Source organism: Devosia chinhatensis, assembly GCF_000969445.1.
In the GTDB taxonomy this organism is placed as follows: Bacteria; Pseudomonadota; Alphaproteobacteria; order Rhizobiales; family Devosiaceae; genus Devosia; species Devosia chinhatensis.
The window spans coordinates 512,101-624,666 of record NZ_JZEY01000054.1 but is presented as its reverse complement, the minus strand read 5'-3'; the positions used below and the strand labels follow the sequence as shown (position 1 = coordinate 624,666).

Genomic DNA, 112,566 nt, shown 5'->3' with positions numbered 1-112,566 from the left:
GCCGAAGATCGGCGGGAACGTCTTCGGGGTTTGCACCGAACCCGGCCACATAGTCGATTTCGATGCCGCCCCTCTCCTGCGGCACCGGCATGCCGACGACGACCCGCGGGATAAAGAGCCGCTCATTGTCCGAGGAAAACTGCACGAGCCCGATATCGTGGCTGGCCCCGTTTGCATCCGTCGCCGCAATCGCGGTGACCGACAGGAGCGGGGTTACGGGCAGCTTCACCATCCGGCTTTCCGGCCAGTCGTCGAGAACGATCCGCCAGGTCTGGGCGATGAGCGCGCAGCCCGTCACCCCCTCGATATGCAGCCGCGCCGCGCCGATCAGGGTGGTGATGAGCGCATCCTCGGCGCCGCCGTCGACCTTGAGGAAAGCCTTGGCCTCGGCGAGCGAAACCGGCTCCGCGGCGGGCCCCGCCAGAAGATAGGACGTCATGTTTCTGTTCCTGAATTGTGTTGGACGCGGCGCGATGTGAGTGCCGACAGCCTCAGTCAAGGGGAGCCGAGGCCCAAGCACCGGAGCGCAGGACCTCGGCTCTGGATGGCCAGGCGCTCGGAGATCACGAAGCGCCGAATTTCAGCAGCTTGATCGCGTCATAGTCGGCAATGCCGCCGCCGACGCGCTTGGTGGTGTAGAACAGCACATAGGGCTTGGCGCTGAACGGGTCGCGCAGCACCGATACGCCCTGACGGTCGACGATCAGGTACCCGCGCTTGAAGTCGCCGAAGGCCACGGAGAAGGAATTGGCCGCAACATTGGGCATGTCCTCGGCTTCGACCAGGGGAAAGCCCATGAAGCTGGCCTTGCCATCGGCCGCCGCGGCGGGCTGCCAGAGGTAATTGCCGTCGGCGTCCTTGAGCTTGCGCAGCGTGCCTTGCGTCTTGCGGTTCATCACCCAGTTGGCGTTCTGCCGGTAGCCGGCCTTGAGCGCATAGACCAGGTCGATCAGGACGTCGCTGGCATTGCTACCCGGCAGCGCGCCCGACACGCCCGTCGCCACATAGCCCAGGTTTCCCCAGGTCCAGCTCGCCTCGGCAGCCTTGGGCCCGGTGAGAAACCCGGAGGGCTTGTTGACGCCGTCACCCGAGACGAAGGCCGTGGTTTCCTGCGCCGCAAAGGCCGCATTGACCTCGTCGGCGATCCACTGGCCCACATCGACGGCCGCATCGTCGAGGAATGCCGAAGTCGCCGCCGGCATGGCATAGAGCTCGGTGGTCGGATAGCTCAGCTCGGCGAGGGTCTGGCTGTTGGTTCCGGGGCGATTGGCGGTTTCCCCCACCCAGCCGGTCTGCGGCCCCGTGACCGTGATCGGGCGCTTATAGATCGCGCCCGACACCTGCCGCACTCCGGCAATGGCGCGGATGGGCGAGATATGGGTCATGAGCCGGGTGATCTCGGTCTCGACTTCCGCCGGCACCACGAAGCCGCCATCGGCCGGCACGCCGATCGAGAGCGCCTTTTCCTCGCCGCGCTTCACATAGGCCGAGAACGCCTCCTTGTATTCGCCGTTCTCGATCTGCCCCTTGGCCTCAAGGGTCGGGCGAGCGCGGTCGGCCGCGACACGGTCCATCGCTGCCTTGTGCCCATCGAGCACCGCGTTGAGCCGCTCGAGCTTGCCTTCCAGCAGGCCATCGGCCGAACCGCGCTTTTCGATCTCGCCCAGCCGCTGGTCATTGGTGCGCTTGAATTCCTCGAAGGCGGTCGAGAATTCGGCGAAGAGCGCGGCAATATCGTTCCCCGCGCCGGCCTTGGTCTCGAGGCCGTCGTCAATCCGATCCATGTCGGTATCCTTCTATCGGTTGCGGATAGTCTTGGTGGCGGCGGCAATGGCCGCGCCGGCGGTGAGGGGGGCGGCGATGCGCGCGTCCTCCATCATCGGAAAGGTCACGATGGAAATCTCGTAGAGGTCGATTTCCTTGAGGCGGCGATGCCCGGTTCCCGGCTCGCGGCTGGCCTTGACCGTGCGAAAGCCGATGGAGAGCCCATCGAGCGCCCGGCTCTCGATCAATCGTCGCAGCGCGTCCGAGCGCGGCACACCCGGCACCAGCCGCCCGGTGACGAACAGGCCGTGGCTATCCTCGGCAATCGTGTCCCAGATGCCTACCGGCTCCTTGGGATCGTGCTGGAACAGCAGCCGGATGCGCCCGCGCCGCGTGCTCAGCGACTTGACGAAAGCGCCGGGCATGACGATGTCGCCACCACTGTCGACGCGGTTGAAAACACTTGCATAGCCGGCAAAGCGTCCTTCGGCATCGATGGGAATGGCACTCATCGCCGCTTCGACCCGCCGGTCTGCGCCCGGCTGGCCGGGCGATCCTTGGCGGCCAGCGTCCCGGCCAGGTTCCAGGCAAATTGCCGGAACGTTTCCCGCGCCTGCTCCCGATTCTGCTTCTCGGCCATGGCCTTAGTCCTCCTTGCGGAACAATCGATTCAGCGCGGCGATCTCCCGCACGAAGTCGTTGAAGTGTTGATTCACCTTCGCCATTTCCCGAAGGCTCCAGACGAGCAAGGCGCTCGATCCGCTCGCCCAGAGAAAGAGGGCAAGATGGGCAAGATCACCGCGCTCGATGATGGTGGTGGTGAGATTGTCCATGCTCTAGAGCCCCACCATTTCCCGCTTCTCCGCGTCACTGAGAAAGCCGGCATTTCCCACCCGCTCCCAGAGCGCCGCGCGGTCTTCGGCGAGCGCTTCCACCGTCTCGAAGTCCGGCACCACCTCGGCCCCATCAAACGCCGGTCCCAGCCAGGCGCTCAGTTCCTGGGCCACGCGCACCACCAGTGGCACCAGCGTCTGTCGCCACAGCGTGCGATTGGCCTCGGCCATGTTGGCATAGGTATTGTCGCCGGGAATGCCGAGCAGCATGGGCGGCACGCCGAAGGCCAGGGCAATGTCGCGCGCGGCGGCGTTGCGCGCCTCGATGAAATCCATGTCGCGCGGGCTCATGGCCAGCGCCTTCCAGTCCAAACCGCCATCGAGCACCATCGGGCGCCCGGCATTGCCGGACCCGGAAAACTGCTCTTCGAGCTCGTCCTTGAGCCGGCTGAACTGATCGTCTGTCAGGCTGCCATTGCCGGCCGAATAGACCAGCGCGCCGCTCGGGCGGGCCGCATTGTCGAGCAGCGCCTTGTTCCACTGGGCGGATGCATTGTGGATGTCGAGACTGGTCTGTGCCGCCTCCAGCGGTCCCATGCCATAATGGTCGTCCATGGGGTGGAAGAGCGCCACATGCAGCACGCTTGGAATGGGCAAGGCCTCCTGGCTCAGCCGCACCGCCCTGCCCCCGGCCTTGTAATCATAGGCCAGGGGCCAGCCGTCGCGCCCCGAGACCACGCTCATCCGGTCGGGCCGCAGCACGAACAGCGTGCGCACCGCGCCGTCGACAATCCCCGCCTGCAGATAGGCATTGCCGGCGGTCTGCAGATAGGCATAGACCGCCTCGAGCACTTCCGGGCCCGATTGACGCCCATTGGGCCGGCCCAGCAGGGCCGCCAGCGGATGGCCGGCAACCGCCTTGCCGTCCACCTGCACGGTTAGCGGCACGCGATTGGCCGCCTCGGCAATCAGCCGTATGCAGCGATAGACCACCGGATTGCGCATGAAGCCCTGGTTGACGAGGCTGGCATAGCCGCGCCCGCTCCATTGCGCCGGCCCCAATTGGCTCAGCGTCATCATCGTGTACCCCCCAAAACTCTTGGTTTCCGAAGGCGCGTTTGTTCCTCCGCCGAACAGGCGGCTCAGGACATTGGGCATGCTTTGTTTCCCCGATAATTGTCGCCCGCACCTCGCCTCCCCCTTTCTTGAGGGAGAGGTCGGGTGGGAGTGCGTCACAATCCGCGCACCCGCGGCCTTTGCTCGTTCAACACCAGTTCCGTCAGTGCCCAGACCAGGGCATCCACCCGGTCCGGCGAATGGCCGTCGGCCTTGCCGTCGGGTCCGAAGGCGCAAAGCTCGTCCTCGAGCGCGCTGAGGCCCGGCACGTGGCTTACCAGCCCCCGTGCATAAAGCGCTGCCGCCGGTTCTGCCCGCACCCATTTGCCGCGGCTGGCCCGCACGGTCCTGATCGGTACGGCGGGGTCCACCTGCGCCAGCACCTGCCGCACCAGATCGCCGCCCTGGTTCACCTCGACCACGATGCAGTCTGCCTCATGGGCCCGATAGGCCGCGATGGCGCGCCTGGCCCACACATCGGGCTTGATGCCTTTGAGCGTGGCGTCTTCGAGCACCAGGGCGCCCTCGCCCTGCCGCCCCGCCACGATGATCCCGCACGCATCCGAGCGCGCCGTTCCTGTCACGGGGGGATCGACCGCGACCACGATGCGACCTTCCGCCTGCCCCTCGGCCGGGCGAAACATGGCCCGGTGCCAGAGCGCGTCGGGCCGATCCTCGATCAGCTCGCCGTCCAGTTCCTGCCGGCCAAGAACTGTCCCCTGGTAGCGGGCCACCACGGCATCGAAAAAGGTCGGCGCCAGGTGGCGAAAATTCTCCTGCGTGGTCATGCGCACCACCTGCGTATGCCGGTCCGCCACGAGCCGGCGGATCAGCCCGGTGGCCCGTGGCGTCGTGGTCGCCAATTGCCGCGGCCTGTTGCCCAGCCTGAGGCCGAATTGCAGCATGTCCCAGGCCTCTTCGGCGTGGGGCCATTTGCCGATTTCGTCGCACCAGGCAGCGGCGAATTGCGGCCCGCGAAACCGCTCGGGGTCCGAGGCGGTGAGGATGGTGGCCTCCACGCCATTGGGCCAGCTCAGGCGCCGCGTGCCATGGAGGACCGGCCGCTCTTCCTCGGGATGTACCGACAAAATTCCGCTGTCGCCGCGCACCATGATATCGACCGCCTCGCTCATGGTCTCGCCCACTAGAGCGATCGGCGAGATGCCTTTGCGAGCCAGCCGGCGCACCCATTCCGCACCCGCGCGGGTCTTGCCCGATCCGCGCCCGCCCATCAGCAGCCAGGTCGTCCAGTCTCCTGCCGGCGGCCTTTGCGCCCGGCGCGCCCAGAGCGGCCAGCAATAGAGCATCCTGTAGGCTCGGGCGTCGCTCATGGCCTCGACTTCGCCCAATGCCTCGCGCAGCCTAGCGTCTGGACTGGGCAAGGCGCTGGGCCAGCTTGGCGCGAATGTCGGTCATGTCCTTGCGGGTGGCCGGCTCGACGTTGCGTTCGGCCGCGCCAAGCTCGATGAGCTTGTCGAGCGTCTTCACCTGCGTTGCCAGCGTGTTCGTGCGTTTCTCGACGGGTTCGTCCTTGGCCATCTCCAAATCCCTGATCTGACGTTCCAAAACCTTGAGCATCCGCGCCACAAGCACCGCCTCCTTGGGTCTGCGCTCGCGCTGGCTGAGCCAGCCTTCGCATTGCCGGCGATAGCGCAGCTGGGAGATCGTCACCCCATGCCGCTGGCAAATTACCGCAGGCTCGAACTGGCGCCCTTCATATTCGGCGCGAATGGCTTTCCAGTCCGGTGCCTTGCGCGCCCCGGAGCCGTGCATCTGTTTCATGTCGTTGACTCAACTGTGAATCGGCCGGCGCAACCGTTCGGTCTCCGGTCGGATTCGTCTCTGTGGAATCCGAAAGGAAGATCCCGATGTCTGCTGCGATCCGCCACCATCACTACACGCCCGAAACCGCAGAACTCTCGCTCTGGTTCGGACCGGAAGGGCGACGCTACATCTATTCGGACGTGCCCCTTGCGGTTTACGAAGGGCTGCGGGACGCCCCGTCCCGAGGGCGATACTTCAACGCCGTCATTCGCAACAGATTTGCCTGTCGCCTGGCAGATCCGTCCGCACTGCGCAATCGGCGCTGGCAGGCGATCCGTTCGGCCTCGTGACCCAATTTCTCGACTATGCCTGAACTATAGCGCATGGCCGTCACGCGGGGATAAGATGGATAACTTTCTTGACCCTGCACGCTTCGCAGTCTTGCTTCAGCCGGCCTCAATCCAGGCGCTGACCTTGCGCAGCGCCGTCCGGTCGGCCTCGGCGGTCATCGCCTTTTCGGCACGGACCACGATGTCCCGCGCCATCTCGCGGGCTGCCTGCGAAAAGTCCGGTTTGCAGGCCGAAACGGTTTCGAGGCTCTTGAGCATGCGCGACACCACTTCGATGATCGGCGCGCCGTCCCGGGCCAGCGGCCGGTAGAAATCCTCCAGCACGTCCCGCGCCACGATGGGCGCGACCAGCAATCGATTGTGCTCGCCGCTCCTTTTCTCGTCTTCCCATTCGAGCAGCAGCCGCGTCACGGTATCGATGACCACGATAGCCGTTCCGGGATCGTTGATGCCCGCTGACAGCGCCTTGTCGGCAATCTCGGCAAGCACGATGAAGCCATAGCGCGGATCGCTGTCATAGGCGCGCTGGTCCCCAACCACGAAACAGTCGATCAGCGCGGCGCGCAGCTCCTCGCTGGTCTCGCCCTGCACCAGCATCAAGGGCCGCACAGGGGTTGCATAAGTGCCCGGCCGGGCCATGATGGTCACCACCAGGTCGTGCTCTTCGGCAAGGCTCTGCAGGTCCGCGGCATCGCAATGTTGCACATAGCCGGGGCGAGGAGCGCAGATCGGGTCGCCCTCGGGTTCTCCCTCGAGCTTCCGGCAATCGAGCAACGGGTGCTCGCCCATCACGGTCAGCGCGTCGCGTGTCGCCTTTTCGACCACGCTGATCGTGTTGCCGACCCTGCCGATGGCGGAAATCTGCCCGATCCAGCGGATCAGCGCCGCCACGACCAGCACCAGCACCCCCAGCGTCACGACGAACAGGAACAATCGCCCTGCCTCGCTGTAGAGCCCGGCGGAGAGCCCGATGATCCCCACGATGGAAAAGAGAAACGCGCCGATGAACACAGAAATCGACGTCTGGGCCCGCAGGTCGCCGGCAATCAGCGGCACGGCGCGCGGTGTGGTCGAGCTGGAAGCGGCCGAAAAGGCGCTGACCACGGTCGAGAGGGCAAAGACCGCCACGGTCAGCAGGCTCGAGGCAAGGATTTCGAGGATCGACTGCACCGCATTGGACGGCATGACGAAGGGCAATTGGTCCGGGGCGAAGCGCGCCAGGATATAGGCGATGACCACGGTCAGTACCGCCACGGCCGAAAAGGCCGCCGGCAGGAACCACATGCGCTGCATGATCTGGCGCAGCTTGAAGCGAAGATAACTCATATTGCCCCCGGGAACGCTTTGCGGCCTAACGCGCGCTCGGGGGGCAAGGATGCATCGGCCGCTCAGGTCCCGAAAAGCCGCCGCGCTTCCAGCGCCAGTCCCAGCCCGACGCTTCCGAGCACGTCGGTGCGCACCACATCCGCATCGGGGAACAGGGCCTGCAGGCGGCCGGCCACGGCAGGAACAAGCGTCGACCCTCCGGTCAGGATCAGGCTGTTTACCGCCCCGGACCCGATCCCGGCCCGCCTCAGCGTCTCGGTGATGGTCATTTCCAGCCGACGGACGGAATCATCGAGCGCCTCGCCCAATTGCCCGGCCGTGATCGTCGTGGCGATTCTGCGCTCCCGCACAGGGAAGGCGAAAGCGGTGGCCTCTGCGTCCGACAGGGCGATCTTGGCGGCCTCCACTGCGCCGATCAGGCGGTGCCCCAGCCGATCCTCGACCAGCATGATCATGGTTTCCACCCGCTCCGCCTCGACGGCCTCGCGCATGGTCGAGCGCAGGTCGCGCAGCGCCTGGGCATCATAAAGCCGGTTGATGCGGTGCCAGGTGGAAAGGTCATAGTAGGGCGCGACGGGCAGGTGGCGCTTGCCGTCCCTGGTGCGCGAGCCGAGGCCCAGCTCGGGCATCACCCGGCTCATGGCCAGCAGCCGGTCGAAATCTGTGCCCCCGATATGGACGCCGGCCGTGGCCAGGATATCGTCCGACCGATCCGCCGCCCCTGCCCGTTCGGGCGATACCCGGACGATGGAAAAGTCCGAGGTGCCACCGCCCAGGTCGACGATAAGCGCCAGCTTCTCCCGGTTCACCTGCCGCTCGTAGTCGAGCGCGGCGGCTATGGGCTCGAACTGAAAGGCGATATCCTTGAAGCCCTGGGCGCGCACGGCCGCTTCCAGCTGGTCCTGTGCAGCGCGGTCGGCCTCGGCGTCGTCGTCGACGAATTGCACCGGCCGCCCCATCACCACCTGCGACAATTCCCCGTCCAGCACCTGTTCGGCGCGGCGCTTGAGCTCGGCCACATAGATCCCGATGATGTCTCCGAAACCCAGGCGCCTGGCCTTGATGCGCGTCGTATCGGCGAAAAGCGCGGTGCCCAGAACGCTTTTGAGCGAGCGCATCAGCCGGCCTTCGGCACCGGTCACATATTCGGCAACCGCCGCCCGGCCGAAATGGACGCGATCGTCCTCGAAGCCGAAGAACAGCACGCTGGGCATGGTGGCCTGTCCATTTTCCAGCGGCAGCAGCTGCGGCTGGCCGTCACGCCCGATCCGCCCGAGCGTGGAATTGGACGTGCCGAAATCGAGGCCGCAAGCGAGGGTCATGGAAGCCGTCCATCAATCTGGGGATGCGCCGGGCGCGAAGGGACGGGCCTTTTAGGGAAGATGGACGAGGATGGCAACCGCGCAGCGGCCTTTCGGCTTCCCGCCCCACATGCGCGAGCGATGCAGGTTCAAAAGCGGCGTGCTGCTAGGCTGCTTTCCTGCGCTTGTCCGACTTGGCCCGCAGGTCGACCACTTCCAGCCGGGCAAGGCCACGATGCTGGGCGCGCTTGACTGCCTGGTTGGCGTTGTGGAGTACCGACCGGTCGAAATTGCCTTGCGGGTTGATCACGGCCAGCCCCATGCTCATCGTCACCTGGCCGGAATGGCTTTCCTTGTTGGGCAGGTTTTTCTGACGGATGGCCTTGGCGATCTTGCCCGCCAGCTCGCGCGCCATCAGCACCGGCATGTCGGGCAGTACCAGCACGAAGCCGGCCCGGCCCTGGCGCAGGCAGCGAAGGGTGTCGCGTGGCAGCAATGGCGCTATCGTCTCGTGCAGCCGGTCGAGGGTAAGTTCGACGGCGTCGCGGCCATAGGCGGCGAAATATTCGGCGTGGCGGTCCATATCCATGGCCAGGACACAAAGCGAAACCTTGCGCTGCCCCGCCTCGGTCCAGCCGCGCCGCAAGTCGTCCTCGATGCGCTGGGCCGGCCGCGACTTCTTTTCGGGGCTGTCGACGGCTGAAACGCCATAAGCGGGCACGGCTTCGCCGCGTCCGAGCAATGCACGGACACGCGCCCAGAAACCGTCATTGCCGCTCACGGTCACCTTGTTCATCCAGCCTGTCCTGGGCAGTTTTACCGGTTTCGATCTGGCCACAGATTGGTTAACAGGAGGTAAGTATTGGCGTCCCTAGAGATGCTCGGGCGGCTCCCATTCGGGCCAGTCCACGGCATGCTCTTCCCACTCCTCGGGGTCGATTTCGGTCTCGAGGAAGGTCCGGCCCTTTACAGAAACGCCCACATCCACCACCGTTTGCGGATCGCCCGATACCAGTGGGTGCCACCAGGCCAGGCCCTTGCCCTCGGCTAGGCGACGATAGGCGCAGGTCGTTGGAATCCAGGGGATTTCCCGCACATTCTGGGGGGTCAGCTTGATGCAGTCGGGCACTTTCTGCTGGCGATTGGGATAGTCGGTGCAGGCGCAAGTTTGCCCGTCCAGCAGCTGGCAGCGCACGTCCGACGTGATCAGCGTGCCGGTATCCTCGTCCTCGAGCTTGATGAGGCAGCAGCGCCCGCAGCCATCGCACAGGGCTTCCCATTCGGTCGCGTTCAAATCTTCGAGCGCTTTGTCTTCCCAGAAGGCCATGTTTACCCTTGGCGGTTCATGATGTTGCCGGTTTGCGCTTGCGGGACGGCAAAGGCAATCATATTCCAGCGATTGTGTTGCATTGGCGGGCCATAGGCTCCAACGATGCAGTGAAGTGGCTCCGGGGACCGGCGTGCAGGATCCGTTCTATACCAAGGAAAAAAAGCGCAAGCAGTCCGGCGGCATGCTGGCGGCCGACGCCTGGCTTGATTCCTCGCTTTACGAGTTCTGGCAGGCTCTGGGACGCGGCTATACTCGCTACCAGGACTTCATGGGCCGCTTTCACGTTTCCGGCATCAAGCGCTTCTTCGTCGAGATCCTGTCGGACGCCTTCACTTTCGGCGCCATTGGCTGCGTCTTGGTCACCGCTCTCGCCATGCCCGCCTTCGACATCATTGATCGCGGCGTGCTGAACAAAGCCGAGGATTATTCGGTGGTCTTCCTCGACCGCTACGGCACCGAAATTGGCCGTCGGGGCATCCGCTCGGACGATTCAGTGGCGCTCGACCAGATGCCGGATTACCTCATCAAGGCGACGCTGGCGACCGAGGACCGGCGGTTCTACGAGCATTTCGGCGTCGACATCGTCGGCACGCTGCGCGCCCTGGCAACCAATGCGACCGGCGATACCAGCCTGCATGGCGGCTCGTCGCTGACCCAGCAGCTGGCCAAGCAGATGTTCCTCTCCTCGGAGCGGACCATCGAGCGCAAGATCGTCGAGGCCTTCCTCTCGGTCTGGCTCGAATGGCACTATTCCAAGGACCAGATCCTCAAGCTCTATCTCGACCGGGCTTATATGGGCGCGGGCAATTTCGGCGTGGTGGCCGCAGCCGATTACTATTTCGGCAAGCGTATCCAGGACATTTCGCTGGCCGAGGCCGCCATGCTCTCGGGCCTCTACAAGGCTCCCGGTCGCTGGGCGCCTCATATCGATCTGGCGGCCGCACGAGGCCGCGCCAATGTGGTGCTGACCAATCTCGTGGCCGCCGGTTTTCTCACCGAAGGTCAGGTCACGGCCGCCCGGCGTCACCCCGCCTCCCCCGTCGATCGCACTGCCGATGCCAATTCGCCGGGCTACTTCCTCGATTATGCCTTCGAAGACGCCAAGCGGCTGATCGACCAGACGGGCGCGCCCGGTAACAATTTCATCGTCCGCACCACGATCGACACCACGCTCCAGGCCTATGCCGAGGAAGCCATCACGTCGGTGATCCGCGAGCAGGGCGAGCAATATCGCGTCGAACAGGGCGCCATGGTGGTCACCGATACCGAAGGCGCCATCCGCGCCATGGTCGGCGGCACCGATTACGCCAAGAGCCAGTTCAACCGCGCCATTGTCTCCAACCGGCAGCCGGGCTCTTCCTACAAGCCCTTCGTCTATGCCGAGGCTTTCGAACAGCTGGGCCTCAAGCCCACCGATACGGTCTCCGATGCCCCGGTCTGCATCGGGGATTGGTGTCCGCAGAACTACGGTCGCTCCTACAAGGGCCAGACCTCGCTGATCAGCGCCTTTGCGTCATCGATCAATACGGTGCCGGTCACCCTTTCGATCAAGACCGGGCGCGACTCCATCGCTGAGCTCAGCTATCGCATGGGCCTGCGCCAGGAATATCCTGTCACCCGCTCGCTGGCCCTGGGCGTCGCCTCGGTCTCGGTGATCGATATGACCTCTTCCTATGCGGTCTTTGCCAATCATGGCCTCAAGACCCCTGCTTACGGGCTGACCCGGATGACCGACCTCAACGGCAATCTGGTCTGGGAGCATGACGCCAACGAGGTCAAGCCGCGCGTCCTGTCCGAGCAGACCGTCGCCTACATGAACCAGATGATGCGTGCCGTGGTCACTTCCGGCACCGGCCGCCGCGCCGAGATCGAGGGCGTGCCCACCGTTGGCAAGACCGGTACCACCACGTCCTACCGCGATGCCTGGTTCGCCGGCTTCACCGGCAATTATGTGGCTGCCGTCTGGTTTGGCAACGATGACTACCGCGCCACCAACGATCTTACCGGAGGCCTTCTGCCCACCATCGCCTGGCAGAAGTTCATGGCCTATGCCCACACCAATATCGATGTCGAGCCGGTCTTTGGCGTCGACTTCGTGCCACCTGCCCGGATCATTGCCGAAACCGATCCGAGTGTGGAGGAACTGACGCCCGAGCGCCCGCCCAGCCTCAAGCCTGCTGCGGCGCGCAAGCTGCTCGACCTGGCAAACCGCTTCGGCATCACGCTGGCCAATGCCTCGCCGCCCAGCGACACGGCCAGCGCCCCCACCACGCCAGGCCCGACCGGGCTTTGATCCCGCCCTTCGGGTCTCGGGCCCGACAAGCGCCTTTCGCGGCGGGCGGCCCGTTGCTATAGCCTAGACGCAATCCAGGCCGCCGGTTCGGACCTTCCATGCCCCTTTCGCAGAAAAGCTGAGATCCGTGCGTTTCGTCCTCCGCCTGCTCATCTCGATCGCTCTGGCCCTGTCCGTGGGGTTCGGCCTGAGCTATTACGCGCTCAGCGACGGCAGGCTGTTCGGCGCGGTACAATTGGGTCCCTGGACCACCTGGCCCGATGCTGGCGCCCCCGCGCCCAACCCCTATACCCGTGCCAATATTGCGCGCGACGCAGCGCTGCAGCTGGGGCGCAGCGAAGGGCTGCAATTCGTCGCAACGACGGACAGCGATGGTGAAGCCCTGGACCTGGCCTGCTCCTATCGTCTCGACGGCCGCGTGCCGGTCTCGAGCTTCTGGACACTGGTTGCCGTCGACGAGGACTGGGTCAACCTCGCCGTTTCCGGCACGGATGCCGCCCTGCGCTCCAGCGAGATCGCGCGACAGACGGATGGTTCGCTGCGCATTCACGTCGGCAGCCGATTGCAGACAGGAAACTGGCTGGAACTCTCGGGCTCGGGCGGGTTCAGCCTCGTACTGACGCTCTACGACACCATGGCCCTGTCCGGCTTCGGGTCCAGCGACACCACCATGCCCGCCATCACGCGGGAGGCCTGCCAATGATCCGCACCGCGATATGGCTTCTGGGTGGACTGCTTCTTGGCGGGGTCATCCACATCGTCACCATCCTTGCCCTCCCTTCCCTGGCAGAGGACACATCCTGGACCCGCATCGAGGATTATGAGGCGAGCAATCGCATCCTCATCCTGCCCGCCGTGGTGCCGGGCGCCGCCAATCCGCTCCGTCTCGATCCCGATCTCAGCTATGGCATCTGCCGTGTCGACCTCGACGAGGGGCCGGCTTATCTCAGCGGTGTTCTGCCCGATGCCTTCTGGTCGGTCGCCATCTATGACCGCTCCGGCATCGTCACCTATTCCACCACCAACCGCGACGGCATTGGCCAGAATGTCGACATCGGCATCTTCAATGCCGATCAGACACGCCTTCTGGCGCAGCAGCAGATCGACATCGCCGAGGGCCTGCTGGTCGTCGAGGCGCAGAGCGATGATCTCCTGATCGTCGTGCGCCTGTCACCGCCGCACGAGATCATGCGGCCACGCTTCGATGCGGCCCTGTCCCAGATCACCTGCGGCCCCCGCGCTTCCTGAGGACGCGGGCCTCAGCCGATAGGAAAGTCCTGACCTTGTCTTTCGCTGCTGACCTCCAGACTGTCTTATCGCGCTATTCTGCCGAGGTCGCCGCGCCAGGGGAACATCTTTCCCTCCTCCGCTGGCAGCTGGCACAGGGCCACGCGCTTGATCGCCGGGACACCTATCCGGGTCACCTCACGACCAGCGCCGTCATTCTCTCCCCCGACCACAGGCAGACCCTGCTCATCGACCACGTGACCATCGGGCGTTGGCTTCAGCCCGGCGGGCATTACGAACCAGCCGACCATTTCTATCAGTCCGCCATGCGTGAGGCGGTCGAGGAAACCGCCATCGCCGATCTGCGCCTCCACCCCTGGCACAAGGGCTCGGACCTGCCTTTCGTCATCGATAGCCATGACGTTCCGGGCAAGCCGGCCCGGAACGAGCCGCCGCATGTCCATCACGATCTGCAATATCTCTTCCTGGCCGATCCGGACCTGCCGCTGGTCGCCCAGCTTGATGAGGTTCACGCCGCCCGCTGGCACGATGTGACGGCGCTGGCTGACTTCGCGCCCAAAGTGCTGGCGCGGCTGCGCCAGACCTACTTCTGATGAATGACTTCGTTGTCCGGGACCATGATCTGGAAGCGTGACGGTATGGTGATGCCAGTCCCGCTCTTGCCGGCGACGCCCGAACAGAAATCGCCGCGATTGGCGCGATCGACCCAGGGCTTCAGACGCCGCAGGCTTTCGTCCACTGCCATGGACTGCTCGTGCGGTGTCTCGACCAACAGATGGTCCAGCGCATAGGAATAGCTCTTGAAGCGGTAGTTAAGCGCCCGCACGAACCAGTCGATGTGCCACTGGTTCTCGGTTCGCCGCGCCGCGACGTTGGCAGCGACATCCGCTTCGATCCCTGGCAGTTCGGCCAGGGCCACGCGCCGCTGGCGGTCCACTTCCTGCACTGCGCAGATGGCGCGGAAGGTCGAGGGCACTGTGTCGAAATCGGCCTGAATATGCCGCCCAACCGTATTATAGCGAGTGGTGGACGACTGGTAATGGGTCGTGCGCAGCCAGGTATAATAGCGGTCAGGACTGTATTGATGATCTTTGGCCGGCCCGATCCGGGTCCGCTGCAATTCGGTATTGGTGTCGAAGAGCCAGTCCCGGCTATGCGCGGCGATCAGGAAGCGCCAGGTGCGATCGTGCATTTCGCGCTCCTGGTCGGTCTGGTTCAGGTTTGAAACCGGCTCACCGCGATTGGCCGCGATCTTGCTGCCGACATAGGGCATGACCTGATCATGCAGGACACCCTTTTCCGCGCGACCGAAATCGCCCACCGGCCGCGATACGCAGGCCGTGGCACATCCCGCCAGCAGCAGCAGGCCAACAAGACGCAGGAACCGCATTCCAGATTTATCCCCGCTTGCGCTTCCGCCGTTTACCCTCGGCATGGGAATCAGATGGCGGGGGTAACCCGCGTTCATAACGCACCCCGGTGAAAATCAGGATCTGGGCGGCACCGTGGGTCGTCTTCCCGTCGTCGGCGGGTTTTTTCCGCACGGCAAATTTCAATAGCTTTCCCAAGCCGGCCTCCATTGAGACGCCGCTCCTCCGTCCCTAATGGAGGCTGCGAGTTCTGGTCGAATAGTCCGACGCATCGCCCCATGCGCCTTGACCCCATTAAGAGATCGTCAAGGTTAACAGTCTGCTAACGAATTGGCGGCAAGAGTGAAGATGCATCGATTTTGATGCAGAGCGAGTCGGCGGTCCTTTCTTAAAATGCTTGGTTTTCAGCCTTACGAGACCTTTCAGCTTCTGATCGAAACGGGTGGTGTGGATCGCACCAACACCCTGCTCATCGCTGCCTGCGATGCCTATGCAAGGCGCGGAAAACCCACGCTTCCCGAAATGGAACAGTTCGAAACCCTTGCCGCCCGGCTGTTTCCCACGGCTGGCCCGCAGGCCCGCGCCAAAGGTGCAGCGATCCTGGGTCGCGCGGAACTGCTCTCTCCCAAGCTCGAGCAATTGGTGGTCGAGAATATCGGTGAAGACCTGATCGCGTTTCTCGAAGGCGCGCCGGAATTGTCCGACCAGACCATGCTGGACATCATTGGCCGCTACGACGTACTGGCCTGCGCTACTCTGGCTGGCCGCGATGGTCTGTCCAACGTGGTGCTGGCCAAGCTCTTCCAGATGAATTCGCGCAAGGTCTACCGCGCCCTCGCCGCCAACCAGCATATCGTGCCGCGCGGCGCCTATCTCAGCGCCCTCGCGCGGTCCGCACAGATGGACCACATGGTCGCCGAGGCCCTTGGCCAGCGCAGTGATTTCGACGCGGCGCTCCTCGCCCCCGCGTTTTTTGACCTGTCCGACGCGCACCGCCTCAAGGTGATCCACGCCTTCGCCCACCGCTCTACGCCAGTAGCGCCAATCGCACGGACCATCGAGCAGATTTCGGTGGCCAGCGCCGAGTTGACCAAGGCGCTGATGAAGCTGTTTTCGGAGAATCGTCGTCCGGAGGTCACACGCCTGCTTGCCCAGATCACTGGTCTCGACGAGGTCCGCTGCGGCCAGATCGCCCATGATGTGACCGGCGCATCGCTGTTCGTCATCCTGCGCGCCTTCGGCGCTACGGCCTATGATGGGCTCAAGGTGCTGATCCATGCCACGAGCCACGACTATGACCGCTCGAAGGCCCTGGCCGATTTTGCCAGCCTCTTCGGCAATGTGTCGCCGGAATCCATGGCCTATCTGATGAGCGCCTGGCGTGGGGAGGTGAACCTTCTCGAACTGAGCAAGCCGCAATACCAGCCATTCACCGCAACCAGCCGCCGGACGCCCGGTCTGGCGCCGGCCCACAATCCGGTGGTGGACCAGGCCATCGAAGCCCTTGCCCGCATCGGAGCGCGTCGCGCCAGCTGAGTGCGCGACGCCGCACTGACCTAGCGTGCGGCAATGACATCGACGCCAGCATCGTCGCCCCTCAGATCGAGGCTCAACACCCAGAGGTCGGGGTCGAAATCGATCTCGCGGGCAATGCGGTCGCGGACGATGCCAGGCTCGACACGTCGAAAACGATGCTGGAAAACCAGCCCTGCCCCGTCGTCGTTCCGACTCACGCTCGGCGCTGGCACCAGCAGCGATCGTGTGCCGTCGAGATGGTCGATTTCAATAAAGACTTGTCCGGCAATGGGATCGCCCCGCCGCGCCACAACGCACATCTGGCCAAGGTCATTGTGCCGCCGCACGAAGGCCATGCACCAGATATCACTGCGCAGGCTACCCACCTAAATGGTCGCGCCGGCCTTGAGCAGCAGGTCCACGAGGTCCGGCTGTACCTGGCCAGTCATGCGGTAGCGATAAAAGCTCTCGAATTCCCGAATGGCACGCGCCGTCTCCGGTCCCGGCTTGCCATCGACGGGCGCCTGGAAAAATCCAAGGCTGGCAAGGCCTGTCTGGATCTGACGCACCAGTTCGGTGTCATTGGCCGGGGGCGTTGCGGCCGCCTGGGTCGGCGGATTGGCCGGTGCAGCACTCGCGCTATTGGTCGCCAGAGCGACGGGCGCCGGCATCGGTTGTACCGGCGTCGACGCGACCGGGACGGCCGGCGCAGGCTGGGACGGTACGTTTGCCGCGGAGGCGCTGGGCACCGGCGGATTGGCCATTGCCTGGGGCGGCGTGCGCGAGGTGTCCACAACCGCGATTATGGAATCGATCGTACTTGCGGCCGATTGCGCGACGGTATCGAAAGCCTGCTCAGCGGGCGATAATTGCGGCAATTGCCGCACAACCGGATCCTGCTGCGGATTGGCCACCGCGGACTGCACCGGGACCGGCGGAGGCGCTGCCACCGGCTGAACAATCGCTGCCTGGGGCTGAGGTGACGGTGCCGCAGCGGGCGCTACCCGGCCGGATGCGTCGGAGGCAAGAATAGCGTCCATCACGGTAGCGTTCATGCTGCCGGTCGGGGTCAAGCCGTTCCGCTGTTCGAATGCCCTGATGGCTTCGGCGGTCTTGGGGCCGTAATAGCCGTCGATCGTTCCCGAAAAGAGGTTGAGTTCGAAGAGCTTCTTCTGCACCGCGAACATCTGGGCATTGCCGACTGGCGCGTCGGGCACGCTTACCGGCGTCGCAACGCTTCCTGTAGTCTCTGCTGCAACGGCCGGCGCCGCTTCCGGCTGGGCGATCTCGATCGATGGCAGCACGTTCTCAGGACGGTCGACGGCCGGCGTGGGCAGAGCCGCGACTGTATTATGGGCCGGAGCAAAGAAGGGCGACGGGTGCTCGACAGTTTGAAAGTAAAGCGCATTGCTGCCCGCCAGAGCCGTCAGAGTGACCATGGCAAGAATACCGGTCGATGCGAGGGGAGCCCGCATATACCGCGCCAGGCTCCATTGCCCGGCGCGCGTCACGGTGCCCAGCAAGGCGCCGCCGGCCATCAGGATCGGCTGGGAAAGGGTCGCAGCGTTCATTGGGCTTTTCTTGTTTCGTTTTGCCATGAATCAGAAGTGGCGCTCGCCAGGGGCTCTCGGTGCAGGTGAACAATGTCGGCAGTTTCGCCGGCTTTGGTTGCTGGACCGTTTATAGGCAGCAGAACAGTGATGGTTGTCCCCGCTCCAATTTCGGACATGGCCCGCAAAGTGCCCCCATGGAGCTCGACCAGGCCCTTGACGATGGATAATCCGAGACCCGTGCCCTCATATTTGCGATTCAGCCCCTCTTGAACCTGGAAGAAGGGCTCGCCGATTCGCGCCAGGGCTGCAGGCGCCATACCGATGCCCCGATCACGTACCGAGAGATTGATGGACTGGCCCTGGCGCTTGACCACAACGCTCACAAGCCCGCCGTCATGGCTGAACTTGATGGCGTTTGAGAGCAGGTTGATCAGGATCTGCCGGCACAGCCGCTCATCGGCCGTCAGCATCGGCAGGTCCTGTTCGACGTCGGACACAACGCGCACATTGCGCTCGGCAGCCAGTGTTTCGACCATGGCGAGGCAAGATGGAACAATCTCCGCCGGAGCCATAGGCTCAGCATGGATCTCGAACTTGCCAGCCTCGATGCGCGACATGTCGAGGAGCATGCTTACCACTTCGAGCAGGTGCTTGCCGCTCTGATGGATCAGGCCGGCATACTCCTTGTGCGTGTGCGACAGCTCGCCGCCGATGCCGCTCGTCATCATTTCCGAGAAGCCGACGACCGCGTTGAGCGGGGTTCGCAGTTCGTGACCGATGGTTGCAAGAAACCGCGACTTTGCCTGGGACGCATCCTCAGCGGCGCGCCGTGCCTCGGCCATGGCCGCTTCTGCATCCTTACGACCGGTAATGTCCCGCAGCAGTGCAATCACTTCGTGGCGACGGCCGGGAGCGGTCTCGTCCAGGATCGGCGACAATTGCATTTCGACCCAGATGAAACGCGGAACGCTGTGCGAAGCGCGCGGATCATCCTGGCGTAGCCGGACCTCGATCGTGCGGTTCCGGCCACCCTGATTGGCATCGGCAAAGGCTGTCATGTAGGCCGGGCGGTCCAGTACATGCAGGCGATTGGCCAGGCTCTCCCCCGAAAGCTGATAGCGCGGGCAACCGAACAGGGTTTCTGAAGACCGCGACGCCAAGAGAATGGCGCCATCGGCGCTGAACCGCAGCACGGCATCCTGCACGTGCTCGATCAGGTGGCGATAGGCACTGATCTGCGACTTGTCGTGGACTTCATAAGCGGCCGCGATCCGGTGAGCGCTGTGCGCGGCAACGGCGAAAGCGGAGAAGAAGCCAAAGATTGAGGCAACCAGTAATTGCGGCGCATCGGGGCTGACGGGGCTCATTCCGATCGCGCTGGCGATTGCGCCGACACCCAGCACCGCACTCGCAGCCAGCCAGCTGGCCCGGCGATGGACCCTGCGGCAGACGAGAGCGGCAAGGACGGGACCCATAAGGGTCATTGCCATTCCGGCATCCACCAGGCGCGGATCCGCGATGGTCAGCACAAGGCCCGACGCCATGAGCGTTGTGACCTGGCCGGCTGCCGCTGCTTCGAGCAGCCCGCGATGATAAAAGGAGAGACTGATCATGCCGCCAGCCAGCAGCAGGCTGGCGACGAGGAACGGCACCGCGCCGCCCGTCATCAACAGATACATGGCTGGCACAAGGCCCAGGGCAGCCGTGACCGAAAACAGGCGTGCGTTGTTGGCGATAGTCTTGCGGCGCAGCATTTCGGGACGATTAGCGGCGCCTGTCGACGCCGCATCATTCCCACCGCTGGGTCCGAACACCTTGAGGCTACGCATTACTGAACTCACTATACCGACGCCTTGTTCGGGACTTGTGCCCCTGACGCGGCCCGTTACCGACCCGCCTGCCCGGATGTGTTCCGGAACGTGTGCGCAGCCTTGCGCGCCAACATCTAAGACAGGTTTAAGCGCGCGCGCTTGCGGTTCCACCGGGCGGGGCTTTCAAGTTTTAGCGTAAACAAGAGCTTGCACGGCCGAAGGACGAAGCGCCGGATTTGTCTCAAATTTTATCCAATTGTCGCAACGGAGTTTAAGGGCCTCGCCCTAGGCTGGTTATCAATCGGCGGAAATGGACCCGCCCAAATGGAAGACTGATGTTTCTGCTTCGCTCCTCATTCTGGCTCACTGTCGCATTTCTGGTCATCCGGCCAGAGGCAGACATGGGCGCCACAGCTTCCGCGCTATCATCCGAGGCGATGGCCCGCGGCAGTCAGTTCGTGGCTGAACAGATCGAAGCGATAGAGTGCGACACCATCACCTGCATCGGTGGCAAGGCCTTGGCCAGCGCCGCTATCAAGACTAACCCGGCAGCCGTTGATCCCATGCACAATTTGGCGGCTTCCGGTTCGGTACCCCTTCCTCGACCTCGACCGGACCGGGCGGGCTAGCGCGGTGCCCCAAGGGGCATCCGATCTTGAACTCCAGAAGCCGCGTCACTTCCCCAAGCGACATTACTCCATCGGCTCCTGGCTCCTTGGCCGCAAGCACCGCCCCGTGCTTGCGGCTTTTCTTTGCGCCCCGCTGGCATTGACCTATCGCATGTCCTAGATAAGGCGCATGAGCCAGCCACAAGCATTTCAAGAGATTGCCGAAAACCTGTCGTTTCTCGATGAATGGGAAGATCGGTATCGCTATATCATCGAACTGGGTCAGGGCCTCGACAAGCTCTCGGAGGCCGAGCACTCGCCGGAAAACAAGGTCAATGGCTGCGTTTCGCAGGTTTGGCTCGTGGCGGAACCCAAGAGCATCGATGGGGTTCCAGCGCTCCGCTTCCGCGGTGAAAGCGACGCGATGATCGTCCAAGGCCTCGTCGCGGTGCTTCTTGCCCTCTATTCGGACAGGCCTGCACAGGACATCGCCAATACAGATGCCATTGCGCTTTTCGACGAATTGGGCCTGCGAGAACACCTGACCACACAACGCTCCAACGGCCTGGTTGCCATGGTCAATCGCATTCGCAACGAGGCCCGGGCAGCCTTGGCCTAGGCGCGGGGCCGGAGCGAACGCATAAGCGGCCGTTCTACCAGGCGATATAGAACCAATCCGGCGCCGATGCCGCCAACAATGGCGGCCAGCAGGATCGCTGCGACGAGCACATCGTTCTCGGTCCCGATCAGTTTCAGCGCCATTCCTGCAATGGCTCCGACGGCAAAGATGTGCACCAGGTAGATCGAATAGGACGCATCTCCCAGCGTCTCGAGGATGCTGAACCGAGGCATTTTCGCTTCAAAGGCTACACTGAGCGCCATGAGGGCCAGCACTGCGGCCAGCAGAGCGACAAAGCTCAGGCCGTCTTCCACCACACCGATATCCCTCTGAAAACCGATGCCCAGCCCAAGGACGACCGTGACCAAGAGCGGCCCCGCCAGCCTGGGAACCCACCGCGCCAACGCGCCTTCCAGAGACCAGATGCCCATCCACACCCCGGCCACGAAGGCAAGCGGCATGTAGCTGGTGTAAAAGGCTGGAATGGCTCCGGCAGGGTGAAGAACACTGCCGATCGTCGCCAGGACGACATAAAGGATCGTCAGTGCCAAGGCACGCCTACGGGCGCTGAACACGGCCAGCAGCGCGAAGCTGACATAGAAGAACATCTCGTAGTTGAGTGTCCAGCCCAGCTTGTAGAGCGGGTGCAGCCCATGGCTCGCCGGATTGTAGAACGGCACGAATAGCAGGGACAGGCCGAGCTGTCCGAGATCAAAGATCGTGGTCTTGAAAAGGCCTGGGGCAAGCAATGCCAGAAGCGCCGCGACGCCGGTAAAGGCCCAATAGAGCGGGACGACGCGGACGATCCGGCGTTTGAGGAAGCCGAGCGGATCGAAGCTTTCCTGGCCGGTGACGATCACCATGATGAAGCCGGAAATGGCAAAGAACAGGATCACGCCCAGCCAGCCCAGCCGACCATAAGCCAGCACATGTCCGGTCAGTGGATAGAGCAGAGCGTGCGATATTAGGACGAGGGTGGCAGCGACGGCCCTGAGATATTGGATGGTGTGAAGCTTGCCGGTCATCGCGAACATTGTTCCAATCGTGCGATGACCCATATCACGCCGCGAGACGAGGCGAACATTACCGAAGATGACATCGTTAATGCGGGGGCTCGGGAAAAAGCGGCGGCCGCTCCGGCAGCCAGGTCCGTGATGGCGTCGTTGGCCTGCCTTCCGCAACCTCGCGGAGCCCCATGATCCCGGCAAATTGTTCAAGACCGATGCGCAGAACGAGCTTGGCACTGCGGCGCGGCCAACCCCGCTCTTGTTCGACCTGTTGCAACCCTTTGTCGAAAGCACAAATATCGGTCAGCAGATCCCAGCAATCGCGCGGCATCCTGCGTGCCAGTTCTGCCAGAAGACGCCGCGCATGAGCGGCGCTGTCCGCCAGGTCCGCTTGTTGCGTTGGGCTGCGCCGACCGCCAACCCGCGCCGGGTCGTAGGACATGGTGACCCGCTGCGCCAGGGCCGCCTTGCCGAACAAAAGGGTTAGTCTGCGTGAAGCCTCAAGATGGTGGGCGCGCAGAAATGTTTCTTCCGACTTTCCTGCCCCCAGCCGCAACACAGCATCGGGAAGCCTATCGTTAGGGGAGGAAGACTCAGTCATGGCTGATTTTTCCGGCGGTCTCGAGCAATTGCTCCAGCCGTGAGACGTCGGCATCGAAGGCCGGATCGTCGCGCAAATCTTCAATCAGAGCACAGGCATAGGAGACAGTAGTCCTATCTCGTCCAAAGGCTTGCCCGACGGATGTGAGGCTTTGTCCAAGCACCACGTGGGCGAGATACATGGCCAACTGTCGGGCGCGCGCAGCTTTGGCGCGGCACCGATTCTGACTGAATATCAGAACTTTGGAAACCTTCGTCTCGTCAGCTACAAGCGCTGCTGCCATATTGGCTGCGCGTACCGCCGGGGGTGCGAAGGACCTGTTGCGCGAGGTGGGAGTAAAGGCGATATCCATGGTAGCTCCGAAGAATGTAGGATAATATTCCTACAACCTGCGTGATGGCTACCCACCCGGGGATAAGTTGGTCTCATTTTTGGGAGATAAAAATACGATGGCCGCCCCAAAGGGAGCGGCCTGCAGCAAAACCGACAGTTCTTTCAGACAGTTCAGCCAGCCTTGCGACCAAGACCGTTGTCTTTGGCGAGCTTGGATCGAGTCGCCGAATAGCTTGGTGCCACCATCGGGTAATCGGCAGGCAGGCCCCACTTCTCGCGATACTCTTCCGGAGACAGGTTGTAATGGGTGCGCAGATGCCGCTTCAGCGACTTGAACTTCTTCCCGTCCTCGAGGCAGATGATGTAATCGGACGCGATCGACTTCTTCACCGGCACGGCAGGCTTGAGCTCTTCAACGGGAGCTGGCGCTTCGTTGGTCTTGAGATTGCGTAGGGCACCGTGGACTTCCGCAATCAGCCGGGGCAAATCGCTAGGGCTGACTGCGTTGTGGCTGACATAAGCCGAGACAATTTCAGTGCTGAGTTCTATCAAATCAGCATCAACATTTACGAACGCGCCGGTATCGTCGTTCATTTTTTCAACCTTCCAAATTTTTCTTATTGACGGAGCCAAGGAACGGCCCTCGCCTTGACCATTTACTATGGCCATTTTTAGACCCACGCAAGACTAAGTCCAGCAATGGATGCCGAGCCACCATTATTTATTGGCAGAATTTTGTTCCGGGCTGCCGCTCATGTCATCGACAACAGTTCTTGTGCAAGGCTTGTAGCCTGCAAAATAACTTGAGCGGGCGAGAAGATGGGCAGCCAAAGGCGTGGTCAGTAACAGGAAGATAAAGCCCAGTATCGCCCGCATGGCGATTGCGACATCTTGTTCCACCAATGCCACGGCGATCAGGATCAATCCTCCGCCAACTGCACCGGCCTTCGATGCGGCATGCATGCGCGTATAGAGATCGGGCAGGCGGATGACCCCGATTGCGGCCGCCAGCACGAAGAAACTGCCGACGATGAGAAGCACGCCGCCGGCCAGGATCGTCAGATCGCTCAGCATCAGGGCCCCCTCCCCTTGCCTGCCTGGAAAAGGATGTAGCGCGCCAAGGCAATCGTCGCGAGAAAACCAAGCAGAGCGACGGCGATGGCGATGTCGAGGTAGAGGGACAGGCCGGTGCGGATGGCGATCGCACAGACAAAGCCCATCACGACGATGGTCAGCAGATCGAGAGCGAGGACGCGGTCGGATGTCGATGGCCCGATGACGATTCGCGTCAGCGACAGCAGAAGCGCAAGCGTGAGCATCACAAGGGCGATGAGGCTAGCCCAATCGATGAAGGTTGCCGGGGTCACTCGAACACCTCCAAGACCTTTTGCTCAAAGCCATTCTTGATTTCGGCAATCATGGCTTCACGATCCCGCAGCACCAGCGTGTGGACGAAGAGCACCGATTTGTCCGGTGACAGATCCACGCTCAGCGTGCCGGGCGTCAGCGTGATCAGATTGGCAAGAAGCGTGATTTCGAGATCGGATTTGACACTGAGCGGCACGGCCACGATCGCAGGACGGATAGCGCTGTCCAGATCGGGACGGAATACGACAAGCGCCACACGCACGGCGCTCATCATCAGTTCGTACAAGAACAGAAGAATAAGGGACAGAACGCGCCCGGTCCGGCGTAGAGCGCCGCTGCGGATCAGGCCGTGGCGCAGCAGCAGCACAGCCACGCCACCGACAGCCGCCCCAAAAAGCAGGTTAAGGCCGGAAAAAGACCCGGTCATTCCCGCCCAGCCCAGTGCAAGGATAACGACGAGGAAGGCCGCGTTCATGGACTGTCCTCCGCAAGGCCCGTCGCCGCGACATAGCGTTCCGGATTGATGATGTCTCCGGCGCCAGCCTGCATCGCGTCGAGCAGAGGCGCAGGCCAAAGTCCAAGCAGGACAATCGTAGCCGTCAGTACCGCCGTCGTGCCGAGGCCAAGCCGTCCGCGTCGATCAAATGGCACAAGCTCGGGGCGCACATGCTCGGATCCCGCACCTTCCGGACCAGACCGCCAGAAGACATGGGCCCAAAGCCGCGTACCGGCGATCAGCGTCAGAACCGCGTTGACAAGTAGCGCCAGCGTCAGCGCAATCCCGATCCAGTCCTGCGTCTGTGCGGTGACACTTTGCGCGATGCTGGCCTGCAGGAGCAGCAGCTTGGGCCAGAAGCCGAGAAATGGCGGCACGCCGGCGCTTGCCAGAACCAGCACGATGAAAAGGATCGAGAGCGGCGCGCTGGCCGCATAGAGGCCGCCCATCTGCCTGGTGTCGGTGGCTCCAGTGCGTTTTTCGACCAGCCCAGCAACCATGTAGAGCGCCGACATGGCCAGGATGGCATGCAGGATATAAAATCCCGATCCGGCGACACCCGTTTGCGAAGGGATAGCCAGGCCCACCATGATGGCACCGATTCCGCCAACGACGATGAAGCCGATAGCGCGACGGAGATTGGTTTCCGCTATCGCTCCAAGCGGGGCGATGAGCAAGGTCGCAACGGCAATGATCGCGAGGACGGGCTCCAGCATATCGCGGCTGGCCGGCAGGATCGCCACGAGTGTGCGCAGCAAGGCGTAAGCACCCACCTTGGTCAAAAGCCCGGCAAAAAGCGCGGAAATGGCGGCAGGCGGCGTGTGGTAGGAAGCCGGAAGCCAGGCATTGAGCGGGAAGGCAGCGGCCTTTATGCCAAAGGCCAGAAGCAGGAGCGCAGCGACGCCAGCCATGGCGGCGGGGTTTGCTACAGCAGCGACGCGCATGATGTCGGCCATGTTGAGCGTCCCCAAAAGGCCGTAAAGCAGGCCCAGCGACAAAAGGAACAGGGTGGTCGCCAGAAAATTGAGGAAGCCGTATTTCACTGCGGCGTCCAGCTGAGCCGGGCGCCCGCCCTGCACAATCAGGCCGAACGAAGCGATCAGGGTCACCTCAAACCAGACATAGAGGTTGAAAAGATCACCGGTCAGGAAGGTGCCGGTGACGCCGGCCAGCAAAAGCAGCACCATGGCGTGGAAGGCGTCCTTGCCATCGTCCTCTGCACGGTCGATTTCCGCATAAATCAGGATGAAAAGGGTCGCCAACGCGGCCGCCAGAGCGAACGCGGCCCCGAAAAGGTCGACGGTGAGGCTGATGCCAAAGGGTGGCAGCCAGCGGCCCATGGTCATACTGACGGGGCCGTGGGCCAAAACGTCAAGGAGCAGCATGATCTCGCAGGCAATAATGGCGGCCAAGACCAGGATGGCACCGATAAGGGGCGCCTTGTTGATCCGGCGCACCATAAGCAGGCCTGCGGCACCCAGGAGCGCCAGCACGACCGGGAGCACGATCACCCATTCGGCAATAAGCGTCGGCGTATCGATCATGGCTTGTGGCAGAGAGGCGTCCATATCAATAGCTCAGCGGCGGCTGCGGAGCCCGTTCAGGCTCGGCCAGGCGCATGTTGTCGGTATTGTCGGCATCAAGGGTCTGATAGGCGCGAAAGGCCAGTACCAACAGGAAGCTGAACATCGAGAAGCCGATGACGATGGCGGTCAGAATCAAGGCCTGCGGCAGAGGATTGGCGATGGGTCCCGCGGGAACATCGAGCCCGGGCGGGATGATCGGCGCAATCTCCCGCGTCACCCGCCCGGCGGTAAAGATCAGCAGGTTAACGCCGTTGCCAAAGACGGTCATGCCGATGAGCATGCGGATGACGGACCGCGAGAGGAGAAGATAGATGCCCAGCGCGATGAACAAGCCGACGAGAGCTGCGAGAACATAATCCATCAGAGATCTTCCTCGCGGTCGGCTTCCAGGGACAGGGCAATGGCCGAGAGCGTGCCGAAGACCACACAATAGACGCCCAGATCGAAGACCAGCGGCGTGGACAGCGGTACCACGGTTTCCCCCAGATCGACATAGAGCCAGATGCTGGTCATGAACGGCGCATCGATGAACAGGCTCAGGAGGCCGGATGCACCGGCGATGATGACGCCGAAACCGGCAATGGCCATAGGGTCTACACGCAGTGCCCGCCTTACTTCGCTGACGCCGGATGCCATGCCGAAAACAGCCATGGCCGAAGCCGCGATGAGCCCTCCGATGAAGCCACCGCCCGGCTCGTTGTGCCCCCGCAGACAGACATAGAGCGAAAAGATCAGCATGATCGCCACGATCAGCGGCGCAAGCGTGCGGAAAATCACGGTATTCATGGCGCGACCTTCCTGGCCCGACGCCGCCTGGCTGGCTTGGCGGGCGGCTCGGCCGCCAGCGGCACAGCCGGCTTGCGGCGGCGCAGCAGCGCCAGGATCGCCATTCCCGCACCCATGACCACGGAAATTTCGCCCAGCGTATCGAAGCCGCGATAATCGACCAGGATGACGTTGACGATGTTGTGGCCATGCGCAATCGGCACACTGGTTGCGGTAAACAGGTCGGACAGGCGGGTATTAAGCGTTCCGTTGAGCACCAGCATGAGCAGGAGACTGACCCCTGCCCCACAGACGATTGCCAGCGTTCCATCACGCGCCCAATCCTCGAACGGCCGCGGGTCACGGTCGCTGAGCCGCAGACGGCTCATCACGAAGGTCAGGATCACAACAGAGAGCACCTCGACCATCAACTGGGTGAAGGCCAGGTCCGGCGCGCCAAACAGGAGGAAAATCAGGGCAAGTGCTGCGCCCTGCACACCCATGGAGAGGATGGCGATGAGCCGGGTCGGCGCCATCAGGAGGGCCAGAAGGCCGGCAATGGCCAGGACGACCACGCCCCATTCGTAGGGCTGCATCTGAGGCCAGGCGAGCCGGGCCGACCAGTTACCGAGATCGGCATTGGGCATGATCCAGTCAAGACCGCCCCAGGCCAGCATGGGGCCGAACAGCGCAACCCCCAGAGCCAGGAAGACGGTCACGAGATAAACCTCGAGCCGCCCATTGTGCAAAAAGCGCGTCATTGCGCCCGAAAAACGGATCAGACCGAACATTGCCGCATCGAAAACGGTATCGGCAGTCCAGCCGATGGCACCGTCGAGCCGCCGCATGAGCTTCCGGATCGTGTCGGCTTGCCGGTAGACGAGAATGCCAAGGACCCAGGTCAGCGCCGAAAGCCAGAGCAGGAGACTGGTGACATCGAGCGCCAGCGTCAGGTGACTTTCCACCGCCGTTCCGAGAATGGCGGATGCCGCCGGGACAAGCACGTCGTGCCCCAGCCAATCGGGCAGGACGCCCGCCACGATGCCGGCTCCACCCAGCACGATCGGGCCGACCAGCATGGGCAGGGGCGCTTCATGCGCGGATCGCGGGGTGGGCACAACCGGGCCGAGGAAGGGGCGGATCATCACGATCAGGGCTATTGCCGCGAGCATGGCATTGCCCGCAACCAATATGGCGAGAACCAGAAGGCTCGCAGCATCGCCTGACATCAGGCCGAGATACATTTCTTCCTTGGCGAAATAGCCGACCGTCAAAGGCAAGCCGATCATCGACAAAGCCGCCAGGGCGGCGCCGATAAAGGTCACTGGCATCTTGTCGGCCAGACCACCCAAAGCTGTGATGTCTCGGGTGCCGGTCTCATGATCAATCGCCCCCGCGACCATGAAAAGCCCGGCCTTATAGAAGGCATGGGCGACGAAATACACCACCATGCCTGCAATGGCCGCCTCGCTCCCCAGGCCGATCAGCACGACCAGAAGCCCGAGCGAGGCGATGGTCGTCTGGGCCAGGATCTGCTTGAGATCGGTCTGCTTGAGCGCGCCAAGGGCGCCCCAGATCAACGTGACACTGCCGAAGCTCACAAGAATGAGACCCCAGCTCTCGGTCCCGCCCAGGACAGGCGTCATCCGGGCGAGGAGATAAACCCCGGCCTGCACCATGGTCGCCGAATGCAGAAACGCGGAAACCGGGGTTGGCGCCTCCATGGCATTGGGCAGCCAGAAATGCAGCGGGAACTGCGCCGATTTGGTGAAGGCTGCGCCCACAAAGCAGAGCAGCACGAGACCATAAAGCGCATGATCGCGCATGAGATCGCCGGTGGCGCGCAGGGCACTCAGTTCCCAGAAGCCGGCGATCTGGTGCACCAGCACGGAACCCGCCAAAAGAAACATGCCGCCGATATTGGTGATGACCAGCGCCTGGATGGCCCCGCGCCGTGCCGCCTGCCGGGTGTGGTCAAAGCCGATCAGCAGGAATGAGGTGATCGAGGTCAGTTCCCAGAACACGAAGAGGCACAGCAAACTGTCGGAAAGAACGAGCCCCAGCATGGCGCCCATGAAGGCCAGCATGAAGCCGAGAAACCGGCCGCGATGGGCATGTCCGGCCAGATAACTGGCCGCATACAGCACGATGAGGGCACCCACACCGGAGATGGTGAGCGCAAAAACCAGGCTCAGCCCGTCGACGAAAAAGCTGAGATTGATGCCCTGCTCCGGAACCCAGTCGAGGCCGACGGCGACAGTGTTACCAGGGATGATCGCGGGAGCAAGGCCAAGAAGGTAGGCGAAGATGGCGGCCGGTACCCCAGCGAGGACCCAACCGCTCAGCCGCCCGGCCAGTCGGCAGACCATTGGCGCCAGAATGGCGGCCAGAAACGGCGCCATGGCGACGAACGCGATACCAAAATCGGAGGAGGACCCCAAACGTGCAAACCTTCGGACAGGACTGATTCAGCGGAATTTGCGGGTGTGACCTTAGCGATGCCGCTGGGTCGAACAAGCTCAAAGCCTCACAATTCGACCTATGGCCTATGCGTTTTCAACCATTTCCGGGGGTGGCAATGCGGCGCGGGGCATCCTATGTCCATGCAAGCTTCCCCAGCGGCCCATTGCGCCGCCCCTATCCTGCGGAGACCATATGACCCAGGCCAAGCCACCCGTCGCCAAGATCGTTGCCCATTCCCACACCCACCATTCTATCGAGCGCGACGATCCTTATGCCTGGCTGCGGGCGGAAAACTGGCAGGAGGTCATGCAGAAGCCGGAGACGCTGGACAGCGAAATCCGGGCCTATCTCGATGCCGAGAATGATTATTACGAGTCCCAGTTCGGCCAAAAGACGGCTGACCTGCAGGACCAGATTTATAAGGAAATTCGCGGTCGCATAAAGGAAGACGACAGCGGCGTGCCGTCGCCCGATGGTCCGTTCGCCTACAATTCGCGCATGCTCGAGGGGAAGCAATACCCCCAGATCGTCCGTACGCCGCGCGAGGGTGGCGCGGAAGCTGTGCTTCTCGACTGCAATATCGAAGCCGGCGAGGGCTATTTCGGCTTTGCCGGGGCCAGCCACGATCCGTCCCACACGATATTGGCCTGGGCCGCCGACCGCGCCGGTTCGGAATATTACGACATCGTGCTGCGCGATCTTGAGACCGGTGCGGACAGCGACGACGTGATCCGCGAAACCGCCGGGTCCTACGTCTGGTCCAATGACAGTCGTTCGATCTACTATACCGAATATGACGACAACCATCGGCCCTACCGCATTCGGCGGCATGACCTGGGCACGCCGCAGGATGCCGATCCAATCATCTATGAGGAAAAGGACCCTGGCTTTTTCGTCGGTGTCGGCAAGACGCTGTCCGGTCGTTTCATCATTATCGATGCCCATGATCACCAGACCAGCGAAGTTTATCTGATCGACGCCAATAAGGGCGGGGCCCCGCGCCTGGTGGCACCGCGCCTCATAGACCGAGAGTACGAAGTCGATGAGCGCGAGGGCGTCCTCTATATCCGCACCAATGCCGAAGGTGCCGAGGACTACAAGATCGTCACGGTTTCCGCAGAGGAGCCCGGCGCCAATGGATGGCAGGACCTGGTGCCGCATCGCGAGGGTGTCCTCATACTTGATGTGGCCTTGCTCAGGAACCACATGCTGCGCCTGGAACGGGAAGACGGGCTGCCGCGCATCGTCGCCCGTGACCTGCGCACCGGCCGAGAGGCAATCGTTGGCTTCAAAGAGGAGGCCTATTCGCTGGGCATGTCGACCGGCTACGAGTTCGATACGTCCGTCTTCCGCCTGAGCTATTCCTCGCCGACGACGCCGAGCCAGGTCTACGATGTGGATCTCGACAGCGGCCAACGGACCCTGCTCAAGACCCAGGAAGTGCCTTCAGGCCATGACCCGGACCATTACGAGACCCGTCGCCTTTTTGCGACCGCAGCCGATGGCGAGCTCGTTCCGGTGACGGTGCTTTATCGCAAGAACCTCGTGCTGGACGGCTCCAATCCTACCCTGCTCTATGGCTACGGCGCCTATGGCATGTCGATGCCGGCGGCGTTCTCGGTTTCGATCCTGTCGCTGGTCGATCGTGGTTTCATTCACGCCACCGCCCATATCCGGGGCGGCATGGAGAAAGGGTATCGCTGGTATCGGCAGGGTCGGCGCGAGCACAAGACCAATACGTTTACCGATTTCATCGCTGCGGCAGAGATGTTGATCGATCAGGGCTACACCGCAAAGGGCAAAATTGTCGCCCAGGGCGGCTCGGCCGGCGGCATGCTCATGGGGGCCATCGCCAATATGCGTCCCGACCTTTGGGGCGGCATTATCGCCCAGGTCCCCTTCGTGGACGTGCTCAACACCATGCTGGACGACACCCTTCCGCTGACCCCGCCGGAATGGCCGGAATGGGGCAATCCGATCACCTCGGCCATCGACTACGAGCGCATCGCAGCCTATGCGCCCTATGAGACGGTCAGCGCGCAGGCCTATCCGCCAATTCTGGCGCTGGCCGGACTGACCGACCCGCGCGTGACCTATTGGGAGCCGGCCAAATGGGTCGCCAAGCTGCGGGCAACCAAGACCGGCGACGCGCCATTATATCTCAAGACGAATATGGGCGCCGGCCATGCTGGCGCCTCCGGGCGGTTCGATCGTCTCAAGGAAACGGCGCAATGCTACGCCTTTGCAATAAAGTCAGCGGGACTGGACGCTTAGTGTTCTCGCCGACATTGTTGCCTCCTCGCCCTCAGCCTATAACCCGAGCCGGATAGCCGGTTCTTCCAGCGTCAAACCATCCCGAACGGAGGCTAATATGACCACCAAGTTCACCCTGCCCGAGCTGCCTTATGCCTACGACGCGCTTGCGCCGTACATGTCGGCCGAAACGCTCGAGTTTCACCATGACAAGCATCACCAGGCCTATGTGACCAACGGCGAAAAGCTGCTCGAAGGTTCGGGGCTGGAAATCCTGCCGCTCGAGGACATCGTCAAGGAGAGCTTTGGCAAAAATGCTGGCCTCTTCAACAATGCCGGCCAGCACTACAATCACGTTCACTTCTGGAACTGGATGAAGCCCAATGGCGGCGGCAAGTCCCTGCCGGGCAAGCTGGCGGCCAAGGTCGACGAGGATCTCGGTGGCTTCGACAAGTTCCGTGCCGATTTCATCCAGGCCGGCACCACCCAGTTTGGTTCCGGCTGGGCCTGGCTGTCGCTCAACCACAAGACCGGCAAGCTCGAGGTCACCAAGACCGCCAACGGCGAATCGCCGCTAGTCCATGGCGGACACCCGCTCCTGGGCGTCGATGTGTGGGAGCATTCCTACTACATCGACTACCGCAATGCCCGCCCGAAATATCTCGAAGCCTGGTTCGACAATCTGGTGAACTGGGAACACGTGGAAAAGATGTTCGAGGAAGCCTCGGCCAAATAAGGCCCCGGCCTTATCGACAAGGCGGCGGGAGCAATCCCGCCGTTTTTTATTGCTTGTCTCCCGGCGGCAATGGCCGGGTCAGAACATAGCTGGCGCAGGCCAGCATCAAGACGGCTACGACGAGCCAGAGCCAGATATTGGGCCGCGCACCGATCCAGAAGATGGAAAAGCCGGCCGCCATACCCGCGCCAGCCCAGACCTTCGCCCGACGAGAAATCGCACCGTGTTCGCGCCAGTCGCGCAGGGTGCTGCCAAAGCGTGGATGAGCGAGGAGCCAGGCTTCGAGCCGAGGCGACGACCGTGCGAAGAACCACGCGGCGACAATGAGAAATATTGTTGTCGGCATCACTGGCAGGAAAGCGCCGACGATACCGAGGACGAGCATGACCAGTCCGGCAATCAGGTAAAGCGGCCTCAGCATGTGCTTATGCGCCAGGTGTGCGATGGCGCACTCAAGCAGCCCCGCCCCGCGCGCGAATTGCCCGCCCGCATGATCCACCGACCAATTTACGATGTTCGTCTTCTCCTTTGACAACTGGAACCGGCCCCTTCTTTCCCCCGTTCGGCCGTGTTAACGAAGCCTTTACCAATTGGGGGATCGTCGTGACCGTACCCGGCAAGAAAATTGCCATCCTCGCTGCAAATTCAGCCCTGACCGCCGTTTTGACGATGGTTGTGGCGGGCGACTCACGGCTGCGCGTTCGTCCCTTCGAGAGCGAAGCCGAACTCTTCGCCTATATGCGCATTGCACCGCTCGACATGCTGGTGGTCGATTTCGACCGGGAGGGCCGACCGGCCTTTGAGATGGTCGAGGCCATCCGACTTGACACCTCCTTCGTCTCGCGCGACCTGCCAGTGATTGCCCTTACCCGCGCGATCACCCCGCCGATGCGCCAGCAGGCGATCAGCGCCGGGATCGACGAAGTGGTCGTCAAGCCCATGTCTCCGCGGCACCTCTTGCAGCGCGTTCAGGCTCGGCTGATCACCCGTAGCGTCGTTGGCGCGCTTGGCCAGGGCTATCGTGGGCCCGAGCGACGCGCGCGGACGCCGATGCCCCGGCCATTGTCCCATCCGGGGCGGCGGTTCGGCGACAATGTCGTCCCGCTGTTCCCCGACCGTCGACAGGCACAGCGTCCTGAACTCGAGCCCATGGCCTAGAGCCCCTGGGGCGACGCCGGTTTACCGCCGCTGCTCGCGCACCCAGACCAGCTTGTTCCAGAGATCATCTACATTGTCGGCGAACTGAATGAAACGGTCGTGGCCCTGCACGGACGGCGCGAGCACATCGGCAGCAAAGCCGCGCACCACGTCGAATGCCCCGTGACGGTTGAGCATGACGACTGGCAGGGTGGAGGCCATCGACCAAGCCCGGAACAGGGCTGTTGCCGAAACCAGCGACCCAGGCAGGGCAACCAGCGCGGACGCGGCCTGCACCAGGTGAGCGAGCCGCTCCTGACGATCTTCGATGACGGTTACCGGAACGCTGGCAAGAGCCGGTGGCAGCGCCAAGGCGCGATCCGCCAGCAATTCCACGGACCCCTTGGCCGTCCTTGCTGCCGTGATGAGCGGCACAGGCAGGATATTGTCTTCGACAAGGCAGAGAATTCGGGCCCCTTTGCGCGCGAAGGCACGTCCCACATCGCTCATCAGGCTGGCGCGTTCTGGATCGCCCGGGCCACGATCCGAGGCGAAAATAGCGATCATTGGCGTGTCATTTGGTGCAGCCATGTCAGCGGCGTCCTCTGATGCTGCCCAATATCCCACGGACCAGTTCACGTCCCAGCGTATTGGCGATGGTGCGGGCGAAGGAATTGGTCGCGGCCTCTACCGGGGTCTGGCGTGTGCTGCGGCGCGGCGCCGCGGCGCGTTCGGCGCGCGCCTGCTCCCTCGCCAACCGGTCGGCATCGGCGGCACTTTCGGCGTCCTGGCGCGCCCGCTCATCGGCAAGCTGCTTGTCACGGGCGCGCCGATTGAGAATTTCGTAGGCCGCTTCCCGATCGATGACGCTGTCATAGAGGCCACCAACCGGCGAGCTGGCAATGGTGGCATCGCGCTCGGCCAGGCTGATCGGGCCGACCTGCGCTGACGGGGGACGAATGAAGGTGCGTCCCACCATGGAGGGAACGCCCTTGTCTTCGAGCACCGAGACCAGAGCCTCGCCAATCCCCAATTGCGTGATCGCTTCCTGGGTCGAGAAGGCCGGGTTGGGGCGGAATGTCTCCGCCGCGAGGCGCACCGCCTTTTGCTCGCGCGGCGTATAGGCACGCAGCGCATGTTGGACCCGGTTTGCCAATTGAGCCAAGACGTTTTCTGGAATGTCGACGGGGTTTTGGGTGACGAAATAGACGCCGACCCCCTTCGAGCGGATCAGCTTGACCACCTGCTCGACCTTGTCGACCAGGGCCTTCGGCGCGCCGTCGAACAACAGGTGCGCCTCGTCAAAAAAGAAAACAAGCCTGGGTTTGTCCGGGTCACCGATTTCGGGAAGTTCCTCGAACAATTCGGACAGGAGCCAGAGCAGGAACGTCGCGTAGAGGCGCGGCGACTGCATCAGCTGATCCGCCGCCAGTACCGACACAAAACCGCGCCCGTCGCTGTCGACGCGCATCAGGTCTGCGATTTCCAAAGCGCGTTCGCCGAAGAAATGGTCGGCGCCCTGCTGCTCCAGAACCAGCAACGAGCGCTGGATGGCGCCGATCGAGGCCGTGGTGACATTGCCATAGCGCCCCGAAATCTCCTTGGAGCGCTCCTGCAGATTGGTCAACAGGGCCCGAAGATCCTTGAGGTCGAGCAGCAGCAGGCCTTCCTCGTCGGCGACGCGAAAGGCGATGTTCAGCACGCCTTCCTGGGTATCATTGAGATCGAGGATGCGGCTCAGCAGCACCGGCCCCATCTCGGAAATTGTCGCACGCACCGGATGCCCCTGCTTGCCGAACAGGTCCCAGAACAGGGTGGGATACACATCGTCATGGTAGTCGTCGAACCCGATATCGGCAGCGCGCTGGGTCTGCCAGCCCTGCGCCCGGCCCATGCGCGAAATGCCGGACAGATCGCCCTTGATGTCAGCGGCAAAGACCGGCACGCCAGCAGCCGAAAAGCCTTCCGCCAGCACTTGCAGGCTCACGGTCTTGCCCGTGCCCGTAGCCCCAGTGATCAGGCCATGCCGATTGGCGTATTTGAGATTGAGATATTCCGGCCGATCGCTCGTCCCGAGATAAATCTTGCCATCGAGGAGCATGCCGGATCACCTGTCATGAAGAGACTCGCCCCGTTATAGCCACCTGCCCTGCTGCCGAACAAGCAAAGCCATTCACCACATTGCGGGCTTTGCCTCGCCTCGGTAGCAAAAACCGGCACAATGGCGGCATGCGCCAGTCCATTCCTGTCCATCGCCGCCATGTGCTCGCCGGTCTTTCCGGCCTCGCGCTGATCTTGCCTCAATCGGCGCAGGCCCAGCTCGCTATCCTCGATCCGCAGTCGGCTGCCGATCAGTCGATCGTCCTGCAGGACGCAATTCATGCCGCGTCAGGGTCAGGGCGTCTGAGCCTGCCTGCCGGCCGATTCCGTGCCAGCGGCCTCCGCTTTCCGTCCAATCTGCTCATAGAAGGTGTGCCCGGCGCCACCTGGCTGGTGGGCATGGGTCGCTCGATCGGCGCGATCACCGCACAATCCGATCTGGTATTGCGCGATATCGGCTTTGCCGGCGACAGCGGCTCCGAGCCCCTTCTGAGCATCGAGAGCAGCTCGGGTATCACGCTGGAGCGATGCCTGTTCCGAGACAGTCCGGGCATTGCCCTCAATCTCTTGGCCAGTGCCGCCACACTTAGGGACTGCGATTTCGCCGGCCATGGCGATGCCGCCATCCATGCGCTCGATAGTGTTGGGCTCCTTGTCGCCAGCAACCGCATTGCCAAGTGCGGCAATGCCGGCATTCGCATCTGGCGACAGGAGAGCGGCCTGGATGGCTCCATTGTCGTCAACAATCGAATCTCGGCCACGGATTGGCGGGATGGCGGCAACGGGCAGAACGGCAACGGCATCAATGTCTACCTGGCCGACGAGGTGATCGTCGCCGACAACCATATCAGTGACAGCGCTTTTACGGCCATTCGCCTCAATACCACCCGCAACACCCAGGTGACCGGCAATCAATGCCGCAGCTCCGGCGAGGTGGCGATTTTCTCCGAGTTCGGGTTTTCCGGCTCCATCATTGCCCAGAACGTGGTCGATACCGCCGCGACCGGCATTTCCATCACCAATATGGATGTGGGCGGGGCATTGGCCGTGTGTTCGGGCAATATCGTGCGCAACATCACACCGTCTTCCGCCGTCAATCCGGACACGATTCCGCTTGGCATCTTCGCTGAAGCCGACACGGCCATTACTGGAAATGTGGTGGAGAACGTGCCTGGCGTGGCCATTGGTGCGGGTTGGGGGCCCTATCTGCGCAATGTCGTCATTGCGGACAACGTGGTGACGGCCAGCGATATCGGGATCGGGGTCAGCCTGGCTGATGGCGCCGGCGGCGTCACAATTGGCGGAAATCGCATTGACGCGCGCCAGCATGGCCTTGCGGGAATGCTGTGGACCGAGGTTGCAGAGCCTGATCTTGCCAGCGCTACGGAACGCTATCCGCATGTAACGCTGCTTTAGCGTTGCCATTTGGCACAAAATCTCCTATTTTCGCCATTAGGAGACGAGACATGTTGAAGGAACTGCCGCGGACTGAGGCTGAACCGGAAGCCCCTCGCGTAACTGAAGCGGAGGCGCAGGCCATGGTGCGCGCCGTGCTTCGTCTGTTCGAACATTGGAAGCTGTCCGATGCGGAAGCCCGCGACATTCTCGGAGGGCTAGCGGCGCGAACCTACGCCCGGTGGAAAGCGGGAGAAATAGGTCGCATCGACCGCGATCTGGCAACGCGTTTATCCCTGCTGATGGGCATTCACAAGGGCCTGCGCTACCTCTTCACCGACCCCGAGCGTGGCTATGCCTGGGTCCGCAAGCCCAATCCCGCATTCGGCGGTCAAAGTGCTGTGGCAATCATGACTGCGGGAGATATTTTTTCCCTGGCGCGGGTCAGGACCTGGCTCGATGCGACACGTGGGGCCTGATGACGCCCGAAACGGTTGCGATCAACTGGCTCAAAGCCTACCGACTGATCCGCTCGATCTATCCCCCCATCGACCTCTTCGAGGATATTGCCGATCCAAGCGATTGGGAGGCCCTGGCCTCGGCTGAAGCCAAGACCAATCCGCGCGTCTGGGAACATCTGGGCCGGCTCGATCTGGTACCGCCCGCACGACGGGTGTCCGGCCCCGGCGCGAGCTATCTCATGGCGCCTTTCGTTCATGTCAGCCGAGACCGCCCCGGGCGCTTCACTGACGGTGCCTATGGCGTATTAAGCCTGGGCGATCGCGACGAAGTGGCGATCCGCGAGGTGGCGTATCATCATGCACGGCTGATGCGCGCCACCCATGAAGAGCCGGGCTGGACGTCGCAATTCCGCATGTTGGTAACTCGGCTGGACGCTGATCTGCACGACCTGCGGACGTTCCCCGATTGTCATGATCCTGACGATTACGCGGCATCCCAGGCGGTGGGCCGCGCTCTTCGCGCCGCAGGCAGCAATGGGGTCATCTACACCAGTGTCCGCTGCCCGGGAGGGGAATGCGCCGGGCTGTTTTGGCCCGACCTGCTGGCGCCGCCAGTGCAGGCAGACCACTACGACTTCCATTGGGACGGCGCCAGGGTGGACCGTATCCGCAACTGCGCCACCCAGGCGATCTTCGCGCTATGACGCTCTGGCTTGAGCCTGTCCCCTAAAAGCCTACTGCCCGCAATTCACCAACGCGCATGCCGCGCACATTCTTCGTCGGTTGCCGGACAAACTGTTCGAGCACGCTGCGCTGCGCCGCATCCGGCTGGGCATATTTCAGCAGCAAAGCGGCGACCATGGCGTGGCTGGCGGCCATGTTGCCGTCGTCGCATTTCAGCGCATAGCCCCAGCCCTTGTCGCGGATAGCGCCGCACTGGACGCCTTCCGCGCCGCCCTTTTGCATAAGCCGCCCCTCGAACGCTTCCATGACAAGCGTATCGAGATGCCCCGTTCCGGCTACGAGGTGCGGATGGGTCGTGGCCGCATCGAACAACGCCCTGGCCCCATGGCCATGCGCCTCGCTCAAGCCCTTGCCCGTTGCCATCCGGGCAAAACCGAGCGCCCATGCGCTGAGCGGCGCCGCCCAGGTTGGGATGGAGCAACCATCGGTGCCACAACGATCTTCGGTCAGCCCCTCTCCGATCACACCCTCCACCGCGGCACGCACGGCCTTTTGCACGTCGTGCTCACGATCGACATAGCCCTTGGGATCGATCCCCATGGCCAGTGCCACGCTCAGCATGCCGGAATGCTTGCCAGAGCAATTGTTGTGCAGCGCGCTCGGCTCCTGCCCCGCTGCGCGCAAGGCGGCGCGGGCCTTGCCATTGGTGGGCATATGGGCGCCGCATTCGAGGTCGCTTGCCGACAGCCCCATGCGTTCGAGGAAATGAGAGACATTGTTCAAATGCTCCTCCTCCCCATGGTGCGAGGCACAGGCTAGGGCCAGTTCTTCGCTGCGATGATGAAATTTCTCTGCGGCATGGTGGTCGAAGATTGCCAGCGCCTGCATCGACTTGATGGCCGAGCGTGGGAACACCGGTCGCGACACGTCTCCGCCCGAAGCGATTAGGTTCCCATCCGCATCGACGATGACGAAGGCACCCCGGTGGCGATTTTCGACCCAGTTGCCGCGCACGGCCTCTGCGAGAATCGGATTGGCGTCCATGTCATAAACTCCGGCCCTTTGCTGCCACGAACAGCAAAAGGGCCGGACAAGTCAACATGCATGGTTGAAGGCAGTCAAACGCTCTAGATATCTTTATCCGCAAGCGGCGTCAGGAAGCGGGAGTTCACCCATCCCCTGATAGAATTGCGCTCGACAAGGCACCAGTCCGAGGAATTGCGGACCTCGATGCATCGCTCGACCCAGACATGGGCTCCCGGCGCGAGCAATCCGGTTTGCTGCGAATAGCTCGCAGGCCATTTACGCACGTTGAGGTCGTCCCAGCGCGCCACGCCGGTGACTTGCGCGGGTCCTTCGACTGCGTATCCGGCGGCCATGGCCGGCTGAACCGCGAGGGCGGCGGCTGCGGTCATTACCAGGCCACACAGGGTGGCCAGCAGCACTTTCTCCTGAGATTTGTTCATGTTTTGCCCCTGAAATTCGAAACTGGAGCCGAGGATAGTCACGGCGGCTTGAACTTCGGCTGACCCCGCCGTTCAGATAGCGTTCATGTTGAACCAGCGTTTTCTCCTTGCGCTGCCCGCCTGCCCCACCAACAATGCAGGCACTCAAGGAGGATATCTGTCATGGCAAAAGTTCTGGTCACCGGCGGCAGTGGCAAGCTGGGACGGGCAGTGCTGCGCGATCTCGTGCAACACGGCTACGACGTGCTCAATCTGGACCAGCAGGCCTTGCCTGAACCTATCTGCCCGAGTGTCCGCATCGATCTCACCAATTTCGGCGAGGTCTCCGCCGCTATCCTGGGTGGCATCGATGAGCGTGGCGGTCCCTTCGACGCCGTGGTGCATCTGGCGGCTATTCCCGCGCCCGGCCTCGCCGCCAATGCCAGAACCATCACCAACAATATGAGTGCCAGCTACAACGTCTTCGAGGCGTGCCGGCTGGCTGGTATCAAGAATGTGGTGTTCGCCTCAAGCGAGACCGTCTTGGGCCTGCCATTCGACACTCCACCGCCGTATGTGCCTGTCGACGAGGACTATTTTCCACGCCCCGAAAGCGCCTATTCGCTGGGCAAGTTGCTTGACGAGACCATGGCGGCTCAGTTCTGCCGTTGGGACCCGGATCTGCGCATGGTGGGGCTGCGCTTCTCCAATGTCATGTATCCTGAGGATTATGCAGCCTTCCCCGGCTTCGACACCGACCCCCCAAGGCGCAAGTGGAACCTCTGGGCCTATATCGACGCCCGCGACGGCGCCCAGGCCGTTCGCCGCTCCATTCAGGCAGACTTCAAGGGCTTTGAAGCCTTCGTCATTGCCAATGCGGATTCGGTAATGAGCCGGTCAAATATGTCGCTATTGGCCGAAGTGTTCCCCGATGTCGAGCAGCGGGGCAATATTGCCACGAATTCCACGCTGCTCTCCATCGACAAGGCCAAACGGATGCTGGGCTACTCGCCGCAATTCAGCTGGCGCAACGAGGTCTAGCCTATGTGCCGGTAGGACCTGGCGCGTCTCGCCCTATTTCATCCAGAACATGGGAACGAGATCGACCGAAACGGGCTCGTTGCTTTCATTGGTGGCCATGATGTCGGCCATGTGGGCCCACCATCGTTTCATCACCTCGGTGCTCGGCAGGTCGGCCATCGTGTGGTCGACCCGGCGCCATAGCACGCCGATCAGCGTGTTCGTCTCCTCGTCGAGATGAATGGAATAGTCCTTCACCCCGGCGGCATGCAGCAGGTCGACCAGTTCGGGAAAGATCGCGTCATGGCGGCGGCGATATTCTGCGGCCATGCCAGGATTGAGTTTCATCTTGAAGGCGTGTTTCTCGAAGCCGTCATCGATGATCATGCCCGTTTTTCCTTCCACATCCGCCACAGGATCGGCAGCGCGATCACCACGATCAGCAGCGTGCCGGTAAAGATCGACATGACGATGCCTGGCACGTTCAGCAGACCGAGCCCGAAGGTGACAAGACCGATGATCAACGCCGCGAGCACAACGCCGATGATGGAACCGGCGCCTCCCAGGATGGAGACCCCCCCGAGCACCACCATGGTGATGACATCAAGTTCGAAGCCCTGCGCAATTGAAGGACGTGTCGAGCCTAGTCGCGCTGTCAGCAACACGGCCGCAATGCCGCTCATGAGGCCGGTGAGGCAAAACAGCACGAACTTGATGCGATCCACCCTGACGCCGGAAAACTGCGCCGCGGTCGCATTATTGCCGATGGCAAAGACGCGTCGACCGAAATTGGTGCGGTGGAGCAGCACATAGAAAATGACGGCGGCGACGAGGAAGAGAACCAGTTCGAAAGAGATGACCCAGAAAACATAGCCTTGTCCGAACCAGGCAAAGTCACGCGGATAACCACCGAAGCTCTGATCGCCCAGAATGATAAAGGCAATGCCACGGAACAGGCTCATGGTGCCGATGGTGACCACGATGGAGGGCAGTTTCAGCACGGTGACGAGAAAACCGTTGAAGGCGCCACAGGCAAGCCCTGTCAGGATGCCAACGAGCACAAGGACGGGCGTGGGCGCTCCGAAGGCGTTGAGCACCAGCCCCATCAGCGTCGAAGCCAGGGCAATGATCGAGGCGACCGACAGGTCGATCTCGCCGGTGATGATGACCAGCGCCATGGCGAGGGCAATCAACGCCTTCTCGGTGAAATTGAACGTCATGTCGCTGAGCGACCAGGCGTTGAGGAAATAAGGCGAGGCGATCGAATTGGCGACAAAGATGCCGATCGCCACCAGGACCAGCAAGCTTTCCCAGCTGAGCAGGGCCGACCTGAACGGATTGTCGAGCCGGTCAGGAAGGCGCCGGACTGTCGAGGTTGTGTCGGTCATGCGGCCACCTCGGCTTTCTTGAGGATGATGCGCCCTTTCCGCGTCTCACCGCGGGCGTTGAGCACCACGGCGATCAGGATCGCAGCGCCCGAAATGGCCATCTGCCAGAAGGGCGACACCCCGATAACCGGTAGAGCATTGTTGACGACGCCCAGGAAGAGGGCGCCAAGCAGCGCTCCAGCGACGGTGCCGATGCCACCGGCGATGGAAACGCCACCGATGACGCAGGCAGCGATGATGGTCAGCTCGTAGCCGCTGGCTACCTCCACGGAGGCGATCACATAGCGCGAAATCCAGAGATAGCCGCACAGCCCCGAGACCGCGCCGGATATAACGAAAGCCAGGAACTTGGTACGTCCCACATTGATGCCAGTATAGACCGATGCCGTCGGATTGACGCCGATGGCATAGAAGGAGCGACCCATTGGCGTGCGCGTCATCAGCACGAAGAACAGCGCCGCCACAACGATGGCAAACCAGGTCAGGATCGGCAGGCCGATAAGGGATCCGCGCTGGAGCTGGATGAAATCGGGGCTCATCTGCGCGGCATTGACCCAGGCGCCGCCGGAAATGACGAAGACCAGGCCCCGGAAAATTGTCAGCGTGCCGAGCGTCACCACGATAGGCGGAATATCGAGCTTCCACACGAGGATACCGTTGAACGCCCCGAGCGCCCCACCGACAATGATGCATCCGGCAATCAGGAAGGGGATCGGTATCATCGGGAATGCTGCATTGACCATGGCCACGATCATGCCGGTAAGCGCCAGGTTCGAGGCCATGGACAGGTCGATGGAGCGGGTCAGGATCACCACCATCTGCCCGAGTGCAAGCATCATCAGGATGGATGTGTCGTTGAGAATGGTCAGCAGGTTGGATGGCTGGCTGAACCGGCTGAAGCGCCACGTCACGAGCACGATGACGGCAATGATCGCCAGCGCCAGCCAGATTTCACGGTTCCTGAACAGCCGGGTCATGCGGCCTGCTCCGCGGCAATGCCGGCAGCAAGGCGCACCAGGGTTTCGGGCTGCAGGTTTTCATTGTCCAGAATGTCGACCACAAGGCCTTCGCGCATGACCACGATGCGGTCGCTCATGCCCAGCACTTCGGGAAGCTCGGACGAGACCATGATCACGCTCAAACCCTGTGCCACCAATTCCCCCATGAATTCATGTACGGCCGCCTTCGAGCCGATATCGATGCCCTTGGTAGGCTCGTCGAGAATGATCACCCTTGGCAAAGTTGCCAGCCACTTGGCGATCACCACCTTCTGCTGGTTGCCGCCGGAAAGGGTGGATACATTCTGGCTGAGTGATGAAGCGCGCAGGTCCAGCCGCTCGGTATAGGTGCGCGCCAGCCTGAATTCCTCAGCCATAAGCAGGAAGCCGGAGCGGCTGGTCTTGCCAAGGCTGGGCAGCGACACGTTCTTGAAGATCGGCTCGCCGGTGATGACGCCCTGCTTGCCGCGTTCCTCGGGTACATAGACAATGCCCGCCTCCACCGCATCAGCTGGCGACAGGGGCGCAATGGTTTTGCCCTCCAGCACCATCGCGCCGCCGGAAGGTTTGGTCATGCCAAACACAGCCTGCATGACTTCGGACCGCCCTGCCCCGACCAGGCCGTAAAAACCCAGGATTTCCCCTTTGCGGACCGAGAAGGAGACGTCCTCGAATTCTGTCGGGTGGCTCAGCCCGCTCACCTCCAGCACGGTTTCGCCGATGCTGGCCTTGCGCGCCGGGAAAATCTGATCGACGGAACGGCCCACCATCAGCTTGACGATTTCGTTCTGCGGCGTGTCTTTGATAAAGCCCTTGCCCACCATTTCGCCGTCGCGGAACACGGTGTAGCGATCGGCAATTCGGTAAATCTCGTCGAATTTGTGCGAAATGAAGAGGATGGCCTTTCCGTCCTGTTTGAGCAGGTCGACCAGCACGTAAAGCTCTTCGATTTCCTTCTGGGACAAGGCCGCGGTGGGCTCGTCCATGATGACGACCTGCGCATCGACGCTCAGCGCGCGCGCCACTGCCACCAGATGCTTCTTGGCGATGCCCAATTCCTTGAGCGGCATGGCGGCGTCGATGCCGGCGGCCATGGAGTCGAGTGTGAGTTGCGCTTCCCGGCGCATTGTCTTCCAGTCGATCAGCCCAAAGCGGGTCCGCGGTGCATGCCCCAGATAAATGTTCTCGGCCACGCTCAACTCGTCGAACAGCACCGTTTCCTGGTGGATGGCGGTGATGCCGGCCTGCGATGCCGAAATTGCCGTGGGCAGGCTGATCGCCTGACCCCTTACCAGGATTTCGCCGTCGTCGGGCTGATAGATGCCGGTCATGGTCTTGACCAAGGTCGACTTGCCCGCTCCATTTTCCCCGATCAGCGCCGTGACCTCGCCGGCATAAAGCTCCAACGACACGTCGTTGAGCGCCCGCACGCCGGGAAAGCTCTTGGATATGCCGGAAAGGGTGAGGATGGGGTCGGTCATGCGTCTTCCTTGGCGTCTGCGCGCAATGGATGCGATCCCCTCTCCCCTGGGGGCAGAGGGTTGGGGTGAGGGGCCTTCCTGAGCATGGAAAGGCCCCTGACCCGCCGCTGCGCGTCGACCTCTCCCCCCAGGGAGAGGTGAACAAGATCAATAGATCTTGGAGAACTCTTCGATGTTGGACGCATCGAACTGGAACGGCGCAGCCATAGCGGCTGAATTGGTGTCGTCGAGCGTGACTTCGCCAACCTTGCCGATCGAGAAGGTGGCGCCCGGCGCGGCTTCTTCGCCATCCACCAACGCCTTGGCCAGGAACACGGCCGAATAACCGAGATCGATCGGGTTCCACAGGGCCACCGCCTGGCTTGCGCCATTGTCGATGAACTGCTTGAACTCGGACGGCAGGGCCAGGCCGGTGACGTTGATCTGTCCGATCAGGTTCTGGTCGGTGACGACCTGCGCGGCGGCGACCACGCCCACGGTGGTCGGGGCGATAATGGCCTTGAGATCCGGGTAAGCGGCAATCAGGCCCCGTGCCTCTTCAGTCGATTTTACCGAGTCGTCGTCCCCATAGACCGTTGCCACGAGATTGATATTGGGGAACTTCTCGGGGATGACGGCCTTGGCAGCTTCGATCCAGGCATTCTGGTTGGTCGCGGTGGACGCCGCCGACAGAATGGCCACGTCACCGCCTTCGGGCAGATAATCGGCAGCCAGCTTGATAATGGTTTCACCGATCAGGTTGACGTCAGAGGGGTTGAGGTGCAGCTGGCGACCCTCGGGCGCAACACCCGAATCCCAGGAGATCACCTTGATGCCGCGTTCCATGGCGCGCTGCAGTGCAGGCACCAGGGCGTCCGGATCGTTCGCCGAAATCGCGATGGCATCGACCTGCTGAGCGATGAGAGAATTGACCACTTCGATCTGGGCTTCAGCGGTCGCAGCTGTCGGCCCGGTATAGATCAACTCGACGTCGCCGAGCTCGGCTGCCGCCTCTTCGGCACCCTTGGCAGCGGCGTCAAAGAAGCCGTTGCCAAGCGATTTGACGACCAAAGCGATACGCGTCTGGTCCTGCGCGGCAGCCGGTGCCGCGATCATCACGGCCACAGTGGCCGTCGCGGCCAGCAGTTTGAACAAGTTCATAAAAAGGTCCTCCCTAAGGTCTTTTCGTTTGATCTCAGGCCACGCTCGACTGTGCCTGAGGGGTTGCGTCCGCCACGATGAGCCGGACGCCTGCCGTTTCGAGCATTTGTCGGTCTTCGTCGCGAATGCCGGCATCGGTAACGACAGCGGCAATTCGATCCAGGCCGCAGAGAATAAGGCTCGAGCGGCCGGAAAATTTCGAGGAGTCAGCGAGCACGATGAGCTCGTCGGCCTGCCCGATCAGCGCCAGTTCGGACTGGACGACCATCGGGTCGGCCTCCATGAGGCCATGGGCGCCTATGCCCTGGCAGCCGATGAACATTCGTTTTGCGTAAAAGTGCGATGCCACCACGCCGCCAAAAGGCGAGAGAATGACATTCTGCTCGCGATAGACGGTGCCGCCGGGAATGACGACCGAGTTGCGCGAATTGTGGATGAGGAACTCGGCAATGGCGAAGCTGTTGGTGAAAACGCTGAGCCGCTTGGCCGTCAGGTGATGCACCATCTGGTAGGTGGTTGTGCCGCCATTGATGATTATCGGCTCGCCGTCAGCGCACATCTCGGCGGCAACGCGCGCGATTGCGCGCTTTTGCGCCATGTTGATCGTTTCGTTGACTGAAAAGGGCCGTCCCATCAACCCACCCTGCGCCGGGGGATTTATGGCTTCCGCTCCGCCCCGTACCCGGCGCAGCTTGCCCTGCACGTGCAGCGCCGCGATGTCCCGCCGAATGGTGGCTTCCGACGAATTCGTGACCTCGCAAAGCTCGCCCACGGTGACCACGGGGCGGGACTGTGCGGCGGCAAGAATAACGCGGTGGCGTTCCGTTTCGTGCAAAGCTGATACTCCCTAGGCACATTTCCTTCCACCGCTTGCGATCAGAGTCAATCACCAAGATAGCATTTTCGATCATTATCGCGCATTGATGACAATTAATGATCGAGGATGATTGACATCCCAGGGTCAGTCATGCCCTCTTCCGCCAAAACGTTTGCTGCCGATCTGGAGGAAAAGTCATGTCCACCGCGCCCAAGCGCCTCGAAAACAAGTGGGACGACGCCAAGGCAGCGTCGATGGGCGAGCCGGAGCGCTTGGTCTACCGTTCGAACCTTCTCGGGTCGGACAAGCGCGTCACCAATTACGGCGGCGGGAACACTTCGTCGAAAATCTGGCAGAAAGATCCGCTGACCGGTGACGAGGTCCAGGTTCTCTGGGTGAAAGGCTCGGGCGGCGACAATGCCTCGATCAAGCTCGACGGCTTTGCCACCCTCTACATGGACAAGCTGCGCGCCTTGAAGGGCCTCTATCGCGGCGTCGAGCACGAAGACGAGATGGTGGGCTACCTCCCCCACGCCACCTTCAATCTCAACCCGCGCGCCTCCTCGATAGACACCCCGCTCCATGCCTTTGTGAACCGGCCCTATGTCGATCACATGCACCCGGATGCGATCATCGCCATCGCTGCATCGAAAAACTCGAAAGAGCTGACGCAGCGGATCTTCGGCGACGCGATCGGCTGGCTGCCCTGGAAGAAGCCAGGCTTCGAGCTCGGCCTGTGGCTCGAAAAATTCTGTCTCGATAACCCGAACGCCAAGGGCGTCGTGCTCGAATCCCATGGTCTATTCACTTGGGGCGACACGCCGAAGGAATGCTACGAGACCACCGTTGCCATCATCAACCAGGCGATCGAATGGTTTGAGAAGGAAACCGAAGGCAAGACCATTTTCGGCGGCGGAGCCGTGCAGTCGCTGCCCGCCGAAGAGCGCCGCGCCATCGCCGCCAAGCTGATGCCCAAGATTCGCGGCTTCATCTCGGAAGACAGCCACAAGCTGGGCCATTTCGACGATAGCGACGCGGTGCTCGAATTCGTCAATTCCAACAACCTACGCCCACTCGCGGCGCTCGGCACTTCCTGTCCCGACCATTTCCTGCGCACCAAGATCCGCCCGCTTGTGATCGATTTCGATCCCCAAAACCCCGATGTCGATGCCGTCATCGCCGGTCTCGCCGATCAGATCGCCGACTACCGCGCCGATTACGCGGCCTATTACGAGCGCTGCCGCCATGACAATTCGCCCGCCATCCGCGATCCCAACGCCGTCGTCTACCTGATCCCGGGCGTCGGCATGATCACCTTCGCCAAGGACAAGGCCACGGCCCGCATTTCCGGCGAGTTCTATGTCAACGCTATCAATGTGATGCGCGGCGCCTCGACCGTCTCCGAATATCAGGGCCTGCCCGAGCAGGAAGCCTTCGACATCGAATATTGGCTGCTCGAAGAGGCCAAGCTCCAGCGCATGCCCAAGCCGAAATCCCTCGCCGGCAGAATTGCCCTGGTCACCGGCGGGGCCGGCGGCATCGGCAAGGCCACGGCGGCGCGCCTGCTGCGCGAAGGGGCCTGCGTCGTGCTTGCCGATATCGACCAGTCCGCGCTCGATAACGCGACCGTGGAACTCTCCGGCATCTTCGGCGAGGACATGGTCCGCCCCGTCAACATCAACGTTACCCGCGAAGACCAGGTCATTGCCGGCTTTGCCCATGCCGTGGTCGAGTTCGGCGGCCTCGACATCCTGGTCTCCAATGCTGGTCTGGCTTCTTCCGCGCCAATTGAGGACACCACGCTCGATTTGTGGAACAAGAACATGGACATCCTGTCCACGGGCTATTTCCTCGTCTCGCGCGAGGCCTTCCGACTGTTCCGCCAACAGAAGATCGGCGGCAATGTCGTGTTCGTCGCCAGCAAGAACGGCCTCGCCGCCTCGCCCAATGCCGCCGCCTATTGCACGGCCAAGGCCGCCGAAATTCATCTCGCGCGCTGCCTTGCCCTTGAGGGTGCAGGTGAGCAGATCCGTGTTAACACGGTCAATCCGGACGCTGTGCTGCGTGGCTCGAAAATCTGGGCCGGAGAATGGCTGGAACAGCGCGCCTCGACCTACAAGACCGACAAGGATGGCCTTGAGGAAATGTACCGCGAGCGCTCCATGCTGAAGCGCAGCGTCTTCCCCGAAGACATCGCCGAAGCCATCTATTTCTTCGCCTCTGAAGCCTCGGCCAAGTCCACCGGCAATATTCTCAACGTCGACGCGGGCAACGCCCAGAGTTTTCCGCGGTAGCACTAACAAGGCCCCCTCACCCGCCGCTGCGCGGCGACCTCTCGCCGAGGGAAAGGGTGGGGGCTCTCGTCGCGCGGCGACACCTCTCCCTTTGCGGAGAGGTCGGCCGAAGGCCGGTGAGGGGCCTTCCTTGGAGGAGTATAAAATGACCGAACACATTATCGACCCATCCATCATCGAAGCCGATAATGCCGCCCGCGAGGCCGATCTGCGCGTCGACTACGATTCCCTGGGCGAGCGCCTCGACCGGCGCGGCATCGCCATCGATGCAATCAAGAAGAAGGTGGCCCAATTCTCCGTCGCGGTTCCCTCTTGGGGCGTGGGCACGGGCGGCACGCGCTTTGCCCGCTTTCCCGGCAAGGGCGAGCCGCGTGATATTTTCGACAAGATCGAGGATTGCGCCGTCATCGCCCAGCTGACCCAGGCAACCAAGACCGTGTCGCTCCACATTCCGTGGGACAAGGCGGATCCGAACCGGCTGAAGCAGGCGGCATCCCGCTTCAATCTCGGCTTCGACGCCATGAATTCGAACACTTTCTCCGATGCCAAGGGCCAGTTGCAGAGCTACAAGTTCGGCTCGCTCTCAGCGTCGGATGCTGCCACGCGCAACCAGGCCATCGAGCACAATCTCGAATGTATCGAGATCGGCAAGACCATCGGCTCCAAGGCGCTGACCGTGTGGATCGGTGACGGCTCGAACTTCCCCGGCCAGGTCAATTTCGCCACCCAGTTTGAGCATTATCTCGACGCGATGAAGTCGATCTATGCCGCCCTGCCTGATGACTGGCGCGTCTATACCGAACACAAGATGTATGAGCCGGCCTTCTATTCGACGGTCGTGCAGGATTGGGGCACCAATTACCTCATTGCCAAGGAACTGGGCGAGAAGGCCTATTGCCTCGTCGATCTCGGCCACCATGCGCCCAACGTCAACATCGAGATGATCGTCTCCCGCCTCGCCCAGTTCGGCAAGCTCGGCGGCTTCCATTTCAACGACAGCAAATATGGCGATGACGATCTCGACGCCGGTTCCATTGACCCGTTCCGCCTGTTCCTCGTCTTCAACGAGCTGGTGGACGCCGAAAGCCGCGACGCCGATTTCCACCCCGCCCATATGCTTGACCAGAGTCACAACGTCACCGACCCGATCGAGTCGCTGATGCTCTCTGCCGCCGACGTGCAGCGCGCTTATGCCCAGGCATTGCTGGTGGACCGCGAGGCACTCAAGGCCGCGCAGGAGGGCAATGACGCGCTCGCCGCAACGCTGGAATTGCGACGGGCTTTCCGTACTGATGTCGAGCCGATCCTGGCGCAGGCGCGCCTGGATCAGGGTGGAGCCATTGATCCGCTGGCCGTCTATCGCGCCGCCGGCTATCGCGCCAAGGTCGCCGAAATCCGTCCCGAGGTCGCGGCGGGATCGAGCGGCATCGTCTGAAGCCGAACGCCTTGGACACGATTTTCCAAGGCACCTCCCCGCCGAGGAAGACAAGGGCCCGAAGCTTTTGCTTCGGGCCTTTTGTTGCGACGACGTCCCGCGCTAGAACAGAGCCATGTCCAAGACCACTCCCGCCACTCAGGCCCTCGCAAAAGCCGGCATCCCCTTCACGCTGGCCCATTACGACTACGATCCAAACGCCGAGCGCGTAGGCCTGCAGGCGGCCGAGGCCATGGGTGTATCGCCAGCTGAGGTCTTCAAGACCTTGATGGCCGAACTCGATGGCAAGCCGGTCTGTGCCATCGTCCCGTCGGACGAGGAAGTGAACATGAAGAAGCTGGCAGCGGCCTTGGGCGGCAAGTCGGCGCACATGATGAAGCCTGCCGATGCCGAACGGCTAACCGGCTACAAGGTCGGCGGGATCAGCCCGCTCGGCCAGCGCAAGCCTGTGCCCGTGGCCTTGGACGAGCTGGCCACGCTCTATCCGGAAATCTTCATCAATGGCGGTCAGCGCGGGTTGCAGATCCGCATCAACGCCGATGATCTGGTCAAGGCTCTGGATTGCGCCATTGCCGACCTGGTCCGGTGACTGCGGTCACCCGAAAACGACAAAAGGCGCCCTGGAGGACGCCTTCGTCGGACAGTTCAGACAGTCTGTCGCTTAGGCGACGTAAGTGCCGCGAGCGATCGACTTGATGTCGCCCTTGGTGATGCCCAGATCGTTCAGCTGACGGGTGTCGAGGCTGTTCAGTTCGCGCATGGTGCGCTGGTAACGGGCGTAGTCGGCAATCTTCTTGGCAAAGTTCATTTTTATTCCCCTTCGTTTGATGACCCTTATCTAGATCATGCTAGTCGTGATTAGTAGGTAGCCAATCTGCACATCCGTTATGCACTCAATGCAACCGAATGGGGCATATGGTTCATAATCGGTTCACGAACCCCGACCCAACAAAAGCAGGATCGCAGCAAAACGAAGTCTCTTACGCCATTGATACAACACGTCTATCTTCCAACATGCCTCTATTTTGGGCGACGTTTGTAAATTTGACCAAACGGTCAAGAGCCATGCAATCAAAGCGCAGCCTTATGCGTCCTGGATCTGCCCGTTGCGCAGGGTCAGCACGCGATCCACCGTTCCCCCGGGAATATCTGCATGCGTCACCATGATTATCGTTCGATCTGCCGCTGCCTCGGCGAGGATACGAAAAAAGGCCAGTTCGGTTTCCCGGTCCAGCGCAGCGGTCGGCTCGTCAAGAAGCAATATTGGCGCTTGGCTCAGGAGCGCTCGCGCCAGGCAGAGGCGCCGTCCCTGTCCTGCGGACAGGCTGCGTCCCGCTTCGCCGATACGGCTGTCGAGCCCTTGGGGAAGCGTCGCCACAAAGCCATCGAGCTGCGCCGACTGTAGTGCCGACCGGAGCGCGGCATCATCGGCGTCGGCGCGCCCCAGCAAAAGATTGTTGCGGAGCGTATCGAGGAAAATCGGGCTGTCCTGGCTCAGCAGGGCCATGTGAGCATGCAGATCCGCGCTGCAATAACGAGCCAGGGATTGCCCGCCAAGAGCGACCGTACCCTGCTGCGGCTCGGCGAGGCGCAGCAGGAGACGCAGCAGCGTCGACTTTCCGCAGCCACTTGGACCGGTAATGGCGATTTTCTGGCCGGGTCGGATCGTCATGGACAGGCCGGCGAGCACAGGTGGGGCTCCCGGATAGGCAAAGCTCACTCGGTCAAAGCGTATCGATGCGTCATGAGGCACCGCCAATGGCGCGTCCGGCTCTGCGACAGGCGGCGGCAGTTCGGCCAGCGCAACAAGTCGTTCCGCGGCCGCCATGGCAGCGCCGGCTTTGCCGACGCCGCGCACGATCATACCAGTGGCCTCGAAACTTCCCAAAACGGCCAGAAGCAGGCCGGCCAAAACCGGACCTTCGATCCGCCCGGCATCGAGTGCAAGCAGTCCGGCCCAAAGCACGCCGATAAGCGCCAGCGCCGCCAACACCTGCACCAGGGCCGCGCCAGCCGAGGTCAAGCCGCCTAGTTGCCGGCGCAGTTGTCCGGCGCGTGCAGATGCGTCCTCGAAGCGGCGCGACGCGCTGCCGAGGGCACCGAGCGCGGTGAGGTCGGCATGGCCCAGAGCGCCGTCGAGTGCGGCCATGCGCAGATCGGCATTGGCCTCGACGCTGGCCCGGCCCAGCCCCCGACTCAGCCACAATAGCCCAGCCGGCACGGCCAGTGCCGCGCACGCCATGGCTGCGCCATAAGCCAGCGCGGCGTCCGGCAACAGCGTCGCCAGCACGGTGGTCATGACCGTTCCGACGACAATGGCCGACAACCAGGGGCCGATAGCGACGAGAAAGGCATTGTCCAGCGCGTCGACATCGGCGGTGAGCCGACTGACCAGGTCGCCATGGCGCAGGGAACGGTCGGGCAGCGGCAGGCGCGGAAACAGGCGGGCGAAGAGCCAGCCCCGCAGGTTGGATAGCAGCCTGAGTGTTGCATCGTGCCCAACCAGCCGCTCGCCGTAGCGCGCCAGAATGCGGATGAAGGAAAAGCCGCGCACGAGCGAAGACGGCACGAAAAGATTGAACCCCACCCCGAGTGTGGTGAGCGCTGCCGCCGTGATGAACCACCCCGATGTTCCTAGAAGAGCAACACCGGCCAGAAGCGTGACGAGCGAAAGGAACAGCGCCAGAGCAAGTGCCCTTCCGCGCTGACGAAACAGGGGAAAAAACGAGATCAGGGCCTTCATGCCACGCTCCTGCTGGGCCGTCTGGCCGGCACGTCAAACAGCGCTCCAGCGGCAATTCGATAGGCCCTGTCCATGCGCATCGCGATGCGGGCAGAGTGGGTAGCGACGATCAGCGTGCGTCCCTCTGCATAATCGAGCAGCCTGTCGATAATGTCGGTTTCCAGCGCAGCATCGAGATGGGCGGTTGGTTCGTCGAGAAGGATCAGCCCGGGGTCGCGGAGGAACAGCCGGGCCAGTGCCAGTCGCTGCGCCTGCCCGCCCGAGAGGCCGACCCCATCTTCGCCGATCAGCGTCTCGAGCCCCTGCGGCAGCGCGTGAACCAGCCCGTCAAGGGCGGCGCGCTCGACAGCGCCATCGATCTCGCCGATTGTCGCGTCCGGGCGGGCAAGGGCAACATTGTCGCGCAGGCTGGCATGGATCAGGCGCGGCTTCTGCGTCAGCACGAAGACACGGGCACGCAGGTCCCCATCGCTCCACTGGTTCAGTCTCACTCCGTCGAGCGTGATGCCGCCGTCCATTTCGCGCAGCCCGGCCAGGGTTTCGAGCAGCGTCGTCTTGCCCGACCCGCTCGGGCCCAGGATTGCCACATGTTCACCCGGTGCGACAGCAAGACTGGCCCCTTTGAGGACGGCGCGCATCCGGTCAGGCGTGCGCAGCGTCACGTTCGTGAGCGAAACGGCAATAGCCGGACCGGGGCGCGGCGCCACATCCTCGAGCACAAAAGCTGCGCGCGGAAGGGCCCCCAGCTGCCGCTCGATTTCAGCGAGGCCGGCCTTGGCAACCGCCCGGTCATGATAGTGCGAGGCCAGAAGGCGCAGCGGATTGTAGACTTCGGGAGCCATCAGCAGCAGGAACATTCCTGCCTCCAGCGTCAGCGGCGTGCTGCGCAGATGCAGATAGTCGATGAAGGTGAGACCCACATAGAGCGCGATGCCGGCCACACCGAGTGCGGCAAAGAACTCGAGCACGGCCGAAGAAAGAAAGGCGATGCGCAGCACTTTGAGCGTACGCTGGCGCAGCGCCTCGCTGGCGGCGACGATGTCCTCGGTCTCCGCAGCCTCGCGCCCGAAGAGCTTAAGGGTCAGAATGCCGCGCAGCCGGTCGCTGAAGCGCCCCGAAAGCCGGCTCAGGGCCTGAGCCTGCCGATCGGTGGCGATCTGTGCACCCCATCCGACCAGCGCCATGAAGAGCGGTATCAATGGCGCCGTGATGAGGAACAAGACACCCGCGACCCAGTCGAGCGGCAGGATCATCGCCCCGAAGATCAATGGCAGGAGCCCAGCCTGAACCATGGCCGGCAGATAGCGCGCGAAATAGCCATCCAAGGCCTCGACCTGATCGACGATGGCGGCCGCAGCCACGCCCGATGGTGCCGCGTCAGCGTCTCGTGGCGAACGTGCCAGAAGCTGGCTGAACAGCGCTTGGCGCAGCTGGCGCTTGATTGCTTCGGCTCCGGCAATGCCCGCCATTTCGCCAATAGCCCCAAGGCCGGCGCGCACCAACAGCAGGCAAAAGATCAGGGTGATGGAGGGTAGCAGCAGACCTGGTGCGGCGCGCTCTTCGATTGCACGGCCCAGAACCTCCGCAAGCGTCCAGGCCTGCCAAGCCAGAAGTCCGCCGCCGCAGAGCGGCGCCAGCAGGGCCAGCCACAAGGCCAATCCGCCATGGCGCTGCAACCTCGCCAGCATCTTTCCGGCATGTCGATCCTCTTGGCTCATTGGACGGTCCCCGCTGATGTGAGGGCCTTCCTAGTGATTCCGTAGCGCGAACGTCTTGATCTGAATCAAGGCGCTTCCATCCGTCAGCGGCCTATCTGGGCTCATGGGCGGCCCGATTCCGGCTGCTGCAAAACCGAGGCCCACATGCCATGATCGATATGCTCGTCGTCGATTTATCGCGGTGGCAGTTCGCTGCTACCGCGATGTACCACTTCATCTTCGTGCCCCTGACGCTGGGGCTGTCCTTCATGATGGCCATCATGGAAAGCGTCTATGTGATGACCGGCCGCCAGGTCTGGCGCAAGGCGACCCTGTTCTGGGGCACCTTGTTCGGCATCAACTTCGCCATGGGCGTTGCTACCGGCATCGTCATGGAATTCCAGTTCGGCATGAACTGGAGCTATTACAGCCATTATGTCGGCGATATTTTCGGAGCGCCCCTGGCCATCGAGGGCCTGATGGCGTTCTTCCTTGAAGCCACGTTCATCGGCCTCTTCTTCTTCGGTTGGGACCGCCTCAGCAAGGTTGGCCATCTGGTCGTTACGTGGCTCACGGCCTTGGGTGCCAATTTCTCGGCGCTCTGGATCCTGGTCGCCAATGGTTGGATGCAGAACCCGGTCGGCGCCAAGTTCAATCCCGACACGATGCGCATGGAAATCACTGACTTCATGGCGGTGATCTTCAACCCCGTCGCGCAGGCCAAGTTCGTGCATACGGTCAGTGCCGGCTATCTCACAGGCGCGGTCTTCGTGCTGGCCATCTCCTCTTTGTTTCTCATCAAGGGCAAGCATGTCGAGCTGGCCCGGCGTTCGGCTGTCGTGGCCGCAAGCTTCGGCCTTGCTTCGGCGCTTTCCGTCGTGGTCCTGGGCGATGAAAGCGGTTATGTCGCGACCGAGCATCAAATGATGAAGATCGCGGCGCTCGAGGCCATGTACGAGACCGAACCGGCGCCGGCGCCCTGGACGCTGATCGGCCTTCCCGGAGCGGACGGCCGGCTCGGCTTTCATATCTCGATCCCCTGGCTCGGTGGCCTCATTACCACCCGCTCCTTCGACAGGCCCTTGCCGGGCATAGACGAGCTTGTCGAGCGCGCCGAAGATCGCATCCGCTCGGGCATCATCGCCTATAACGCCCTCCAGCAGATCCGCGCAGACGCCACCGATCAGGATGCCCGCGCCGTCTTCGACGATTATTGGGCTGATCTCGGCTATGGTCTTCTGCTCAAGAAATATCGCGCCGACATCGAGAACGCGACTGAGGACGAAATCGTCATGGCGGCGCAGGATACGGTGCCGAGCGTCTGGCCGCTGTTCTGGACGTTCCGCATCATGATGGGGCTGGGCTTTTTCTATATCGGCTTTTTCGCGCTCTGGTTCTATCGCGCGTCGCGCGGCTGGATCGACACGCACAAACCGTTGCTCTGGTTTAGCCTCTTCACCCTGCCCCTGCCCTGGATCGCCATTGAAAGCGGCTGGTTCATTGCCGAATTCGGTCGCCAGCCCTGGGTGGTGGAGGGTGTGCTGCCCACCTTCTATGCCGCATCGGGCCTCACGGTCATTGATCTCGTGCTGTCGCTCAGCATGTTTGTGCTGATCTACACGGTGCTCATCGTCATCATGGTGCTGCTTATGGTCCGGGTGATCAAGGCCGGCCCCAAGGACAACCTGCTGGCCATCATGCCGGCTGCCGACGATGAAGATGACTTCGTCATCGCCGCCCTTCCCGCCAATCGCGCAACCCAGGAGCTCGGATCGTGAGCACACTTCCCCTCGACTACGAAACGCTGCGGCTGATCTGGTGGCTGCTGCTCGGCGTCCTGCTCATCGGCTTTGCCATCATGGGTGGGCGCGATCTGGGCGTGGCCGCCCTCCTGCCCTTCGCGGCCCGCACCGACGAGGAGCGTCGCATCTTGCTCAATGTCATCGGCCCGACCTGGGAAGGCAATCAGGTCTGGCTGATCCTGGGCGGTGGCGCCATCTTTGCGGCCTTCCCTCCGCTTTATGCCGTCAGCTTTTCGGGTTTTTACCTGGCGATGCTGGTTATCCTCCTGGCGCTGATCCTGCGGCCTGTGGGCTTCAAGTTCCGCGGCAAGGTGCAAGACCCACGCTGGCGGGCGGCCTGGGACTGGGGCCTGTTCATCGGTGGTTTCGTGCCGGCGCTTATCATGGGCGTCGCGGTGGGCAATGTGCTTTTGGGCGCGCCGTTCCACTTCGATGACACGATGCGCATCTTCTATACTGGCAATTTTTTCCAGTTATTGATGCCCTTCGCGCTACTCGCCGGACTTGTGAGCGTCGGCATGATCGTCACCCATGGCGCAGCGCTGATCGTCGGCCGCACCCAGGGCGCGATGGCCGAGCGCGCCCGTACCTACGGCGTCTGGGCGGGGCTGGCCACGATTCTGCTCTTCGCGCTCGGTGGGGTGTGGGTTGCTTTCATGGATGGCTATGTCATCACCAGCCTGGTCGACCCCAATGCGCCGATCAATCCGCTCAGCAAGAGCGTCGAGCTCGTCGCGGGCGGCTGGCTCAACAATTACCGTCTCAATCCGTGGACGATCCTTGCTCCACTCCTGGGCTTTGGCGGAATGGGACTTGCCGTCTCTGGCCTTACTCGCGACCAGAAATGGTTGGCCTATCTGGCCAGCAGCACTGGCATTTTCGGCATCATCGCGACCGCGGGCCTGTCGATCTTCCCATTCTTCCTACCCTCCTCGACCATGCCCGATGCCGGGCTGACCCTATGGGACGCCTCCTCCAGCCACCTGACCCTTTTCATCATGCTGCTGGCGACCCTGGTCTTCCTGCCGATCGTGCTGCTCTATACGGCCTGGGTGTTCCGGGTCATGCGCGGCACAGTCGGGGCAGACAACCTCACCAAGAACCCCAACGCTTATTAGGAGGCGCAGTCTATGTGGTATTTTTCCTGGATCTTGGGCGTCAGCCTTGCCTGCATGTTCGGCATTCTCAATGCCATGTGGTTCGAAATGCGCGAGGACCGTCGTCTGGCGCGGCTGGCAGGCTCGCAGGCCCAGGCGGCCCGCCACTAGAGCGCGGGGTGCCCGAACAGAAAGGGCCGGTACGAACCGGCCCTTTTGCATTGGCATTTCTGCAGGACACGCTAACCGCAGAGAACCCGCAGGCGCGCCAGGTCGGGCACGGTGATATGGCGGTAATTGACGATCTCGATCACGCCGTCCGCCTTGAGCTTGCTGATCTGGCGGCTCACTGTCTCGATGGTCAGCCCAAGGAAATCGGCGATATCGGCGCGGCTCAACGGCAGATCGAACTTGGAGGCAACAGTCTCGTCGGTCGGGTCGATATGGCTGGCGATCATGAAGAGAAAGCTTGCCACTTTTTCGGCAGCGTTCTTGCGCCCCAGCGTCACCATCCAGTCGCGCGCCTCGTCCAGTTCGCGCAGCGCCTGCATCATCACTCGGTGCTCGAGCGGAGCACTGTCCTTCATCAGGCTTTCAAGAGCCGGACGCGGAATGACGCAGAGGTCTACCGCGGACGCCGCTTCGGCGGTCACCCTGCTTTCGGCTGCAAAAGGACGACCGAGCAGGTCAGGCGCAAATTGCAGGCCCACCACCTGCTGGCGGCCATCCTCGAGCACTTTGGTCAGCTTAACAACGCCGCGCAGCACGTTGGAGAAGGCGTTGATCGGCATGGCGTCGGCGATCAGTTCCTCGCCAGGCTCCCTGCGGACGCGGCGGGTGGCCTTGGACAGGGCCAGCAATTGCTCGCCGTTCAGCGCTCCGCAAATGCCTTGGTGCCGGGCTTCGCAGCTCTGGCAGAGAACCGGCACTTCGGAATTGTGGATGTCCTTGCGAACCGTCTGCATGATCGGCCTCCTGACGGGGTCAGAATTAAGTCGCGCGTTGCAACACTATAAGCTCAAGCGGTGTCGCTGTGCCAACTGGTCGCATCCTGCGGTCAACATTTGCAAGGAGGCTTTCCGCTGCCCTTGACCTTCCCACGATGGGAAGGACTATATGCATGCGGACGAGGTGCACATATGAAACAAAACGTCCAGCAAGCGATAGGGCTCGACATCACCGGCATGAGCTGCGCGTCCTGCGTTTCGCGGGTGGAAAAGGCCCTGCTCAAGGTAGACGGCGTCAAAGTGGCCAGCGTCAATCTGGCTACCGAGCGCGCCACCGTCAGCGGCGGCGACCCTGCCGCTTTGATTCAGGCCATCGAGAAGGTCGGCTACACCGCCAGCCTGCGCCTGCCCGGTGCGCAGTCCGATGGCCTCGCCCATCATCATGAAGAAGACACCGCCCGACTTCGGCGCGACGTGATCATCGCCGCCATCCTCACCTTGCCACTCTTCGTCTTCGAAATGGGTGGTCATCTTTATCCGCCCTTCCACCATTGGTTGATGACCATGGTGCCGACGCAATGGCTCTATGCGGGCTATTTCATCCTCGCCACCGCCGTGCTCTTCGGCCCGGGGCGGCGCTTCTTCAGCGTCGGGTTTCCAGCCCTGTTCCGCGGTGCGCCGGAAATGAATGCGCTTGTCGCCCTGGGCACAGGCGCGGCCTGGCTTTATTCCAGCATCGTCACCTTTGCGCCGTTTCTCGTTCCGGAACAGACCCGCCACGTCTATTTCGAGGCGGCAGCGGTCATCGTCACCCTGATCCTTCTCGGCCGCTGGCTGGAAGCCATCGGCAAGGGCCGCACTGGTGAGGCCATCCGACAGCTGATGCAACAGCAGGCGCGGACAGCCAGAATCGTGCGCGGAGACATCACCCTCGACGTTCCCATCGAAGACGTACAGGTCGGCGACGTGGTCCTCGTCCGTCCCGGCGAGAAGATCGCCGTCGATGGCCAGATCATCGACGGCACCAGTCATATCGATGAATCGATGATTTCGGGCGAGCCTCTGCCCGTCTCGCGAAGCGTCGGCGATCCGGTGGTGGGCGGCACGCTCAACACCTCAGGCACCTTCCGTTTCCGGGCGACCAGGGTGGGCGCCGATACCATGCTGGCGCAGATCATCCGCATGGTGGAGGACGCCCAGGCAGGCAAGTTGCCTATTCAGGCCGTCGTTGACCGCGTGACTGCAGTTTTCGTTCCCGTCGTCATGCTCATCGCCGTGTTCACGGCGCTTGCCTGGCTCATTCTCGGCCCCGAGCCGAGGATCACCTATGCGCTGGTCAATGCCGTGGCTGTCCTCATCATCGCCTGCCCTTGTGCCATGGGCCTGGCCACGCCGATGTCGATCATGGTCGGCACCGGCCGCGCCGCCCAGCTCGGCGTGCTCTTTCGCAGGAGCGAGGCGCTGCAGCAATTGCGCGACGCCAGGGTGGTCGCCTTCGACAAGACCGGAACGCTCACACAAGGCACGCCGACGCTCACCGACTTCATCCTGGACGACGATTTCACCCACGACGAGGTGCTCGGCCTCGTCGCTGCGGTGGAAGCCCGGTCCGAGCACCCGATAGCGCATGCCATTGTCGCCGCGGCATCGGAGGCCGGATTGCCTCTCGATGAAGCAACCGAGTTCCTCGCCAGTGCCGGCAAGGGCGTCAGCGGGCGCGTCAAGGGGCGATGGGTGGAGGTGGGCGCCATGCGCCATATGGGCCATGTCGACTTTTCCGATTTCGGCGAGGCCATCGCCACCTTGGCTGCGCAGGGGAAAACCCCGATCGTCGTCGCCATCGACGGCAAGCCCGCAGCGGCCATCGTCATTGCCGATCCGATCAAGCCTACCAGCCGTGCCGTGATCGCCGCCCTCCACGAGAAGGGCGTGCTCACGGCGATGATCTCGGGCGACAATCGCCGCACGGCGGAAACCATCGCCGCCGAACTGGGCATCGATCGTGTCGAGGCCGAGGTCCTGCCGGCCGATAAGGTCGCCACCATCAAGGCGCTGCGCGAGGCCCATGGCATCGTGGCTTATGTCGGGGACGGGATCAACGATGCGCCTGCCCTGGCAGAAGCTGATATCGGCATTGCCGTGGGCAACGGCACCGACGCCGCGATCGAGAGCGCCGACGTGATCCTGCTCGGCGGCGACCTGAGGGGTGTGCTCAATGCCCTCGCGGTCAGCCGTGCCACATTGCGCAATATTGCCGAAAACCTGTTCTGGGCCTTTGGTTACAATGTCGTGCTGATCCCTCTGGCTGCCGGTCTTTTCTATCCCGCTTTCGGGCTGCTCTTGTCGCCCATGATTGGCGCAGGTGCCATGGCCCTGTCCTCGGTCTTCGTCGTTGCCAATGCTCAGCGGCTGCGCGCCATCAAGGGAATTTCGAGATGAATATCGGACAAGCCGCCGAGCAATCGGGCGTGTCGGCCAAGATGATCCGCTATTACGAGCAGATCGGCCTCATCACCGCGCCCCAGCGCACGGAGAGCAATTACCGGGTTTATGGCGCGGACGAAGTGCATGTGCTGCGCTTCGTCAAGCGGGCCCGCAATCTGGGGTTTTCCGTCGAGGAAACTGCCGCACTGCTCGCCCTGTGGCAGGACAAGGATCGCGCCAGCCTCGAGGTGAGGAACATTGCTCAAGCCCATATCGCAGCGCTCGAGACCAAGATCGCGGCGCTCCAGGGCATGGTGAAGACGCTTGGGCATCTGGCCCATAGTTGTCACGGCGATGCGCGCCCTGATTGCCCCATTCTCGATGACCTGGCCGGAGAAGGACACAAAGATGACTGACAAGACGACGTTCATCGTGAACGACATGACCTGCGCCCACTGCGTCGGCACCGTACGCAGCGCATTGGAGCAGGCACTGCCCGGCGCGCAGATTGCGATCGACCTGCCCAACCACAAGGTCAGCTTCGCCGGAGACCGAGCCAAAGGTGAGGATGCGATAAGGCAAGCTGGCTATACGCCCGAGCGCGTTTGACCATGAGGGGATTTGGTGAGCTCCAGCGGCACCAAGGAATGCGGGCGTCGCCCGGAGCTCGGCATAAAAATGCATTAAATGCCAAAGAGTTCCTGCGACATTCTGTTATAAAAAAGGGCGCCTCGCGGCGCCCTTTCCACTTGCGTCTCGATAGACCTCAGAACGGGCTGTCGGCGTCCAGGAACTGCTCGGCATTGTCCTGGGTGATGAGCGTCGAGTCGAGGATGTAGCGACCCGCCACCTGGATGCCGCCGGTGAAGTGCGACGTCGTCAGTTCGATGGCCGTGGCGATCATTGCCGGGCTGTAGCTCACGTCGACAGGGGTCAGCGCGTCGCCATTGGCAACGGCCTGGATGATCTGCTGCATGCCGGCGCCGCCGACCACAAACATCTCGTCTTCACGGCCGGCCTGCTTGATCGCCTCGATGGCGCCCAGCGAGATATCGTCGTCCTGGGTCCAGACGGCGTCGATTTCCGGGAAGCGGGTCAGGAAGTCCTGCATCACGCGGAAGCCGTCGTCACGGTTCCAGTTGGCGAACTGGTTCTCGAGCACCATGATGTTGGAGCCCTCGATGCTGCCCATGAAGCCGTCGAAACGCTGCTGGTCGATCGGGATCGGCAGGCCGCGCAGGATGACAACATTGCCGCCATCGGGAAGCCGTTCCTTGATATATTCGGCAGCATTGGCGCCGAGGCCCGGATTGTCACCGGCGACGTAGAGGTTCTCCACGCCATCGATCGACAGCTGGCGATCGACAACGGTGACGAACTTGCCGGCATCCTTGACCTGCTTGATGGCCGAGGTCATCGCGTCCGGGTCACCCGGCAGGATGACGAGGGCATCGATGCCACGGGTCGAAACCATGTCTTCGATGTCAGCGATCTGCTTGGGCGAATCCGGCGACGAGGCGAAGACGAACTCGACATTTGGATAGGTTTCGCCAAGGCGGTTGATCGCCTGCTGGGCGAAATAGTTGACGCCGCCGGTCCAGCCATGGGTTGCGGCCGGGACCGAGACGCCGATGGTGACCGTGTCGTCCTGCGCCAGGGCAACGCCGCCCAGGCCGGTCGCGATGACCACGGACGCCATAAGGGTTTTTGCCAGTTTCATTATTGCAGTCCTCCCAAAATGCCCTTTTGCGGGCGATGTAAAACTTGATGTCCTCGTCAGCTGGGGCGCTTGGGGCGCTGCAGCAACACGGCGAGAATGATGATCACGCCCTGGAAAGCGCCGTTCAGATAGGGGCTGATGAAGCTTTGCAGGTTGAGGATATTGCCGATGAGGCCGAGGATGATGACACCAACCACCGTTCCCCAGACCCGGCCATAGCCGCCCTTGAGCGTGGTGCCACCGATGATCACAGCGGCGATGGCTTCCAGCTCCCAGAGCACGCCCGTCGTGCTCGAGGCCGAGCCAAGGCGTGGCACATAGAGCAGCACCGCAACAGCCACCAGAATACCCTGCAGGATGTAGGTGATGAGCCGGACATTATCGACATTGATCGAGGAATAGCGGGCGACCTGCTCGTTCGAGCCAATCGCGGCACAATGGCGGCCAAAGGCGGTACGGCGCATGACCAGTTCGCCGATGATCGCCACCAGGGCAAAGACCAGGATCGGATAGGGAATGCCCAGAAATCCGTTGTAATAGACCGGGCGATAGACGTCGGCGACCTGGAAATTGAGCGAGAGCGTGCCGCCATCGGCCAGGAACGTGACGAGCGAGCGGAAGATACCCATCGTCCCCAGCGTCACGATAAAGGCTTCGATGCGCCCTCTCGTGATCATCAATCCGTTGCCGACACCCGCCACACCGCCAAGGAGGATGCCCGCTGCCATGCCGGCCAGGATCACGCCCCAGCCGATGCCGAAAGTGGGGATCAGCCAGTTCATCACCATGATCATGACGCCGGCAATCACCGCCGCCATCGACCCCACGGACAGGTCGAGGCCGCCCGAGGTGATCACGAACGTCGCGCCGATGGCGATGATGCCGATGAAGCTCGAGCGCGCCAGCACATTGGTGATATTGTTATAGGTGAGGAAATTCTCGTTGAGCGTGATGCCCAGCAACACCAGCAGAGCCAGCGCCGCCAACGGGCCCACGGTCTTGAGATCCCATTTGAAACCAGTCCTGGCCTTCGCCGGAATCTCAGGCGCTGATACGCTCATCGTGTCCACTCTGCTTGATGCCTGCGGCGTACCGCATGATTTCTTCTTCGGTGATCTCGGCGCCCTCGAGCACCCCGGCAATGCGGCCGGTGCGCATCACCACGACCCGGTGGGAAAGCCCGATGACTTCCTGCAGTTCCGAAGAGATGACGATGATCGCCTTCCCCTCGGCGGCCAGGGCCGCGATGATGTGATAGATCTGCTGCTTGGTGCCGACATCGATGCCGCGGGTCGGCTCATCCATGATGATGATGTCCGGGTCGCTCTCCATGGTCTTGCCCAGCATCAGCTTCTGCTGGTTTCCGCCCGACAGGCGCCCCACGGCGACGGAGGCATCACGGGCGCGAATGTCGAAGCGGCGCGTGGCCCGTTCGAGCGCCCGCTGCTCGCTTGACGTATCCAGGAACCCGGCCCGCATGTGCTTGGCCAAGGTCAGCAGGGTCAGGTTGGGCCGCAGGCCCATATTGAGCAACAGGCCCTTTCCCTTGCGATCCTTGGTCATGTAGGCGATGCCCGCCTCGACCGATTGGGCCACGCGGGTGAAATTCACACTTTGGCCATTGAGCTCAATCTCGCCCGCGTTCCGGTGTGTCAGCCCGACGATTGCTTCGGCCACAGCCGTCCGGCCAGAGCCGATGAGGCCGGCGAAACCGAGGATTTCGCCTCGGCGCAGGTCGAACGAAATGCCCGAGACCGACCGCGTCGCCAGATTGCGCACGCTGAGCAGGACCGGCTCGTCCACATTCGGCTCGTGCTTGGGGGGATAGAGGTTGGAGAGTTCACGACCCACCATCATCTGAGCGATGGAATCGGGCGTCAGCGCCTCGGTGCCCACGGTTGCGATCAATTGCCCGTCCCGCAATACCGTAACGCGATTGGCCAGCTCCATGATCTCATCGAGCTTGTGCGAGATGAACACGACCGAAACACCCCGCGCCGTCAGCCGGCGGATTTGCTCGAAAAGGGTCTGCGTCTCACCCACCGACAGGACTGCGGTGGGCTCGTCCATGATCAGCACGCGCGCATCGCGGCTTATCGCCTTGGCGATTTCCACCATCTGCTTGTCGGCAACCGACAGGCTCGAAATGCGCGCATCAGGATCGACATGTACATGCAGCGTTTCCATCACCTCAGCGGCACGGCGGCGCATTTCACTCACCTTGAGAAACGGCCCCTGCCGCAGCTCGCGCCCCAGAAAGATGGAATCGGCCACCGTCAGGTGCTCGGCCAGGTTCAGTTCCTGATGAATGAGGACGATGCCCATGGCTTCGGCCTTGCCGTCCGGTGGCAGCACCACGGTCTGGCCGTCATAGGTAATCGTGCCGGATGTCGGCTGTTCGATGCCGGACAAAATCTTGATCAGGGTGGATTTGCCCGCGCCATTCTCGCCGATAATGGCGTGAACCTCACCCGGCTTGATGTCGAAATCGATGCTGAACAGCACGGGGATTTCGCCGAAGGACTTTGAGATGCGATGAGCCGACAAGATCGGCGCTCTGGTCGCGTCGTGCGTATCGCTCATGCTTCAGCCCTCCCCCGAGCGCGGCGCACTTGCTGTGCAGCTCTTCGCTCTCGAGATGATGTAAAGGTTTTCATGATTGATGTAAAGGTTTACACAGAGGCATAAGTGTAAGAGCCTGGGGGAATGTCGTGGCGGAGGATGCGACATCTGCTAAAGGCAGGGGCGCACAGGGCTTTCGCCAAGTGCGTTGAGGGTGGAGCGACCCAATTGCAGCAGCAAAAGCTGGCGACGATCGAAGATGTTGCGACCATGGCCGGCGTGTCCATCGCCACGGTCAGCCGTGCCATCAACGAGCCGACCAAGGTCGCCGACGCCACCCGCAAGCGCGTCACCGAAGCCATAGCCCGCACCGGCTATACCACCAATGCCATGGCCCGTTCGCTGCGCATGCGGCGATCCAACATGATTCTCATTCTCGCCCCAGATGTGGGCGATCCGAACTTTTCCAATATCCTTGTCGGGCTCGAAACCGAGGCCAGCAAGCGCGGCTATGGCCTGCTCATCGGCAATACGCAGAACGACCCCAGCCGCGAAACCGACTACCTGCGCTTTATCTCGTCAAACCAGGCCGATGGGCTGATCCTGTTTACCGGCCACCTGCCCTTCGGGTTCGGCCAGGATCAGGGAGAGGTTCGCCTGCCGCCCATGGTGGCCGTCAACGAACCGGTCACCGGGCAGGATATTCCCTTCGTGGGCGTAGACAATTTCGAGGGTGCCCGCATCGCCGCCGAACACCTGATCTCGCAGGGTCATCGCCGCATCGCCTTTATCGGCCGCTCCACCAGCCGCGAAATCAATCGGTTGCGCGAACTTGGCTATCGCGCCGCGCTCGAGGGTGCTGGCATCGCCATCGATCCGCGCCTCATCATCGATGGCGATGGCACGACCGAAAGCGGTCGTGCCGCAGCCGAATTGATGTTCGTGCGCGATGCGCTGCCCACGGCCTTCTTCTGCGTCAACGACGCAACGGCGCTGGGCGTCATAATCGCGCTCAATGCTCGCCGTTACGACTTGCCCCAGCGTTTTTCGATCATGGGTTTCGACGACATTTCGTTCGCCAGTTTCGTCAGCCCCTCGCTGACCACGATGAAGCAGCCCCGTCACCGGATCGGCGAAGCGGCGATGGAATTGCTGCTCGGCATGCTGGCGGGGGAAACACCGAAATCGCGCCAGGTCCTGTTGCGTGCGGAGCTGATCGTGCGCAATTCAGTTTCGCGGCCCGGCACCTAATCCAGCTCTATCGGCCGTTTTTGGCCAGCCAGTCCTTCATCCACGCAATCTCGGCTTCCTGCGACTGGATGATCGATTGCGCCAGGGCCAGCACTTCCGGGTCGCTTCCATGTTCGAGGATGATCCGGGCCATGTCCACGGCGCCCTGGTGATGGGGGATCATGCCGGCGATGAAGTCGACATCGGCATTTCCCGTAAAGTCGATGTCCATCTCGGCATGCATGCGCATATTGGCCTGCTTGAATGCCTGCGTGGCGGCACTGCCGGCCATCATTGCGGCGTGGTCGTGACCTCCATGTCCGGAATGGTCCTGGGCTGCGACAGGCAGGCAAAGGGCGAGAAAAAGGACTGTCGGCACAGCGTGTTTCATGGAGGGCTCCTTCGTGTGTGCAATCTTATGCAGCCCTGACATATGGGAAGGTCAAGGCCCTCGAACGCTGCCATCGCGCCACAGCACCAGCGAGGTGCGACCGTGACAGGCGCGCTTTTCCGTGGAGCCGAAACCCAGTCGCGCTGCCAAGGCCAGGGAGGGCGCATTTTCCGGGTCGATGAGACAGGCAGAGCGGTCCATTGCCTTGGCCGCGGCCCAGGCGAGAACCGCCTTCATCGCTTCCTGGGCCAGGCCCCTGCCCTGCCAGGCCGGATCGAACACCCATCCGGCTTCGGGCACATCGAGTCCAGGGTCCAGGTCGCGTCGGAAATCGGCCAGCCCAGCCTCGCCGATAAGCTGGCCCGACTGCTTTTCGATGACGGCAAAATAGCCGAAGCCAAGCAGCTGCCAGTGCCCGGAATAGCGCAGGATGCGCGACCAGACTTCTTCGGGCGTACTGGGGCGCCCACCGATATATCGGGTCACGTCCGGGTGGCCCCACAGAGCCGAACAGGCAGCGTGGTCATCTGTTTGGTGACCACGCAGGACCAGTCGCTCGGTGTCGAGAACCGGAACCATTACCCCGTGACGACCGCATCGCGCGGCATGTCGGAAAAGATTTCCGGCTTGCCGTTGCGGATCATTACGATCTCCTCCAGCCGCTGGCCGAACCGTCCCTGCAGATAGATGCCTGGCTCGATGGAAAATACCATGCCTTCGTCGAGAACGGTCTCGCTGGTGCCGGTGATATAGGGCGCTTCATGCACATCGATGCCCAGGCCATGCCCGGTGCGGTGCAGGAAGAACTCGCCATAGCCGGCCGCCGCGATCACATCGCGCGCCGCCTTGTCGACATCCTTGGCCTTGGCGCCGGGAACCGAGGCCGCGATGGCCGCCTCCACCGCGCGGTCCAGGATGTCGTGGATTTCGTCAAAGCCCTCGGGCTTGGAACCGAAATAGCCAATGCGGGTCATGTCGGAGGGATAGCCGCCGATGCGGCCGCCGATATCGATCAGTACGGCATCGCCGCTCTTGAGCGGGGTATCGCCGGTATGGTGATGCGGGAAGGCGCCATTGGGTCCGAAGCAGACCGAGATGAATTGCGTCGTCGCGCCATTCGCCTTGTAGAAGTTCGCGATCACCTCGGCCACGCCGAGTTCGGTAATGCCGTCGCGGAGCGCCGCAAAGCCGGCTTTCATCGCCCCGTCATTGAGAATATGGGAGGCCTTGAGCAGCGCGTACTCGGCTTCGTCCTTGCGCGAGCGCAGATAGCCCACAGTGTCATTGGTGAAGCGGCGCTTGGCGCCCGGCAGCGCGTCGAGAACCAGCAGGGCAAAATCGGCACGCATGGTTTCGTCGAGCACGATGGAGGGGGCGATCGGGGAAATTCCCGTTGCCGCGATCAGCTGCGCCAGCGCGGCATCCGGGCCCTCGGCGTCCGCCCATGGAAAGAAGGGCAGGTCCGTGTGCTGGCGCGAGGAATCCACGTTGAGCGCGGGCATCAGAAGTCCTGCATAGGTCTGGCTCACCAGCAGCAGAACCGGTCGTTCGTCGCCATGGGGGGAGAGATCGACCAGATACCGCATATGGCTCGATGGCCCGATGACCACGAGGTCCGTTCCGGTCTCCGCCATGCGGGTGCGCAGCTTTTCCATACGGGCGGTCAAGGTCGGGTTCATGCCAATTTCTCGCGGATTTTATTCAAGGGATTGCCTCTCACCGCAACGCTTCGGCTGAAGAGCTGGGATGAGAGGCCAAAGGAGGCGGGGCCGGACGGGAGGAGGAGTGTCCGGCCCCGCTAACGGCGACCCGAGGGAACGTGGCCGCCGTATCTGAAGGACCTGAACGCTTAGTTCTTGGTCACAAGACGGTAGTAGACGAAGTCCGAATTGGACCCGTTCACATAGCCGTCGACATTGTTGGCCATGCCGATCTGCAGGGCGGCCTGGAACATGATCACGATCGGGCTTTCGGCCTGAACCTTCTGCTGCAGGTCGACATACATTTCGTTGCGCACGTTCTGGTCGGCTTCGGCCAGGGCGGCATTGACCTCGTCGTTCATTTCCTGCGGCACGGCCCAGGCATTCCGCCAGGTCGTGGTGGCGGTGTAGTTATCATCCGCATTGTTGGAATTGTACGCGAAGGCCTTGGCGTTCGAATGCGGGTCCATGAAGTCGGGGCCCCAATAGAGCAGCATGGCCTGGTGGGTGCGCTCACGGTATTTCGTGATCACCTGGGCACCGGTGCCCGGCAGGATCTCGAAGTTGATGCCGGCCTCGGAGAAACCGGCCTGCAGCGACTGGGCGATATCAGTGAAGGGGGCCGAGTTGATCACGTCGAGCGTGACGTTGATCGGGGTCTCAACGCCGGCATCGGCCAGGATCTGCTTGGCCTTTTCCACGTCATAGCTGAACGGTGTCTCGTCATAGGAGCCCGGGAAGCCCTTGGGCCAGAAGGCCTGGTGCTTTTCCATCTGGCCCTTGAGGAAGGTCTCGGTCATCCCGTCATAATCGACGAGGTAACGTGCGGCTTCCCACACGGCCGGGGGGGTCAGGCTCTCGGTCTTCTGGTTGAACGAGAGGAAGTGCACGGCAGCCTGCGGGAAGGTTTCGACCTTGACGCTGTCACCTAGGCCACTGATCTGGTCGGGGGTCAGGTTCTTGGCGATGTCCACATCGCCCGAGGTCAGCAGCAGCTGCTGTGTGGCGGCTTCGGCGACGTGACGGATCAGCACCTGCTTCATCGCCGGCGCACCGTTCCAGTAGGTTTCGTTGGCGGTCAGACGCACCAGTTCGGCCGGACGGTAATCGGTCAGCACAAACGGGCCGGAGCCGGCCGAATTGGTGTTGAGCCAGGCATTGCCCATGTCGCCGTCGACCTCGTTCTGCATGACGAGGACTTCGTCGACGATGGCGCCGGGGCGTGCGGCCAGCACGTTCAGCACGAATGCCGAAGCGAAGTCGCCGGTCCACTTGACGGTGACCGTGTTGCCGTCGACCGTGACCATCTCGCCGATGTTCTCGGGGGTCCAGCCCAGCTGGGTCAGGATGAAGGCCGGGGTCAGGTTCAGCGTGACCACGCGGGTGAACGAGAACTGCACGTCTTCGGCGCGCACCGGGTTGCCCGACGCAAAGGTTGCGCCCTCACGCATGGTGAAGGTCAGCGTCTTGGCCTCTTCGTCGGCCACCCATTCCGAAGCGAGGCCCGGTGCCAGCACCGTGGTGTCCTCGGCATCGTACTGGACGAGCTTGTCGTAGAGGTTGGCGTTGATTTCGCCGGCCGAGAATTCATAGGCCTGGGCGGGATCGAGCGCGACGATATCGTCGATGTTCTGGGCGATGACCAGAGCGTCGGCCGGGGTTGCGGCATAGGCGGCGCCGGCCGCAAGCGGCAGGGCGAGCGCGGAAGCCAGAAGGGCAGCGCGGAACAGCTTCATGAGCGTTTCTCCTTGGGGGTGACTTTTTTCCGGACCGGCTTGTTGACGCCGGCTTTGGGTTTCGCCACGGCCGGGCGCGGCCTTGCCGTGGAGCGAAAGAGAGCAAGCGTGCCCGTCCACAACAGACGGGCAGGCTCATTGGTATGGTTTGACCAGGAATGGGGACGGTTGCCGCGGAAATGCAGGCTGTCGCCGGCACTCATCACCATTTCCTCGCCATCGAGGCGCTGCGTGATCGCGCCTTCGAGTATGAAGAGGATTTCCTCGCCCTCATGTGCCACCGTCTCGGAGCGATAGCCCGGCGGCACGGTCATGAGGAAACTTGAGAGCTGATTGCCGGGAAAGTCCGCACCCAAGCGTTCATAGACGATGGAAGAGCCATCGAGCGAGAAGCGATTGCGCTCTCCTTGCCGGGTCAGGGCATTATGCGTCGCAGGCGCTGCAACGAAATAGTCGATGGAAACGCCGAGCGCCTTGGCGATCTGTGCAAGCGTTCCCAAAGATGGCGTCGCATGATCGCGCTCCACCTGGCTCAGATACCCCACTGATACGGCGGCGGCCTCGCCCAGCTCCATCAGCGTCATCTGCTGCTGACGGCGGCGCGCACGGATCAGCGCACCCACTTTGGGATGCCCCTCTTCCTTCTTCACAGCCGCTTCTGCCATGCCCATCCCACCAAAATTTTTTTGATATAAGCAAAGTTTCTTGTATGGTGAAAGCGAAATGTGAAGGTTGCGCGACTGGCCAGCGATTGCAGCTGGCGGTACCAAACCCCTGTTCTTCAAGAGGAATTTTGAGTGGCGATAGATCAGCAATCCGCCCCGCCGCCCTTGGCGCCCAGCTTGCGAAACAAGCGCCTGGGCCGGACTGCGATGACAATCGGCGGCTTTGCCCTCACCCTTTTCCTCACCTTTCTCGGCCTTCTGGCCATCACCTTCTTCATCGGCCGGGTCATTCCCATCGATCCCGTGCTGTCTGTCGTTGGCGACCGTGCCACGCAGGCACAATATGAGGCCGCCCGCATCGCCATGGGGCTCGACCGGCCTCTCTGGCAGCAGTTCTTTTCCTATGTGGGCAATGTCTTCACCGGCGATCTCGGCCGCTCGGTCTCGACCGGCCGCCTTGTCGCCGAGGATTTGTCGCGCTTTTTTCCCGCGACCTTCGAAATGGCCACGCTGGGCATCCTGATCGGGGTCGCCCTTGGCGTGCCGCTTGGCGTCACCGCTGCTGCCAATCAAGGTTCCTGGCTCGATCAGGTGATCCGCGTCATCGGCCTTCTGGGCTATTCGGTTCCCGCCTTCTGGTTGGGACTGGTGGGCCTCGCGCTCTTCTATGCCCGATTGCGCTGGGTCGGCGGGCCGGGCAGGCTCGACATCTTCTACGACGGCCTCGTGCAGCCGGTGACTGGCATGATCCTCATCGACTCCCTGCTGCGCGGAGAGATCGACATCTTCTGGAATGCCGTCAGCCACATCATCCTGCCGGCATCGGTCCTGGGCTTTTTCAGCCTTGCCTATATTGCCCGCATGACCCGCAGCTTCATGCTCGATCAGCTCAGCCAGGAATTCGTCACCACTGCCCGGGTCAAGGGCGTTCCGGAACGCGTCGTTATCTGGCGACACGCCTTCAATCCGATCCGCGTGCCGCTGATCACGGTTATCGGCCTGTCCTATGCCGGCCTGCTCGAGGGCTCGGTGATGATCGAGACCGTTTTCTCCTGGCCCGGCATCGGCAATTACCTCACCACGGCCTTGCTCAATGCCGACATGAACGCCGTGCTCGGCTCCACCCTGGTGATCGGCGCCGTGTTCATCGTCATCAACAAGGTTTCGGACGTACTCTACCGCATCCTCGACCCGAGGGCGAAGTGATGGTTTTGCATCCGCTTTTCACTGCCACCGCACGCACAGGAGTCCCCGCATGACCACTCGCGACTGGCTCCTTGCCGACAGCCCAACGTCCCGTATGCAGGCCAATGCCGGCCGGCTCTATCGCGTCTTTACGGCGCTCTTGCGCAATCCGTTGTCGGTTCTGGGCGGCATCATCATTCTCGTCCTCTTGATCACGGCGGCCTTTGCGCCCTGGATCGCGCCCTATTCCCCCACCGGGCAGAACCTCTCGGCGCGCCTCCTGCCGCCCTCCTCCGAATATTGGATGGGCACGGACGAGCTGGGGCGCGACATCTTTTCTCGCGTCGTCTGGGGGAGCCAGATCACGCTGACCATCGTGGGGCTGGTTGCGCTCATATCGGCGCCGCTGGGCCTGCTGATCGGCGCCATTGCCGGCTATTTCGGCGGCTGGGTCGATCGCATCCTGATGGGCTTCACCGATATCTTCCTGTCGCTGCCCAAGCTGATCCTGGCCCTGGCCTTCGTGGCCGCTTTGGGCCCGGGCATCAACAATGCCATCATCGCCATCGCCATCACCTCCTGGCCGGCCTATGCCCGCATCGCCCGCGCCGAGACGCTGACCATCCGCAATGCCGAATATATCTCAGCCGTTCAGCTGGCTGGCGGCGGGCCCATCCGCATCATCGTCCAGCACATCCTGCCGCTCTGCACCTCATCGATGATCATCCGCGTCACGCTCGACATGGCCGGCGTCATCCTCACTGCGGCCGGTCTCGGTTTCATCGGGCTCGGCGCCCAGCCGCCCCTGCCTGAATGGGGCGCCATGATCAGCCGCGGCCGCACCTTCATCCTCGATCAGTGGTGGGTTGCGACTATGCCCGGTTTTGCCATCATCATCGTCAGCCTTGGCTTCTGCTTCCTCGGCGATGGCCTGCGCGACGTGCTCGACCCAAAAAGCGAGGGCAAGTCATGACCGCCCCGCTGCTCGAAGTCGAAAACCTGCGCGTGTCGTTCCCGACCCATTCGGGGCGCGTCGAAGTGGTCAAGGGCCTTTCCTTTTCCCTCGGCCGCGAACGCCTGGGCATCGTGGGCGAAAGCGGCTCGGGCAAGTCCATGACCGGCCGCTCGATTCTCAAGCTCATCCGCAAGCCCGGCGAGGTCCAGGCCGACAAGCTGCATTTCGATGGCATCGACATTCTCGCCCAGAACGAGAAGCAGATGCGCGCCATACGTGGCGCCCGCATTTCCATGGTCATGCAGGACCCCAAATTCTCGCTCAATCCGGTGATGACCGTGGGCGCGCAAATCGCCGAGGCGTTGGTGACGCATCAGAAGCTGCCACGCCGCGACGTTCAGGCGCGCATCCTCGAAATGCTCGAGGCCGTGCGCATCAACGACCCCGAGCGCGTCGCCAAGCTTTACCCGCACGAGGTTTCGGGCGGCATGGGCCAGCGCATCATGATCGCCATGATGCTGATCCCCGAGCCTGAACTGCTGATAGCCGACGAGCCGACCTCCGCACTCGACGTCTCCGTGCAGGCGCAGGTGCTCGACATTATCGATGACCTCGTCACCCGCAAGGGCATGGGCCTCATTCTCATCAGCCACGACCTGGCGCTGGTCAGCCGCTATTGCGACCGGATTCTGGTGATGAATGCGGGCCGCGTGGTGGAGGAATGCGCGGCGGGGCAACTCGAACAGGCCCAGCACCCCTATACGCGCGGGCTGCTCGCCGCCATGCCCGTGATCGACGACACCCGCGACGAACTTCCCGTGCTCGACCGCACGCAATGGGCCGGCACATGAACGCCATAGACCTCAAGAACCTCAACATTTCCTATGGCGACACCAAAGTCGTCTTCGACGTCGACCTCGACATTGCCGAGGGCGAGAGCTTTGCCCTCGTGGGCGAATCCGGCTCGGGCAAGTCCACCATTCTGCGGGCCATTGCCGGCCTTGCGCCTGACTGGACCGGGGCCATCTCTGTCATGGGCCAGGGCCGCAGCCATCATGTCGACCGCGCCGTATCGCGCCAGGTGCAAATGGTATTTCAGGACCCCTATGGCTCACTGCATCCGCGCAAGACCATCGATGCCGCCCTGTCCGAACCGCTGGCCATCCACGGCATCGGCAACCGCGACGAGCGCGTCGAGGCCGTGCTCAAATCGGTCGGGCTCGACCAGCGCTTCCGGTTCCGCTTCCCGCACCAGCTCTCCGGTGGCCAGCGCCAGCGCGTCGCCATTGCCCGCGCCCTCATGCTCGAACCCAAGGTGCTTCTGCTGGACGAGCCGACTTCAGCGCTGGACGTCTCGGTGCAGGCCGAAATTCTCAACCTGCTCAAGCGTCTGCGGCGCGAGCAGAACCTGACCTATCTCATGGTCACCCACAACCTGCCCGTCGTCAGCTTCCTCTGCGATCGCCTTGCCGTCATGCGCCACGGCCGCATCGTGGAAGTGGCCGACGTGTCTCAGCTCAAGGCCGGCCAGCTCAGCGACCCCTATTCGCAGGAATTGCTAGCCGCCACCGCCGGCAGCTAGCCAGGGCGGAAGGCCTGCTCAGCACTCTGTCGACCAAATCTCTGCCGGCCCCATCCGGCACCCCAAGACCACCAAGGACTACTCAGATGACCGATCACAAACCCGCCCTGGCCGCTTTCGATGCCGCAATTGCCAAGGCCAGGACTGCCGACGAGGCGTTTACCGCCCTCCAGGATCTGGCCCGGGCCGTCGTTGGCGCCAAGCTCTTCACAGTGATGCTGGTGGACATGCAGGCCGAACTGTCGCGCCGCGCCTATACCAGTGACCCGGTGAGCTATCCTGCCTCGGGCACCAAGCCGCTCAATTACGGTCCCTGGTTCGATATCGTTCATGGCAAGCGCGAATTCTTCGTCGCCAACACCATCGAAGACATCGCCAAGGTCCTGTTCGATCACGAGCTGATCAATTCGCTGGGTTGCCAGTCGGTGGTCAATGTACCGATCATCATCCGGGATGAGCTAGTCGGCTGCATGAACCTGCTCGATGTGGCGCATCACTATACCGAAGAGCGCCTGCAGACGATCCGCGACGTGCTCTCCATCCCAGCCAAGCTTGCGGTGCTTGTCGCACGCGGCTGAAATTGAGGGGCCCCGGCCCGCTGTGCTAGAACGGCGCCATGAAGACCATTCTCGTCGTCGGTATCGGCACCGGCAGCCCTGAGCACATGACCATAGCAGCCATCGACGCGCTCAACCGCGCCGATGTGCTGTTCGTGCCCGACAAGGGCGCGGACAAGGTCGCACTGGCCGATCTGAGGCATGCGATCATCGCCCGCTTCGTGACGGGCCAGCCACGCCAGATCGCCTATGACGTTCCCCGGCGCGATGCCGCCCATCCCGATTATGGCCAGGGTGTCGATGACTGGCATGATGCCCTGGGCCGCATCTTCAGCGATCTCATCGCGGAAATCCCGGCGGACGGCACCGGCGCCTTTCTCGTCTGGGGCGATCCGGGACTTTACGACTCCACCCTGCGCATTCTAGAGCGCGTCGAGACGCCCCATGCGGTAACGGTCATCCCCGGCATCACAGCCATCCAGGCGCTCACTGCCGCCCATGGCATTGCGCTCAACCGCATCGGCGAACCCGTTCTGGTCACCACCGGTCGCCAACTCGGTCCGGTCGACACCGATACGATCGTCATGCTCGACGGGCGCCTCGCCTTCCGAAACGCCGATCCAGACCTGCAGATTTTCTGGGGCGCCTATCTCGGCTCGCCCGACCAGATCCTTCTGTCCGGTCGCCTCGGCGACGTCGCCGAGCAGATCGTCACCACCCGCGCCCAGGCGCGCGCCCGCCATGGCTGGATCATGGACACCTATCTGCTGCGCAAGTCGCGATAGTGCGGCGAGCGTTCGGCTGTTAAGAGTTTTTCATGCTGTCCTGCGCACGTGTCCCAGTCCCGATACGCCCTGCCCGCGAAAGCAGGGAACCCTGCTTGCTGGAGCGGAGGTCCCCGCTTGCGGGGCAATGACATCGTGAGCCATCAAAGCACCCCCGCGTCAATTATCAGCCCTAGCCGCCGCGGCGCCTGTCCGACCCTCGACAAGCCCATGCAGACGGGCGACGGTCTGCTGGCCCGTATCCGGGTCGAGCGCAGAACATTGACGCCCGTTCAGCTCGCCGCGCTCTCCCAACTCGCCATCACCCATGGCAATGGCCTGCTCGAAATCTCCGCCCGCGGTAATCTGCAGGCGCGTGGCCTCCGCCCTGAAACCGCTCCGCATTTCGCTCGCGCTGTGACGGACCTGGTGCCGCTCGAAACCGGCCTTGTCGTCGACACCTCGCCGCTGGCCGGCAACGACCCGCTGGAAAAGGCAGACACCCGCCCCCTTGTCGCCGCCATTTGTCATGGTGCGCTCCCCTTGCAGGATAAACTCGGCCCCAAGGTCAGCGTCGTTGTGGACGGTGGCGGCCAGATCGCTCTCACCGCTATCAAGGCCGATGTCCGGCTTCTCGCTCTGGATGCAACCCACTGGGCCGTCCATCTTGGCGGCGGCAAACCGCAGGTGATGGATGCGGAAGCTGCCGTTTCCGCAACTTTGGCACTTCTCGCGGCGCTGGCCGCACTTGGGCCGGCGGCACGGGCAAACGATCTTTTTCCGAAGGCGAGCGTCGCCATGGCCTGCCCCAGTCCTGCCAACGGGCCGGGATGGGGGGCGGCCATGCTCAAAACCCGAAGCGGGCATGCAAGGCCGATAACCCTGCCCTTTAGCCAGATGCACGGCTCCGCCCTCATCGCCCTTGCCGATGCTGCCGAGGCTGCTGGCGTCGCCACCCTCCGTCTCGCCCCGGCCCATCGCCTCTTGCTCGACAATGCTCCGGACAGCCTTGTCGAAAGCGCCCTGTCCCTCGGCTTCATCACCGACCCCGCCGATGCGCGCCTTCGTGCCAGCGCCTGTATCGGAAGTGAGGGCTGCGCATCGGGCCATATTGCAGCGCGCAGTATCGCCGGGCGCCTTTCCGCGATGATCCCGGCAAATCAGCACCTGCACGTTTCCGGATGCGCCAAGGGTTGCGCACATCCGCAGCCTTCCGACATCACGCTGGTGGGTCGGGAGGATGGGATTGGCCTTGTCATAAAGGGCCGCGCGGGCGATACGCCTCAGCACATTCTTGACGAGGCTGGACTCGTTCCCGCCCTCGCCGCCCGGCAGGACGCCCGATGACGCAATACGACTACATCAAGGACGGCGACGCCATTTATCGTCAGTCCTTCGCCATCATCCGGTCCGAAGCGGATCTGTCGGCCTTTACCGAGGAAGAAGCCGTTCTGGCCGTCCGCATGATTCATGCTGCCGGCCTTGTCGAAGCGGCCCGGAATTTCGTTTTCGGACCCGGCTTCGTCACGGCGGCGCGCTCTGCCCTTCAAGCCGGTGCGCCGATTCTCTGCGATGCGGAAATGGTCGCCCGCGGCATTACCGCCGCGCGCCTGCCCGCCAATAATCCCGTCATCTGCACCCTGCGCGACGAACGCACGCCTGCCTTGGCAGCTGCCATCGGCAATACTCGCTCGGCCGCTGCGCTCGATCTCTGGGCCGAGCAGATGGCCGGCGCGGTCATCGCCATCGGCAATGCCCCGACGGCGCTGTTCCACCTGCTTGAATTGCTCCGCGATGGTGCGCCCAGGCCTGCCGCCATTCTGGGCATGCCGGTCGGGTTTGTCGGCGCGGCCGAATCCAAGGATGCCCTGGCCGAGAATTCCTATGGCATTCCCTTTGCCATCGTGCGGGGCCGGCTGGGCGGCAGCGCCATCACCTCGGCCTGTCTCAATGCGTTGGCGAGGCCGGGCCTGTGAGCGGTAAACTGATCGGCGTCGGCACCGGCCCGGGCGACCCCGAGCTCATCACCATAAAGGCCGCTCGCGCCATAACGCAGGCCGATGTGGTCGCGTTCTTTGCCAAGCGCGGCAATGCGAGCAATGCCCGCGCTATCGCTGCCGACCATTTCCGGCCCGGGCAAATCGAAGAAGCGCTCGACTATCCTGTCACCACAGAGATTCACCGGCACGACAGCGACTACAAGACCCAGATTGCCGCCTTCTATTCCGAGGCAGCACTGCGCCTGGCCGTTCATCTCGATGCCGGTCGCACCGTTGCCGTTCTCAGCGAGGGCGATCCGCTGTTCTATGGCAGCTACATGCATCTGCATGTCCGGCTTGCGCCGCAATATCCCACCGAGGTGATCGCGGGCATCACTGCCATGTCGGGTTCCTGGTCTCAGGCCGGCCTGCCGCTGGTGCAGGGCGACGACATTCTGACAATTCTGCCCGGCACGCTCGACCAGGCGGACCTCGTTCGTCGCCTGCAAGAAACCGACGGCGCCGTCATCATGAAGCTTGGCCGCAACCTGCCAAAGGTCCGCGCCGCACTTTGCGAAGCCGGCCGGCTCGACAATGCCGTCTATGTCGAGCGCGGCACGATGGCCAATGGCCACGTGATCCGCCTCAGCGACAAGCCCGATGACAGCGCACCCTATTTCTCGCTGATCCTGGTTGCTGGCTGGAGCACGCGTCCATGAGCGGGAGCCTCGTCATCATCGGCACCGGCCCGGGCAATCCCGGCCAGACCACGCCGCAGACCTTCGAAGCCATAGCGGCCAGCGACGTCTTTTTCGGTTACGGTCCCTATCTGGACCGCCTCGACCTCCGCCCCGATCAGGTCCGCATGGCGTCGGACAATCGCGAGGAGATCGACCGGGCGCGCGCGGCCCTCGATGCGGCAATGCGGGGTGCGAAAGTCTGCGTCGTGTCCGGCGGCGATCCGGGCGTCTTCGCGATGGCCGCCGCCATCTGCGAAGCGGTGGAGAACGGCCCGGAAACCTGGCGGCGTCTCGACATCAGGGTGCTGCCAGGCGTCACGGCGATGCTGGCGGTCGCCGCACGCGCGGGCGCACCCCTGGGCCACGATTTCTGCGCCATTTCCCTTTCGGACAATCTCAAGCCCTGGGATCTGATCGAACGCCGGCTGCGCGCGGTGGCCGAGGCGGGCCTCGTCATCGCGCTCTACAACCCCATCTCGAAGGCCCGCCCCTGGCAATTGTCCACGGCCTTCAAGCTGTTGCGCGAAGTATTGCCGGTCACGACACCCGTCATCTTCGGCCGTGCCGTCGGACGCTCGGACGAGAGCTTCGTCGTGGTGCCGCTCGGCGAGGCCGACCGGCAGCAGGCCGACATGGCGACATGCGTGATTATCGGCTCGGCCGAAACCCGCATCATCGAGCGACCGGGCCTCGATCCTCTGGTCTATTCGCCACGAGGTGTCGGGCTGTGACCGCGCCCTGGCTCACCATTGTCGGCATCGGCGAGGATGGTCTTGATGGCCTGTCCCCGGCCGCCCGCAGCGCCATTGCTACAGCGGAGATCGTCTTTGGTGGAACCCGTCACCTCGCCCTGGCTCACGCCGCCATCAGCGGCGACGCCCGCCCCTGGCTTTCGCCCTTCTCGGCCTCCGTCGACGCCATCATCGCCGAAAAAGGCCGTGCGGTCTGCGTCTTGGCCTCCGGCGATCCGTTTCGATATGGCGTCGGCGCCACGCTATCCCGGCATGTCGATCCGGCGCAGATGCGTACCTTTCCCCATTCTTCCGCCTTCAGCCTTGCCGCAGCCCGCCTCGGCTGGCCGCTGCAGGATGTGGTCAGCCTTTCGCTGCATGGCCGGCCGGTCGACCTCATCCGGCCCCACCTCCATTCAGCGTCACGCATCCTGGCCCTGACCTCGGACGAGCACGGTCCGGCTGCACTCGCCGCCCTCCTGACCGAGGCCGGGTTCGGCCGGTCCATCATCACCGTGATGGAGGCCTTGGGCGGCCCGCGCGAACAGGTGCGCTCGCAGATGGCCGAGTTCTTCGCTCTGGGCGACATCGATCCGCTCAATCTCTGCGCCGTCACGGTCGTGCCGCTGCCCGGCGCGCGTATCCTGCCGCTGGCGCCCGGCATCGAGGACGATCTGTTCGAGCATGACGGGCAGATCACCAAGCGCGACATCCGGGCTCTTACCCTGTCGGCTCTCGCGCCCCGACCGCGCGAAACCCTCTGGGACATCGGCGCGGGCTCGGGGTCGGTGGGCATCGAGTGGATGCTGGCTGGCCCGAGCCTGCGCACCATTGCCATCGAGCCTCACGGCGAGCGCGCCGCCCGCATATTGCGCAATGCCGGCCGGTTCGGCGTCCCCGATCTGCGCGTCGTCACGGGCAAGGCGCCCGAAGCGCTTGCTGGCCTCGAGCCGCCCCATGCCATTTTTGTAGGGGGCGGTGGCTCGGAGCCGGGTGTGATGGAGGCCGCCCTCGCCGCCCTGCGCCCCGGCGGCCGCCTCGTCGCCAATGCGGTGACCCTTGAAATGGAACACACGCTCATGACCCTCTACGCCCGACACGGTGGCGCACTCACGCGCGTAGCGGTCAGCCATGCCGAACCCATCGGCACCATGAAAGGCTGGCGCCCGGCCATGCCCATCACCCAATGGCGGTGGACCAAGCCATGACTGTGCATTTCATCGGTGCCGGGCCCGGTGCTGCCGATCTCATCACCGTGCGCGGCCGCGACCTGCTCGCCCGCTGCAGGGTCTGCCTCTATGCCGGCTCCATCGTCCCCAGGGAAATGCTGGACTGGTGCCCGCCCGGCGCCCGGCTCGTCGATACGGCGCCGCTGTCGCTCGACGAGATCGAGGCAGAATACGTGAGGGCCCATGAGGAGGGCGAGGACGTCGCGCGCCTCCATTCAGGCGACCTTTCCGTCTGGAGCGCGGTCGCCGAACAGATCCGCCGGCTCGACCGGCTCGCCATTCCCTATGATCTCACCCCCGGCGTCCCCGCCTTCGCCGCCGCCGCCGCTGCTTTGGGGCGCGAACTCACCATTCCCGCAATTGCGCAAAGCCTGGTGCTGACCCGCGTCTCCGGCCGCGCCTCCCCCATGCCACAGGGGGAAACCCTTTCAGCCTTCGCGACGACCGGCGCAACGCTCGCCATTCACCTCGCCATCCATGCGCTGGACCAGGTCGTGGCCGAGCTGACCCCCCATTATGGCGCTGATTGTCCGGTGGCGATCGTCGCTCATGCGAGCTGGCCCGACCAGAAGATCCTGCGCGGCACCCTGGCCGACATTGCTGCTGCCTTTGCCGCCGACCCCGTGGAGCGCACCGCGCTGATCTTTGTTGGCCGCGGCCTCGGCGCTGATGATTTCCGCGAAAGTTCGCTTTACGATCCCGATTACCAACGCCGCTTCCGCGGACGCTGAGAGGAGGATTTTCATGGCCAGTCTCGAGGGCAAGGTCGTCTTCATTACCGCCGCCGCGCAGGGCATTGGCCGCGCCTCGGCCGAAGCCTTTGCCCGCGCCGGTGCACAGGTGATCGCCACCGACGTCAACGCCACCCGGCTTGCCGAACTCGACGGCCGCGACGGCATCAGCACGCGCGTGCTCGATGTGCTTTCTGCCGATGCCGTGCGCCTGGCCGTTTCGGAGATCGGCCGGATCGATGTGCTCTTCAATTGCGCCGGCGTCGTCCATTCGGGCACCGTGCTGGAGATGAGCGACGCCGATCTCGATTTCGCACTCGATCTCAATGTCCGGGCCCAGATCCGCACCATCCAGGCCGTGCTGCCGCAGATGCTCGAGCGCAAGGATGGCGCCATCATCAACATGGCCACCGTCGCCTCGTCGGTTAAGGGCGTGCCCAAGCGCGCCGCCTATACCATCTCGAAGGCCGCTGTGGTCGGGCTCACCAAATCCATCGCCGCCGATTACACCGCCAGCAATATCCGGGTGAACGCCATTTGCCCGGGCACCGTGGATTCGCCCAGCCTGCACGAGCGCTGGCAGGCGACCGGCGATTTCGAGGGGGCGAAAAGAGCGTTCATTGCCCGCCAGCCGATCGGGCGGATCGCCCGGCCGGAGGAAGTCGCAGACCTCGCCGTCTATCTGGCCGGAGCGACCTACACGACCGGGCAGGTCCACATCATCGATGGCGGCTGGACGGCCTAGCCGCGTCGCGGCACCTGCGCGAAGAAGTCGGCATAATTGCCGTCCATCGCAAGGGCCAGCAGGGCTTCGAGGTCACCGATCGGGTCCGCCGACCAGTCGATCCGCAGATCGAGCGCGGGATAGGCCTCGGTGCCGAAGACCTTGAGCGCGGCCGAGCCCAGCCCCCTTTTGTCGCCCCCGGCCCGGGCGCCGGAAGCCAGCCCGTTATAGAGCGCTCGGCCAAAATGTCCGGCCGGAGCGCCAAAACCGGTCATTACTGCGTCGAGCACGGCGTCGTCGGTGAGCATGTTGCCGGCCACCGCAACATTGTCATTGAGGACATGCCCCGCCGCGCCTTCGCATTGTTCCCCCGTCCAGCCTGACGTCCGGCCCTGCCGATCCACGACGATGGCCTGCCGCCTCTGCCGATCTTCATCGCCCTCCAGCGCCGCCGCCAGCGCCAGGGAGGCCTCGGCTTCTTCGAGCGCTGCCAGGGCGTCGAGTGCGATATAGGGATTGGTCATAGCCTGCGTCGCCACGGCGCCTGTTCCGGCCAGACCATGCGGCACCAGCGCCCCCACCATCGGCCCTGCCGTCGCCGTGGCAACGCCGAACGCGCCTGTATCGGGATCGCGGGCAACAATGGAGAACGTCATGCAAACACCTCATGGTCAGTCATTTATCATCATAAATTGACAGAGGGCAAATTTATGATGATAAATCATCAACCCTTCTCCCATGCAGGACGCTGGGGAGCAAGGAAAGGGAAAGCAAGGAGAGGTTCACATGATCCGCAACTGGAAAGCCTTGGCGCCGCTGCTCTTGGCCGCCACCGCCCTGACACTGGCCGCACCAACAATGGCGCAGACCCCGCCTAATATCCTGGTCGTCGGCCAGATCGCCGAGCCGGCCTCGCTCGATCCGCACGTCTCGACTGCCTCGAACGATTTCCGCATCGCGGTGAACATCTATGACGGCCTGGTTCGCAATGCGCCGGGCACGCTCGAAATCGAGCCGGCCTTGGCGACCGATTGGACCATTTCCGAGGATGGCCTCGAATATACGTTTACCCTTCGCGACGGCGTCACCTTCCATGATGGCAGCAGCTTCAATGCCGAGGCGGTGAAGTTCAACTTCGATCGCATGCTCGATGACGCCCACCCCTTCCACGAGACCGGCCCCTTCCCGCTCTCGTTCAACTTCGCTTCCATCGACAGTGTCGAGGTGGTGGACGAGCTGACCGTCAGGTTCACCCTCAGCGAGCCCTTTGCCCCGTTCATGAGCAATCTGGCCTCGCCGACCGGCCTCATCGTGTCCCCTTCTGCCGTCGAGCAGTATGGCGCCGATTATGGCCGTCACCCCTCGGGCACGGGCGCCTTCAAGTTCGAGGAATGGCAGTCCAACAGCCGCGTCCTCGCTTCGCGCAATGACGCCTATTGGGATGGTGCTCCTGCGCTCGAAGCGGTGATTTTCCGCCCCATCACCGATGCCAATACACGCGTCGCCGAAATGCTCTCCGGCGGCATTGACGTGCTGCTCGAAACCCCGCCCGACAATGTCGCCCAGTTCTCGGGCGACGCCAATTACCAGGTTGTGGAAGCCGTCGGCCCCCATGTCTGGTACGTCATGCTCAACGCCAAGGACGGCCCCTTCGCCGATGTCCGCGTGCGCCAGGCAGTGAACTATGCCGTCAACAAGGAAAGCCTCGTCAGCGATGTGCTTCAGGGCACGGCTGACGTCTCCGCCGGCCCAATTCCGCCCGCCTTCAACTGGGCCTATAACGAAGACGTCCAGCCCTATCCCTATGATCCGGAAAAAGCCCGCGAACTGCTCGCCGAAGCCGGTGCAGAAGGTGCTTCTCTGACCTTCCTCGTGACCGAAGGCGGCTCGGGCATGCTCGATCCGGTACCGATGGGCACTGCCATCCAGGCGGACCTTGCGGCCGTGGGGCTCAATGTCGAGATCCAGACCTATGAGTGGAACACCTTCCTTTCGGAAGTGAATCCCGGCCTCGAAGGCAAGGCAGACATGGCCGAAATGGCCTGGATGACCTCCGATCCGGACACCCTGCCCTTCCTCACCCTGCGCACCGCCGCATGGCCCGAAGAAGGCGGTTTCAACTCGTCCTATTATTCCAATCCGGAAGTGGACGCGCTGCTCGACCAGGCCCGCCTCTCGACCGATCCGGAAGAGCGCGGCGACCTCTACCGCCAGGTTCAGGCCCTCACTCACGAAGACGCCCCTTGGCTCTTCGTCGCCAACTGGAAGCAGAATGCCGTCGTCACCAGCGCTGTCGGCGACTTCGAACTGCAGCCCGACTTCAGCCTCGTCCTCCGGGACGTGACCAAGCAGTAACAGGGACGGGACACCCCCACCCTGCCTCCCCCTGAAACAGGGGGAGGCGTCTGCCGGTGGCTCACCAGCCCCGCGACAAACGCGATCTTGCCCTCCCCCTCCTTCGGGGGAGGCTAGGTGGGGCTCTCTCCCCACGCCGCACCAAGGAGGACCACCCCATGCCCACCTACATTGCCAAGCGCCTCCTTGCGGCAATCCCGGTCATTCTCGGCCTCTCGATCATCGTCTTCCTCGTCATGAAGCTGATCCCCGGCGATCCGGCCCAGGCGCTTCTCGGCTCCTATGCCACCCCTGACAACGTCGAGCGCATCAACCGGGCGCTGGGCCTCGACCGCTCCTGGCCGGAGCAATATTTCATCTGGATCGGCAATCTGCTGCAGGGCGATTTCGGCCGCTCCTACATTCTCAATCGCCCCGTCCTCGATGAAGTTATCGAACGCTTCGGCGCCACACTCATTCTTGCCGGCGCATCGCTGGTCATCTGCTCGGTCCTCGGCATTCTCGCCGGCATCGTCTCTGCCGTGCGCCAGTTCGGCTGGACCGATCGTATCGTCACCTTCTTCGTGCTGATCGGCATTTCCATGCCCGCCTTCTTCCTCGGGCTCGTCTTCATCCTCTTCTTTGCCGTGCAATGGCGGCTCCTGCCGGCCTCGGGCATGTATGCCGTCTATGGCGGAGGCGACCTGCCGGACCTGTTGCGCCACCTCATCCTGCCCGCTTCGACCCTTGCCATCGTCGCCACCGGCGTCGTCGCGCGCCTCACGCGCGCCGCCATGCTCGAAGTGCTGCGCCAGGATTTCATCCGCACCGCCCGCGCCAAGGGACTTTCCGAGAACAAGGTGATCTATCGCCACGCCTTCCGGGCGGCCCTCGTCTCCATCATACCGGTCTTGGGCATCCAGGCCGGCTTCGTGCTCGGCGGGGCGGTCTATATCGAAACCGTCTTCCAGTGGCCGGGCCTGGGACAGATGCTGGTCAAGGCGGTGTCCACCCGTGACATCCTCCTCGTCCAGGGCGGCGTGTTGATCGCGGCCACCGTCTATGTGCTCGTCAATCTTCTGGCCGACGTCGCCCAGGCCATGCTCGACCCGAGGCTCAAGGCATGACTGACCTTTCCATGACCAACGCCCCCACCGCCGAGCGCAAGCGCCGCAGCAATTTCCAGCTATTGATGGCCAATAGACTCGCCGCCGCAGGCCTGTTCATCTTCAGCTTCATCGTTGTCGTAGCGCTGCTCGCGCCGATACTGCCTATTCCCAACCCGGACATCACCGACCAGCCAAATCGCCTCCTGCCCCCGTTCAGCGCCGGACACCTGCTGGGCACCGATCATCTGGGCCGCGATATTGTCTCCCGCCTCATCTGGGGCACGCAGGTTTCCCTACTCGTCGGCATCAGTGCCACCGCGCTCGCAGCTTTGTTCGGCTCGCTGATCGGCCTCGTCGCCGGCTATGCGCGCGGCGCGACGGACAGCATCCTCATGCGCTTCGTCGATATGCTGATGGCTTTCCCCTATATCCTCCTCGCCATTGCCATCGTCGCCGCACTGGGGCCGGGCCTGCTCAACGCGCTCTACGCGATCGCGCTGGTCAACATCCCCTTCTTCGCGCGCAATATCCGCGGCGTCACCGTCTCGATCCGCAATCGCGAATTCGTCGACGCCGCGCGCCTCTCGGGCAAAAGCCATGCGGCGATCCTCTTTACCGAAGTCCTGCCCAATGTCCTGCCGGTCATCGTCATCACCATGTCGACCACCGTGGGCTGGATGATCCTCGAAACCGCCGGCCTCTCCTTCCTCGGCCTCGGTGCCCAGCCGCCCACGGCCGACCTCGGCTCCATGCTCGGCCAGGCCCGCGCACAGCTCTTCACCGCGCCCCATGCCTCGATCATTCCGGGCATCATGATTTTCGTGCTCGTCATGTCCATCAACCTTTTGGGCGACGGCATTCGCGACGTGCTCGATCCGCGCCTGCGCTCCGGTGCGCTGGACCGGCCCATGGCCGTGACCAGGATCGCCCGCAGGAGCAAACCTGCCCCCACCCTTGCCGATGCGCCGGCCCTCGTCGTCGAAAGCCTCTCGACCGGCTTCGATACTGGCGACAGCATCACCCCGGCCGTCAAGGACATCAGCTTCCGGCTCGACAAGGGCGAGTGCCTGGGCCTCATTGGAGAAAGCGGCTCCGGCAAGTCGGTCACCGCATTGTCGCTGATGGGCCTCGTCGCCTCCCCGCCCGGCGTCATCACCGGCGGCGCCGCCTATGTAGACGGCAAGGATACCTTCTCCCTGCGTGAGCAGGAATTGATCGCCCTGCGCGGCGCCCGCGTCGCCTATGTCTTCCAGGACCCGCTGACCACGCTCCATCCGCTTTTTGCCGTGGGCGACCAGATCGCCGAGGCCATCCTGGCCCATAAGTCTCTCGGCAAGACCGCCGCGCGCTCGCGCGCCGTGGAGCTCATGGAAACCGTCGGCATCCGCGATGCGGCAAGCCGGGCCTCGGCCTTTCCGCACGAGCTCTCGGGCGGCCAGCGTCAGCGCATCGGCATCGCCATGGCACTCGCCAACGATCCCGACATCATCATCGCTGATGAGCCCACCACCGCGCTCGACGTCACCGTACAGGCCCGTATTCTCGACCTCTTGCAGGATCTCAGGCGCGAGCGGGGCCTCGCCCTTCTCCTTATCACCCACGATTTCGGCGTCGTCGCCCAGGTCTGCGACCGGGTGGCGGTAATGAAAAATGGCGAGATCGTCGAACAGGGCGACACGCAAGCGGTCCTCAATGACCCGCAGCATAATTACACCAAGCGCCTAATCGCCTGTGTGCCGGAGCTGGGCGAGGGCCATGGCTTCCTCGACCGTGTCCGCCCGCTGTTTCAGGAGGCCCGCCCATGAGCGAAAACGCCGTCCAGATCCGCGATCTCGTCAAGACCTTTGGCGGCGGTCGATCGCTCTTTGGCAGGAAAGCCACCGAAGTGCAGGCCGTTCGCGGCATCTCGCTGAACCTCAAGCGCGGCGAGACCCTTGGCATCGTCGGGGAAAGCGGTTCCGGCAAGTCGACGCTTGCCCGTATGCTGATCGGGCTTGAGGCCCCCAGCGCCGGCACCATGCTGATCGACAACAAACCATGGTCCGACCTGGCCTCCGCCGGCTCCCGCGCCTTCGGCCGCACCATTCAATATGTGTTCCAGGACCCGGTCGCCTCGCTCAATCCGCGCAAAACCATCGGACAGATCCTCGACGTGCCGCTGCGCCTGCTCTGCGGCTATGACGCCACGAAGCGCGCCATCCGCAAGCGCGAACTGGTCGATGCCGTGCAGATGCCGCTCGATACGCTCGAGCGTTATCCGCACGAATTCTCCGGCGGCCAGGCCCAGCGCATCGCCATTGCCCGCGCCCTTGCCGCCGAGGCCAGCATTCTGGTGCTCGACGAGCCGGTTTCGGCGCTCGACGTCTCGGTGCAGGCCCAGGTGCTGCTGCTGCTCCAGCAATTGCGCGACGATCTGGGCCTGTCCTATCTCTTCATCAGCCACGACCTGGCCGTGGTGGAATCGATTTCCGATCGCGTCGCCGTCATGTATCTCGGGGAAGTGGTGGAGGTCGGCCCCGCAGCCGCGCTCTTCGCCGCCCCGCAGCACGATTATACGCGGTCGCTCATCGCCAGCGCGCCGCGCCTCACCGCACCGGACGCCGCATGAGCGAGATCGAGACACCGCCCCGCCGCAAGCGCACTGACGAGATCGTCGACGCCATCAAGCGCATGATCGTCGAGCATGGCCTGGCTCCCGGCGACCGCCTCCCCCAGGAGCGCGACCTCATCGCCCAGTTCACAGCCAGCAAGGGCACCGTGCGCGAGGCCCTCAAGGCGCTGGAAGTCCAGGGGCTGATTTCCGTCCGCACCGGCCCGGGCGGCGGCGCCTTCATCGAGCGCATGTCCGAAGGCCGGGCGATGAGCCTGCTCTCCAACTTCCTCTTCGCCAAGAACCTCTCCATCGCCAATATCTACGAGATGCGCAAAGTGCTGGAGCCGCAATTGGCCGCCAGCGCCACCCCGCATATCGACGAGGCCGGCCTCAACCGGCTCGAAGCGATCATCCGCATCTATGATCACGAGCCGGCCGATGCCACCGAGCGCTGGAATCAGCGCATGGCCGAGCTCGATTTCCACGGCGTCGTCGCCGAATATTCCGATAATCCGATCCTCGCCTTCACCTGCCGGTTTCTCCAGCGCCTCCTCAAGGATCTCACCATCGCGCAGGACATTTATGTCCAGCCTGAGCCCGTCTCGCGCGAAAGCGGCATCCGCCATCAGCGCGACCTGATCGATGCCATGCGCCGTCGTGATCCGCCAGCAGCTGCAGCAATCCTCTCCGCGCATATGGCGGAAGCCGAGCAGCACATGCTGGGGCTTGAGGCCAAGCTCGAAGACCGTTTCCTCGAAGAAATCTCCCCCAGCCGCTCCAGAAAGCGCCGCTCGGCATGATCGACACCGATTACCTCCTCGACCGCCTGCTCCAGCTCGTCAAAACCCCCAGCCCCGTCGGCATGACCGAGCGCGCCGTAGCGCTTGTCGACACCTGGCTGCGCGAACTGGGATATTCCCCGAAATATACCCGCCGCGGCGTGCTCTTCGTCGAAGTGGGTAATGGGCCACCCCGCCGCGCCCTCGCCGCCCATCTCGATACGCTCGGGGCCATGGTCACCGAACTCAAGCCCAATGGCCGGCTTGCCCTGCGCAATACCGGCACCTGGGCCGCCCGCTTCGCCGAGGGCGCCCGCGTCACCATTTTCTCCGACAGAGGCGAACATCGCGGCACTATCCTGCCCCTCAAGGCCTCGGGTCACCGCTTCAATACCGAAGTCGACACCCAGCCAGCCGATTGGGACAATCTCGAAATCCGCGTCGACGCCACCCTGCCCGACCGCGATGCGCTCGTCAGCGCCGGCTTCAATGTCGGCGACATGGTCGCCGTGGACGCTCAGCCCGAAGTCGTCGACGGCTTCATCGTTTCGCGCCATCTGGACGATAAGGCTGGCTGCGCCACGCTTCTGGCCGTCCTCAAGGCGATCGCCGAGGGCAAGATCGAAGTCGCCGTCCCCTTCCAGGCCATGTTCACCATTGCCGAGGAAATCGGCATTGGCGGCACCCATGGCTTTGGTCGCGAGGTCGAGGAACTGCTCGCCATCGACAATGCGGTGACGGCGCCCAACCAGGCATCGCGGGACGACGCCGTCACCATTGCCATGAGGGATCGCCAGGGTCCCTTTGACGCGCGCATGACCCGGCATCTGCTCGATATCTGCGCCCACGCCGCCATTCCGCACGTCCGGGATACCTTCCGCCATTACCGCTCCGACAGCGCCGCTGCGGTCGAGGCCGGTTGGGATATCCGTGTCGGCCTCGTCTGTTTCTCGCTCGACAGTTCGCATGGCTGGGAGCGCACGCATATGGACTCGCTCGTCGCGCTCGGCACGTTGCTGACCGGATACGTGGAATCCGAGATCGCGGCCTAATCGGCTTGCCCCGGAGACGGTCCTCGGCCTACATCTCTCGTCCTGAGAGGTGCGGTGGCCAGCAAGAACGCGACATTGATCGAAGTTGCCAAACTGGCCGGGGTGTCCACGGCCACGGTCAACCGCGTGCTCAAGCAGCAGGGCTATATTTCCGAGGAGGCGCGGGAAAAAGTCCTCGCCGCCGTTGCCGCCACCAATTATCGGCCCAACGTCATGGCCCGCAGCCTGCGGACGCAGCGCAGTCACACGATCGGGCTGATGCTTACCGCCATCACGGTCAATCCTTTCTTCGTGGGCGTGGCCCACGCCGTCGAAGCAGCCGCCATCGCGGCGGGCTATCGCGTCGTCATCTTCAACCATGGCGGCAGTGAGAGCTATGAACGCCATGGCGTCGAAACCTTCATCGCCCAGCGGGTCGATGCGGTTCTCTTTTGCACGGCGGCCAGCCCGGACAATGTCGAGCTTCTGCAGGATGCCGGCATTCCCGCCATCGAGATCGAACGGTCGCTGACCGCCGGCGCCCATTTCGTGCGGGTGAACAATTATGTCGGCGCGCGGGCGGCGATGGATCACCTGGTCGGCCTGGGGCATCACCGTATCGCCTTCGTGGGCGGCGATCCCGCACTCTATCCGCACGACGCCGCCCGCAAGCGCTCCGTGGAAGAGGATCGCCTCGCCGCCTATCGCGACGGCCTCGTTGCCCATAAGCTCGCCCTCAGACCCGAATATCTGCGTCTGGGCCAGTATTACGATCTGGCCAGCGACGGGTCGGGAGCCGAGGGCCGCGCCCATGCCGAGGCGCTCCTGGCCTTGCCCGATCCGCCCAGCGCCATTTTCGCGACATGCGACATCCTTGCCGTCGGCGTCCTGCAGGCGCTCTACAAGGCCGGCAGGCGCGTGCCCCAGGATGTGTCCGTTGTCGGGTTCGACGACACGCTTGCGCCCTATCTTGCCCCACAATTGACCACCGTTGGCCAGCCTCTTGTCGAGCTGGGCCGGCACGGTTTCGACATGGCCCTGGCTGCCATCGAGGGGCGGCAAACGCCCGATGAAATCGTTCTCGACGCCGGCCTCATCATCCGTCAATCCACCGGCCCCGCGGCCTGATCAGCGACCGTTTGACACAGTGGAAAGCCTGTGTTAACTCTACATATGTCAACGATGACACATGCGCTTTCTGGGAGGAAAGCGCAGCTCGCAACGCACGAGTCCATTGGGAGGAATTCTTATGCGGCATTCATTGCTCGCGGCGACGGCGCTCGCCTCTACCCTGCTCACTGCCCCGGCCTTCGCCCAGACGGTGACCTTCTGGCAGTTCTCGACCAATCCAAACGACATCGCCGCATGGAATGCCATCATCGAGGCCTTCGAGGCCAGCCATGAGGGCGTGGATGTGGTCATGGAGATCGTGCCCTGGTCCGAGCAGCAGCAACGCCTGGTCACCGCCCTGACCACCGGCGGCCTGCCCGACGTGTCCATGCTGGGCAACAATGTCGTGGCCCAGTTCCAGGCGATCGGCGCCCTCGCCCCGCTCGATGACGCCTTTGCCGCCTATGACGCCGAAAATGGCACCGACGTTGCCGCCGACATCTGGCCGGGCGACAGGGGCTATTACAATCTCGGCGGTCAGTGGTGGGCCTCGCCCATCGCGGTGGAAACCCGTGCGCTCTATTATCGCAAGGACCTCTTCGAAGCGGCCGGGCTCGATCCCAACGATCCGCCCGACACCTGGGAAGAATTGCGGACCACCGCCAAGGCACTCACCGAGGGCACGCCCGACGGTACCTATGGCATCGCGCTGGCCACCAGCCTCGATTACTTCACCGTCCACAATTTCATGAGCGCCTATCTCGGATATGGCGCCCGCATGCTCAACGACGACGGCACCTGCGGCTTCGACTCGCCCGAATTCCGCGCAGCGCTTGATGTCTATACCGGTATCGCACTCGATGGCTCGACCCATCCCGATGCCGCCAGCATGAATGGCGACGCCTTCCAGCGCGGCTTTCTCGATGGCCGCTATGGCATGATCCTCATGCATCCCAGCCTCTACCGCGATCTGCAGACCGAACAGCCCGAATGGCTGGATTCCGTCGACATCGCCAAGGTCCCGGCAGGCCCGGTCAATCGCTCCGGCTTCCTCGGCGGCTGGCCTCTGGTGATGTGGGACGCATCCGACGCCAAGGATGCGGCGGGGCAGTTCATCATGTTTGCCACCCACGGCGATGCCTTCAAGGACCTGGCCGTCGCCGGTGGCTTCATCCCGGGCTCGATCTCGCTGGCCCAGGGCGAACCCTGGACCGAGTTCCCCTATCCGCTCTTTGTCGAGCAGCTCCAGGATGCCCGCGCCTATCAATATCCGAGCGAAGCCATCCCGCAGATGGGCCAGCTTGAAGTCGACACGATCCAGAAGGCCGTCCAGGCCGTGGCCCTGGGACAGAAGGACATCGACCAGGCAACGGCTGATCTGTGCACCGACATCAACACCGTTCTCGCCCGCTAAGGGCAGAGCAAACCCGGACGGTCCTTACCTCCCGCCGTCCGGGATCCTTTCCCAAGTCTCGGGACTTGCGGCGCTTTTGCCTGTGACAGGCTTGAGCGTCCGTCCCGTTGCCATCCCCGCTGGCGGCGACCTCCGTTTCGGCAGGGGCGCCCAGTTCGCAGGATGGCAAGGCCACCCGTAACACGGCCCCAAAGGGCGAGCGAGGCGATCAATGCTGCTTCCGTACCCTGGATTATTCGCATTGCTTAAAGTCAGTCTTCGCCCATGACCGCGCGCGCCACCGATACCGAGCCAAGGCCCTTTGGCGACATCGCCCTGCCCTATGCCCTTGTGGCGCCGGCCGTTCTGGTCGCGCTGGCCATCGCCGTCGTACCGCTTCTCTATGCGCTCTGGCTCTCGTTCCAGGATTGGTATCTGCTGCGCAATCCGACGCCGGTCTGGGGCGGCCTCATCAATTACGAGGCGCTTTTTGCCGATGCCGGTCTCTGGCGCGCCTTCTGGCGCACCTGGATCTGGACCATTGGCACCGTGGCCGTCGAGATTGCCCTGGCCTTGCCTTTGGCGCTGCTGCTCAACCGCGACACGGCCATTGCCCGCATGGCCTCGGCATTGATCCTTCTGCCCTGGGTCATGCCCTTCATCGTGCTGGGCTATGGCTGGCGGTTCCTGCTCGACAGCGAAGTGGGCGCCTTGCACGGCTTCCTTCAGGCTTTTGGCCTGGCCGGCAACAGCTCCATTCTCAACGATCCGAACATGGCTTTGGCTATCATCATCTTCATTTCCGGCTGGAAAGGCATGCCCTTCATGGTGCTGGCCCTGCTGGCGGCGCTCAAGTCCATCCCCGGCGAACTCTATGAAGCCGCCGCAATCGATGGCGCGACGCCCTGGCAACGGTTCACCACCATCACTCTGCCCGCCATCCAGAACACCATGCTGATCATCGGCCTCGTGCTGGGCATCCTTGCCTTCTACAGCTTCGACCTGCCCTGGATCATGACCCGCGGCGGACCTCAGGAGGCAACCACCGTGCTCGGCATTTCCATGTACAAGGCCGTTTTCACCGACCTCAGACCCGCCTATGCGGCCGCCATCAGCGTCGTCATGCTGGCCATTCTCGCCGTCGCTTCCTTCCTCTCGCTCAAGCTCCGGAGGCGTCAATGAACGAGGAAAGCCGCTGGCGCAGTCTCGCGCTCGATCTCCTGACGCTGGCCGTGCTCGCCCTGGTGCTGCTCCCGATCATCTGGGTGTTCATCGCCTCGATCCGGCCCGATGCCGACATCATGACGCGCAGCCTCATCCCGACGCGCATCACCTTCGATCATTTTGCCAATATCTTCTCGCGCGGCGATTTCCTCGTGGCGCTGCGCAACAGCCTTCTGGTCGGCGGTATCGTGGCGGTCTGCACGGTGCTGATCGCCGTTCCCGCAGCCTATTCGCTCAGCCGCTTCACCTATCTCGGGCGCGATTTCATCGGCTTTCTCATCCTCGCCACCCAGATGCTGCCGGCCGTAGCCGTTCTCGTGCCCATCGTGGTCATCATCCGCTCGCTGGGCATGGCCAATACGCTGACGGCGCTCACCTTCACCCATCTGGCGCTTGGCCTGCCGATCGCCGTGTGGATGCTCAAGGGATATATCGACGCCGTGCCGCGCGAGCTCGAGGAGGCCTCGATCATCGACGGCTCCTCGCAGCTGGGCGCCATGTTCCGCATCACCCTGCCGCTGATCCGACCGGCCGTGGTGGCCGTGGGTACCTTCGCCTTCGTTCTGTCCTGGGGCGAGTTCATCCTGGCGCTGGCGCTCATCACCAGCGCCGAGGTCAAGACGCTGCCTCTGGCGCTGCAAACCCTTTTCGACCCCTATTCCTTCTCCTGGGGGGTCGTCATGGCCGGTGGCGTGGTCATTGCCGCGCCGACCATCCTGCTCTTCCTTCTCTTCCGCAATCAACTTGTCGGCGGGCTCACCGCTGGCGGCATCAAAGGGTGACAAAAGTGTCGCTGACGACCCAATCGCTGTATTTCACCGGGCCGCGCGCCGTCGAAATTCGCTCCGAAGCGCTGGGCGGTCCCGGTCCCGGCCAGGTTCTGCTCAATCTTGAGGTCTCGGGCATCAGCGCCGGCACCGAGCTCAACGTCTTCCGTGGCCTCGCCCCCCAGTGGCGGCAGTCGATGGACCCCAAGACGCGTCTTTTCTCCGATGCCCACGGCTCGGACTGGTCCTGGCCGGCCCGCTACGGCTATGCCGCCGTCGGTCGCGTCGCCGAAATCGGTCGGGATGTCCGCGCGCTCAAGGCGGGCGATCTGGTCTTTGCCTATGTGCCCCATGGCCAGCACGCCGTGGTCGATGCCAATGCCGTCGTGCCGCTGGGCGATCTCGACGACGCGGAAATCGGCGTCTTCTTCGCCAATCTCAATACGGCCTATAACGGCGTGCTCGATGCCAATATTCCGCTCGGCGCCGATGTCGTCGTCTCGGGCCTCGGGGTCATCGGGCAGATGGTGACGCGGCTTCTCGCCCGCAACGGCGCGCGCCAGATCATTGGCGTCGACACTATCGCCCAGCGCCGCGAGTTGGCGGCCCAGGGTGGCGCGACCACCCTTCTCGACCCGCGCGACGGCCCGGTGGCCGAACGCGTCCGCGAACTCACCGAGGGCCGTGGCGCCGATACGGTCATCGAAGTCTCCGGCGCCGCACCGGCGCTGAATGAAGCCATCCGCACTGCCGGTTTCAACGGCACGGTGATTGCCATGTCCTGGTATGGCGGCACCTTTGAATCGCTCAGCCTTTCAGGCGAATTCCACCATAATCGCCCGCGCATCATTTCCTCGCAGGTGGGCACCGTGAACCCGTTCCTGGGCCCTCTCTGGTCGGTCGGTCGACGCGGAAACATCGCCCGCGACTATCTTTCGAGCCTGGCGCCGGCGCTCAAGGGCTTCATCACCCATCGCGTGCCGCTTGCCGAGGCGGGACGCGGCTACGGCCTGCTCGATCAGGGCTCGCCCGACGTCATGCAAGTTCTCATCGACTATCGCTAACCGGAACCGACACATGAAACTCTCCGCTTGTATCGAATGGCTCTTTGCCGATGAAAGCGACGACTTTGCCGGTCGCATCCGCGCCGCCAGGGCCGCCGGTCTCGACGCGGTCGAATTCTGGTTCTGGTCCAACAAGGATCTCGATGCGGTCGAAGCCACCCTGAAGGAAACCGAACTTTCACTCTCCGGCTTCGTTGCCGAGCCGATGATTGCGCTGACCGACCCGGCCAATCACGCCGAATTCCTCGCCGGCCTCGCGGTCTCCATGCGCCAGGCCCAGCGCCTGGGCGCCAAGGTGCTCATCGCCCAGGCCGGCAATGACCTGCCGGGCCGGACGCGCGACGAGCAGCACGATGCCCTGGTCCAATGCCTGCTGGCTGCCGCCGACGTGCTCGAAGGCAGCGGCGTGCGTCTCGGCGTCGAGCCGCTCAATACGCTGATCGACCATCCCGGCTATTACCTCTCCTCAACGCGCGAGAGCCTCGATATCGTCGACGCTGTCGGCCGCCCGGAAATCGGTATCGTCTACGATCTCTACCATTCCTACGTGATGGGCGAGGCTATCGAAGACGTCCTCGATGGCCGCGTCTCCCGCGTCATCCATGCCCATGTCGCCGATCATCCGGGCCGCAACGATCCGGGCCTTGGCGAAATCGACCTCGGCAAGCGCCTGAGCTGGCTCTATGCCAATGGCTACGAAGGTGCCGTGGGCCTCGAATACCGGCCCGACGGGTCGACCGGCGACGCACTGGCCAAGGTCCGTGCCGCGCTTTCAGCAAGCTGATGGGGAGAACGTCCATGTCCGACATCAAGGTCACGAACCTGCGCAAGAATTACGGCGCCGTTGAAGTCCTCAGGGACATCAATCTCGACATCCGATCGGGTGAGTTCGTGATCTTCGTCGGCCCCTCGGGCTGCGGCAAGTCCACGCTTTTGCGCTGCATCTCGGGCCTGGAACGACTGAGCGGCGGCACGCTCGAAATCGGTGGCCGCGTCGTCAACAATGTGCCGGCCAGCAAGCGCGGCATCGCCATGGTCTTCCAGTCCTACGCGCTTTATCCGCATATGAGCGTGCGGGAAAACATGGCCTATTCCATGAAGCTGCGCCGCGCCGCAAAGGCCGAGATCGAAAGCCGGGTCGCCGAGGCCGCCCGCAAATTGCAGCTCGAACCCTATCTCGATCGCTTTCCGCGCGAATTGTCCGGCGGCCAGCGCCAGCGCGTGGCCATCGGCCGGGCCATCGTGCGCGACCCGCAGGTCTTTCTCTTCGATGAGCCGCTGTCCAATCTCGATGCCGCCCTGCGCGTCGCTACGCGCCTCGAAATTGCGAGGCTCAAGGAAGGCCTTCCCGACACCACCATGGTCTATGTCACCCATGACCAGGTCGAAGCCATGACCCTGGCCGACCGGATCGTGGTGCTCAATGCCGGGCAGGTCGAGCAGGTGGGTACGCCCGAGGAGCTCTACGAGCGCCCACAATCTTTGTTCGTGGCCGGCTTCATCGGCTCGCCGCGGATGAACCTTCTCAGGCACGAGGACGGCACCACTATGGGCATAAGGCCCGAAGACATCACCCTGGGCACCGGCGCCCAACAGGGCAAGGTCGCTTATGTCGAATATCTGGGAGCCGATACTTTCGCCTTCCTCGACATCGGCCGTCCTGACCTGCTGACCGTCCGGCAGACGCGCACCGCCCTGCCGGACGTCGGCAGCATGATCAGCTACGATTATCCGCAAGAGCGGGTGCATCGGTTCGACGCGCAGGGGAAGCGGCTGGGCTAGCCGCTCTCCAGCATCGTCCGCGTCATCCCGCTGATGCGCGGACTTCCGCTTCAACAGCCGTCCGATTTTGCCGAGGCATCAACGCTGCCCCACCCGAACGGTCACCGCAGCGCCCGGCCCGCTGCATCGAACAGATGCAGGCCCTCTGCAGGCAATTTCATGTCGATGCTCTGCCCCACCACGAGCTGGGGCGCACCATCGAGCTTGAGGGTCACCGTCTCCCCGCTCGGCAATTCGGCATAGGCCAGGGCGTATTCGCCGAACTGCTCGACCACGGCGAGCGTACCCGAGAGATCGGCATGTGCCGGATCGGCCAGCAGCAGGTGCTCCGGACGCACGCCCAGCGTCCTGGCTTCGGCCAGGTTGGCATGGGCCAGAGGCAAGGCCTTGCCCCCCGGCAGCGTCAATCCCCCGCCCGATGGGCTGACGGCGAGAAAGTTCATGCGCTGGCTGGCGATGAAACCGGCGACGAAAGTATTGACGGGCCGCGTATACAATTCGAGCGGCGAGCCGACCTGCTCGATCTTGCCGGCATTGAGCACCACGATGCGATCGGCCAGCGTCATGGCCTCCACCTGATCGTGCGTCACATAGATCATGGTGGCGTCGAGCGTCGCGTGGAGCTTGGCAATCTCCACCCGCGTCTGCGCCCGCAGGGACGCATCGAGATTGGACAGGGGCTCGTCGAACAGGAACACTTTGGGGTCACGCACGATGGCGCGGCCGATGGCCACGCGCTGGCGTTGCCCGCCTGACAAGGCCTTGGGCATACGGTCGAGATAGGGCTCGATCTGCAGGATGCGGGCGGCCTCGCGCACCCGGCGCTCGGTCTCTTCCTTGGGTGTCTTGGCCAGCTTGAGGCCGAAGGCCATGTTGTCGAAGACACTCATATGCGGATAGAGCGCATAGGATTGGAACACCATGGCGATGCCACGCTGGGGCGATGGCACGTCGTTGACCACCTTGCCGCCGATGGCAATTTCGCCGCCGCTGATCGGCTCGAGCCCCGCGATCATCCGCAACAGGGTGGACTTGCCGCATCCGGAGGGCCCGACGAACACCACGAATTCGCCCGCCTGGATATCGAGATCCACCCCATGGACGACCTCCAGCGATCCATAGGATTTCCGCACGCCCCGAAGACTAACGTCAGACATCTTGTTCTCCCGTCGGCTTTGCCCAACTCCCTGTCGGCTCCCTCCGTCTGAGGAGGGACCGCGTGAGGGGGCCATCCGTGACTTGCCACGCCCTTCTTTCTCCGGCTCTCCCCTTGGCGGGGAGAGCCATTGACCCGCCTTGCGTGCGCGACCTCACTTCGTTTCCACCAGCAGCGTAGCGATCTCGAACGGGCGTAATTGCAGGCTGATGCTATTGTCGGTGATGGTGAGTTTTTCGCCCGCCTGTTCCTCCATCAGGTTCACCACACGCACCGATTTGACATCGAGGCCAAAGCTGATCGTGGCATTGGCGCGTTTATTGGCGTGTTCGAACACGCGCAGCACCAGGGCATCGGACGCCTCGGCCTTCTTGACCGTTTCGATGGTGACATTGGCCGCGTCGACATTTGCGAGGCTGAAGCTGCCGAATTCGGTCGCGGCACTGCCCGCAGCCTGGCGCGAGCCGATGACCGCGATCGGATTGTTGAAGCGTTCGGCCGCCCGATGCACCTGCGCGAGGTCCGCGACGCCGTCATGCACGAACAGCGCATAGCGGATGCGGTGTTCACCCAGGTCGGCCTCGGGATGCGGATGGGTCGAACCCCGCACCAGCGTCAGCCGCACCGTCTGCTCGTGGCAATCATAGGCATATTTGCTGTCATTGAGCAGCGCGATGCCGAAATCGGCCTCCGACACGTCGACCCAGCGATGCATGCTGGCCTCGAAGCGGGCCCGATCCCAGGTGGTGTTGCGATGGGTCGGGCGCGTTACATGGCCGAAGGCGATTTCCGAGCGCACTTCGGAGGTGTTGAGATCGAAGGGGAACAGCGCCTTGATGACCTGAGCCCGTTCCTGCCAGTCGATAAAGGTGTCGAACTCAACCTGCCGTTCATCTTTCGCCAGCGAGATCACCTGGACGACAAGCGACTTCTGGTAACGCCGCTCGATGCGGATCGCGGCGCGGTGCGGGCCGGTTTCCACCACCGAAATGTCGGCCTTGCCGTCGGCCAGCGGCCAGAACTGCTCCTCGAAATAGCGGTCGATATCCCAGGCATCCCAGTTCATCGGCTTGTCTTCATAGGCGATCAGGCGGTTGGCCTTTTCGCCGCCCTGCAATGTCTCGCGGTCGCGCGTCTTGTCGAACACCGAGACGATCTCACCCTTGTCGTCGAACGTGACCCGCAGCAGGTCGTTTTCGAGGTGTGTCGTCGAAACCGAGACACCGCTTTGGCCGGCGCCGTCACCGGCCACGATCTGCGCCCCGGTCCAGCCCAGCGGCGCGATGGCCGAGACGGCGGCGACGCTGTCGGTCGAGCCATCGGCGCGGGTGATAGCCTGCACCGGCACGCTGCCACCGGCCGTCGCCAGGGCCGATCCGGCCGCAACCTCGCCCAGATGCACCAGTCCCGAGCGGGCCTGGCTCGTGAAGTTGAACAGCCGCAATTGGTCGGCGCCCGGCTTGGCCGCGGCCTGCGCCGCCGCATGCCAGGGGCCATTGGCCGAATCCAGCGTCGAGAAGATGCGGCCATATTCGGCGTCACTGTCGACATAGACTTCGGGGATGGAGGTGCCCGGCAGGATGTCGTGGAACTGGTTGATCAGCACCAGTTCCCAGAATTCGGCCAGTGTCTCGCTGGGATAGGCATGGCCAGCTTTGGCCAGGGCCAGCGCGCCCAGCATTTCCAGCTCACGCAGGCGCCGTTCGGCATTGCGGTTATTCGCCTTGTTCTTGGCCACAGAGGTGAGCGTGCCACGGTGATATTGCAGGTAAAGCTCGCCGTTCCAGGTGGGGAAGCGCGCCGGATCGGCGTCCATGGCCTTGCCCAACCGGTCGAGGAACGGGACGATGCCTTCGAGCTTGACCTTGGGCGCCCCGGGAATGCCGCGTTCGAGGCGCGTGCCGCGCTCGATCATGGCGCGGGTCGGTCCGCCGCCGCCATCGCCATAGCCATAGGACATGACGACCTGGTCATAGGCGGCCTTGGGTTCGTAGCGCTTCCAGGCGCCCATGGTCTCGGAAACTGAAAGGTCGCCGTTATAGGTCGTGAAGATCTGCTCGCTGTCATATTTCTGTGCAGTGATCAGCTGCGCCTTGGTGACGGTGCCGTCGATGCCGCGCCAGAAGAACGTGTCATAGGGGTGCCGGTCGGTATCGTTCCAGGAGAGCTTGCTGGTGACGAAATATTTCAGCCCCGACTTGTCCATGATCTGCGGCAGGTTGGCCGAATAGCCGAATGTATCGGGCAGCCAGACTGTCTTGGGATCGACCCCGAAATGCTCGAGATGGAACCGCCGACCGCGCATGATCTGGCGCACGAGGCTTTCGCCCGAGGCGATGTTGACGTCCGGCTCCACCCACATGGCGCCTTCGATCTCGAACTGGCCCGACTTCACCCGCTTGAGCATGCGCTCCCAGATTTCGGGATAGTCCTTCTTGAGGAAATCGAAGAGCACCGACTGGTTATACATGAAGACGAATTGGGGATATTCCTCCATGAGGTTGAGCACGGTGGCAAAGCTGCGCCCCGTCTTGTCCCGCGTATGCATCACCCTCCAAAGCCAGCCCACATCGAGATGGGTCGAGCCCACCGCCGTGATCTGCGGCTGCACTTCGGTATCGACCAGGTCGTAGATTTCCTGGGCGATCTTCTCGGCTTCCGGCAGGCCCTTCTCGAAGGCTTCCGTATGGCCATCGCGCCGATCCAGCGCTCGCAACGCCCGGTTGACGATGTTGAGGATGGCGTGGCGGCGCGGGTCGTTCTGCTGCAGGCGGACAGCCACGTCGACCGGCGTCTGCAGATCGTAATAGAGCTTTTCGGCGCGCTCGTTACGGATGAAGAAATCCACCTCGAAGCCGACCAGCGGCCGGTCGAAGAAGGTGAAGGCGTTGACCAGGAGCACGTGCTTGTTGCCCGGCTTGGCGTCACGCTCGATCACGAGTTCGGTGTGGTTGCCATCCAGGGCCTGGGCGATCTTGCCGTCGAGATAGGCCAGGCATTGCGGATCGGTCGAGCCCGGCCGCTCCTGCCACTGGCTGGTGAAATGGGCGACAAAGACTTTGCCCCGGGCGTCTTCTGGCACGGTGATCTCGGCGGCGAACCAGGTATGCTCCTGATGCTTGGCCCAGACCGTATGCCGGCCGAATTGCTCCCATTGCCGCCAATCGGCCTTGAGCGCCTCTGCGGCCGAAAACCCGTCGGCGCGCTGCACATGCCACTGGAACGGCACGTTCTTGAGCGGGGTGCGGATTTTCTTTTCCAGGTCCGCGCACAGGCGCAGGAGCTTGCCCTCCTGCTTGAGGTCATCATCCAGCAAACCCAGCTTGGACGAGAGGGGATTGGAATAGGTCATCCTTTAACTCCGACACCGGCGAACCCTGTGTTCATGTTCCGCCGCAACAAGAAATACACGCCGATCGCCGGCGCCGCGTAGATGATGGAAAAGGCCGTGAGGAACCCGTAATTGATGGCGCCCTGCTGGCCGAATGCGGCGTAGAGGCCCACCGACATCGGGAAGGCATCCTGCACGCGCGCAAAGATCAGGGGCAAGAGGAACTCGTTCCACGCCCCGGTGAAGGAAAAGAACCAGACCACCGCGATCCCGGCCCGCGACATGGGCAGCACGATCCGGCTGACGATCTGGAACAGGCTCGCCCCCTCGACATAAGCCGCTTCCTCAAGCTCGATCGGCACGGTGTCGAAGAAGTTCTTGAGCAGCAGCAGCGTGAACGGCAGGTTGAGCACGGTCAGCGCGATGATGACGCCGAGCTGGTTGAGCAGGCCCAGCCGCTGCGCGCTGAAATAGAGCGGCACCAGCACACCCGCAGAGGGTAGCATGCGCAGCAGCACCAGCGTCCACAGGAACGCATTGCGCCCCGGGATCTTGAGCCGCGACAGCGGATAGGCCGCCGAGATGCCGACCACGACGCTGAGGGTCGCCGTGCCCGCCGCGATCAGCATGGAATTGAGAAACTGCCGGCCCGCATTGCCGCTGACGGCTTGCGCGAAATTGTCGAGCCCCACGGAGCGGGGGATTTCCAGTTGCCCGGTGGAGAGCGGATTGAAGGCATTGAGGAGGAGCCAGGAAAACGGGCTGATCCAGATTACCGCCATGAAGGTCAGCGCGATGGCGGTGAGGCGGCTCGGAGCATTGGATTCCATTATTTCGGCTCCCGGAGCATGCGGAGATAGACCAGCGACAGGCAGCCGACGATGACCAGCATGGCCACCGAAATGGCCGAGCCGAAGCCCAGATTGCCGCGCGCGAAACTCTGATTGTAGAGGAAGACCGCCAGCGTCTCGGTCTGTCGCCCCGGCCCGCCGCCGGTCATGGCGAAGATCAGCGGGAAATAGGTGAAGGTCCAGATGGTGATGAACAGCATGTTCGTCGCGATATGCGGCCGGATGATCGGCAATTGCACCAGCCAGATGCGCTGCATGGGGGTCGCGCCGTCCACCTTGGCGGCCTCCACCACTTCGCGGCTGACCGAGTCGAGGGCCGCCGAGAACAGCAGATAGGACCAGGCCGTGCCCTTCCAGATATTGGCGATGGTCACCACCGGCAGGGCATAATCATTGATGAAATTGACCGGCGGCAGCCCGAGAGGCCGGATGATCAGCTGGTTGATGAGCCCGGTCTGGGCCGTCGTCGCCGACCAGAGGAAGGCCGCCACGATATCGGGCAGCAGCCAGCCCAGCATGATGCAGACCTCCACCACGCTGCGCAACGTCGAGCGCGTGCCGCGCAGGGCAGCCGCGAGCAGGAAGCCCAGTACGGACTGGCCGACAATGGCCGAGAAGAACACGAAGATGATGGTGGTCCAGAGCGAGTCGAGGAAGCCGCGGCGGGTGAACAGGCGCTCGAAATTCTCGAGACCGACCCAGCTCCATTCCACGCTCTTGCGGCCGACCAGCGCCAGGTCGGTGAAGCTGAAGGCGAAGGCCCAGCCGGTAAAGTAGAGCAGCACTCCGATGAGCAGGATGGCCGGCAACATGCCGAGGCCCAGAACCCAGAGATTGCTGGTCAGCCAAGGATTGGCCTGGTTTCTCATCGGCGCCTCTTGGTCGGGTAGACAGGTTCAGCACGCTCGACCTGCACCCTGCCCGTCAAAGGCGAAGAGCTGCGTCGAGACCGTGGCAACGTGCGGTGAAGGAAAGATCCGGCGACGCCTGGAGGACAGCGGCGCCGCCGGAAGTTGGATCAGGTTTATTCGTAGGTGATCACGTTTTCCGCGCCGAACTCGTCGACCAGGGCATCGTGATATTCCTGAACCACCTCGTCCGGCGATACGCCGTCGAGAATGTCGGCCGTGGCCTGCTGGATGAGTGCCGAGACCGTCTGATAGCCCGGGACGGTGTCGCGGCCCGTGGTGTCGGCGGCCAGCTTGGTGGCTTCGGCAAGGAACGTGTCAGCCGTATATTCGGGGCTTTCCGAAATGTCGGTGCGCACGGCCATGCGGTGATTGGCCAGGGTCCAGGCCTTGAAGTTCTCCTCGTCGAAGATCGAGGTGATCAGCTTGAAGGCCATTTCCTTGTCGGCTGCATTGGCATTGATGCCGATGGTCCAGCCGCCTGAGATATTGGTGGTGGTCTTGGCGCCTTCGACGCCCGAACCCGGCCATGGGGTCCAGGCCACCATGGCGTCGCGATCTTCACGGCTCGGCGGATTGTTGCAGTCCCACAGGCACGCATCTTCCCACGAGCCGGAGGCCAGGATGCCCAGCTCGTCCGCTGCCAGGGCTGCCCGGACCGCCGCGCCGATATCGGTGGCGTAATTGAGCTCGGCGGTGTTCAGCTCGCGCTCGACATAGACCTGGTAGAAGAAGTCGAAGGTGCGGCGCAGGCCGGGGCTGTCGCCGATCCATTGATTGGTTTCGCGGTTGAGAAGGCGGTTGCGGTCGCCTTCGGGCACGTCTGCACCGAGCAAGGCCATATACACGCCCTGCATGGTGGCAGCTTCCGCCTGCTTGGTACCGGCCGGCAGCTGGAACGGGTAGCGGACGCCGGCATCCTTGAGTTTTTGCGCGGCATCGAGCACGTCATCCCAGGTCTGGGGGGTCCAGGGCGTCGGAATGCCGGCCTTTTCGAAATTGGACAGATCGTACCAGAGCATGCGCACGTCCGTGTCGGTGGGCAGCGCATAGATCTGGTCCTGGTAGGATGCGACTTCCAGCAGGCCCGGCAGGTAATACTGGAACTGGTCCCAGCCGGCGAGCATCTCGTCGAGCGGCTCGAGATAGCCGGCCGAGGCCAGCTCGGACACCATGAAGCTGTCCATCAGGTTGACGTCGGCGGCCGTGCCGGCGGCAAGGTCGAGCGCGATGCGCTGGTCATAGCCCTGCCCCGGCAGCTTGATGGCATTGACCGTTTCGCCGGTTTCGGCTTCGAACGCGGCAATGCCGGGCTCGACGAGGGCTGCAATCCATTCGGCATACATGAACGAGAGTTCCGCCCGCGCCGGTGCGGCAATGGCAGCCGACATGGCGATCGCTGCCACGCCGGTCAAAAGCACTTTCTTCAACATGCATCTCCTCCCTTGGGGTTTCGCCTCCAGAGACTGGTGGCGAGGCCGGCTCCTCTTCCGGCTTATGGGCAAAGCTAACCACACAAGATGCAACGTTGCAATTGTTCAAATGCGAAACACGGGAAGCATTTCACCGACTTATATAAATCAATGATTTTAAATGTAGAATTCACGGACAAGCCTCCGCTTTAAAGCATTTGTAACGATTGCATCGTTGCATAAGATCTCGATACACTCAGCCTGCCCTGGCGTGCTATGTAGGAAACAAAGATTGGGCAGCATGCAGAACGATTGGTCGAAAACCGCCGGCAAGGGGCGCGTCACCCTCAAGACGATCGCCGAGGTCACCGGCCTCAGCCTGTCCACCGTTTCGCTGTCGCTGCGGGGCGGCACCACGCTCAAGCAGGAAACGCGCGACAAGGTGGCCGAGGCCGCCAAGGCGCTGGGCTATGTGCCCGATCGCGCCGGGGTGCGCCTGCGCACCGGCAAGACCAATGTCATCGCCCTGGTGCTGGAAAGCTCGGGAGATTCCATCGACTTTGCCCGCCACATGATCAAGGGCATCGGCCAGGCCATTCACGGCACCCGCTATCACCTGACCATCGCGCCCGAATTCGACGATCCCGGCTCCGTCGAAACCATCCGCTACGTGCTGGATAATCGCACCGCGGACGGCGTCATCATCACCCATACCGGCCCTCGGGATCGCCGCGTGCAATTGCTGATGGATGCGGGGTTTCCCTTCGTCTCGCATGGGCGCACGGAGTTCTTCACGCCCCATCCCTACCATGACTTTCACGCCGAGGCCTTCGTTGCCGCCTCGGTCGACCGGCTGGTGGCCAAGGGCGCGCGCAAGATCCTGCTCATGGTGGGCGATGACAGCACCACCAATTACCATAACATCGTCACCGCCTATCGCCGGGCCATCGCCCGCTCGGGCGTCGAGGGTCACCTCTTCGACAAGATGCCGGCGCGCGCCAGTGCCGCCGAGATCCGGCGCATCGGCGAGCAATTGGCGCAAAGTCCGGATCGGCCGGACGGCATTATCAGTGACACCGAATTGCGCACCATTTCGCTGGTGGGGGGCCTGCAGGATGGCGGCGTGCGCGTCGGCAAGGACGTCCTGCTCGTTTACAAGCAGACCTCCGATATCCTGCCTACCTTCTTCCCCCTGCTCGACAGCGTGCGCGAGGATGTCTTCGCCGCCGGCGTCGAGCTGACCAATCTGTTGTTGCGCCGCATTGCCGGGGAACCGGCAGAAAATCTTCAGACCCTGGCCGAGCCGGAGCTGCACTGGCGCAGCGGCAATTAGGGTCGTCGCAGACCGCGCCTAGATCGGCAGCACCCGCGAAAACTTGACCGCGCCGAGCGAGAAGCTGCTCTCGATCGAGGCGACGCCATCGAGCTGGGTGAGCTTGTTGCGCAGGAATTGCTCATAGGCCTCGAGGTCGGCGCAGACCACCCGCAGCAAGAAGTCGAATTGTCCGGTCATGAGGTAGCATTCCATCACTTCGGGCCATTGGCTGATGGCCACGCCGAAGGCGTCCAGATTGCCGGCGCGTTGCCGCTCGAGCTTGATGGAAACGAACACCGAAACAGGCAGCCCCACCGCCTTTTGGTCGATATTGGCGCTATAGCCCGAAATTACCCCGGCCTTTTCCAGTTGCCGCACCCGGCGCAGGCAGGGCGATGGCGACAAGCCCACTCTGTCGGCCAGCGCCTGCACGGTCATGCGGCCATCTTCCTGCAAGGCCCGCAGGATGCGCCGATCCAGTGCATCATTCTGAATATTGGTCACTTCTGCCATTATTCGCCTCCAGACGCCGTATTTCGTGCGCACACCTCGCCCCAAAGGGCGAAAATAGGCAGAAAAATTTCGTTCGCAAGGCGCAATGTCTGACCTGTCGAAGGGGAGATCGAAATGACGACAGGCAAGATGGGACGTGTCGAAGCCATCGAGGCGCTGACCAGAAAGTCGCTCTGGCTGGCCAGCTGGATGGTGCATCATGCCAACCACATCCGTCCCAATGTCGATGGCGTCAAGGTCGGCGGGCATCAGGCCAGCTCAGCCTCGATGGCTGCCCTGCTCGCCACCCTCTATTTCGGCATCCTCAAGCCGCAGGACCGTGTCGCGGTCAAGCCGCACGCCGCCCCGGTCTTTCATGCCATTCAATATCTGATGGGACGGCAGACCCGTCAGAAACTCATCGATTTCCGGGCCTTTGGCGGGGCGCAATCCTATCCCTCGCGAACCAAGGATACCGACGACGTCGACTTTTCCACCGGCTCGGTCGGCCTCGGGGTCGCCTTTTCGGCCTTCGCCTCGATGGTGCAGGATTATGTGCGGGCCAAGGATTGGGCCCGCAAAGACAGTCTCGAGGGCCGGATGATCGCACTGGCCGGCGATGCCGAGCTCGATGAAGGCAATATCTACGAATGCCTGCTCGAGGGCTGGAAGCATGGCCTGCGCAATTGCTGGTGGATCATCGACTATAACCGCCAGAGCCTCGACGGTGTCGTGCGCGAGGGCCTATACGACCGGATAGAGGCCATCTTCACCGCCTTCGGCTGGACAGTCGTCACCCTCAAATACGGCGCCCTGCAGCGCGCAGCCTTTGCCGAACCGGGCGGCGACCGCCTCAAGGCCTGGATCGACGCCTGTCCCAACGCGCTCTATTCGGCCCTGATGTTTCGTGGCGGCGGCGCCTGGCGCGAACGCCTCAATGACGAAATCGGCGATCAGGGCGATGTCTCCGCGCTTCTTGCCCGCCGCAGCGATGACGACCTGGCCGCGCTGATGGCCAATCTCGGCGGCCATTGCGTGGCAAGCCTGCTCGAGCAGTTCGAAGCCGCCGGCAGCGACCGGCCGACCGTCTTCATAGCCTATACGGTCAAGGGCTGGGGCACTCCGCTTGCCGGCCACAAGGACAATCATGCCGGGCAAATGACCAGCGCGCAGATTGCGCAATTGCAGGACGAGCACCGGATCCGCACCGGCCACGAATGGGACCTGTTCGAAGGGCTCGACCAGCCCGAGCAATTGCAGGCCTTTCTCGACACCGTGCCCTTCAATACCATGGCCTCGCGCCGCCTCACCTCGCCTGCCGTGCCTACGATCGGCCCGCAATTTGTCGGCACCGGTCCGACATCCACACAGGCGGCGTTCGGGAAAATTCTCGACGCCATCGCCAGGACCGACAGCGAACTGGCCCGGCGCATCGTGACCACCTCGCCCGACGTGACGGTCTCCACAAATCTCGGCGCCTGGGTCAATCGCCGCAATCTCTTCGCGCCGCAGGAAATGGCGGACCTCTTCCAGAGGGAAGCCATACCCTCGACGCAGAAATGGCGCTTCGGTCCCGACGGCCAGCACATGGAGCTGGGCATTACCGAAATGAACCTCTTCCTGATGCTGGGCGCGGCGGGCCTCAGCCATTCCCTGTTCGGCGAACGGCTACTGCCCATCGGCACGCTCTACGATCCGTTCATCGCACGCGGCCTCGATGCCCTGAACTATGCCTGCTACCAGGACGCACGCTTCCTGCTGGTTGCGACCCCGTCGGGGGTGTCGCTGGCCGGTGAAGGCGGCGCGCACCAGTCGATCTCGTCGCCGCTGATCGGCATGGCCCAGGATGGGCTCGCCAGCTTCGAGCCGGCCTTCGCCGACGAGCTCGCCATCATCATCGATTGGGCCTTTGACTACATACAGCGCAGCGGTGACGCGCGCCCCGATCTGGCCGATTGGCCGCGCGATCTCACCGGCGGTTCGGTCTATCTGCGCTTATCTACCCGTAGCATCGATCAGGTGCCGCGAGACGTTAACTGTCTGCTAACGAATTCGGTCATTGGTGGTGCCTATTGGCTCAAAGCGCCAACGCCGGAATGCGAGGTCGTGATCGCCTATCAGGGTGTCCTCGCCAGCGAAGCCATCGCGGCGGCTGCACGCCTTGGCGGCGACCGGCGCTCCGTCGCCATTCTCGCCGTTACCTCCGCCGATCGCCTCAATGCCGGCTGGCAGGCCGCGCAGCGCAGTCGGCTCCATGGCGACAAGGCCTTGAGCCATATCGAGAAATTGCTTTCCGACATTCCTCATCGCGCAGGTATGGTCACCGCCATCGACGCACATCCGGCAACGCTGGGCTGGCTCGGCAGCGTCCTTGGCCACCGCACGATCGCCCTGGGTGTTGAGCATTTCGGTCAGACTGGCACCGTCCACGATCTCTACCGACACTTCGAGATCGACGCCCAGGCCATCGCCACGGCCTGCCGAACTATCACGTCAAAAACATGATATTTTTCAGAATATTAGCTGCAGGCTGACCTCTTCCTCTACGGGCCAACTCTTCCCCCGAGAACCGCCCCGCCCCCACTTTCCCCGCATCGACGAAATGGCAAACAACCGAAAATCGCACATTGCCAAGCCAAATCGAATTTGTCAGACATATGTCATCTGTCAGATTTCAAGGGAACGATCTGACCACCTGCGCGAAGGGCGCAGCCAGCACCAGACCCGAGGGAAATGGGCCTGGACTTCAGGGAAAATCTCGTCAGCTCTGCACAGGAGGGAGCACATGCATATCACACGGAAAGTGGCTGCTACGCTGGCCATTGCCACGGCACTAACCCTGCCGGCCATGGCACAATCCACCATTCTGGCGCCCGGGCAGTCCACGACCGGCACCTACATGGACTACATGAAAACGGTCTATGACCGGGCCACCTTCGCCGAGCTCCTGCAGGTGCCCATCGCCACCTTCGACAAGGAATTCGAGCTGACGCCGATGGCTGCCGAGAGCTGGAGCCAGTCCGAAGACGGCCTCACATGGACGTTCAAGCTGCGCGAAGGCCTGGTCTGGTCCGACGGGGAGCCCCTCACCGCCGAAGACTATGTCTTTGCCCTGCAACGCGCCGCGACCGATGGCTACGACTTTGCCTGGTATTGGGATTTTGCGGGCGGAATCAAAGGCTGGAAAGAGGTCACTGAAGAAGGCGCCGACATTTCCGAGCTCGGCCTCGTTGCGGTCGACGACCTGACCATCGAAGTCACCACCGTCGCGCCAAAGCCCTACCTGCCCTCGGTCACCAGCCTCTGGTATCCCGTACCCAAGCACAAGGTCGATGAACTGGGCGACGATTGGGCGCTCAATGTCGACAGCATCGTGTCGTCCGGCCCCTTCTCCATCGAGAGTTGGGAGAAGTCCAACAATTCCGTCGTTTTCACCAAGTCCGAGACCTATACAGGCCCTTGGCAGGCGCAGATTGATCGTCTCGAGGTCGACCCCAGCCTAGGCGCTCCTGAAGTCGGCCTGCCCGCCTTCCTGGCCGGGGATGCCGATTATTCCTTCCTCAATACAGGACAGGTGCCGGTGGCCGAGGGGCGCTACCCGGACGGCATTCGGCGCAACGCCGTGTTCGCGACATCCTACATTTCCTACGACCTCGACGCCGAGCCGTTCAACAATGTCGACGTTCGCCGGGCATTCTACTATGCCATCGACCGGGACGAGCTGACGTCCACGGTGCTTAAGGACATCGCCATTCCGGCCGGCTCGATCCTGCCGCCGGGCTATCCTGGCTACAACGAGGACGTGGTAGCCCAGGCCGTTTTCGACCCTGAAAAGGCCAAGGAATATCTGGCTGCTGCCGGCTATCCAAACGGCGAAGGCTTCCCGGAGATCGACCTCTGGATCCGCGAGGAAGGTGGCTATAACGGCGCGATCATTCCGGCCATGGCCCAATATCTCCAGGCGGAACTCAAGGAGCACCTCGGCATCACCATGTCCATCCGCTCGCTGCCCGGTGCCGAATGGATGGATGGCCTGCGGGGCAAGAAGAACAACATCTTCATCGCGCCCTACGAGTACGACTATCTCGATCCGTCAAACTTCTATGGCATCTTCTACAACGGCGGCCGCCACGGCTATTTCATCCCGGAATATGATGAACTGGTCGCTCAGGCCGACTCAGAAAGCGATTGGGATACGCGCTACGACCTTTATGCCGAGGCCGAGCAGGTGATGATCGATGAGGGCCTCATCGTGCCGCTCGTTCATCCCATCACCACGGCGGTGATTTCGGACCAGTTGGGCGGCGATGCGTCGAGCCCCAATACGCTCGGCTTCACTCCGCTGGACCGCTTGGCCCACTACTTCTTCACCCATCTCACGAAGTAGCAACAACGACGAGGCGCGTCCTCGCCGAAATGGCGGGACGCGCCCACCCCGAAGGCCAGCCATGCCCCTTGTCGAAATCCAGGACCTGCGCGTCAGCTTCCGTCAATATGGCGGCGCGGTCGATGCCGTCCGCGGTGTCAGCTTTACCGTCAAAGAAGGCGAAAGCCTTGGCATAGTCGGGGAGAGCGGGTCAGGCAAATCGGTCTCTTGCAGCGCCCTATTGCGACTTCTCCCCGCGACGGCTGAGGTCAGCGCTGCCGTAATGCGGCTGGACGGCATCGATGTTCTCAAGGCAGGCAAGGAAGACCTGGCCCGCTTGCGAGGGCGCTCTGCGGCGATGATCTTCCAGGATCCGATGACGGCGTTCGATCCGGTCTTCACCATCGGTCACCAGATTGCAGAAACCATCAGTGCCCATCGCGCGGTCTTGCGTGCTGATGCGCTCAGGGAAGCCGAAGAGCTGCTGCTGCGCGTCGAGATCAAAAATGCGCGCGACGTACTGTCCTATTTCCCTCATCAACTGTCCGGGGGAATGTTGCAGCGCGCCATGATTGCCATGGCGCTGTCCTGCCGCCCCAAGGTACTGATTGCGGATGAGCCGACGACCGCACTCGATGTCACCATTCAGGCGCAAATTCTCCAGCTGATCAAGAAAGTGCAGGCCGAATTCGGCATGGCGCTCATCATGATCACGCACGACCTCGGTGTGATTGCCGAGACGGTCGACCGGGTCCTCGTCATGTATCGCGGCGAGGTGATGGAAGAAGGTCCAGTACAGCAGATTTTCGACGAACCGCAGCACGATTACACGCGGCAGCTGCTGGCCAGCCTTCACGCAAGCTTCGAGCCGTCGCGCCCGAGCGCCGATGCCGTTCCGGCACTTGAACTCAAGGGACTGGCCAAGAGCTATCGCATCAAGCGGCGGAAAGGACTTTTTACCGAGTATGGCGACTTCCACGCGGTGCACGAGGTCAATATCGCCCTGCCCAAGAACCGCATCGTCGCCATTGTCGGGGAGAGTGGATCGGGCAAGACGACAACGGGCATGATGGCCATGCGTCTCACCGATGCTTCACGCGGCCAGATCCTGGTCGAGGGCATCGACATTTCTGGCATGACCTCCGAAGCGCTCAAGCCGTGGCGCAAACGCATGCAGATCGTCTTTCAGGACAGCTATTCGGCGCTCGATCCGATGATGACCTTGACCGAGATCATTGCCGAGCCGTTGCACATTCACGGCATCGGCACTGCGCGCGAGCAGACGGCAAAGGCCCTCGAGTGGCTGGTCCGCGTGGGTCTCGACCGATCCTTTGCGAGCCGTTACCCGCATGAGCTCTCCGGCGGCCAGCGACAGCGCGTGGCCATTGCCCGGGCGCTTATCCTGGGACCATCCATATTGGTGGCCGACGAACCGACTTCCGCGCTCGACGTCA

At 62.9% G+C, this 112,566-nt stretch carries 112 protein-coding genes (2 of these 112 cut by a window edge); 55 read left to right on the top strand and 57 right to left on the bottom strand.

Features of this window, described 5'->3' with window-relative positions; genetic code table 11:
• The 8 genes from VE26_RS03125 to VE26_RS03095 form a co-directional block, all read right to left on the bottom strand.
• Positions 1-439 carry the 5' portion of a head-tail connector protein gene (locus VE26_RS03125; protein ID WP_046103727.1) on the bottom strand. Its footprint begins 128 nt before the window's first position, so only the first 439 of its 567 coding nucleotides appear in the window; its start codon is at positions 437-439; the stop codon falls past the left edge of the window.
• A gap of 124 nt (positions 440-563) precedes the next feature.
• Complete coding sequence (locus tag VE26_RS03120) at positions 564-1,784, bottom strand: phage major capsid protein (RefSeq protein ID WP_046103726.1); 1,221 nt, start codon at positions 1,782-1,784, stop codon at positions 564-566.
• A gap of 12 nt (positions 1,785-1,796) precedes the next feature.
• Complete coding sequence (locus VE26_RS03115) at positions 1,797-2,276, bottom strand: HK97 family phage prohead protease (RefSeq protein WP_046103725.1); 480 nt, start codon at positions 2,274-2,276, stop codon at positions 1,797-1,799.
• Positions 2,273-2,404, bottom strand: coding sequence for a hypothetical protein (locus tag VE26_RS18675; RefSeq protein ID WP_280136866.1), 132 nt, complete (start codon positions 2,402-2,404; stop codon positions 2,273-2,275). The genes VE26_RS03115 and VE26_RS18675 overlap by 4 nt, the downstream gene beginning before the upstream one ends.
• A gap of 4 nt (positions 2,405-2,408) precedes the next feature.
• A complete protein-coding gene (locus VE26_RS03110) occupies positions 2,409-2,597 on the bottom strand; it encodes a hypothetical protein (protein WP_046103724.1) in 189 nt (62 codons plus the stop codon).
• A 3-nt stretch (positions 2,598-2,600) separates the two neighbouring features.
• Positions 2,601-3,755, bottom strand: a complete 1,155-nt coding sequence (locus tag VE26_RS03105; protein WP_046103723.1) for a phage portal protein — start codon at positions 3,753-3,755, stop codon at positions 2,601-2,603.
• Positions 3,756-3,829: 74 nt separating this feature from the next.
• Positions 3,830-5,044: a DNA-packaging protein gene (locus tag VE26_RS03100; RefSeq protein ID WP_046104949.1), complete on the bottom strand. Its 1,215-nt coding sequence runs from the start codon at positions 5,042-5,044 to the stop codon at positions 3,830-3,832.
• Positions 5,045-5,075: 31 nt separating this feature from the next.
• Positions 5,076-5,495 (bottom strand): hypothetical protein, encoded by a 420-nt coding sequence (locus tag VE26_RS03095; protein ID WP_046103722.1) that lies wholly within the window; start codon positions 5,493-5,495, stop codon positions 5,076-5,078.
• An 86-nt stretch (positions 5,496-5,581) separates the two neighbouring features.
• Here VE26_RS03095 and VE26_RS03090 point away from each other — a divergent pair, with 86 nt between their 5' ends.
• The gene (locus tag VE26_RS03090; RefSeq protein ID WP_244465615.1) at positions 5,582-5,827 is read left to right on the top strand and encodes a KTSC domain-containing protein; all 246 of its coding nucleotides are present in this window, start codon (positions 5,582-5,584) and stop codon (positions 5,825-5,827) included.
• Positions 5,828-5,923: 96 nt separating this feature from the next.
• On the opposite strand, the gene VE26_RS03085 is transcribed toward VE26_RS03090, so the two are convergent.
• From VE26_RS03085 to VE26_RS03070, 4 genes are all read right to left on the bottom strand, one after another.
• The gene (locus tag VE26_RS03085) at positions 5,924-7,153 is read right to left on the bottom strand and encodes a DUF2254 domain-containing protein (protein ID WP_046103721.1); all 1,230 of its coding nucleotides are present in this window, start codon (positions 7,151-7,153) and stop codon (positions 5,924-5,926) included.
• A 62-nt stretch (positions 7,154-7,215) separates the two neighbouring features.
• Entirely contained in the window at positions 7,216-8,475 is a 1,260-nt protein-coding gene (locus VE26_RS03080; RefSeq protein WP_046103720.1) for an Hsp70 family protein, read from the bottom strand.
• A 145-nt stretch (positions 8,476-8,620) separates the two neighbouring features.
• Positions 8,621-9,250, bottom strand: coding sequence for a diguanylate cyclase domain-containing protein (locus VE26_RS03075; protein ID WP_046103719.1), 630 nt, complete (start codon positions 9,248-9,250; stop codon positions 8,621-8,623).
• Between the two features lie 75 nt (positions 9,251-9,325).
• Entirely contained in the window at positions 9,326-9,781 is a 456-nt protein-coding gene (locus VE26_RS03070) for a YcgN family cysteine cluster protein (RefSeq protein WP_046103718.1), read from the bottom strand.
• A 133-nt stretch (positions 9,782-9,914) separates the two neighbouring features.
• Here VE26_RS03070 and VE26_RS03065 point away from each other — a divergent pair, with 133 nt between their 5' ends.
• From VE26_RS03065 to VE26_RS03050, 4 genes are all read left to right on the top strand, one after another.
• The gene (locus tag VE26_RS03065) at positions 9,915-12,077 is read left to right on the top strand and encodes a transglycosylase domain-containing protein (protein WP_046104947.1); all 2,163 of its coding nucleotides are present in this window, start codon (positions 9,915-9,917) and stop codon (positions 12,075-12,077) included.
• Positions 12,078-12,204: 127 nt separating this feature from the next.
• Positions 12,205-12,780, top strand: coding sequence for a DUF1214 domain-containing protein (locus VE26_RS03060; protein ID WP_052715623.1), 576 nt, complete (start codon positions 12,205-12,207; stop codon positions 12,778-12,780).
• Positions 12,777-13,325 (top strand): DUF1254 domain-containing protein, encoded by a 549-nt coding sequence (locus VE26_RS03055; RefSeq protein ID WP_046103717.1) that lies wholly within the window; start codon positions 12,777-12,779, stop codon positions 13,323-13,325. Before VE26_RS03060 ends, VE26_RS03055 begins: the two co-directional genes overlap by 4 nt.
• A gap of 35 nt (positions 13,326-13,360) precedes the next feature.
• A complete protein-coding gene (locus VE26_RS03050) occupies positions 13,361-13,918 on the top strand; it encodes an NUDIX hydrolase (RefSeq protein WP_052715622.1) in 558 nt (185 codons plus the stop codon).
• Here VE26_RS03050 and VE26_RS03045 read toward each other — a convergent pair.
• Positions 13,909-14,715 (bottom strand): hypothetical protein, encoded by an 807-nt coding sequence (locus VE26_RS03045; protein ID WP_046103716.1) that lies wholly within the window; start codon positions 14,713-14,715, stop codon positions 13,909-13,911. The two genes, VE26_RS03050 and VE26_RS03045, sit on opposite strands and share 10 nt — an antisense overlap.
• 373 nt (positions 14,716-15,088) lie before the next feature.
• On the opposite strand from VE26_RS03045, the gene VE26_RS03035 reads away from it, so the two are divergent.
• Positions 15,089-16,231 (top strand): DUF2336 domain-containing protein, encoded by a 1,143-nt coding sequence (locus tag VE26_RS03035; protein ID WP_046103714.1) that lies wholly within the window; start codon positions 15,089-15,091, stop codon positions 16,229-16,231.
• Positions 16,232-16,251: 20 nt separating this feature from the next.
• Here VE26_RS03035 and VE26_RS03030 read toward each other — a convergent pair whose 3' ends face one another.
• The 3 genes from VE26_RS03030 to VE26_RS03020 are packed head-to-tail and all read right to left on the bottom strand — an operon-like array spanning position 16,252 to position 19,592.
• Positions 16,252-16,596 (bottom strand): DUF1491 family protein, encoded by a 345-nt coding sequence (locus VE26_RS03030; RefSeq protein WP_280136865.1) that lies wholly within the window; start codon positions 16,594-16,596, stop codon positions 16,252-16,254.
• On the bottom strand, positions 16,597-17,781 hold the full coding sequence (locus VE26_RS03025) for a peptidoglycan-binding protein (RefSeq protein ID WP_046103712.1): 1,185 nt from the start codon (positions 17,779-17,781) through the stop codon (positions 16,597-16,599). It lies immediately after the preceding gene.
• Positions 17,778-19,592: a PAS domain-containing sensor histidine kinase gene (locus VE26_RS03020; protein WP_052715621.1), complete on the bottom strand. Its 1,815-nt coding sequence runs from the start codon at positions 19,590-19,592 to the stop codon at positions 17,778-17,780. The genes VE26_RS03025 and VE26_RS03020 overlap by 4 nt, the downstream gene beginning before the upstream one ends.
• A 317-nt stretch (positions 19,593-19,909) precedes the next feature.
• Here VE26_RS03020 and VE26_RS03015 point away from each other — a divergent pair, with 317 nt between their 5' ends.
• Together VE26_RS03015 and VE26_RS03010 are read left to right on the top strand one after the other, a co-directional pair.
• The gene (locus VE26_RS03015; RefSeq protein WP_046103711.1) at positions 19,910-20,203 is read left to right on the top strand and encodes a hypothetical protein; all 294 of its coding nucleotides are present in this window, start codon (positions 19,910-19,912) and stop codon (positions 20,201-20,203) included.
• 169 nt (positions 20,204-20,372) lie between these two features.
• Complete coding sequence (locus tag VE26_RS03010) at positions 20,373-20,801, top strand: SufE family protein (RefSeq protein WP_046103710.1); 429 nt, start codon at positions 20,373-20,375, stop codon at positions 20,799-20,801.
• Here the strand turns inward: VE26_RS03010 and VE26_RS03005 are convergent.
• From VE26_RS03005 to mbhE, 11 genes are all read right to left on the bottom strand, one after another.
• Positions 20,798-21,826 carry an acyltransferase family protein gene (locus tag VE26_RS03005; RefSeq protein WP_160297787.1) on the bottom strand — a complete coding sequence of 343 codons (1,029 nt, stop codon included), beginning with the start codon at positions 21,824-21,826 and terminating at the stop codon, positions 20,798-20,800. The genes VE26_RS03010 and VE26_RS03005 overlap by 4 nt on opposite strands.
• Positions 21,827-21,902: 76 nt before the next feature.
• Positions 21,903-22,409, bottom strand: a complete 507-nt coding sequence (locus tag VE26_RS03000) for a DUF6456 domain-containing protein (protein ID WP_160297786.1) — start codon at positions 22,407-22,409, stop codon at positions 21,903-21,905.
• Entirely contained in the window at positions 22,402-22,761 is a 360-nt protein-coding gene (locus VE26_RS02995; protein ID WP_052715619.1) for a helix-turn-helix domain-containing protein, read from the bottom strand. Before VE26_RS02995 ends, VE26_RS03000 begins: the two co-directional genes overlap by 8 nt.
• Positions 22,762-22,913: 152 nt before the next feature.
• On the bottom strand, positions 22,914-23,336 hold the full coding sequence (locus VE26_RS02990; RefSeq protein WP_046103708.1) for a Ros/MucR family transcriptional regulator: 423 nt from the start codon (positions 23,334-23,336) through the stop codon (positions 22,914-22,916).
• Positions 23,337-23,459: 123 nt separating this feature from the next.
• Entirely contained in the window at positions 23,460-23,816 is a 357-nt protein-coding gene (gene mnhG / locus VE26_RS02985) for a monovalent cation/H(+) antiporter subunit G (RefSeq protein WP_152658692.1), read from the bottom strand.
• Positions 23,816-24,109: an MrpF/PhaF family protein gene (locus tag VE26_RS02980; protein ID WP_046103707.1), complete on the bottom strand. Its 294-nt coding sequence runs from the start codon at positions 24,107-24,109 to the stop codon at positions 23,816-23,818. Before VE26_RS02980 ends, mnhG begins: the two co-directional genes overlap by 1 nt.
• Positions 24,106-24,585, bottom strand: a complete 480-nt coding sequence (locus VE26_RS02975) for a Na+/H+ antiporter subunit E (protein WP_046103706.1) — start codon at positions 24,583-24,585, stop codon at positions 24,106-24,108. The genes VE26_RS02980 and VE26_RS02975 overlap by 4 nt, the downstream gene beginning before the upstream one ends.
• Positions 24,582-26,174 (bottom strand): proton-conducting transporter transmembrane domain-containing protein, encoded by a 1,593-nt coding sequence (locus VE26_RS02970; protein ID WP_046103705.1) that lies wholly within the window; start codon positions 26,172-26,174, stop codon positions 24,582-24,584. Before VE26_RS02970 ends, VE26_RS02975 begins: the two co-directional genes overlap by 4 nt.
• Position 26,175: 1 nt before the next feature.
• Positions 26,176-26,553, bottom strand: a complete 378-nt coding sequence (locus VE26_RS02965) for a Na+/H+ antiporter subunit C (RefSeq protein WP_046103704.1) — start codon at positions 26,551-26,553, stop codon at positions 26,176-26,178.
• Positions 26,553-26,978 carry a Na(+)/H(+) antiporter subunit B gene (locus tag VE26_RS02960; RefSeq protein ID WP_046103703.1) on the bottom strand — a complete coding sequence of 142 codons (426 nt, stop codon included), beginning with the start codon at positions 26,976-26,978 and terminating at the stop codon, positions 26,553-26,555. The genes VE26_RS02965 and VE26_RS02960 overlap by 1 nt, the downstream gene beginning before the upstream one ends.
• Positions 26,975-29,359: a hydrogen gas-evolving membrane-bound hydrogenase subunit E gene (gene mbhE / locus VE26_RS02955; protein ID WP_046104940.1), complete on the bottom strand. Its 2,385-nt coding sequence runs from the start codon at positions 29,357-29,359 to the stop codon at positions 26,975-26,977. Before mbhE ends, VE26_RS02960 begins: the two co-directional genes overlap by 4 nt.
• A 253-nt stretch (positions 29,360-29,612) precedes the next feature.
• Between mbhE and VE26_RS02950 the strand changes: the two genes are divergently transcribed.
• Both VE26_RS02950 and VE26_RS02945 read left to right on the top strand, forming a co-directional pair.
• Positions 29,613-31,694: a S9 family peptidase gene (locus VE26_RS02950; protein ID WP_046103702.1), complete on the top strand. Its 2,082-nt coding sequence runs from the start codon at positions 29,613-29,615 to the stop codon at positions 31,692-31,694.
• Between the two features lie 97 nt (positions 31,695-31,791).
• On the top strand, positions 31,792-32,409 hold the full coding sequence (locus tag VE26_RS02945) for a superoxide dismutase (protein ID WP_046103701.1): 618 nt from the start codon (positions 31,792-31,794) through the stop codon (positions 32,407-32,409).
• 46 nt (positions 32,410-32,455) lie between these two features.
• Here the strand turns inward: VE26_RS02945 and VE26_RS02940 are convergent, their stop codons facing one another.
• Positions 32,456-32,830, bottom strand: a complete 375-nt coding sequence (locus VE26_RS02940) for a YbaN family protein (protein WP_084619893.1) — start codon at positions 32,828-32,830, stop codon at positions 32,456-32,458.
• 182 nt (positions 32,831-33,012) lie between these two features.
• On the opposite strand from VE26_RS02940, the gene VE26_RS02935 reads away from it, so the two are divergent.
• Positions 33,013-33,567 carry a response regulator gene (locus VE26_RS02935; protein WP_046103700.1) on the top strand — a complete coding sequence of 185 codons (555 nt, stop codon included), beginning with the start codon at positions 33,013-33,015 and terminating at the stop codon, positions 33,565-33,567.
• A gap of 21 nt (positions 33,568-33,588) precedes the next feature.
• Here VE26_RS02935 and VE26_RS02930 read toward each other — a convergent pair whose 3' ends face one another.
• Complete coding sequence (locus VE26_RS02930; protein ID WP_152658691.1) at positions 33,589-34,137, bottom strand: LOG family protein; 549 nt, start codon at positions 34,135-34,137, stop codon at positions 33,589-33,591.
• A gap of 1 nt (position 34,138) precedes the next feature.
• Positions 34,139-35,647, bottom strand: coding sequence for a helicase HerA-like domain-containing protein (locus VE26_RS02925; RefSeq protein WP_046103698.1), 1,509 nt, complete (start codon positions 35,645-35,647; stop codon positions 34,139-34,141).
• A 128-nt stretch (positions 35,648-35,775) separates the two neighbouring features.
• On the opposite strand from VE26_RS02925, the gene VE26_RS02920 reads away from it, so the two are divergent.
• The 3 genes from VE26_RS02920 to VE26_RS02910 are packed head-to-tail and all read left to right on the top strand — an operon-like array spanning position 35,776 to position 38,206.
• On the top strand, positions 35,776-37,062 hold the full coding sequence (locus VE26_RS02920) for a TIGR03808 family TAT-translocated repetitive protein (RefSeq protein WP_152658690.1): 1,287 nt from the start codon (positions 35,776-35,778) through the stop codon (positions 37,060-37,062).
• Positions 37,063-37,112: 50 nt separating this feature from the next.
• Positions 37,113-37,520, top strand: a complete 408-nt coding sequence (locus tag VE26_RS02915) for an MbcA/ParS/Xre antitoxin family protein (protein ID WP_046103697.1) — start codon at positions 37,113-37,115, stop codon at positions 37,518-37,520.
• Positions 37,520-38,206, top strand: coding sequence for an RES family NAD+ phosphorylase (locus tag VE26_RS02910; protein ID WP_084619891.1), 687 nt, complete (start codon positions 37,520-37,522; stop codon positions 38,204-38,206). Before VE26_RS02915 ends, VE26_RS02910 begins: the two co-directional genes overlap by 1 nt.
• Positions 38,207-38,228: 22 nt before the next feature.
• Here VE26_RS02910 and VE26_RS02905 read toward each other — a convergent pair whose 3' ends face one another.
• Entirely contained in the window at positions 38,229-39,230 is a 1,002-nt protein-coding gene (locus VE26_RS02905; RefSeq protein ID WP_046103696.1) for an asparaginase, read from the bottom strand.
• 83 nt (positions 39,231-39,313) lie between these two features.
• Complete coding sequence (locus VE26_RS02900; protein WP_152658689.1) at positions 39,314-39,694, bottom strand: SH3 domain-containing protein; 381 nt, start codon at positions 39,692-39,694, stop codon at positions 39,314-39,316.
• A gap of 120 nt (positions 39,695-39,814) precedes the next feature.
• Here VE26_RS02900 and VE26_RS02895 point away from each other — a divergent pair, with 120 nt between their 5' ends.
• The gene (locus VE26_RS02895; RefSeq protein WP_046103694.1) at positions 39,815-40,672 is read left to right on the top strand and encodes an NAD-dependent epimerase/dehydratase family protein; all 858 of its coding nucleotides are present in this window, start codon (positions 39,815-39,817) and stop codon (positions 40,670-40,672) included.
• Between the two features lie 33 nt (positions 40,673-40,705).
• Here the strand turns inward: VE26_RS02895 and rhaM are convergent, their stop codons facing one another.
• The 6 genes from rhaM to VE26_RS02865 form a co-directional block, all read right to left on the bottom strand.
• On the bottom strand, positions 40,706-41,038 hold the full coding sequence (rhaM, locus tag VE26_RS02890; protein ID WP_046103693.1) for an L-rhamnose mutarotase: 333 nt from the start codon (positions 41,036-41,038) through the stop codon (positions 40,706-40,708).
• Positions 41,035-42,039, bottom strand: coding sequence for an ABC transporter permease (locus tag VE26_RS02885; protein WP_046103692.1), 1,005 nt, complete (start codon positions 42,037-42,039; stop codon positions 41,035-41,037). The genes rhaM and VE26_RS02885 overlap by 4 nt, the downstream gene beginning before the upstream one ends.
• Positions 42,036-43,016, bottom strand: coding sequence for an ABC transporter permease (locus VE26_RS02880; protein WP_046103691.1), 981 nt, complete (start codon positions 43,014-43,016; stop codon positions 42,036-42,038). The genes VE26_RS02885 and VE26_RS02880 overlap by 4 nt, the downstream gene beginning before the upstream one ends.
• Positions 43,013-44,518 carry a sugar ABC transporter ATP-binding protein gene (locus VE26_RS02875; protein WP_046103690.1) on the bottom strand — a complete coding sequence of 502 codons (1,506 nt, stop codon included), beginning with the start codon at positions 44,516-44,518 and terminating at the stop codon, positions 43,013-43,015. Before VE26_RS02875 ends, VE26_RS02880 begins: the two co-directional genes overlap by 4 nt.
• A gap of 147 nt (positions 44,519-44,665) precedes the next feature.
• Positions 44,666-45,658: a rhamnose ABC transporter substrate-binding protein gene (rhaS, locus tag VE26_RS02870; RefSeq protein ID WP_046103689.1), complete on the bottom strand. Its 993-nt coding sequence runs from the start codon at positions 45,656-45,658 to the stop codon at positions 44,666-44,668.
• A gap of 34 nt (positions 45,659-45,692) precedes the next feature.
• Positions 45,693-46,493, bottom strand: a complete 801-nt coding sequence (locus VE26_RS02865; protein WP_046103688.1) for a DeoR/GlpR family DNA-binding transcription regulator — start codon at positions 46,491-46,493, stop codon at positions 45,693-45,695.
• A gap of 179 nt (positions 46,494-46,672) precedes the next feature.
• Here VE26_RS02865 and VE26_RS02860 point away from each other — a divergent pair, with 179 nt between their 5' ends.
• The 3 genes from VE26_RS02860 to ybaK all read left to right on the top strand — a co-directional run bounded on the left by VE26_RS02860 (position 46,673) and on the right by ybaK (position 50,793).
• Complete coding sequence (locus VE26_RS02860; RefSeq protein WP_046103687.1) at positions 46,673-48,769, top strand: bifunctional rhamnulose-1-phosphate aldolase/short-chain dehydrogenase; 2,097 nt, start codon at positions 46,673-46,675, stop codon at positions 48,767-48,769.
• A 145-nt stretch (positions 48,770-48,914) separates the two neighbouring features.
• Entirely contained in the window at positions 48,915-50,204 is a 1,290-nt protein-coding gene (rhaI, locus tag VE26_RS02855) for an L-rhamnose catabolism isomerase (RefSeq protein ID WP_046103686.1), read from the top strand.
• 115 nt (positions 50,205-50,319) lie between these two features.
• Positions 50,320-50,793 carry a Cys-tRNA(Pro) deacylase gene (gene ybaK, locus VE26_RS02850; protein WP_046103685.1) on the top strand — a complete coding sequence of 158 codons (474 nt, stop codon included), beginning with the start codon at positions 50,320-50,322 and terminating at the stop codon, positions 50,791-50,793.
• A 72-nt stretch (positions 50,794-50,865) separates the two neighbouring features.
• Here the strand turns inward: ybaK and VE26_RS17335 are convergent, their stop codons facing one another.
• From VE26_RS17335 to cydD, 3 genes are all read right to left on the bottom strand, one after another.
• Positions 50,866-51,012, bottom strand: a complete 147-nt coding sequence (locus tag VE26_RS17335; protein WP_084619889.1) for a DUF1127 domain-containing protein — start codon at positions 51,010-51,012, stop codon at positions 50,866-50,868.
• A 276-nt stretch (positions 51,013-51,288) separates the two neighbouring features.
• The gene (gene cydC, locus VE26_RS02845; protein WP_046103684.1) at positions 51,289-52,947 is read right to left on the bottom strand and encodes a thiol reductant ABC exporter subunit CydC; all 1,659 of its coding nucleotides are present in this window, start codon (positions 52,945-52,947) and stop codon (positions 51,289-51,291) included.
• The gene (gene cydD, locus VE26_RS02840; RefSeq protein ID WP_046103683.1) at positions 52,944-54,665 is read right to left on the bottom strand and encodes a thiol reductant ABC exporter subunit CydD; all 1,722 of its coding nucleotides are present in this window, start codon (positions 54,663-54,665) and stop codon (positions 52,944-52,946) included. Before cydD ends, cydC begins: the two co-directional genes overlap by 4 nt.
• 152 nt (positions 54,666-54,817) lie before the next feature.
• Here cydD and VE26_RS02835 point away from each other — a divergent pair, with 152 nt between their 5' ends.
• From VE26_RS02835 to cydX, 3 genes are read left to right on the top strand one after another with little or no spacing between them, the layout of a single operon-like run.
• Positions 54,818-56,422, top strand: coding sequence for a cytochrome ubiquinol oxidase subunit I (locus tag VE26_RS02835; RefSeq protein WP_200897228.1), 1,605 nt, complete (start codon positions 54,818-54,820; stop codon positions 56,420-56,422).
• Positions 56,419-57,564 carry a cytochrome d ubiquinol oxidase subunit II gene (cydB, locus tag VE26_RS02830; protein WP_046103681.1) on the top strand — a complete coding sequence of 382 codons (1,146 nt, stop codon included), beginning with the start codon at positions 56,419-56,421 and terminating at the stop codon, positions 57,562-57,564. The genes VE26_RS02835 and cydB overlap by 4 nt, the downstream gene beginning before the upstream one ends.
• A 12-nt stretch (positions 57,565-57,576) precedes the next feature.
• A complete protein-coding gene (gene cydX / locus VE26_RS17330; RefSeq protein WP_084619887.1) occupies positions 57,577-57,714 on the top strand; it encodes a cytochrome bd-I oxidase subunit CydX in 138 nt (45 codons plus the stop codon).
• A 71-nt stretch (positions 57,715-57,785) separates the two neighbouring features.
• Here cydX and VE26_RS02825 read toward each other — a convergent pair whose 3' ends face one another.
• The gene (locus tag VE26_RS02825) at positions 57,786-58,508 is read right to left on the bottom strand and encodes a Crp/Fnr family transcriptional regulator (protein ID WP_046103680.1); all 723 of its coding nucleotides are present in this window, start codon (positions 58,506-58,508) and stop codon (positions 57,786-57,788) included.
• 174 nt (positions 58,509-58,682) lie between these two features.
• On the opposite strand from VE26_RS02825, the gene VE26_RS02820 reads away from it, so the two are divergent.
• Genes VE26_RS02820 through VE26_RS02810 form a run of 3 tightly spaced genes read left to right on the top strand, consistent with a single transcriptional unit; the run spans position 58,683 to position 61,523 of the window.
• On the top strand, positions 58,683-60,929 hold the full coding sequence (locus VE26_RS02820; protein ID WP_084619885.1) for a heavy metal translocating P-type ATPase: 2,247 nt from the start codon (positions 58,683-58,685) through the stop codon (positions 60,927-60,929).
• Positions 60,926-61,330 (top strand): Cu(I)-responsive transcriptional regulator, encoded by a 405-nt coding sequence (cueR, locus tag VE26_RS02815; RefSeq protein WP_046103679.1) that lies wholly within the window; start codon positions 60,926-60,928, stop codon positions 61,328-61,330. The genes VE26_RS02820 and cueR overlap by 4 nt, the downstream gene beginning before the upstream one ends.
• Complete coding sequence (locus VE26_RS02810; protein ID WP_046103678.1) at positions 61,323-61,523, top strand: heavy-metal-associated domain-containing protein; 201 nt, start codon at positions 61,323-61,325, stop codon at positions 61,521-61,523. Before cueR ends, VE26_RS02810 begins: the two co-directional genes overlap by 8 nt.
• Positions 61,524-61,680: 157 nt before the next feature.
• On the opposite strand, the gene VE26_RS02805 is transcribed toward VE26_RS02810, so the two are convergent.
• The 3 genes from VE26_RS02805 to VE26_RS02795 are packed head-to-tail and all read right to left on the bottom strand — an operon-like array spanning position 61,681 to position 65,217.
• The gene (locus VE26_RS02805; RefSeq protein ID WP_046103677.1) at positions 61,681-62,634 is read right to left on the bottom strand and encodes a substrate-binding domain-containing protein; all 954 of its coding nucleotides are present in this window, start codon (positions 62,632-62,634) and stop codon (positions 61,681-61,683) included.
• A 56-nt stretch (positions 62,635-62,690) separates the two neighbouring features.
• Complete coding sequence (locus tag VE26_RS02800) at positions 62,691-63,695, bottom strand: ABC transporter permease (RefSeq protein ID WP_052715617.1); 1,005 nt, start codon at positions 63,693-63,695, stop codon at positions 62,691-62,693.
• On the bottom strand, positions 63,676-65,217 hold the full coding sequence (locus VE26_RS02795) for a sugar ABC transporter ATP-binding protein (RefSeq protein WP_046103676.1): 1,542 nt from the start codon (positions 65,215-65,217) through the stop codon (positions 63,676-63,678). The genes VE26_RS02800 and VE26_RS02795 overlap by 20 nt, the downstream gene beginning before the upstream one ends.
• A 207-nt stretch (positions 65,218-65,424) precedes the next feature.
• Between VE26_RS02795 and VE26_RS02790 the strand changes: the two genes are divergently transcribed.
• The gene (locus VE26_RS02790; RefSeq protein WP_280136863.1) at positions 65,425-66,447 is read left to right on the top strand and encodes a LacI family DNA-binding transcriptional regulator; all 1,023 of its coding nucleotides are present in this window, start codon (positions 65,425-65,427) and stop codon (positions 66,445-66,447) included.
• 7 nt (positions 66,448-66,454) lie between these two features.
• Here VE26_RS02790 and copM read toward each other — a convergent pair whose 3' ends face one another.
• From copM to VE26_RS02765, 5 genes are all read right to left on the bottom strand, one after another.
• On the bottom strand, positions 66,455-66,817 hold the full coding sequence (copM, locus tag VE26_RS02785) for a CopM family metallochaperone (RefSeq protein WP_046103675.1): 363 nt from the start codon (positions 66,815-66,817) through the stop codon (positions 66,455-66,457).
• A gap of 51 nt (positions 66,818-66,868) precedes the next feature.
• The gene (locus VE26_RS02780) at positions 66,869-67,396 is read right to left on the bottom strand and encodes a GNAT family N-acetyltransferase (protein ID WP_046103674.1); all 528 of its coding nucleotides are present in this window, start codon (positions 67,394-67,396) and stop codon (positions 66,869-66,871) included.
• Positions 67,396-68,496, bottom strand: a complete 1,101-nt coding sequence (locus tag VE26_RS02775) for a M24 family metallopeptidase (protein ID WP_046103673.1) — start codon at positions 68,494-68,496, stop codon at positions 67,396-67,398. Before VE26_RS02775 ends, VE26_RS02780 begins: the two co-directional genes overlap by 1 nt.
• Positions 68,497-68,666: 170 nt before the next feature.
• The gene (locus VE26_RS02770) at positions 68,667-70,253 is read right to left on the bottom strand and encodes an ABC transporter substrate-binding protein (protein ID WP_046103672.1); all 1,587 of its coding nucleotides are present in this window, start codon (positions 70,251-70,253) and stop codon (positions 68,667-68,669) included.
• Complete coding sequence (locus VE26_RS02765; protein ID WP_046104933.1) at positions 70,250-70,918, bottom strand: helix-turn-helix domain-containing protein; 669 nt, start codon at positions 70,916-70,918, stop codon at positions 70,250-70,252. The genes VE26_RS02770 and VE26_RS02765 overlap by 4 nt, the downstream gene beginning before the upstream one ends.
• A 207-nt stretch (positions 70,919-71,125) precedes the next feature.
• Here VE26_RS02765 and VE26_RS02760 point away from each other — a divergent pair, with 207 nt between their 5' ends.
• From VE26_RS02760 to VE26_RS02700, 13 genes are all read left to right on the top strand, one after another.
• Positions 71,126-72,124 (top strand): ABC transporter permease, encoded by a 999-nt coding sequence (locus VE26_RS02760; RefSeq protein WP_046104932.1) that lies wholly within the window; start codon positions 71,126-71,128, stop codon positions 72,122-72,124.
• Between the two features lie 49 nt (positions 72,125-72,173).
• Positions 72,174-73,076, top strand: coding sequence for an ABC transporter permease (locus tag VE26_RS02755; RefSeq protein WP_046103671.1), 903 nt, complete (start codon positions 72,174-72,176; stop codon positions 73,074-73,076).
• A complete protein-coding gene (locus tag VE26_RS02750; protein WP_046103670.1) occupies positions 73,073-73,909 on the top strand; it encodes an ABC transporter ATP-binding protein in 837 nt (278 codons plus the stop codon). The genes VE26_RS02755 and VE26_RS02750 overlap by 4 nt, the downstream gene beginning before the upstream one ends.
• Positions 73,906-74,640, top strand: a complete 735-nt coding sequence (locus VE26_RS02745) for an ABC transporter ATP-binding protein (RefSeq protein WP_046103669.1) — start codon at positions 73,906-73,908, stop codon at positions 74,638-74,640. The genes VE26_RS02750 and VE26_RS02745 overlap by 4 nt, the downstream gene beginning before the upstream one ends.
• Positions 74,641-74,726: 86 nt before the next feature.
• A complete protein-coding gene (locus VE26_RS02740) occupies positions 74,727-75,218 on the top strand; it encodes a GAF domain-containing protein (protein ID WP_046103668.1) in 492 nt (163 codons plus the stop codon).
• A 38-nt stretch (positions 75,219-75,256) separates the two neighbouring features.
• Complete coding sequence (gene cobF, locus VE26_RS02735; protein ID WP_046103667.1) at positions 75,257-75,982, top strand: precorrin-6A synthase (deacetylating); 726 nt, start codon at positions 75,257-75,259, stop codon at positions 75,980-75,982.
• Between the two features lie 48 nt (positions 75,983-76,030).
• A complete protein-coding gene (cobG, locus tag VE26_RS02730) occupies positions 76,031-77,308 on the top strand; it encodes a precorrin-3B synthase (protein WP_342018392.1) in 1,278 nt (425 codons plus the stop codon).
• A complete protein-coding gene (locus VE26_RS02725) occupies positions 77,305-77,937 on the top strand; it encodes a precorrin-8X methylmutase (RefSeq protein ID WP_046103665.1) in 633 nt (210 codons plus the stop codon). Before cobG ends, VE26_RS02725 begins: the two co-directional genes overlap by 4 nt.
• The gene (locus VE26_RS02720) at positions 77,934-78,659 is read left to right on the top strand and encodes a precorrin-2 C(20)-methyltransferase (protein ID WP_152658688.1); all 726 of its coding nucleotides are present in this window, start codon (positions 77,934-77,936) and stop codon (positions 78,657-78,659) included. Before VE26_RS02725 ends, VE26_RS02720 begins: the two co-directional genes overlap by 4 nt.
• A complete protein-coding gene (locus VE26_RS02715) occupies positions 78,656-79,411 on the top strand; it encodes a precorrin-3B C(17)-methyltransferase (RefSeq protein WP_046103663.1) in 756 nt (251 codons plus the stop codon). Before VE26_RS02720 ends, VE26_RS02715 begins: the two co-directional genes overlap by 4 nt.
• Positions 79,408-80,619, top strand: coding sequence for a bifunctional cobalt-precorrin-7 (C(5))-methyltransferase/cobalt-precorrin-6B (C(15))-methyltransferase (locus VE26_RS02710; protein WP_046103662.1), 1,212 nt, complete (start codon positions 79,408-79,410; stop codon positions 80,617-80,619). Before VE26_RS02715 ends, VE26_RS02710 begins: the two co-directional genes overlap by 4 nt.
• Entirely contained in the window at positions 80,616-81,371 is a 756-nt protein-coding gene (cobM, locus tag VE26_RS02705) for a precorrin-4 C(11)-methyltransferase (protein WP_046104931.1), read from the top strand. The genes VE26_RS02710 and cobM overlap by 4 nt, the downstream gene beginning before the upstream one ends.
• A gap of 13 nt (positions 81,372-81,384) precedes the next feature.
• A complete protein-coding gene (locus tag VE26_RS02700; protein ID WP_046103661.1) occupies positions 81,385-82,116 on the top strand; it encodes an SDR family oxidoreductase in 732 nt (243 codons plus the stop codon).
• Here the strand turns inward: VE26_RS02700 and VE26_RS02695 are convergent.
• Positions 82,113-82,751: a DUF1028 domain-containing protein gene (locus VE26_RS02695; protein ID WP_046103660.1), complete on the bottom strand. Its 639-nt coding sequence runs from the start codon at positions 82,749-82,751 to the stop codon at positions 82,113-82,115. The genes VE26_RS02700 and VE26_RS02695 overlap by 4 nt on opposite strands.
• Positions 82,752-82,953: 202 nt before the next feature.
• Between VE26_RS02695 and VE26_RS02690 the strand changes: the two genes are divergently transcribed.
• From VE26_RS02690 to VE26_RS02630, 13 genes are all read left to right on the top strand, one after another.
• Complete coding sequence (locus tag VE26_RS02690; protein ID WP_244465664.1) at positions 82,954-84,450, top strand: ABC transporter substrate-binding protein; 1,497 nt, start codon at positions 82,954-82,956, stop codon at positions 84,448-84,450.
• 158 nt (positions 84,451-84,608) lie between these two features.
• A complete protein-coding gene (locus VE26_RS02685; RefSeq protein WP_046103658.1) occupies positions 84,609-85,556 on the top strand; it encodes an ABC transporter permease in 948 nt (315 codons plus the stop codon).
• Positions 85,553-87,343: a dipeptide/oligopeptide/nickel ABC transporter permease/ATP-binding protein gene (locus VE26_RS02680; protein ID WP_046103657.1), complete on the top strand. Its 1,791-nt coding sequence runs from the start codon at positions 85,553-85,555 to the stop codon at positions 87,341-87,343. The genes VE26_RS02685 and VE26_RS02680 overlap by 4 nt, the downstream gene beginning before the upstream one ends.
• Positions 87,340-88,146: an ATP-binding cassette domain-containing protein gene (locus tag VE26_RS02675; protein WP_046103656.1), complete on the top strand. Its 807-nt coding sequence runs from the start codon at positions 87,340-87,342 to the stop codon at positions 88,144-88,146. The genes VE26_RS02680 and VE26_RS02675 overlap by 4 nt, the downstream gene beginning before the upstream one ends.
• Entirely contained in the window at positions 88,143-88,931 is a 789-nt protein-coding gene (locus VE26_RS02670) for a FadR/GntR family transcriptional regulator (RefSeq protein ID WP_046103655.1), read from the top strand. Before VE26_RS02675 ends, VE26_RS02670 begins: the two co-directional genes overlap by 4 nt.
• A complete protein-coding gene (locus tag VE26_RS02665; protein WP_046103654.1) occupies positions 88,928-89,962 on the top strand; it encodes an osmoprotectant NAGGN system M42 family peptidase in 1,035 nt (344 codons plus the stop codon). Before VE26_RS02670 ends, VE26_RS02665 begins: the two co-directional genes overlap by 4 nt.
• Before the next feature lie 54 nt (positions 89,963-90,016).
• Positions 90,017-91,069: a LacI family DNA-binding transcriptional regulator gene (locus VE26_RS02660; protein ID WP_052715616.1), complete on the top strand. Its 1,053-nt coding sequence runs from the start codon at positions 90,017-90,019 to the stop codon at positions 91,067-91,069.
• Positions 91,070-91,190: 121 nt separating this feature from the next.
• Positions 91,191-92,465, top strand: a complete 1,275-nt coding sequence (locus VE26_RS02655) for an ABC transporter substrate-binding protein (protein ID WP_046103653.1) — start codon at positions 91,191-91,193, stop codon at positions 92,463-92,465.
• 264 nt (positions 92,466-92,729) lie between these two features.
• Positions 92,730-93,626, top strand: a complete 897-nt coding sequence (locus tag VE26_RS02650; protein WP_046103652.1) for a carbohydrate ABC transporter permease — start codon at positions 92,730-92,732, stop codon at positions 93,624-93,626.
• Positions 93,623-94,450, top strand: coding sequence for a carbohydrate ABC transporter permease (locus VE26_RS02645; protein ID WP_046103651.1), 828 nt, complete (start codon positions 93,623-93,625; stop codon positions 94,448-94,450). The genes VE26_RS02650 and VE26_RS02645 overlap by 4 nt, the downstream gene beginning before the upstream one ends.
• Positions 94,451-94,455: 5 nt before the next feature.
• Complete coding sequence (locus VE26_RS02640; protein ID WP_052715810.1) at positions 94,456-95,499, top strand: zinc-binding dehydrogenase; 1,044 nt, start codon at positions 94,456-94,458, stop codon at positions 95,497-95,499.
• 13 nt (positions 95,500-95,512) lie between these two features.
• The gene (locus VE26_RS02635) at positions 95,513-96,283 is read left to right on the top strand and encodes a TIM barrel protein (RefSeq protein WP_046103649.1); all 771 of its coding nucleotides are present in this window, start codon (positions 95,513-95,515) and stop codon (positions 96,281-96,283) included.
• A gap of 14 nt (positions 96,284-96,297) precedes the next feature.
• Positions 96,298-97,281, top strand: coding sequence for an ABC transporter ATP-binding protein (locus VE26_RS02630; protein ID WP_046103648.1), 984 nt, complete (start codon positions 96,298-96,300; stop codon positions 97,279-97,281).
• Positions 97,282-97,382: 101 nt separating this feature from the next.
• Here the strand turns inward: VE26_RS02630 and VE26_RS02625 are convergent, their stop codons facing one another.
• From VE26_RS02625 to VE26_RS02605, 5 genes are all read right to left on the bottom strand, one after another.
• Positions 97,383-98,438, bottom strand: a complete 1,056-nt coding sequence (locus VE26_RS02625) for an ABC transporter ATP-binding protein (protein ID WP_046103647.1) — start codon at positions 98,436-98,438, stop codon at positions 97,383-97,385.
• Positions 98,439-98,591: 153 nt separating this feature from the next.
• On the bottom strand, positions 98,592-101,789 hold the full coding sequence (locus VE26_RS02620) for an alpha-mannosidase (RefSeq protein ID WP_046103646.1): 3,198 nt from the start codon (positions 101,787-101,789) through the stop codon (positions 98,592-98,594).
• The gene (locus tag VE26_RS02615) at positions 101,786-102,598 is read right to left on the bottom strand and encodes a carbohydrate ABC transporter permease (RefSeq protein ID WP_046103645.1); all 813 of its coding nucleotides are present in this window, start codon (positions 102,596-102,598) and stop codon (positions 101,786-101,788) included. Before VE26_RS02615 ends, VE26_RS02620 begins: the two co-directional genes overlap by 4 nt.
• Positions 102,598-103,488, bottom strand: coding sequence for a carbohydrate ABC transporter permease (locus VE26_RS02610; RefSeq protein ID WP_046103644.1), 891 nt, complete (start codon positions 103,486-103,488; stop codon positions 102,598-102,600). The genes VE26_RS02615 and VE26_RS02610 overlap by 1 nt, the downstream gene beginning before the upstream one ends.
• A 155-nt stretch (positions 103,489-103,643) precedes the next feature.
• A complete protein-coding gene (locus VE26_RS02605) occupies positions 103,644-104,960 on the bottom strand; it encodes an extracellular solute-binding protein (RefSeq protein WP_046103643.1) in 1,317 nt (438 codons plus the stop codon).
• 280 nt (positions 104,961-105,240) lie between these two features.
• On the opposite strand from VE26_RS02605, the gene VE26_RS02600 reads away from it, so the two are divergent.
• On the top strand, positions 105,241-106,272 hold the full coding sequence (locus tag VE26_RS02600) for a LacI family transcriptional regulator (protein ID WP_046103642.1): 1,032 nt from the start codon (positions 105,241-105,243) through the stop codon (positions 106,270-106,272).
• Positions 106,273-106,290: 18 nt separating this feature from the next.
• Here VE26_RS02600 and VE26_RS02595 read toward each other — a convergent pair whose 3' ends face one another.
• Complete coding sequence (locus VE26_RS02595; protein WP_200897206.1) at positions 106,291-106,767, bottom strand: Lrp/AsnC family transcriptional regulator; 477 nt, start codon at positions 106,765-106,767, stop codon at positions 106,291-106,293.
• A gap of 114 nt (positions 106,768-106,881) precedes the next feature.
• Between VE26_RS02595 and VE26_RS02590 the strand changes: the two genes are divergently transcribed.
• The 3 genes from VE26_RS02590 to VE26_RS02580 form a co-directional block, all read left to right on the top strand.
• Complete coding sequence (locus tag VE26_RS02590; protein ID WP_046103641.1) at positions 106,882-109,251, top strand: transketolase-like TK C-terminal-containing protein; 2,370 nt, start codon at positions 106,882-106,884, stop codon at positions 109,249-109,251.
• A 280-nt stretch (positions 109,252-109,531) separates the two neighbouring features.
• Positions 109,532-111,133, top strand: a complete 1,602-nt coding sequence (locus tag VE26_RS02585; RefSeq protein WP_046103640.1) for a peptide ABC transporter substrate-binding protein — start codon at positions 109,532-109,534, stop codon at positions 111,131-111,133.
• Positions 111,134-111,194: 61 nt separating this feature from the next.
• On the top strand, positions 111,195-112,566 hold the 5' portion of the coding sequence (locus VE26_RS02580; RefSeq protein WP_052715615.1) for an ABC transporter ATP-binding protein. The gene runs 383 nt beyond the window's last position; only the first 1,372 of its 1,755 coding nucleotides appear in the window; it begins with the start codon at positions 111,195-111,197; the stop codon falls past the right edge of the window.

Coding starts and splice junctions, on each gene's coding strand:
- VE26_RS03120 (WP_046103726.1), bottom strand. CDS start 1,784: ATGGATCGGATTGACGACGGCCTCGAGACCAAGGCCGGCGCGGGGAAC.
- VE26_RS03115 (WP_046103725.1), bottom strand. CDS start 2,276: ATGAGTGCCATTCCCATCGATGCCGAAGGACGCTTTGCCGGCTATGCA.
- VE26_RS18675 (WP_280136866.1), bottom strand. CDS start 2,404: ATGGCCGAGAAGCAGAATCGGGAGCAGGCGCGGGAAACGTTCCGGCAA.
- VE26_RS03110 (WP_046103724.1), bottom strand. CDS start 2,597: ATGGACAATCTCACCACCACCATCATCGAGCGCGGTGATCTTGCCCAT.
- VE26_RS03105 (WP_046103723.1), bottom strand. CDS start 3,755: ATGCCCAATGTCCTGAGCCGCCTGTTCGGCGGAGGAACAAACGCGCCT.
- VE26_RS03100 (WP_046104949.1), bottom strand. CDS start 5,044: ATGAGCGACGCCCGAGCCTACAGGATGCTCTATTGCTGGCCGCTCTGG.
- VE26_RS03095 (WP_046103722.1), bottom strand. CDS start 5,495: ATGAAACAGATGCACGGCTCCGGGGCGCGCAAGGCACCGGACTGGAAA.
- VE26_RS03090 (WP_244465615.1), top strand. CDS start 5,582: ATGTCTGCTGCGATCCGCCACCATCACTACACGCCCGAAACCGCAGAA.
- VE26_RS03085 (WP_046103721.1), bottom strand. CDS start 7,153: ATGAGTTATCTTCGCTTCAAGCTGCGCCAGATCATGCAGCGCATGTGG.
- VE26_RS03080 (WP_046103720.1), bottom strand. CDS start 8,475: ATGACCCTCGCTTGCGGCCTCGATTTCGGCACGTCCAATTCCACGCTC.
- VE26_RS03075 (WP_046103719.1), bottom strand. CDS start 9,250: ATGAACAAGGTGACCGTGAGCGGCAATGACGGTTTCTGGGCGCGTGTC.
- VE26_RS03070 (WP_046103718.1), bottom strand. CDS start 9,781: ATGGCCTTCTGGGAAGACAAAGCGCTCGAAGATTTGAACGCGACCGAA.
- VE26_RS03055 (WP_046103717.1), top strand. CDS start 12,777: ATGATCCGCACCGCGATATGGCTTCTGGGTGGACTGCTTCTTGGCGGG.
- VE26_RS03045 (WP_046103716.1), bottom strand. CDS start 14,715: ATGCGGTTCCTGCGTCTTGTTGGCCTGCTGCTGCTGGCGGGATGTGCC.
- VE26_RS03035 (WP_046103714.1), top strand. CDS start 15,089: ATGCTTGGTTTTCAGCCTTACGAGACCTTTCAGCTTCTGATCGAAACG.
- VE26_RS03025 (WP_046103712.1), bottom strand. CDS start 17,781: ATGAACGCTGCGACCCTTTCCCAGCCGATCCTGATGGCCGGCGGCGCC.
- VE26_RS03020 (WP_052715621.1), bottom strand. CDS start 19,592: ATGCGTAGCCTCAAGGTGTTCGGACCCAGCGGTGGGAATGATGCGGCG.
- VE26_RS03015 (WP_046103711.1), top strand. CDS start 19,910: ATGTTTCTGCTTCGCTCCTCATTCTGGCTCACTGTCGCATTTCTGGTC.
- VE26_RS03010 (WP_046103710.1), top strand. CDS start 20,373: ATGAGCCAGCCACAAGCATTTCAAGAGATTGCCGAAAACCTGTCGTTT.
- VE26_RS03005 (WP_160297787.1), bottom strand. CDS start 21,826: ATGACCGGCAAGCTTCACACCATCCAATATCTCAGGGCCGTCGCTGCC.
- VE26_RS03000 (WP_160297786.1), bottom strand. CDS start 22,409: ATGACTGAGTCTTCCTCCCCTAACGATAGGCTTCCCGATGCTGTGTTG.
- VE26_RS02995 (WP_052715619.1), bottom strand. CDS start 22,761: ATGGATATCGCCTTTACTCCCACCTCGCGCAACAGGTCCTTCGCACCC.
- VE26_RS02990 (WP_046103708.1), bottom strand. CDS start 23,336: ATGAACGACGATACCGGCGCGTTCGTAAATGTTGATGCTGATTTGATA.
- mnhG (WP_152658692.1), bottom strand. CDS start 23,816: ATGCTGAGCGATCTGACGATCCTGGCCGGCGGCGTGCTTCTCATCGTC.
- VE26_RS02975 (WP_046103706.1), bottom strand. CDS start 24,585: ATGAACGCGGCCTTCCTCGTCGTTATCCTTGCACTGGGCTGGGCGGGA.
- VE26_RS02970 (WP_046103705.1), bottom strand. CDS start 26,174: ATGGACGCCTCTCTGCCACAAGCCATGATCGATACGCCGACGCTTATT.
- VE26_RS02965 (WP_046103704.1), bottom strand. CDS start 26,553: ATGGATTATGTTCTCGCAGCTCTCGTCGGCTTGTTCATCGCGCTGGGC.
- VE26_RS02960 (WP_046103703.1), bottom strand. CDS start 26,978: ATGAATACCGTGATTTTCCGCACGCTTGCGCCGCTGATCGTGGCGATC.
- mbhE (WP_046104940.1), bottom strand. CDS start 29,359: ATGGCGCCGTTTCTGGCCGCCATTCTGGCGCCAATGGTCTGCCGACTG.
- VE26_RS02950 (WP_046103702.1), top strand. CDS start 29,613: ATGACCCAGGCCAAGCCACCCGTCGCCAAGATCGTTGCCCATTCCCAC.
- VE26_RS02945 (WP_046103701.1), top strand. CDS start 31,792: ATGACCACCAAGTTCACCCTGCCCGAGCTGCCTTATGCCTACGACGCG.
- VE26_RS02940 (WP_084619893.1), bottom strand. CDS start 32,830: ATGCTGAGGCCGCTTTACCTGATTGCCGGACTGGTCATGCTCGTCCTC.
- VE26_RS02930 (WP_152658691.1), bottom strand. CDS start 34,137: ATGGCTGCACCAAATGACACGCCAATGATCGCTATTTTCGCCTCGGAT.
- VE26_RS02925 (WP_046103698.1), bottom strand. CDS start 35,647: ATGCTCCTCGATGGCAAGATTTATCTCGGGACGAGCGATCGGCCGGAA.
- VE26_RS02920 (WP_152658690.1), top strand. CDS start 35,776: ATGCGCCAGTCCATTCCTGTCCATCGCCGCCATGTGCTCGCCGGTCTT.
- VE26_RS02915 (WP_046103697.1), top strand. CDS start 37,113: ATGTTGAAGGAACTGCCGCGGACTGAGGCTGAACCGGAAGCCCCTCGC.
- VE26_RS02910 (WP_084619891.1), top strand. CDS start 37,520: ATGACGCCCGAAACGGTTGCGATCAACTGGCTCAAAGCCTACCGACTG.
- VE26_RS02905 (WP_046103696.1), bottom strand. CDS start 39,230: ATGGACGCCAATCCGATTCTCGCAGAGGCCGTGCGCGGCAACTGGGTC.
- VE26_RS02895 (WP_046103694.1), top strand. CDS start 39,815: ATGGCAAAAGTTCTGGTCACCGGCGGCAGTGGCAAGCTGGGACGGGCA.
- rhaM (WP_046103693.1), bottom strand. CDS start 41,038: ATGATCATCGATGACGGCTTCGAGAAACACGCCTTCAAGATGAAACTC.
- VE26_RS02885 (WP_046103692.1), bottom strand. CDS start 42,039: ATGACCGACACAACCTCGACAGTCCGGCGCCTTCCTGACCGGCTCGAC.
- VE26_RS02880 (WP_046103691.1), bottom strand. CDS start 43,016: ATGACCCGGCTGTTCAGGAACCGTGAAATCTGGCTGGCGCTGGCGATC.
- VE26_RS02875 (WP_046103690.1), bottom strand. CDS start 44,518: ATGACCGACCCCATCCTCACCCTTTCCGGCATATCCAAGAGCTTTCCC.
- rhaS (WP_046103689.1), bottom strand. CDS start 45,658: ATGAACTTGTTCAAACTGCTGGCCGCGACGGCCACTGTGGCCGTGATG.
- VE26_RS02860 (WP_046103687.1), top strand. CDS start 46,673: ATGTCCACCGCGCCCAAGCGCCTCGAAAACAAGTGGGACGACGCCAAG.
- rhaI (WP_046103686.1), top strand. CDS start 48,915: ATGACCGAACACATTATCGACCCATCCATCATCGAAGCCGATAATGCC.
- ybaK (WP_046103685.1), top strand. CDS start 50,320: ATGTCCAAGACCACTCCCGCCACTCAGGCCCTCGCAAAAGCCGGCATC.
- VE26_RS17335 (WP_084619889.1), bottom strand. CDS start 51,012: ATGAACTTTGCCAAGAAGATTGCCGACTACGCCCGTTACCAGCGCACC.
- cydC (WP_046103684.1), bottom strand. CDS start 52,947: ATGAAGGCCCTGATCTCGTTTTTTCCCCTGTTTCGTCAGCGCGGAAGG.
- cydD (WP_046103683.1), bottom strand. CDS start 54,665: ATGAGCCAAGAGGATCGACATGCCGGAAAGATGCTGGCGAGGTTGCAG.
- cydX (WP_084619887.1), top strand. CDS start 57,577: ATGTGGTATTTTTCCTGGATCTTGGGCGTCAGCCTTGCCTGCATGTTC.
- VE26_RS02825 (WP_046103680.1), bottom strand. CDS start 58,508: ATGCAGACGGTTCGCAAGGACATCCACAATTCCGAAGTGCCGGTTCTC.
- VE26_RS02820 (WP_084619885.1), top strand. CDS start 58,683: ATGAAACAAAACGTCCAGCAAGCGATAGGGCTCGACATCACCGGCATG.
- cueR (WP_046103679.1), top strand. CDS start 60,926: ATGAATATCGGACAAGCCGCCGAGCAATCGGGCGTGTCGGCCAAGATG.
- VE26_RS02810 (WP_046103678.1), top strand. CDS start 61,323: ATGACTGACAAGACGACGTTCATCGTGAACGACATGACCTGCGCCCAC.
- VE26_RS02805 (WP_046103677.1), bottom strand. CDS start 62,634: ATGAAACTGGCAAAAACCCTTATGGCGTCCGTGGTCATCGCGACCGGC.
- VE26_RS02800 (WP_052715617.1), bottom strand. CDS start 63,695: ATGAGCGTATCAGCGCCTGAGATTCCGGCGAAGGCCAGGACTGGTTTC.
- VE26_RS02795 (WP_046103676.1), bottom strand. CDS start 65,217: ATGAGCGATACGCACGACGCGACCAGAGCGCCGATCTTGTCGGCTCAT.
- copM (WP_046103675.1), bottom strand. CDS start 66,817: ATGAAACACGCTGTGCCGACAGTCCTTTTTCTCGCCCTTTGCCTGCCT.
- VE26_RS02780 (WP_046103674.1), bottom strand. CDS start 67,396: ATGGTTCCGGTTCTCGACACCGAGCGACTGGTCCTGCGTGGTCACCAA.
- VE26_RS02775 (WP_046103673.1), bottom strand. CDS start 68,496: ATGAACCCGACCTTGACCGCCCGTATGGAAAAGCTGCGCACCCGCATG.
- VE26_RS02770 (WP_046103672.1), bottom strand. CDS start 70,253: ATGAAGCTGTTCCGCGCTGCCCTTCTGGCTTCCGCGCTCGCCCTGCCG.
- VE26_RS02765 (WP_046104933.1), bottom strand. CDS start 70,918: ATGGCAGAAGCGGCTGTGAAGAAGGAAGAGGGGCATCCCAAAGTGGGT.
- VE26_RS02760 (WP_046104932.1), top strand. CDS start 71,126: ATGACAATCGGCGGCTTTGCCCTCACCCTTTTCCTCACCTTTCTCGGC.
- VE26_RS02755 (WP_046103671.1), top strand. CDS start 72,174: ATGACCACTCGCGACTGGCTCCTTGCCGACAGCCCAACGTCCCGTATG.
- VE26_RS02750 (WP_046103670.1), top strand. CDS start 73,073: ATGACCGCCCCGCTGCTCGAAGTCGAAAACCTGCGCGTGTCGTTCCCG.
- VE26_RS02745 (WP_046103669.1), top strand. CDS start 73,906: ATGAACGCCATAGACCTCAAGAACCTCAACATTTCCTATGGCGACACC.
- VE26_RS02740 (WP_046103668.1), top strand. CDS start 74,727: ATGACCGATCACAAACCCGCCCTGGCCGCTTTCGATGCCGCAATTGCC.
- cobF (WP_046103667.1), top strand. CDS start 75,257: ATGAAGACCATTCTCGTCGTCGGTATCGGCACCGGCAGCCCTGAGCAC.
- VE26_RS02725 (WP_046103665.1), top strand. CDS start 77,305: ATGACGCAATACGACTACATCAAGGACGGCGACGCCATTTATCGTCAG.
- VE26_RS02715 (WP_046103663.1), top strand. CDS start 78,656: ATGAGCGGGAGCCTCGTCATCATCGGCACCGGCCCGGGCAATCCCGGC.
- cobM (WP_046104931.1), top strand. CDS start 80,616: ATGACTGTGCATTTCATCGGTGCCGGGCCCGGTGCTGCCGATCTCATC.
- VE26_RS02700 (WP_046103661.1), top strand. CDS start 81,385: ATGGCCAGTCTCGAGGGCAAGGTCGTCTTCATTACCGCCGCCGCGCAG.
- VE26_RS02695 (WP_046103660.1), bottom strand. CDS start 82,751: ATGACGTTCTCCATTGTTGCCCGCGATCCCGATACAGGCGCGTTCGGC.
- VE26_RS02690 (WP_244465664.1), top strand. CDS start 82,954: ATGGCGCAGACCCCGCCTAATATCCTGGTCGTCGGCCAGATCGCCGAG.
- VE26_RS02685 (WP_046103658.1), top strand. CDS start 84,609: ATGCCCACCTACATTGCCAAGCGCCTCCTTGCGGCAATCCCGGTCATT.
- VE26_RS02680 (WP_046103657.1), top strand. CDS start 85,553: ATGACTGACCTTTCCATGACCAACGCCCCCACCGCCGAGCGCAAGCGC.
- VE26_RS02675 (WP_046103656.1), top strand. CDS start 87,340: ATGAGCGAAAACGCCGTCCAGATCCGCGATCTCGTCAAGACCTTTGGC.
- VE26_RS02670 (WP_046103655.1), top strand. CDS start 88,143: ATGAGCGAGATCGAGACACCGCCCCGCCGCAAGCGCACTGACGAGATC.
- VE26_RS02665 (WP_046103654.1), top strand. CDS start 88,928: ATGATCGACACCGATTACCTCCTCGACCGCCTGCTCCAGCTCGTCAAA.
- VE26_RS02655 (WP_046103653.1), top strand. CDS start 91,191: ATGCGGCATTCATTGCTCGCGGCGACGGCGCTCGCCTCTACCCTGCTC.
- VE26_RS02650 (WP_046103652.1), top strand. CDS start 92,730: ATGACCGCGCGCGCCACCGATACCGAGCCAAGGCCCTTTGGCGACATC.
- VE26_RS02645 (WP_046103651.1), top strand. CDS start 93,623: ATGAACGAGGAAAGCCGCTGGCGCAGTCTCGCGCTCGATCTCCTGACG.
- VE26_RS02635 (WP_046103649.1), top strand. CDS start 95,513: ATGAAACTCTCCGCTTGTATCGAATGGCTCTTTGCCGATGAAAGCGAC.
- VE26_RS02630 (WP_046103648.1), top strand. CDS start 96,298: ATGTCCGACATCAAGGTCACGAACCTGCGCAAGAATTACGGCGCCGTT.
- VE26_RS02625 (WP_046103647.1), bottom strand. CDS start 98,438: ATGTCTGACGTTAGTCTTCGGGGCGTGCGGAAATCCTATGGATCGCTG.
- VE26_RS02620 (WP_046103646.1), bottom strand. CDS start 101,789: ATGACCTATTCCAATCCCCTCTCGTCCAAGCTGGGTTTGCTGGATGAT.
- VE26_RS02615 (WP_046103645.1), bottom strand. CDS start 102,598: ATGGAATCCAATGCTCCGAGCCGCCTCACCGCCATCGCGCTGACCTTC.
- VE26_RS02610 (WP_046103644.1), bottom strand. CDS start 103,488: ATGAGAAACCAGGCCAATCCTTGGCTGACCAGCAATCTCTGGGTTCTG.
- VE26_RS02605 (WP_046103643.1), bottom strand. CDS start 104,960: ATGTTGAAGAAAGTGCTTTTGACCGGCGTGGCAGCGATCGCCATGTCG.
- VE26_RS02600 (WP_046103642.1), top strand. CDS start 105,241: ATGCAGAACGATTGGTCGAAAACCGCCGGCAAGGGGCGCGTCACCCTC.
- VE26_RS02595 (WP_200897206.1), bottom strand. CDS start 106,767: ATGGCAGAAGTGACCAATATTCAGAATGATGCACTGGATCGGCGCATC.
- VE26_RS02590 (WP_046103641.1), top strand. CDS start 106,882: ATGACGACAGGCAAGATGGGACGTGTCGAAGCCATCGAGGCGCTGACC.
- VE26_RS02585 (WP_046103640.1), top strand. CDS start 109,532: ATGCATATCACACGGAAAGTGGCTGCTACGCTGGCCATTGCCACGGCA.